General features: G+C 63.9%; 101 protein-coding genes, 1 tRNA gene and 4 pseudogenes (1 of these 106 only partly in view). 38 read left to right on the top strand and 68 right to left on the bottom strand.

All coding sequences use genetic code 11. The annotated features are described in order from the left end of the window. Positions 1-50: 50 nt before the first annotated feature. From AC2CQI_RS21785 to AC2CQI_RS21705, 17 genes and pseudogenes are all read right to left on the bottom strand, one after another. Entirely contained in the window at positions 51-3,098 is a 3,048-nt protein-coding gene (locus AC2CQI_RS21785; RefSeq protein WP_484577845.1) for an efflux RND transporter permease subunit, read from the bottom strand. Next, positions 3,095-4,162, bottom strand: coding sequence for an efflux RND transporter periplasmic adaptor subunit (locus AC2CQI_RS21780; RefSeq protein ID WP_484577844.1), 1,068 nt, complete (start codon positions 4,160-4,162; stop codon positions 3,095-3,097). The genes AC2CQI_RS21785 and AC2CQI_RS21780 overlap by 4 nt, the downstream gene beginning before the upstream one ends. After that, a complete protein-coding gene (locus tag AC2CQI_RS21775) occupies positions 4,159-5,250 on the bottom strand; it encodes an efflux RND transporter periplasmic adaptor subunit (RefSeq protein WP_075805997.1) in 1,092 nt (363 codons plus the stop codon). The genes AC2CQI_RS21780 and AC2CQI_RS21775 overlap by 4 nt, the downstream gene beginning before the upstream one ends. A 187-nt stretch (positions 5,251-5,437) precedes the next feature. Continuing rightward, complete coding sequence (locus tag AC2CQI_RS21770; protein WP_484577843.1) at positions 5,438-5,905, bottom strand: hypothetical protein; 468 nt, start codon at positions 5,903-5,905, stop codon at positions 5,438-5,440. A 475-nt stretch (positions 5,906-6,380) separates the two neighbouring features. Beyond that, positions 6,381-6,605 (bottom strand): annotated as a pseudogene (locus AC2CQI_RS21765) (RHS repeat-associated core domain-containing protein); the annotation flags it as partial. Positions 6,606-6,750: 145 nt separating this feature from the next. After that, the gene (locus AC2CQI_RS21760) at positions 6,751-7,635 is read right to left on the bottom strand and encodes a transporter substrate-binding domain-containing protein (protein ID WP_075805996.1); all 885 of its coding nucleotides are present in this window, start codon (positions 7,633-7,635) and stop codon (positions 6,751-6,753) included. After that, a complete protein-coding gene (locus AC2CQI_RS21755) occupies positions 7,632-8,405 on the bottom strand; it encodes an amino acid ABC transporter ATP-binding protein (RefSeq protein ID WP_484577842.1) in 774 nt (257 codons plus the stop codon). Before AC2CQI_RS21755 ends, AC2CQI_RS21760 begins: the two co-directional genes overlap by 4 nt. Further along, on the bottom strand, positions 8,402-9,061 hold the full coding sequence (locus AC2CQI_RS21750) for an amino acid ABC transporter permease (protein WP_075805994.1): 660 nt from the start codon (positions 9,059-9,061) through the stop codon (positions 8,402-8,404). Before AC2CQI_RS21750 ends, AC2CQI_RS21755 begins: the two co-directional genes overlap by 4 nt. Continuing rightward, positions 9,042-9,707, bottom strand: a complete 666-nt coding sequence (locus AC2CQI_RS21745) for an amino acid ABC transporter permease (protein WP_075805993.1) — start codon at positions 9,705-9,707, stop codon at positions 9,042-9,044. The genes AC2CQI_RS21750 and AC2CQI_RS21745 overlap by 20 nt, the downstream gene beginning before the upstream one ends. Positions 9,708-10,577: 870 nt before the next feature. Continuing rightward, a pseudogene (locus AC2CQI_RS21740) lies at positions 10,578-10,814 on the bottom strand (RHS repeat-associated core domain-containing protein); the annotation flags it as partial. A 116-nt stretch (positions 10,815-10,930) separates the two neighbouring features. Next, positions 10,931-11,803 carry an RHS repeat-associated core domain-containing protein gene (locus tag AC2CQI_RS21735; protein ID WP_484577841.1) on the bottom strand — a complete coding sequence of 291 codons (873 nt, stop codon included), beginning with the start codon at positions 11,801-11,803 and terminating at the stop codon, positions 10,931-10,933. A gap of 169 nt (positions 11,804-11,972) precedes the next feature. Then, on the bottom strand, positions 11,973-12,257 hold the full coding sequence (locus AC2CQI_RS21730; protein WP_256721229.1) for a hypothetical protein: 285 nt from the start codon (positions 12,255-12,257) through the stop codon (positions 11,973-11,975). A gap of 318 nt (positions 12,258-12,575) precedes the next feature. Then, a pseudogene (locus tag AC2CQI_RS21725) lies at positions 12,576-12,818 on the bottom strand (RHS repeat-associated core domain-containing protein); the annotation flags it as partial. Between the two features lie 148 nt (positions 12,819-12,966). After that, complete coding sequence (locus AC2CQI_RS21720) at positions 12,967-13,752, bottom strand: MetQ/NlpA family ABC transporter substrate-binding protein (protein WP_484577840.1); 786 nt, start codon at positions 13,750-13,752, stop codon at positions 12,967-12,969. Positions 13,753-13,917: 165 nt separating this feature from the next. Continuing rightward, the gene (locus AC2CQI_RS21715; protein ID WP_484577839.1) at positions 13,918-14,859 is read right to left on the bottom strand and encodes a sigma 54-interacting transcriptional regulator; all 942 of its coding nucleotides are present in this window, start codon (positions 14,857-14,859) and stop codon (positions 13,918-13,920) included. A 69-nt stretch (positions 14,860-14,928) separates the two neighbouring features. Then, positions 14,929-15,510: an alpha/beta hydrolase gene (locus AC2CQI_RS21710; protein WP_484577838.1), complete on the bottom strand. Its 582-nt coding sequence runs from the start codon at positions 15,508-15,510 to the stop codon at positions 14,929-14,931. Between the two features lie 135 nt (positions 15,511-15,645). Then, the gene (locus tag AC2CQI_RS21705; protein WP_484577837.1) at positions 15,646-15,948 is read right to left on the bottom strand and encodes a DUF3077 domain-containing protein; all 303 of its coding nucleotides are present in this window, start codon (positions 15,946-15,948) and stop codon (positions 15,646-15,648) included. A gap of 1,204 nt (positions 15,949-17,152) precedes the next feature. On the opposite strand from AC2CQI_RS21705, the gene AC2CQI_RS21700 reads away from it, so the two are divergent. After that, complete coding sequence (locus tag AC2CQI_RS21700) at positions 17,153-17,593, top strand: hypothetical protein (protein WP_484580652.1); 441 nt, start codon at positions 17,153-17,155, stop codon at positions 17,591-17,593. A gap of 317 nt (positions 17,594-17,910) precedes the next feature. Here the strand turns inward: AC2CQI_RS21700 and AC2CQI_RS21695 are convergent, their stop codons facing one another. Genes AC2CQI_RS21695 through AC2CQI_RS21685 form a run of 3 tightly spaced genes read right to left on the bottom strand, consistent with a single transcriptional unit; the run spans position 17,911 to position 19,882 of the window. Beyond that, positions 17,911-18,312: an ExbD/TolR family protein gene (locus AC2CQI_RS21695; protein ID WP_009041659.1), complete on the bottom strand. Its 402-nt coding sequence runs from the start codon at positions 18,310-18,312 to the stop codon at positions 17,911-17,913. A 1-nt stretch (position 18,313) separates the two neighbouring features. Continuing rightward, complete coding sequence (locus tag AC2CQI_RS21690) at positions 18,314-19,036, bottom strand: MotA/TolQ/ExbB proton channel family protein (RefSeq protein ID WP_484577836.1); 723 nt, start codon at positions 19,034-19,036, stop codon at positions 18,314-18,316. Between the two features lie 33 nt (positions 19,037-19,069). Continuing rightward, entirely contained in the window at positions 19,070-19,882 is an 813-nt protein-coding gene (locus tag AC2CQI_RS21685; protein WP_484577835.1) for an energy transducer TonB, read from the bottom strand. A 341-nt stretch (positions 19,883-20,223) separates the two neighbouring features. Between AC2CQI_RS21685 and AC2CQI_RS21680 the strand changes: the two genes are divergently transcribed. After that, entirely contained in the window at positions 20,224-21,081 is an 858-nt protein-coding gene (locus tag AC2CQI_RS21680) for a LysR family transcriptional regulator (RefSeq protein WP_484577834.1), read from the top strand. Positions 21,082-21,197: 116 nt separating this feature from the next. Here AC2CQI_RS21680 and AC2CQI_RS21675 read toward each other — a convergent pair whose 3' ends face one another. From AC2CQI_RS21675 to dibA, 6 genes are all read right to left on the bottom strand, one after another. Further along, positions 21,198-22,187 (bottom strand): sulfate/molybdate ABC transporter ATP-binding protein, encoded by a 990-nt coding sequence (locus tag AC2CQI_RS21675; protein ID WP_075805983.1) that lies wholly within the window; start codon positions 22,185-22,187, stop codon positions 21,198-21,200. A gap of 3 nt (positions 22,188-22,190) precedes the next feature. Continuing rightward, a complete protein-coding gene (gene cysW / locus AC2CQI_RS21670; protein WP_075805982.1) occupies positions 22,191-23,063 on the bottom strand; it encodes a sulfate ABC transporter permease subunit CysW in 873 nt (290 codons plus the stop codon). 13 nt (positions 23,064-23,076) lie between these two features. Beyond that, positions 23,077-23,895: a sulfate ABC transporter permease subunit CysT gene (gene cysT, locus AC2CQI_RS21665; RefSeq protein WP_075805981.1), complete on the bottom strand. Its 819-nt coding sequence runs from the start codon at positions 23,893-23,895 to the stop codon at positions 23,077-23,079. 143 nt (positions 23,896-24,038) lie between these two features. Beyond that, a complete protein-coding gene (locus AC2CQI_RS21660; RefSeq protein WP_075805980.1) occupies positions 24,039-25,046 on the bottom strand; it encodes a sulfate ABC transporter substrate-binding protein in 1,008 nt (335 codons plus the stop codon). 55 nt (positions 25,047-25,101) lie between these two features. Continuing rightward, complete coding sequence (oscA, locus tag AC2CQI_RS21655; RefSeq protein ID WP_007941032.1) at positions 25,102-25,284, bottom strand: sulfur starvation response protein OscA; 183 nt, start codon at positions 25,282-25,284, stop codon at positions 25,102-25,104. 235 nt (positions 25,285-25,519) lie between these two features. After that, positions 25,520-27,412 carry a phosphodiesterase DibA gene (gene dibA / locus AC2CQI_RS21650; protein ID WP_484577833.1) on the bottom strand — a complete coding sequence of 631 codons (1,893 nt, stop codon included), beginning with the start codon at positions 27,410-27,412 and terminating at the stop codon, positions 25,520-25,522. Positions 27,413-27,561: 149 nt separating this feature from the next. On the opposite strand from dibA, the gene desA reads away from it, so the two are divergent. Both desA and AC2CQI_RS21640 read left to right on the top strand, forming a co-directional pair. Beyond that, positions 27,562-28,746, top strand: coding sequence for a delta-9 fatty acid desaturase DesA (gene desA / locus AC2CQI_RS21645; protein WP_484577832.1), 1,185 nt, complete (start codon positions 27,562-27,564; stop codon positions 28,744-28,746). A gap of 139 nt (positions 28,747-28,885) precedes the next feature. Further along, positions 28,886-29,863, top strand: coding sequence for a GGDEF domain-containing protein (locus AC2CQI_RS21640; protein ID WP_484577831.1), 978 nt, complete (start codon positions 28,886-28,888; stop codon positions 29,861-29,863). A gap of 127 nt (positions 29,864-29,990) precedes the next feature. On the opposite strand, the gene AC2CQI_RS21635 is transcribed toward AC2CQI_RS21640, so the two are convergent. From AC2CQI_RS21635 to AC2CQI_RS21585, 11 genes are all read right to left on the bottom strand, one after another. Beyond that, a complete protein-coding gene (locus AC2CQI_RS21635) occupies positions 29,991-31,199 on the bottom strand; it encodes a response regulator (protein WP_075805976.1) in 1,209 nt (402 codons plus the stop codon). 143 nt (positions 31,200-31,342) lie between these two features. Then, on the bottom strand, positions 31,343-32,620 hold the full coding sequence (gabT, locus tag AC2CQI_RS21630) for a 4-aminobutyrate--2-oxoglutarate transaminase (protein ID WP_484577830.1): 1,278 nt from the start codon (positions 32,618-32,620) through the stop codon (positions 31,343-31,345). Between the two features lie 178 nt (positions 32,621-32,798). Then, the gene (gabD, locus tag AC2CQI_RS21625; protein ID WP_075805974.1) at positions 32,799-34,241 is read right to left on the bottom strand and encodes an NADP-dependent succinate-semialdehyde dehydrogenase; all 1,443 of its coding nucleotides are present in this window, start codon (positions 34,239-34,241) and stop codon (positions 32,799-32,801) included. A gap of 334 nt (positions 34,242-34,575) precedes the next feature. Then, complete coding sequence (locus tag AC2CQI_RS21620) at positions 34,576-34,857, bottom strand: DUF971 domain-containing protein (protein WP_484577829.1); 282 nt, start codon at positions 34,855-34,857, stop codon at positions 34,576-34,578. Then, positions 34,857-35,822: a HEAT repeat domain-containing protein gene (locus AC2CQI_RS21615; protein ID WP_484577828.1), complete on the bottom strand. Its 966-nt coding sequence runs from the start codon at positions 35,820-35,822 to the stop codon at positions 34,857-34,859. The genes AC2CQI_RS21620 and AC2CQI_RS21615 overlap by 1 nt, the downstream gene beginning before the upstream one ends. After that, complete coding sequence (locus tag AC2CQI_RS21610; RefSeq protein WP_484577827.1) at positions 35,819-36,676, bottom strand: ABC transporter ATP-binding protein; 858 nt, start codon at positions 36,674-36,676, stop codon at positions 35,819-35,821. Before AC2CQI_RS21610 ends, AC2CQI_RS21615 begins: the two co-directional genes overlap by 4 nt. After that, on the bottom strand, positions 36,676-37,458 hold the full coding sequence (locus AC2CQI_RS21605) for an ABC transporter permease (protein WP_075805970.1): 783 nt from the start codon (positions 37,456-37,458) through the stop codon (positions 36,676-36,678). The genes AC2CQI_RS21610 and AC2CQI_RS21605 overlap by 1 nt, the downstream gene beginning before the upstream one ends. 40 nt (positions 37,459-37,498) lie before the next feature. Then, entirely contained in the window at positions 37,499-38,905 is a 1,407-nt protein-coding gene (locus AC2CQI_RS21600) for an ABC transporter substrate-binding protein (protein ID WP_484577826.1), read from the bottom strand. Positions 38,906-39,032: 127 nt separating this feature from the next. After that, complete coding sequence (locus tag AC2CQI_RS21595; protein WP_009400169.1) at positions 39,033-39,278, bottom strand: 4Fe-4S dicluster domain-containing protein; 246 nt, start codon at positions 39,276-39,278, stop codon at positions 39,033-39,035. 171 nt (positions 39,279-39,449) lie between these two features. Further along, a complete protein-coding gene (locus tag AC2CQI_RS21590; protein WP_484577825.1) occupies positions 39,450-41,174 on the bottom strand; it encodes a fumarate reductase/succinate dehydrogenase flavoprotein subunit in 1,725 nt (574 codons plus the stop codon). After that, the gene (locus tag AC2CQI_RS21585) at positions 41,171-41,920 is read right to left on the bottom strand and encodes a GntR family transcriptional regulator (RefSeq protein ID WP_484577824.1); all 750 of its coding nucleotides are present in this window, start codon (positions 41,918-41,920) and stop codon (positions 41,171-41,173) included. Before AC2CQI_RS21585 ends, AC2CQI_RS21590 begins: the two co-directional genes overlap by 4 nt. Before the next feature lie 179 nt (positions 41,921-42,099). Between AC2CQI_RS21585 and AC2CQI_RS21580 the strand changes: the two genes are divergently transcribed. Further along, positions 42,100-42,176: transfer RNA gene (locus AC2CQI_RS21580), tRNA-Arg, on the top strand. A gap of 361 nt (positions 42,177-42,537) precedes the next feature. After that, on the top strand, positions 42,538-43,164 hold the full coding sequence (ycaC, locus tag AC2CQI_RS21575) for an isochorismate family cysteine hydrolase YcaC (protein ID WP_484577823.1): 627 nt from the start codon (positions 42,538-42,540) through the stop codon (positions 43,162-43,164). Between the two features lie 53 nt (positions 43,165-43,217). On the opposite strand, the gene AC2CQI_RS21570 is transcribed toward ycaC (AC2CQI_RS21575), so the two are convergent. The 3 genes from AC2CQI_RS21570 to parS all read right to left on the bottom strand — a co-directional run bounded on the left by AC2CQI_RS21570 (position 43,218) and on the right by parS (position 45,113). Next, entirely contained in the window at positions 43,218-44,033 is an 816-nt protein-coding gene (locus AC2CQI_RS21570) for a hypothetical protein (RefSeq protein WP_484577822.1), read from the bottom strand. Positions 44,034-44,154: 121 nt separating this feature from the next. Continuing rightward, a complete protein-coding gene (locus AC2CQI_RS21565; RefSeq protein WP_075805954.1) occupies positions 44,155-44,646 on the bottom strand; it encodes an RES family NAD+ phosphorylase in 492 nt (163 codons plus the stop codon). Then, on the bottom strand, positions 44,643-45,113 hold the full coding sequence (gene parS, locus AC2CQI_RS21560) for a type II RES/Xre toxin-antitoxin system antitoxin (RefSeq protein WP_484577821.1): 471 nt from the start codon (positions 45,111-45,113) through the stop codon (positions 44,643-44,645). Before parS ends, AC2CQI_RS21565 begins: the two co-directional genes overlap by 4 nt. A 209-nt stretch (positions 45,114-45,322) precedes the next feature. Here parS and ycaC (AC2CQI_RS21555) point away from each other — a divergent pair, with 209 nt between their 5' ends. The 13 genes from ycaC (AC2CQI_RS21555) to AC2CQI_RS21495 all read left to right on the top strand — a co-directional run bounded on the left by ycaC (AC2CQI_RS21555) (position 45,323) and on the right by AC2CQI_RS21495 (position 63,899). Continuing rightward, a complete protein-coding gene (gene ycaC, locus AC2CQI_RS21555) occupies positions 45,323-45,949 on the top strand; it encodes an isochorismate family cysteine hydrolase YcaC (protein ID WP_075805952.1) in 627 nt (208 codons plus the stop codon). A 258-nt stretch (positions 45,950-46,207) separates the two neighbouring features. Continuing rightward, a complete protein-coding gene (locus AC2CQI_RS21550; RefSeq protein ID WP_484577820.1) occupies positions 46,208-47,659 on the top strand; it encodes an SrfA family protein in 1,452 nt (483 codons plus the stop codon). Between the two features lie 16 nt (positions 47,660-47,675). Beyond that, positions 47,676-50,756, top strand: coding sequence for a virulence factor SrfB (locus tag AC2CQI_RS21545; RefSeq protein WP_484577819.1), 3,081 nt, complete (start codon positions 47,676-47,678; stop codon positions 50,754-50,756). Further along, a complete protein-coding gene (locus tag AC2CQI_RS21540; protein ID WP_484577818.1) occupies positions 50,753-53,449 on the top strand; it encodes a virulence factor SrfC family protein in 2,697 nt (898 codons plus the stop codon). Before AC2CQI_RS21545 ends, AC2CQI_RS21540 begins: the two co-directional genes overlap by 4 nt. Positions 53,450-53,454: 5 nt before the next feature. Next, on the top strand, positions 53,455-54,513 hold the full coding sequence (locus AC2CQI_RS21535; protein ID WP_484577817.1) for a hypothetical protein: 1,059 nt from the start codon (positions 53,455-53,457) through the stop codon (positions 54,511-54,513). Then, positions 54,510-56,465: a vWA domain-containing protein gene (locus tag AC2CQI_RS21530; protein WP_075805947.1), complete on the top strand. Its 1,956-nt coding sequence runs from the start codon at positions 54,510-54,512 to the stop codon at positions 56,463-56,465. Before AC2CQI_RS21535 ends, AC2CQI_RS21530 begins: the two co-directional genes overlap by 4 nt. 6 nt (positions 56,466-56,471) lie before the next feature. Then, positions 56,472-57,167 (top strand): ABC transporter ATP-binding protein, encoded by a 696-nt coding sequence (locus AC2CQI_RS21525; protein ID WP_484577816.1) that lies wholly within the window; start codon positions 56,472-56,474, stop codon positions 57,165-57,167. Further along, positions 57,154-58,374, top strand: coding sequence for an ABC transporter permease (locus tag AC2CQI_RS21520; RefSeq protein WP_484577815.1), 1,221 nt, complete (start codon positions 57,154-57,156; stop codon positions 58,372-58,374). The genes AC2CQI_RS21525 and AC2CQI_RS21520 overlap by 14 nt, the downstream gene beginning before the upstream one ends. Before the next feature lie 28 nt (positions 58,375-58,402). Continuing rightward, positions 58,403-59,914 carry a formylglycine-generating enzyme family protein gene (locus tag AC2CQI_RS21515; RefSeq protein WP_484580651.1) on the top strand — a complete coding sequence of 504 codons (1,512 nt, stop codon included), beginning with the start codon at positions 58,403-58,405 and terminating at the stop codon, positions 59,912-59,914. Positions 59,915-59,939: 25 nt separating this feature from the next. After that, a complete protein-coding gene (locus AC2CQI_RS21510) occupies positions 59,940-60,677 on the top strand; it encodes a hypothetical protein (RefSeq protein ID WP_484577814.1) in 738 nt (245 codons plus the stop codon). 10 nt (positions 60,678-60,687) lie between these two features. After that, the gene (locus tag AC2CQI_RS21505; RefSeq protein ID WP_484577813.1) at positions 60,688-61,191 is read left to right on the top strand and encodes a hypothetical protein; all 504 of its coding nucleotides are present in this window, start codon (positions 60,688-60,690) and stop codon (positions 61,189-61,191) included. A gap of 48 nt (positions 61,192-61,239) precedes the next feature. Beyond that, positions 61,240-62,622 (top strand): VWA domain-containing protein, encoded by a 1,383-nt coding sequence (locus AC2CQI_RS21500; protein WP_484577812.1) that lies wholly within the window; start codon positions 61,240-61,242, stop codon positions 62,620-62,622. A 2-nt stretch (positions 62,623-62,624) separates the two neighbouring features. After that, positions 62,625-63,899 carry a VWA domain-containing protein gene (locus tag AC2CQI_RS21495; protein WP_484577811.1) on the top strand — a complete coding sequence of 425 codons (1,275 nt, stop codon included), beginning with the start codon at positions 62,625-62,627 and terminating at the stop codon, positions 63,897-63,899. Positions 63,900-63,903: 4 nt separating this feature from the next. Here AC2CQI_RS21495 and AC2CQI_RS21490 read toward each other — a convergent pair whose 3' ends face one another. Further along, the gene (locus AC2CQI_RS21490; protein ID WP_075805939.1) at positions 63,904-64,788 is read right to left on the bottom strand and encodes a helix-turn-helix domain-containing protein; all 885 of its coding nucleotides are present in this window, start codon (positions 64,786-64,788) and stop codon (positions 63,904-63,906) included. Positions 64,789-65,030: 242 nt separating this feature from the next. On the opposite strand from AC2CQI_RS21490, the gene pobA reads away from it, so the two are divergent. After that, positions 65,031-66,218: a 4-hydroxybenzoate 3-monooxygenase gene (gene pobA / locus AC2CQI_RS21485; RefSeq protein ID WP_484577810.1), complete on the top strand. Its 1,188-nt coding sequence runs from the start codon at positions 65,031-65,033 to the stop codon at positions 66,216-66,218. Positions 66,219-66,221: 3 nt separating this feature from the next. Here pobA and AC2CQI_RS21480 read toward each other — a convergent pair whose 3' ends face one another. Next, entirely contained in the window at positions 66,222-67,124 is a 903-nt protein-coding gene (locus AC2CQI_RS21480) for a hypothetical protein (protein ID WP_484577809.1), read from the bottom strand. 217 nt (positions 67,125-67,341) lie between these two features. Next, positions 67,342-68,316, bottom strand: a complete 975-nt coding sequence (gene tauA / locus AC2CQI_RS21475) for a taurine ABC transporter substrate-binding protein (RefSeq protein WP_484577808.1) — start codon at positions 68,314-68,316, stop codon at positions 67,342-67,344. Between the two features lie 344 nt (positions 68,317-68,660). Here tauA and AC2CQI_RS21470 point away from each other — a divergent pair, with 344 nt between their 5' ends. From AC2CQI_RS21470 to AC2CQI_RS21435, 8 genes are all read left to right on the top strand, one after another. Continuing rightward, complete coding sequence (locus AC2CQI_RS21470) at positions 68,661-69,983, top strand: OprD family porin (protein ID WP_484577807.1); 1,323 nt, start codon at positions 68,661-68,663, stop codon at positions 69,981-69,983. Positions 69,984-70,150: 167 nt separating this feature from the next. Next, a complete protein-coding gene (locus AC2CQI_RS21465) occupies positions 70,151-70,789 on the top strand; it encodes a peroxiredoxin (RefSeq protein WP_075805934.1) in 639 nt (212 codons plus the stop codon). A gap of 336 nt (positions 70,790-71,125) precedes the next feature. Further along, on the top strand, positions 71,126-71,719 hold the full coding sequence (gene ssuE / locus AC2CQI_RS21460; RefSeq protein ID WP_075805933.1) for an NADPH-dependent FMN reductase: 594 nt from the start codon (positions 71,126-71,128) through the stop codon (positions 71,717-71,719). 100 nt (positions 71,720-71,819) lie between these two features. Next, positions 71,820-72,785 carry a sulfonate ABC transporter substrate-binding protein gene (locus AC2CQI_RS21455; RefSeq protein WP_484577806.1) on the top strand — a complete coding sequence of 322 codons (966 nt, stop codon included), beginning with the start codon at positions 71,820-71,822 and terminating at the stop codon, positions 72,783-72,785. Positions 72,786-72,843: 58 nt separating this feature from the next. Then, entirely contained in the window at positions 72,844-73,992 is a 1,149-nt protein-coding gene (ssuD, locus tag AC2CQI_RS21450) for an FMNH2-dependent alkanesulfonate monooxygenase (RefSeq protein WP_484577805.1), read from the top strand. A gap of 10 nt (positions 73,993-74,002) precedes the next feature. Then, entirely contained in the window at positions 74,003-74,800 is a 798-nt protein-coding gene (gene ssuC / locus AC2CQI_RS21445) for an aliphatic sulfonate ABC transporter permease SsuC (protein ID WP_075805930.1), read from the top strand. After that, on the top strand, positions 74,797-75,609 hold the full coding sequence (gene ssuB / locus AC2CQI_RS21440; RefSeq protein ID WP_075805929.1) for an aliphatic sulfonates ABC transporter ATP-binding protein: 813 nt from the start codon (positions 74,797-74,799) through the stop codon (positions 75,607-75,609). The genes ssuC and ssuB overlap by 4 nt, the downstream gene beginning before the upstream one ends. Positions 75,610-75,637: 28 nt before the next feature. Beyond that, a complete protein-coding gene (locus AC2CQI_RS21435; RefSeq protein WP_009400132.1) occupies positions 75,638-75,853 on the top strand; it encodes a TOBE domain-containing protein in 216 nt (71 codons plus the stop codon). A 79-nt stretch (positions 75,854-75,932) separates the two neighbouring features. Here the strand turns inward: AC2CQI_RS21435 and AC2CQI_RS21430 are convergent, their stop codons facing one another. From AC2CQI_RS21430 to AC2CQI_RS21415, 4 genes are all read right to left on the bottom strand, one after another. Beyond that, on the bottom strand, positions 75,933-76,559 hold the full coding sequence (locus tag AC2CQI_RS21430; protein WP_075805928.1) for a TetR/AcrR family transcriptional regulator: 627 nt from the start codon (positions 76,557-76,559) through the stop codon (positions 75,933-75,935). 1 nt (position 76,560) lies between these two features. Further along, complete coding sequence (gshA, locus tag AC2CQI_RS21425; RefSeq protein ID WP_484577804.1) at positions 76,561-78,144, bottom strand: glutamate--cysteine ligase; 1,584 nt, start codon at positions 78,142-78,144, stop codon at positions 76,561-76,563. Positions 78,145-78,298: 154 nt separating this feature from the next. Next, positions 78,299-78,682: a PaaI family thioesterase gene (locus tag AC2CQI_RS21420; protein WP_484577803.1), complete on the bottom strand. Its 384-nt coding sequence runs from the start codon at positions 78,680-78,682 to the stop codon at positions 78,299-78,301. Then, positions 78,682-81,000 carry a Tex family protein gene (locus AC2CQI_RS21415; protein WP_484577802.1) on the bottom strand — a complete coding sequence of 773 codons (2,319 nt, stop codon included), beginning with the start codon at positions 80,998-81,000 and terminating at the stop codon, positions 78,682-78,684. Before AC2CQI_RS21415 ends, AC2CQI_RS21420 begins: the two co-directional genes overlap by 1 nt. 242 nt (positions 81,001-81,242) lie before the next feature. Between AC2CQI_RS21415 and ompR the strand changes: the two genes are divergently transcribed. Next, entirely contained in the window at positions 81,243-81,983 is a 741-nt protein-coding gene (ompR, locus tag AC2CQI_RS21410) for an osmolarity response regulator transcription factor OmpR (RefSeq protein ID WP_075805924.1), read from the top strand. A gap of 125 nt (positions 81,984-82,108) precedes the next feature. Next, entirely contained in the window at positions 82,109-83,422 is a 1,314-nt protein-coding gene (locus AC2CQI_RS21405; protein ID WP_075805923.1) for an ATP-binding protein, read from the top strand. Here the strand turns inward: AC2CQI_RS21405 and rimK are convergent. Beyond that, positions 83,419-84,324: a 30S ribosomal protein S6--L-glutamate ligase gene (gene rimK, locus AC2CQI_RS21400; RefSeq protein ID WP_009400116.1), complete on the bottom strand. Its 906-nt coding sequence runs from the start codon at positions 84,322-84,324 to the stop codon at positions 83,419-83,421. The genes AC2CQI_RS21405 and rimK overlap by 4 nt on opposite strands. After that, positions 84,321-84,803, bottom strand: coding sequence for a retropepsin-like aspartic endopeptidase RimB (gene rimB, locus AC2CQI_RS21395; protein ID WP_075806007.1), 483 nt, complete (start codon positions 84,801-84,803; stop codon positions 84,321-84,323). Before rimB ends, rimK begins: the two co-directional genes overlap by 4 nt. Before the next feature lie 108 nt (positions 84,804-84,911). On the opposite strand from rimB, the gene AC2CQI_RS21390 reads away from it, so the two are divergent. Further along, positions 84,912-85,310 carry an RNA-binding S4 domain-containing protein gene (locus AC2CQI_RS21390; RefSeq protein ID WP_075805922.1) on the top strand — a complete coding sequence of 133 codons (399 nt, stop codon included), beginning with the start codon at positions 84,912-84,914 and terminating at the stop codon, positions 85,308-85,310. Here AC2CQI_RS21390 and AC2CQI_RS21385 read toward each other — a convergent pair. Beyond that, positions 85,301-86,104, bottom strand: a complete 804-nt coding sequence (locus AC2CQI_RS21385) for a phosphatase PAP2 family protein (RefSeq protein WP_484577801.1) — start codon at positions 86,102-86,104, stop codon at positions 85,301-85,303. The genes AC2CQI_RS21390 and AC2CQI_RS21385 overlap by 10 nt on opposite strands. 104 nt (positions 86,105-86,208) lie before the next feature. On the opposite strand from AC2CQI_RS21385, the gene hslO reads away from it, so the two are divergent. From hslO to AC2CQI_RS21370, 3 genes are all read left to right on the top strand, one after another. Then, a complete protein-coding gene (gene hslO, locus AC2CQI_RS21380) occupies positions 86,209-87,111 on the top strand; it encodes an Hsp33 family molecular chaperone HslO (protein ID WP_075805920.1) in 903 nt (300 codons plus the stop codon). 180 nt (positions 87,112-87,291) lie between these two features. Beyond that, a complete protein-coding gene (locus AC2CQI_RS21375; RefSeq protein WP_484577800.1) occupies positions 87,292-88,833 on the top strand; it encodes a phosphoenolpyruvate carboxykinase in 1,542 nt (513 codons plus the stop codon). A 278-nt stretch (positions 88,834-89,111) separates the two neighbouring features. After that, complete coding sequence (locus tag AC2CQI_RS21370) at positions 89,112-89,537, top strand: acyl-CoA thioesterase (RefSeq protein WP_075805917.1); 426 nt, start codon at positions 89,112-89,114, stop codon at positions 89,535-89,537. A gap of 101 nt (positions 89,538-89,638) precedes the next feature. Here the strand turns inward: AC2CQI_RS21370 and AC2CQI_RS21365 are convergent, their stop codons facing one another. From AC2CQI_RS21365 to AC2CQI_RS21290, 16 genes and pseudogenes are all read right to left on the bottom strand, one after another. Further along, positions 89,639-90,004: a response regulator gene (locus AC2CQI_RS21365; protein ID WP_484577799.1), complete on the bottom strand. Its 366-nt coding sequence runs from the start codon at positions 90,002-90,004 to the stop codon at positions 89,639-89,641. 426 nt (positions 90,005-90,430) lie between these two features. Next, a complete protein-coding gene (locus tag AC2CQI_RS21360) occupies positions 90,431-91,087 on the bottom strand; it encodes a response regulator (protein ID WP_484577798.1) in 657 nt (218 codons plus the stop codon). A 54-nt stretch (positions 91,088-91,141) separates the two neighbouring features. Continuing rightward, positions 91,142-92,209 carry a protein-glutamate methylesterase/protein-glutamine glutaminase gene (locus AC2CQI_RS21355; protein WP_075805915.1) on the bottom strand — a complete coding sequence of 356 codons (1,068 nt, stop codon included), beginning with the start codon at positions 92,207-92,209 and terminating at the stop codon, positions 91,142-91,144. Continuing rightward, positions 92,206-93,018: a CheR family methyltransferase gene (locus tag AC2CQI_RS21350; RefSeq protein ID WP_484577797.1), complete on the bottom strand. Its 813-nt coding sequence runs from the start codon at positions 93,016-93,018 to the stop codon at positions 92,206-92,208. Before AC2CQI_RS21350 ends, AC2CQI_RS21355 begins: the two co-directional genes overlap by 4 nt. 1 nt (position 93,019) lies before the next feature. Then, complete coding sequence (locus tag AC2CQI_RS21345) at positions 93,020-93,523, bottom strand: chemotaxis protein CheW (protein WP_075805913.1); 504 nt, start codon at positions 93,521-93,523, stop codon at positions 93,020-93,022. 11 nt (positions 93,524-93,534) lie between these two features. Further along, a complete protein-coding gene (locus AC2CQI_RS21340) occupies positions 93,535-94,668 on the bottom strand; it encodes a methyl-accepting chemotaxis protein (RefSeq protein ID WP_484580650.1) in 1,134 nt (377 codons plus the stop codon). After that, positions 94,654-95,136, bottom strand: a pseudogene (locus AC2CQI_RS21335) (MCP four helix bundle domain-containing protein); the annotation flags it as partial. The gene AC2CQI_RS21340 and the pseudogene AC2CQI_RS21335, both read right to left, overlap by 15 nt. Before the next feature lie 8 nt (positions 95,137-95,144). Further along, positions 95,145-97,184 carry a chemotaxis protein CheA gene (locus AC2CQI_RS21330; protein ID WP_484577796.1) on the bottom strand — a complete coding sequence of 680 codons (2,040 nt, stop codon included), beginning with the start codon at positions 97,182-97,184 and terminating at the stop codon, positions 95,145-95,147. Positions 97,185-97,187: 3 nt separating this feature from the next. After that, positions 97,188-97,496, bottom strand: coding sequence for an STAS domain-containing protein (locus AC2CQI_RS21325; RefSeq protein ID WP_484577795.1), 309 nt, complete (start codon positions 97,494-97,496; stop codon positions 97,188-97,190). After that, positions 97,496-97,861: a response regulator gene (locus AC2CQI_RS21320; protein ID WP_075805909.1), complete on the bottom strand. Its 366-nt coding sequence runs from the start codon at positions 97,859-97,861 to the stop codon at positions 97,496-97,498. Before AC2CQI_RS21320 ends, AC2CQI_RS21325 begins: the two co-directional genes overlap by 1 nt. Before the next feature lie 18 nt (positions 97,862-97,879). After that, positions 97,880-98,914, bottom strand: a complete 1,035-nt coding sequence (locus AC2CQI_RS21315) for a methyl-accepting chemotaxis protein (RefSeq protein ID WP_081430339.1) — start codon at positions 98,912-98,914, stop codon at positions 97,880-97,882. A gap of 390 nt (positions 98,915-99,304) precedes the next feature. Beyond that, positions 99,305-99,778, bottom strand: coding sequence for a glycine zipper domain-containing protein (locus AC2CQI_RS21310; protein WP_075805907.1), 474 nt, complete (start codon positions 99,776-99,778; stop codon positions 99,305-99,307). Between the two features lie 325 nt (positions 99,779-100,103). Continuing rightward, a complete protein-coding gene (locus tag AC2CQI_RS21305; protein WP_075805904.1) occupies positions 100,104-101,027 on the bottom strand; it encodes a sulfonate ABC transporter substrate-binding protein in 924 nt (307 codons plus the stop codon). Positions 101,028-101,030: 3 nt separating this feature from the next. Continuing rightward, positions 101,031-102,068 (bottom strand): L-glyceraldehyde 3-phosphate reductase, encoded by a 1,038-nt coding sequence (mgrA, locus tag AC2CQI_RS21300; RefSeq protein WP_075805903.1) that lies wholly within the window; start codon positions 102,066-102,068, stop codon positions 101,031-101,033. Between the two features lie 11 nt (positions 102,069-102,079). Beyond that, positions 102,080-103,411: an LLM class flavin-dependent oxidoreductase gene (locus tag AC2CQI_RS21295; protein ID WP_484577794.1), complete on the bottom strand. Its 1,332-nt coding sequence runs from the start codon at positions 103,409-103,411 to the stop codon at positions 102,080-102,082. 1 nt (position 103,412) lies between these two features. Further along, complete coding sequence (locus AC2CQI_RS21290) at positions 103,413-105,665, bottom strand: TonB-dependent receptor (protein ID WP_484577793.1); 2,253 nt, start codon at positions 105,663-105,665, stop codon at positions 103,413-103,415. Positions 105,666-105,878: 213 nt separating this feature from the next. Here AC2CQI_RS21290 and AC2CQI_RS21285 point away from each other — a divergent pair, with 213 nt between their 5' ends. Continuing rightward, on the top strand, positions 105,879-106,919 hold the full coding sequence (locus tag AC2CQI_RS21285; RefSeq protein WP_484577792.1) for a LacI family DNA-binding transcriptional regulator: 1,041 nt from the start codon (positions 105,879-105,881) through the stop codon (positions 106,917-106,919). A 63-nt stretch (positions 106,920-106,982) separates the two neighbouring features. Here AC2CQI_RS21285 and betT read toward each other — a convergent pair whose 3' ends face one another. Together betT and epsC are read right to left on the bottom strand one after the other, a co-directional pair. Then, positions 106,983-108,944: a choline transporter BetT gene (betT, locus tag AC2CQI_RS21280; RefSeq protein ID WP_484580649.1), complete on the bottom strand. Its 1,962-nt coding sequence runs from the start codon at positions 108,942-108,944 to the stop codon at positions 106,983-106,985. Positions 108,945-109,256: 312 nt separating this feature from the next. Further along, a complete protein-coding gene (epsC, locus tag AC2CQI_RS21275; RefSeq protein ID WP_484577791.1) occupies positions 109,257-110,189 on the bottom strand; it encodes a serine O-acetyltransferase EpsC in 933 nt (310 codons plus the stop codon). 263 nt (positions 110,190-110,452) lie between these two features. Here epsC and AC2CQI_RS21270 point away from each other — a divergent pair, with 263 nt between their 5' ends. The 3 genes from AC2CQI_RS21270 to tcyL all read left to right on the top strand — a co-directional run. Then, positions 110,453-111,451 carry a D-cysteine desulfhydrase gene (locus AC2CQI_RS21270; RefSeq protein WP_484577790.1) on the top strand — a complete coding sequence of 333 codons (999 nt, stop codon included), beginning with the start codon at positions 110,453-110,455 and terminating at the stop codon, positions 111,449-111,451. A 118-nt stretch (positions 111,452-111,569) separates the two neighbouring features. Then, positions 111,570-112,370: a cystine ABC transporter substrate-binding protein gene (tcyJ, locus tag AC2CQI_RS21265; RefSeq protein WP_075805893.1), complete on the top strand. Its 801-nt coding sequence runs from the start codon at positions 111,570-111,572 to the stop codon at positions 112,368-112,370. Further along, positions 112,367-112,547: the beginning of a cystine ABC transporter permease gene (gene tcyL / locus AC2CQI_RS21260; RefSeq protein ID WP_075805892.1), read on the top strand. The gene runs 494 nt beyond the window's last position; only the first 181 of its 675 coding nucleotides appear in the window; its start codon is at positions 112,367-112,369; its stop codon lies off the right edge, out of view. Before tcyJ ends, tcyL begins: the two co-directional genes overlap by 4 nt.

The raw sequence follows: 112,547 nt of genomic DNA, 5'->3' as shown, positions 1-112,547 counted from the left end.
CTGTGGGAGCTGGCTTGCCAGCGATAGGGCCCGGTAGGGCAATACAAGACTCAAGCCTTCGCTGGCTCCTTGATCCTGTACCACGCCACATACAACGCCGGCAGGAACAACAGCGTCAGCAACGTGGCCACGATGATCCCGCCAATCATGGCGTAGGCCATCGGCCCCCAGAACACTTCCCGGGCAATCGGGATCATCCCCAGGCTGGCCGCCGCCGCCGTGAGCAAAATCGGCCGGCGCCGGTGGTTGGTTGCCTCGACCACCGCATCCCACGGCGCATACCCCTGCGCTTCATATTCGTCGATCTGCGTCACCAGGATCACCGAGTTGCGAATGATGATGCCGATCAGCGCAAGAATCCCCAGGATCGCCACGAAGCCCATCGGCGTGCCCGTCGGCACCAGCGCCAGGACCACGCCAATCAAGCCCAGCGGCGCGACACTCGCGACCAGGAACAGCTTCTGCACACTGTGCAACTGGATCATCAGGAAGGTCGCCATCAGGAACAGCATCAGCGGGATCACCTTGCTGATCGGCCCCTGGGCCTTGGCACTCTCCTCCACCGTACCGCCCGTAGCCACTTCATACCCGGTCGGCAGCTTGCTGGCGAACTCGTCGATCTTCGGCTTGAGCTGGGCCACCAGGTCGGTCGGCTGGATCTCGTCACGCACCGAAGCCTTGATGGTGATGGTCGGCTTGCGATCCCGACGCCAGACCAGCGGCTGCTCAAGCTCGTAACGCACCGTGGCGAACGCCAGCAACGGAATCGACGTACCGCTGGGCGTGACGATCTGCAGGTTCTGCAAGGTCTGCGGCGACCCTCGCTCGCTGTCCTCGGCCCGCGCCACCACGTCGATCAAGTAGATGCTGTCGTTGACCTCGGTGACCGGCGCCCCCGTGACGATGGCCTGCATCACATTGGCCACGTCCTCCGACGACAACCCCAACTGCCGCGCCTTGTCCTGGGCGATGTCGATGCGCAGCACCTTGCCCGGCTCGTTCCAGTCATAAATCATGTCGCCAATATGCGGGTTGCTGTCGAGCAAGGTCGCCAGGTCGATGGCATGCTTGCGCACCAGGTCGATGTCCTTGCCGCTGACCCGGTACTGGATCGGCCGCCCCACCGGCGGGCCCATTTCCAGCGACTGGACGTTGCTGCCAATCCCGACGAAGTCATCCCGCAAGCGCTTCTGCAAGCGCGCCTTGAGCGCCTCGCGCGACTCCAGGCCCTTGCTCACCACCACCAGCTGCGCGTAGTACGGGTTCTGCAACTGCTGGTCGAGCGGCAGGTAGAAACGCACAGCCCCCTGGCCAATATAGGAACTCCAGTGCACCACGTCCGGGTCGTCCTTGAGCGTGGCTTCGAGGCGGTCCACGGCCTTGCGCGTCTCGGCGATCGAGGCGTTCTGCGGCAGGTTGAGGTCCACCAGCAATTCCGGCCGGTCCGACGAGGGGAAGAACTGGTTCTGCACGAAACGGATGCAGAAGATCGACAGGGCGAAGATCAGCACCGTGCCGATGATGGTCAGCCAGCGGTGGCGCATGCACCAGAGCAATCCGCCATGGAAGCTGTTGCCGACCCAACCGGGCTTTTCCTCGTGCTTCTTGAGCTTGGTACTGAGCAGGTGCACACCGAGCACCGGGGCGAACAGCACGGCAACGATCCACGAGACGATCAGCGCCACCGCGATCACCGCGAACAGGGTGAAGGTGTACTCCCCCGCCGAGCTGGCGTTGAGGCCGATGGGCACGAAGCCGGCCACGGTGACCAGGGTCCCGGTAAGCATGGGGAAGGCCGTGGAGGTATAGGCGAAGGTCGCCGCCTGGTCTTTGGTTTCGCCCATTTCCAGGCGGGTGACCATCACTTCGACGGTGATCATCGCGTCGTCCACCAGCAGACCGAGGGCGATGATCAGGGCGCCCAGGGAGATCCGCTGCATGGTGATGCCGCTGTACTCCATGAACACGAAGACCATCGCCAGCACCAGCGGAATCGAGCAGGCCACCACCAGGCCGGCGCGCAGGCCGAGGCTGACGAAACTCACCAGCAGGACGATCACCACCGCCTCGAACAGCGCACTGGTGAAGCCGCCGACCGCCTCCTTCACCACCACTGCCTGGTCCGACACGGTATACACGCCAACGCCCAGCGGCAGTTCGCTGATCAACTGGTCCATGCGCTCCTGCAGCAGCTTGCCGAACACCTGCATGTTGCCGCCGGCCTTCATGCCGACGGCCAGGCCGATGGCGTCGTGCCCGTTGTAGCGGAACTGCACCGACGGCGGATCGACATAGCCGCGCTTGATCTCGGCGATATCGGCCAGGCGGTAGAAGCGGTCGTCGAGACGCAGGTTGACCTCGGCCAGGTCTTTTTCCGAGGCGAACTGGCCAGTGGTGCGCACGGAAATCCGCTCCGGCCCGGCCTCGATCACTCCCGCCGGGGTCACCGCGTTCTGCGCCTGCAGGGCCTGCACCACTTGGCGCTGGTCGATGCCCAGGGCCGCCAGCTTGCGGGTGGAGAAGTTGAGGTAGAGCACTTCGTCCTGAGTGCCGATCATCTCGATCTTGCCCAGGTTGGGTACGGTACGGATCTCGGCGCGGACCTGCTCCACATAGTCGCGCAGCTCGCGCATGCTCAGACCGTCGGCGGTAAAGGCGTAGATCGAGCCGTAGACATCACCGAACTCATCGTTGAAACCCGGGCCCTGGATGCCCTGGGGGAAATCGCCGCGGATGTCCTGGACCTTCTTGCGCACCTGGTACCAGATCTGCGGGATGTCCTCGGCCTTGGTGGTGTCGCGCAGGTACACGTAGACCGTCGACTCGCCGGGCCGGGTGTAGCTTTTCACGTAGTCGAGGGAGTCCAGTTCCTCGAGCTTCTTCTCGATGCGGTCGGTGACCTGCATCAGCGTTTCGTCCTGGGTCGCGCCGGGCCAGCGGGTCTGGATGACCATGGTCTTGATGGTGAACGACGGGTCTTCCTCACGCCCCAGGTTGAGGTAGGAAAACACCCCCATCAGCAAACCGACGAACATCAGGTACCAGACGAACGATTGATGGCGCAGGGCCCACTCGGAGAGGTTGAAGCTGCCTTTCATCGCGTCCCTTCCTCATCGACCATGACCTTCTGCCCCGGCTTGAGGCTGTTCACTCCGGCGGTGACGACCCGCTCGCCGGGCTCCACGCCCGAGGCCAGCAACACCGAATCCTGTCCTTTCTGCAGCACCTGGACCTCCCGCGGATTCACCACGCTCTGCCGGGTGTCGACGATCCACACCCGGGTCTGACCCTCGACTTCCTGCAAGGCACTGCGCGGGATCTCGCTGCGCGGGCTGACCGCCGTGCTCAGCGTGACGCTGATCGAGGTGCCGAGACGGAAGGCCTCCGGGGTCTCGCGCAGGGTCAGGCGCGCACGCCGGGTGCGCGTGCTGGCATCGGCCTGGGGTTCTATTTCGCGCACCACGGCGCTGGTGCGGATGCTGTTGTCGAGCTGCGCCATCACGGTGAATTCCACGCCTTGCTTCAGGTCGTCGGCGAGGTAGGTGGGCAGGTCGATCACTGCCTCCTTGATGTCCGGCCGCGCCAGCTTGACCACCGCCTGCCCCGCCGCCACAGTCTGGCCGGCCTCGGCCTGCCAGTCGGTGACCACGGCGGCGTGGTCGGTGCGCAGTTCCGCGTAGCCAAGCTGGTCCCTGGCCTGCTGTACCGCCGCCCTGGCCTGCTCGCGGCTGGCCCCGGTGGTTTTCAGGTCGGTCTGGGCGATATCCAGCTGGGCCTGGGCACCGACGCCACGGTCATACAACTGCTGCTGGCGCCGCGCGTTGGCCTGGGCATTGATCCATTGCGCCTCGATCTTCGCCAGGTCGCCTTCGGCGGCGCGCAACTGGTTGCGCTGGTCGGTGGGGTCGAGGCTGGCCAGCACGTCCCCCGGCTTCACCGTGGCCCCGACATCGACCCAGCGCCGCGCGATGCGCCCACCAACGCGGAAACCCAGGGTGCTTTCATAGCGGGCCTGGATGGTCCCGGCGAAACGCCCGAGGTTGAGCGCATCCTGGGTCTGCACTTGCACCGACAGCACCGGCCGGATCGGCTCGGGCTTGTCCTTTTCGCCGCCACAGGCCACCAGCAACAGGCAGCCCGCCAGCATCACGGATGTCTTCATTGCCCCAACCCCGCCTTGGCCCCGTCGACGATTTCCACCTGCATCCCGGGGTGCAGCAGCTGGGTGCCGAGCACCACCACCTGCTGGCCGGCCTCCAGGCCATCGCTGACCACCACTTCGCCGGTGAGATAGCGGCTGACCGTGACTTTCTGCAGGTGCACCTTGTTGTCCTCCCCTACCAGCCACACCGCCGGCTCACGCAGTTCCTTGGTCAGCGCCGACCAGGGCAGCTCGATGCCCGGCTTGCCCTGGGCATTGCCGGTGGCGCTCACCGCCGAACCCAGGTCCATGCCTGGCGGCACCTTGTCCAGGGCGATCTTGATCTGCACCGTGCCGCTCTGCGCCGACACCGTCGGGGTGATTTCGCGGACATGCCCGGTGGCCTGCACCTTGGGGTCGTCGATCAGGCTGACGGTGATCGCCTGCTCGCTGTTGGGCGCCAGCAGCAGCGACTCATAGACGTTGAACACCGCATCACGCCCGCCATCCCGGGCCAAGCTGAAGATCGGTACCGTGGCCTGGACCACCTGGCCGACCTCGGCCTGGCGCTCGGTGATGACCCCGGCGGCATCAGCCACCAGCGCGGTGTAGCTCAGTTGTTCCTTGGCGTTGGCCAGTTGCGCCTCGGCGGCTTTCAGGGCGCTCTGGCTGCTGCGCAGCGCGGCCTGGGCCGAGTCGTACTCGCTCTGGCTGGTGTAGCCCTTGGGCAGGAGTTTCTGCTGGCGGACGAAGGCCGCCGAGCTTTGCGTCACCCGCGCACGCGCGGCCAGCACCTCGGCATTGGCCGAATCGACATTGGTTTGCAGGTCCTTGGGGTCCAGGCGCGCCAGCACCTGGTTGGCCTTGACGTGATCGCCCACATCGACGCTGCGGGAAATGATTTTGCCTCCCACCCGAAACGACAGGTCGCTATGCACCTGGGCCTGGACATCACCGGTGAGGGTGACCCGCGGGGAAAAATCGCCGGTCTCGACCTTCTGCACCGTCACGCGCGGATGCTGCGGCTCTTCGGCCGGCTTGTCGCGGCAACCCGTCAACCCCAGCGCCAGCCCCAGGAAAATCAACGAACAAGAACGCGACAACTTCATGCGGGCTCCTTTGCATGGGCCGGTTCGGAGGGGAATGTGATTAATGCGATTGTTAGCGTAGATCAGGCTTTGATTACTGCCCACGCAACAATGAGAACTCTCTTACAGAGCCTTGAGGTAAATCAGTCAACCGCGGGGGATGATTGGTTCAATCGGCTATTGGCATCGAGCCCCGGCACCCATGGAGTCAGCGCGAGGCATCGCGAATCCCCAGTACGCGGTTGACTTTGCGTACCGCAAAATTGCGCAGCCGTTGCACCTTGCCCGCCTTGGGCGGATGCAGCACCAGACCCGCCTGGTAGAACCTGGTGCCGTCCGAAGTGGTCAGGAATGGTGTCTTATCGGTCGGATACAACATCGTAACGGGCGGCTCGTCAGGCGCTTTCGGTTCTTCGACGGGTTTGTCGGATCCGGGATCAGGCACTTTGCTTTTCCGTGCTTCCTTGGTGCGCTGGGCAAGCGCCGCAAGTTCGTCAAGCGAGGAAAGACTGTCGGAGCGGCTCACTCTTTTCCCCTTCACGTAATATTCACGGTAAAGCGGAGTAAACACCCCGCCTTTCGGCATCGAGGCCAACTTATGGATGGGATACCCGCTGCGCTTTGACGCATAAAGTAAAAGCGCCGACAGAGGAGCATGCCCATCGGGTCTGTCCATCAGCTTGATCTCATAACCATCCGTCTGGATTCATTTCCGAATCGTTCTTGCGGATCACGTTGCGGACACTACCTACACGATCGACGTTCCTTTTGTTGGGCTTGCCAGGGTTTTGCCCTAAGCGAGCGCTCTTGCTCCGTGTTGATTCCCGAGGGACCAAACGGCTATCGATCCACGCCTGCGTCCGTGCGCCTTGTGCGGACTCTGCCTGTGGGTTCGGGTGAATACGCACCCCCTGACTCGATAGATGTACGGGTCCGTCTTCCACGGCATCTGCAGGATCAACACCCCGGGACGACGATGCTGGTGGATCTGGAGGCTCAGGTAGTTTTCTGCCCCGCATGGACGCAACTGGATGTTTAGCATTGCCAGTTGTCGCCAAGGCATTCGTCCCACCCGAAGACGGCACGGAAGGCAACGGCTTTGGAGGAGTGGGCTTGGAAAATGGACTGAAAATTTTTCGAAACTGAGTCATCAGCCAACCCGCTCGTCCGTCAGGATCCAGCAGATTGACCGGATCCCCCAGGCAATAGGCATAGGCATTCAACCCACCCCGGGCAAAAGGGCTCAGCGCGTCGGGGTTGTTGAAGTGCATCAGCACCGGGTTATAGGCGCGGTAGCCGCTTCCGAGCAGGTAGTGACCGGTGCGGAACTCGAGGAGTTGGCCATTGAAGCCTGACCACCCGCCTCCGGCATTGCGCTGGGTATGAGGACGAGGCTGTTCGGTCGGCGTGGGCATGGTCGGCACCCTGAAGCGAAGAGATTCGCCACAGGATAAAGACTCGAGGCCTGCCGCGAACCTGACAGAACTATCAGGTTCGACGAGCGGCACGCCCCGGCGGGTATCAGCCCTGCCACTTGCCCCCTTCGACGATCACGCTTTCCGGCTTGGTGTCGTCGCTAAGCTCCTTGCGCACGTACTGGTCATACAGCTTGTGCAGGAATTTCTCCTCGCCCAGGCGCGCCAGCTCGGCGTTGACCCAGTCGCGCAGTTCGATGTTGCCCTTCTTCACCGCCGGGGCGATCGGTGCTTCTTCGCCGAGGAATTCCGGGAGCACGCGGTAGCCCGGGTTCTGCTTGGACCAGCTGAACAGGATCAGGTTGTCCTGCGCATACGCATCACCACGGCCATTGGCCAGGGCCTGCAGCGACTCGCTGTTCTTTTCGAACTTCAGCAGTTTCCAGTCCGGGTGGTTCTTGGTCAGCCAGATATCGGCGGTGGTGCCGGTGGTGACGATGGTGGTCTTGTCGGCCAGGTCATCCAGCTTCTTCACGCTGCTGCCATCGGCCACCAGGGCCTGCACCGCAACGCGCAGGTTGGGGTTGGTGAATTCCACCGCTTCCTTGCGCTCCGGGGTGACGGTCATGTTGGCCAGGATCAGGTCGACCTTGTCGCTCTGCAGGAAGGGAATGCGGCTGGCCGGCTCGACCGCGACGAATTCCACCTTGTTCTCGTCGCCCAGCAGCGACTTGGCAAAGGCCCGGCCGATATCGGTGTCGAAGCCGACATAGCGGCCGGTTTCATCGACGAAGCCGAACGGCGGCTTGTCGGTGAAGACACCGACGATCAGCTTGTCGCGGGCCTTGATGGTGTCCAGGTAGCTGGCGGTGGCCGGGGCCGGCGCGGCGGCGGTAGCGGTTTTCGGCGCTTCGGCGGCCTTGTCGCAGCCGGCCAGCAGGGCCAGGCCAAACAGTGAAAACAGTAGCTTGGACGTCTTGGCAGTTTTCATATCAGTTCCTTTTGAGGTTTCTCGGGCAGGCTTTCGACATAGGAGAATTTCTCCAGGAACTGCTGCGCGCGTGCGGTCTGCGGGTTCGTAAAGAAGCTCTCGGGGGAACGTTGTTCAAGGATCCTGCCGGCTTCCATGAACACGATGCGGTCGGCCACCGCGCGGGCGAAGGCCATTTCGTGGGTGACGATAAGCAGGGTCATGCCGTCCCGGGCCAGGCCCTGGATCACCTGCAGCACTTCCTTGACCATTTCCGGATCGAGGGCGGCGGTCACCTCGTCGAACAGCATCACCCGCGGGTTCATGCACAACGAGCGGACGATAGCGATACGTTGCTGTTGGCCGCCGGAGAGCTGGCGCGGGTAGGCGTCCCGCTTGTCCAGCAGGCCAACCCGGGCCAACAGCGCCTCGGCCTGGGCCACGGCTTCGGCACGCGGGCGCTTCTGCACCTTGAGCGGGCCGAGCAGCAGGTTGTCGAGCACGCTCATATGGCCGAACAGGTGGTAGCTCTGGAACACCATGCCGACCTGCTGGCGGACTTCGCGCCAGTCGGTGTTCGCCTCCAGCAACTCGCGGCCGTCCAGTTTCAGGCTGCCGCCGTGGGCGTTTTCCAGGCCGTTCAGGCAGCGCAGCAAGGTGCTTTTGCCGCAGCCGCTGGGGCCGAGGATCACCACCACTTCGCCGGCCTGCACCGACAGGTCGATGTCCTTGAGCACCTGCTGCTCGCCGAAGAACTTGTTGAAACCCTTGAACTCGATCAATGCGCTCATGCGTGCGTCCAGCGCCGCTCCAGCGCGCGCGAGGCGGCCGACAGCGGGTAACAGATAAGGAAAAAGAACAGGAACAGCGCACCGTAGATCAGCACCGATTCATAGGTGCGCTCGATGATCTGCTGGCCGACCTTGATCACGTCCACCACGCCGATCAGCACCGCCAGGGAGCTGGTCTTGATGATCCGCGTGTAGACGTTGATGGTCGGCGGGGTCATGCGCTTCAGGGCCTGGGGCAGCAGGACGTAGCCATACAGCTGCCAGCCGGACAGGCCGATGGACAGGCCCGCCTCGCGCTGACCACGGGGCAGCGACAGCAGCGCGCCACGCACCACCTCGCCCACCTCGCTGGCACCCCACAGCGCCAGCACCAGCACCGCGCACCAGAAGCTCGGCAGGCTGATGCCGAGGAAGATCGGCAGGCCGAAGAACAGCAGGTACAGCCACACGAGCACCGGTATGGCGCGGAACAGTTCCAGGTAGATGCGCAGGACGATGTTCACGCCCCTCTTGCCGAGGGTCGCCAGCACACCGTAGAGCACGCCGCCGAGGGTCGCGAAGAGAATCCCCAGCCCGGAGATCGCCAGGGTTTGTGCAGCGCCCTTGCCCAGTTGCGGCAGGGACACCAGCAACAGCTCAAGACCCGAACTGGCCATGTTGCAGCCTCCGTTCCAGGCGGCTCAGCAGCAGCGACAGCGGGAGAAACAGCAGCACGCAGATCAGCGTCATCACCGCGAGCATTTCGTAGGTCTTGTAGTACAGGGCGATGTAGCTCTTGGTAGTGTAGAGAATCTCCGGCACCGCCACGGCGGAAACCACGGTGGTTTCCTTGAGCAGGAAGATGAAGTTGGCGAACAGCGCCGGCAGGCTCAGCAGGCCGGCCTGGGGCAGGATCACATGGCGCAGCAGTTGCAGTTCGGACAGGCCGATGGAGCGCCCGGATTCCAGTTGCGCAGCAGGTACTGCCTCGACACCGGCACGCAGGACCTCGGTGAGGTAGGCGCCGCCGAGGAAAGTCATGGTGATGATGGCGGCAGCGAAACCGGAAATCTTCACGCCCAGGGCGGGCAGGGCGAAATACACGAAGAACAGCTGGATCAACAGCGGGGTATTGCGCGCCAGCTCCACGTAGAGGGCGACCAGGCGGTGCAGGACGGGGATGCGGTAAAGCAGGATCGGCGCATTGATCAGCGCCACCACCAGCGAGGTGGCGATGGCGATCAGGCCCACCTGCAGGGTAACGCCCACGGCCTTGAGAAAAGCCGGGAGCGTGCTGAGGATGAACGCGAAATCGAAGGTCATGAACTGGTCTTTCCCGGACCGGCCCGGGGTAGACGGGCGCTTGCTGACTTGGGGCGAGGCGGGTAGCCTCAGTAGGAAAGACTCTAAGGGTATAAAAATAAATTTTTAAATACCGTTATCGAATATGTATAGCACTCAAATCGCGCCCTCACCGCGCCCCCTTCGAGACCGGGCACACCCGCGATACGTCTGGTGAATTCACTACCTTGATCGCGGGTAAACCTGGACGGTCCAAGCGTTTGGCAGCATGAACGGCTAGCGCAGGTAGGGGTAAATACCCTGGAGAAACTGGCGCAAGTTCGGGTCCCGGACCGAGAGAGGCTCTATCAGCCCGTATTCCCGTAATACATTGTAATCCCCCCTTTGGAACGCTGCGCCCGGCATCCGTCCATGAGGACGCTGACTACGCATTGGCATCACTTCATTCATGATCCTGCGAAAAGACGTTACGCCACCGCGCTCCTTGACTATCACGTCAACCCCCGCGTTGTCCCTCTGCTTGATCGCTAGCCTCAACTTCTTCTCATTTTCCAACGAAAGTTGGGTTACACGGCGCACCCGGGATTTGCTGACCCGAGGAGATCGCCGGGGTTGAGCCACTGGAGAACGCTCGCGGACAGGTGGGAACACAGGCGACAATGCGCCCGTAGTGGAGCCGGGTTCATGTCCCGCAGACAAGTTCAAGGGCTCCTGCTGCTCCGGTACAGACAGCAACCTGTCGGATCGCGATGCGATCTGTGTAGCCGAGGGCTGGACAGTGGCTCGTCTGGAAAGATCGAGAAGTACACCGGGACCTGAATGGCGGGCTACATGCACAGTCGTCGCGGGTAGATACGTCCTTTGACGCCACATACCCGGCAAGATCGGCACGTGACCGCTAGGGTCGGCAAGATTGACAGGGTCCCCCTCGCAGTAAGCGTAGGCGTTGAGCCCACCTGCCCCGAATGGGCTCCAACTGTCCGGCTGGATAAACATCATCAGCCACGGGCTGTAGGCACGATAACCTTTGCCCAAGAGACAGTGACCGGTCCAGGACTCGAACAGCTCGCCATTGAAACCGAGTGAAGCCTTGGGCAGATGCCTTGTGCCCGGTTCTTTCATCGTCATGATCCATCACGTGCCTGGAGAATGACCCAAGCGTATAACAGCGTGGCTGCGTCCATAACTGGCAGAAGTGCCAGGTCGCTTCGAAGTGCGGTCCCGTTCGCATGGCCTGAACACTGTCAGACCCGAGATGCGCCGTTATGCCGCGGGTCAGCAGTAACTTTCGCCAACGACCGATAGAACCTCGCATTTTTCGGGCTTCCTGCGTCTCGCGCCCTGGCCACTAGCCAATCGAGATGAAATCTTCGAAGCATAGGCAGTCCATGCTGTGTAGTCATCGTTAAAGCACGCATCTCCGCAGAAAGCGGTAATAGCCGGTACAACTCCTGCAAAACCGCGCTTCTGCTTCGATTTTCTTTAGAAAGTTCAAGGATGGCCTGCGTATCTTTGGACTCAATCATGCCGGGAAGCTTGTTCGCTATATTGTTGCGACGGCGCGCGGCGTCCACTGTGAGCAGATTACGAGCGCCCATGGTGGACGGCAAAGCTTCCGTGTGTGCCCCCGAAGACGCCAAGGCGGTACTCGATGTAGAGGCCGGAGGCGAGGGTTGGGGCGAAGGAGATGTGGAACGAGAAGGCGAAACGGGAGCCGAAGCAAGACCTACCGGCGAACTCACCGCGACCACCGGCGGTATCGTCGCTGGCTCTCCAATGAAATCCGCGAGGTATCGGGAGGTTTGCGCATTCGCGGAAAAGGGGCTGCCGGGTCGGCTGCCATAAGGGCTGAAAGCCGGCGCCTTGAATCCGCCATTCAACCGCATCGGGCCCAGGAACGGCATATGACCGGTAGGATCGACTGCATTGACCGGATCCCCCTCGCAATAAGCATAGGCATTGAGCCCACCTGCCCCGAACGGGCTCCAGCTGTCCGGCTGGATGAAGATCATCAGCACTGGGCTGAAGGCGCGGTAGCCGCTGCCTAGCAGGTAATGGCCGGTGCCGGGCTCGAACAGCTCGCCGTTGAAACCGAGCAAGGTCTTTAGCGTATGCATGACGCTCTGGCCTCTCAGCGTTAGGTTCCCCGAAATGGAGATTCGCACAAGCGTATAACAGCGTGGCTGCGTCCATAACTGGCAGATCTGTCAGGTAAGGCCTTCAGCTTGTCCGGCGAATCAGAACGCCGGCAGTACCGCGCCGCTGTACGTCTTCTCGATGAAATCACTACCTCGTTCGAGGTCTTTTTTTAGGAATCTTCACAGTAAGACCGCGTCGCAGCCTGTCATAGAATTGCGCTTTTTCCTGAAGTCCTTCACGTAGCGCTCGATATGTCAGCGACTGGAGATGCTTTTGTGGAATGGTCGGACTTTGCCCCCTTCTGCTGTAAGCGTTTCTACGCTCGTCCGGGGTCAGCGGCAATTGCTGGTGCAGCTCCCTTAAAACGGGAATTCTTTTGAAGCGCTGCTTGGCAAGGGCAATGATACCCGCTGCGTCGTTGGAGGAAATCATGCGTGAAATCTCCGTCTCTATGTGCGGGTAATTGACGTTTCTAGTATTAGATCCCAGGACGACCCCAGATGGACCTACGCTTCTCGCGGAGGTGGGCAACGCTGAACTTGATTGAGAGACCGCAGGCGCAGTGTCAGCCAGGATATGAGGAGGCGAAAACCTTTCCGGGGGCCATACAGGAACAGGCGATACCCTCCCCCCAAGTGTTGGAACGAGATCTGCCTCCGACAGAACAGGGAGAACGGGAGGTAGGTCTTGGGGGGTAGGGGACGGGAACCTATTCACGCGACCGAACTGAAGCAATTGCTTGAACGGCATATGCCCAGTCGGATCGGCAGCATTGACCGGATCCCCCTTGCAATAAGCATAGGCATTGAGCCCACCCGCCCCGAACGGGCTCCAGCTGTCCGGCTGGATAAAGATCATCAGCCACGTACTGTAGGCGCGATAACCGTTGCCGAGCAGGTAGTGGCCGGTAATGCATTCAAGCAGCTCGCCATTGAAGCCAATGTGCCCCGATTGCCTACGTGAGGGTTGTGCGGCGTCATTCGGGGTGGCCATCGCTTATTTCTCCGGCATCCGGCAGGAACACCACGGATTGTATAACCCCGCTTGCTAGCCCATAACTGACAGAACTATCAGGTATGCCGCAGAAAAAGAAAGACCGCCTCGACGGCGGTCTTTCAGTAACAGACAGTACTGTGGCGAATCAGAACGCCGGCAGTACCGCACCGCTGTACTTCTTCTCGATGAAGGTCTTCACCTCGGGCGAGGTCAGGGCCTTGGCCAGTTTCTGGATGGCGTCGCTGTCCTTGTTGTCCGGGCGGGCCACCAGGAAGTTGACGTACGGCGAGTCGCTGCCTTCGATCACCAGCGCGTCTTTCGCCGGGTTGAGGCCGGCTTCCAGAGCGTAGTTGGTGTTGATCATGTCCAGGTCGACCTGGTCGAGCACACGCGGCAGCATGGCCGATTCCAGCTCGCGGAATTTAAGTTTTTTCGGGTTCTCGGCGATGTCCTTCGGGGTCGCCAGGGCGTTCTGCGGGTCCTTCAGGGTGATCAGGCCAGCCTTCTGCAGAAGCAGCAGGGCGCGGCCGCTGTTGCTGCCTTCGTTCGGGATGGCGACGGTGGCGCCTTCCTTCAGCTCGGCCAGGCTCTTCACTTTCTTCGAGTAGCCACCGAACGGCTCGACGTGAACGCCGATCACGGTCACCAGGTTGGTGCCCTTGCCTTCGTTGAAGTTCTTCAGGTACGGCAGGGTCTGGAAGTAGTTAGCGTCCAGGCGCTTCTGGTCGACCTGCACGTTCGGCTGCACGTAGTCGGTGAAGACCTTGATTTCCAGGTCCACGCCCTCTTTGGCCAGGGTCGGCTTGATCAGCTCGAGAATCTCGGCATGGGGTACCGGGGTGGCGGCAACCACCAGTTTCTCGGCAGCCTGGGCAAAACCGCCCACCGTCAGCGCGGCGGCCAGGGCAGAGAACAACAGAGCCTTTTTCATGTGCAGTCCTTATTGGTATTCCGCGCCTCGTGGGCGGCGATCAGTGTTGGTTGGCCGGGCCCGTGTTGCCCGGCGTGAGGCGGACAATACCGAGATTTTTTATTCCGGAACAATATCTTTTGATTAGCTGCTTATGCCTTTTTGCGATGCACACCTTGCAACGCTCTAGCTAGCGACTTGCGTAAGGCGCAACAGGGTTTGCTCCAGCAGTTTGCGCAGGGCATGTCGCTCCTGTTCGTCGCCCAGTTGGGCGAGCCGGTCCAGGCGCTGAGCCAGGGCGTGCAAAGGCGTCGGCAGGTTCAGATGTTCCGGCAGGATCTCGTCGCCGCTGCCCTGGAGCAGGGCGAAGTGGATGACGTTTTCCAGCTCGCGGGTATTGCCCGGCCAGTCGTGCAGTTCCAGCACGCGCTGGGCGTCTTCGCTGAGCAGCGGCACCGGGCGGTTAAGCTTGGGGCTGTAGATGCCGACGAAGTACTCGGCCAGCGGCAGGATATCGCCGACCCGCTCGCGCAGCGCCGGCAGTTCGAGGCGGCCTTCGTGAAGGTAGTCGTAGAGACGCGGATGGAAGTGCCCTGCCGCAACCGCTTCGGCCAGGTCGATGCTCGAGGCTGCGACCAGGCGCACATCCACCGGATGCGGCTGCTGCGCGCCGACGCGGTAGACCTCGTGGTTTTCCAGGGCGGCCAGCAGCTTGATCTGGATCGGCAGCGGCAGGTCGGCGATTTCATCGAGATACAGCGTGCCGCCATTGGCCGAGCCGAACCAGCCGGCACGGCTGCTGGCACTGCCGCTATGGGCGCCGACGGCGTAGCCGAAGAGCTCGGCGTCGGCGTAGGTCGGGCTGATCGCGCCGCAGTTGACCGAGACGAAAAGACCACCGCGATCGCTGGCGCGGTGGATCTGCCGGGCCAGCAGTTCCTTGCCGGTACCGCTTTCGCCGCGGATCAGCACGGGCAGGGCCAGCGGGGCGAGGATTTCCAGTTCCTCGCGCAACTGGCGCGAGCGTGGGTCGACGAACACCAGCGCCTTGGCGCGGATGCTCAGCGGGCTCTTGTCGAGTTCGGGGAAGGTCAGCAGCGGCTGGCCGAAGGTGTCTTCGAGTTTCATGGCAAAGCTCCCGCCCGGGCTCCTGGCCCGGGCGTTGATAAAAGGCAGTAAGGGAAAGCGGTGCGGGAATCAGGCGCGGCGCAGGACGCCCTGTTCCATTCGGCTCTGCAGGCGGTACAGGTAGGCGAAGCCCTGTTCCCAGCGGTGATGGCCGGACTTGACGTTGATATGCCCGGCGCCGCCGAGCACCCCGGCCTCGGCGCCCCAGGCGCGGGCCAGTTGCATGGCGCGCGGGGCGCTCACGGCCGGGTCGTTGTCGGAGGTGACCACCTGGCTCGGGAACGGCAACGGGGCCATGGGGATCGGTGCAAAGTTGCGCAATGCCGGGGAGCAGGCAGGCCGCTCTACGTCGGCTGGCGCCACCAAAAGCGCGCCGCGTACCAGCCGGCGCAGGTTCGGGCTGGCCTGGGCGGCCCAGTGGGCGACGGTGATGCAGCCCAGGCTATGGGCGATCAGGATCACCGGGGAATCGTCGGCGGCAATCGCCTCTTCCAGCGCCGCGACCCAATCCCCGCGCTTCGGCGTCAGCCAGTCGGCCTGCTCGACACGGGCGCTGTTAGGCAGCGTGGCGTGCCAATGGCTCTGCCAGTGATCGTCTGGCGAACCCTGCCAGCCCGGCACAATCAGGTAACGGATCGACTCGTTGCGCATGGGGAATTGCCTCCTGCTGCGGTTTGCGTGCATGGCGGCAAGTATTGGTGCTGGGGTTATATTCGTAAAGGAATAAGAAGCTATTTATTAATAACCAAATAGAAAACGGGACCGGGGTGCGGTCCCGTTGTGGTTTCAGCGTTCGGGCTGTTGCCAGGTGGCGGTTTCATGGCCTTCGAGGAGCGCGTCGACCAGGCCCTTGGCGGCTTCCACGGCGTGCATGGTCAACCAGGGGAAGGCGCTGGTGTTGGCGTCCGGGGCGAGGGAGTGCTGGGCGGATTCGTAGGCGCAGCGCAGGAACATCGAGGCGTGGACCAGGGCGCTGTGGGGGTCGATGCCGGGGTTTACGGAGAAGAGTGGCGGGTGGGAGGAGGAGCAGTCGCCGAAGGGGCGGGTGCAGGTTGGGGATAGTGGGGGATCGGGTACGAGTTTTTTCATCAGATTTTTCCTTACCTGTTTTTAGCCAGCATCCTTTTGTTTCCACACAAATGGGTGGCGGCTGTACGCGGGGTGGAAAACCGAGCGGTAAGGAGATACCCGGCAGGCCCGAAAGCCTCCCGCGCACAGCTGCCATAAAGCAGGCCTTACCAACTTGCTCGAGGTTTCCACACCCCGGTCACTGACCATTCAGCGACCGACGAAGCCTAGAAGGAGTGCTTTCCATGAGCAAGGAAGCAAAGACCGACAGATCGCGTAGGTTACGTCCTAGGATTTCCATGTTCCACAAACATTATGTTTGCAGGTGTCTGGAATGCGGTCTCTGTGGGAGCTGGCTTGCCAGCGATGGCGTCAGATCAAACAACATCAGTGACCCTGCTGGCCTCATCGCTGGCAAGCCAGCTCCCACAGGGTTCGTGTCGGCTTCAAGGAAGGTGGCGGCTGGATGCAGGGTGGAAAACCGGGGGCGGTAAGGACTTAATCCCGGCAGGGCCGAAGGCCTCCTGCATACAGCCGCCATAAATACAAAGGTGGCCACTGCCCAGGCGGTGGACAACCGAAGCACTGGAACCCCGGCAGGCCATCACGCCTCGCCTGCGCAGCGGCCATGAAGACGGGAAACGGTATCCCTGGCGGGAGCCACAGGCCAGCGGCTTTGTGTTTAGAAATCTGTGGTGGATGCGAGGCCGCAGTAGTAAAGCTTTGGTTTACAACTGCCATTCCAGCCCAACTCCCGTACGGCTTCCATTGTTTTGGCAACTCGGACTATCAACCTTCTTTTGAAATTGCCCCGCCCCCTGTAGGAGCTGGCTTGCCTGCGATGGACCGCGCAGCGGTGCCAAACCATCCAGCACGAGTATCAGCCAGGTGGCATCTCAGATTCACAGCGCCTGCTTGACTGCATTCATCCAGATACTCGGTGCGGCAGTTTTTAGGACCACTGCGCGGCGGTTCGGCAGCCCGACAAGCCACGCCCCGATCGAGGTGCGATGTTAACAAGATGCGTCAGAACAACCTTGCGCAGACCGTCTGAAAAGCCCGCAGCAGAAGGCTTCTCACTGATAAAAGCCCATCAGCCTCGAAGCGTTTTGAAAAGAAACACCACATTGTCGCGCCAGTTCACCAACCGTACGCTGCCTCGCTTTCCCCGCGAGCAAGCCTCATGAAATGGAAGGACCTGATCATCGGCGGCAAGACACTATCGATGGCGCATTTGCAGCCATTCGATCTGCAGTTCGACGTTGCCGGAGATCCGCTCACCGTGAAATTCGAGTTCGGCTTCCATTGCTTCACAGACGACAAGGGCCACGGCGAGCTGGTGTGCTTCCAACACGAACGCCGCTATTTCTGCGCACACCGCTACGACTGCAGCAAGCAACTTCGGGACTACATGGAGCGAAGATTCTATGAAGGGCTGGCGGTGCCCTACTTCATGAACGGCAACCAACGTTACTACTGCCTCGACCTGCACGATTACGCGATGTTCTTCTCGATCAGAAAGCCGGAGAACACCCGCAATGTGCTCAAGCTACGGGTCATTTCAGCTTATGAAGTTGCCACGTGGGGCCGACACTCGCTGCCGAAAGGCAAGCCCCATAACGTTCGCTATATTCTGGAAATGCGCAACGCCGGCAAATCCGTCTGAAAACAAAAAGCCCCAAGGCTTTCGCGCTTGGGGCTTTTGCTGAATCTCTATATCGGCCTGTCCTTTCGCTTTCGCTTATCCCGCTCACTGGCTAGGAGAGGCTTTCGCCTCCGAAATCGATACCCCCTTTCGGGTTCCGGTCCGTATCGACGAAGGTGAATCTAACGCCAGCCGACACTCACGTCAACCGAGTACCCAACGCCACTTGTCACAAAGCTTATCCACAACCTGTCGGGAATCCCGACACGTTTAAAACAAAAAAAAGACCAGCCCCTGCCACAGGACCGGCCTCCAAGTTTGCCTGAGTTGCATGTTGCTCAGCGGGCGGTGATCACCGACAGCTTGGTAATCCCCGCACGTTCGATCGAGGCCATGGCACGCGCCACTTCCCCATAGTTCACTCCATCGTCCGCCTGCAGTTGCACCCGTACCTCGGGGTCCTTGGCCTTCGCCGCCTGCAGGTTGGTTTCCAGCAGATCCGGCTGGATTTCATCCTTGTTGATAAACAGCTTCCCTGCCCCGTCGATGCTGACCACCAACGGATCCTTTTGCTCCACCGGGGCCACGGCCTCGGTCTTGGGTAGGTTGATCGGGATGGCGTTGGTCAGCAGCGGCGCAGTGACGATGAACACCACCAGCAGCACCAGCATCACATCCACCAGCGGCGTTACGTTGATCTCGCTGAGAACTTCGTCGCTGTCCTGGGTCGAAAAAGCCATGTCACACCGCCTCTTTCACAGGCTGGCCAGACGAGGCGTTGGCCTTGTGCAGCGCAGGGTGGGCGATGACGCGGAAGGCACTCTTCTGCGCGAGGCTGTAGAAGTCGTGGGCGAAGTCGTCGAGGTCAGCGGCGGTGAGCTTCAGGCGACGCAGGAAGTAGTTGTAAACCAGCACCGCCGGGACCGCGACGGCGATACCCACGCCGGTGGCGACCAGCGCCGCACCAATCGGCCCGGCCACGGTTTCCAGGCTCGCCGAGCCCGCCGCGCTGATGCCCTTGAGCGCTTCCATGATCCCCCAGACCGTACCGAACAGGCCGATGAAGGGCGAGGTGCTGCCGATACTGGCGACCACGGCCAGGCCGGTTTCCAGCGAACGACGCTCACGCACGATCTGCTGGCGCAGGGCACGTTCCAGGCGGTCCTGGTGGTTGATCGCGTGGCTCAGGTCGGTGGCCTGGCCCGGCTCGCCAACGGCGATGGCGGCATAGCCGGCCTGGGCGACACGGGCGGCGGAACCCGGCTGGGTGTGGGCCAGGTCGGCCGCCGAGTCGAGGCTGGAGGCAGCCCAGAATTGCTTGTGGAAACGCTTGTCCTGGTTCTTCAGGCGGACGAACTGCACGGTCTTGACCAGGGCCAGGCCCCAGGTGACCACGGAGAAGCCGACCAGCAGCCAGATCACCGCGCTTTCGATGGATTCAAGGGGGGAGGCCAATAAGCTCATGATGTGTTCTCTCTGTCGTTGCGCGAATTTGGGTTAGCGAATCTTGAAATCGATGGGCACGCTCACCCAGCCTTCCTGGGGTACATCGCCCTGCTTGGCCGGCACGAAACTCCAGCGCTTCACCGCAGCCAGCGCGGCGTCATCGAGTTGCTGGCGACCACTGCTCTGCTGGATCTGGATCTCGCCGGGCTTGCCCGTGGCGAGCACCTTGACCCGCAACAGCACCGTGCCTTCCCAGCCGCGACGCTGGGCCAGCGACGGGTATTCCGGCGCCGGGTTCTTCAGGTACGCGGCGTTGGCCGAGGCCGGGGTCACCGGGGCGGGCGCTGGCGGAGCCGGCGGCGCAGGCGGTGCCGGAGTCGGAGGCGTCGGCGCTGGCGGCTGCTCGACCGGCTTCGGTTCAGGCTTGGGCGTCGGCTTGGGAACGGGCTTCGGCTTGGGCTTGGGTACCGGCTTGGGCGGCGGCGGCTTCACGGCCAGTTCGTCCTCGACCGGCGGTGGCGGCTCGACGACCGGCGGCGGCGGTTCGACCACGGGCGGCGGCGGCTCCACCACCGGCGGTGCCGGCTGCGAGAACTCGATGGTCATTGGTGGAATCTCTGGCGGGACCACCGGCAATACCGGGGTCGGCGCCTGGCTGACCCAGTACGCGGCAGCGCCATGCAGGACCAGGGCGAACACCCCCAGCAGGACTTTCTCGCGACGGTTCAGAGCACTGCGCGGCGTACGCTGCAAGCGCTGTTGCCCAAGCGGCGAACGGTGCGGCCGGCCGAGGTCGACCAGTTCGCCCGGCGTCGGGCGCCACAGCACATCAACGGCACTGGCGGCGGTCTGGACATTACCCATTGATCAACTCCTGGGGGTTCGGTGCATGCTTCGAAGGCGGTTGGACGTTGTGCCCTCGCTTGACCGAATGATCCGGGCGAGACGCTTATCTCTGAAAGTAATCTTTAAAGTTATGGATAGAATTTTGAGCTATATGTGATTTACCCACAGGGCTGTGTCCCACGAGAATCAAGGCCTCCAGCGAAACGGGCGAAACGCCATGCCTTTGCTGCATTGAAAATATTCCCCAAAGGCATGGGAAATCGGTGCTTTTGCTGACTGACGTTATATGCATTTCGGTTATTTATTTATGTTTTTACATATGTTTACCGAATAAGCGATTGCCTTTATAAGGTGACGCCATGCACATCGACCTTCGCCAACTCCGCCACCTCATCGCCCTTGCCGAACACCGCAGCTTCGTTGCGGCCGCCGGTGCGGTGAAGCTGTCCCAGTCCGCTTTCAGCCGCAGCATCCAGGCGCTGGAGCAGAGTGTGGGCTGCCAGTTGGTGGACCGGGCGAGCAAGGACCTGGCACCGACCCGGCAAGGCCTGGTGGTGCTGGAGCATGCGCGGCGGCTGGTCAGCGGCGCGTATCAGCTGAGCAACGAGATTCGCCAGTTCAATGACCTGGAAGCCGGGGAGCTGCGCTTTGGCTGCGTGCCGGCGCTGGCTGCCGGGCTGGTGCCGCGGGCGATTGCCGGGTTTGTCGGGCGCTATCCGCGGGCGCGGGTGCTGTTCGAGGCCGATTGCAGCTTGCTGGACGAGGCAGTCGAATTCTTTATCGCCGATTGCCGGGACTTCGAAGGCGATTCGGCGTATCGCGTGCAGAAGCTGAGGGCGCGGAGCTGGCAGTTGACCTGCCGGGTCGGGCATCCGTTGGCGTTGCAGGAGAGCGTTGGCGTCGAAGAGCTGTCAGCCTGGCCGCTGGCGATTCCCGGCGGTGAACCGAGCCTGGCCGAGCTGCCGGCGACCATCGAGTGTGCCGATAGCCAGGGCCTGCGTGGCGTGCTGCTGGGGTCGAATGCCCTGGGGGTGAGCCATGGGGGGCAGGGGCTGGTGCGGCTGAAGGTCGAGGGTTGGATGGTGGACGAGGCGCGGTATGGGATTGTCAGCCGGGCTCGGCAGCGTTTGTCACCTTTGGCAGAGGCCATGGTGGAGTGGGTGCTGGAGGTGGATCGGGTGGGGGATGAGATGGATCTGGGGTTGGTGGCAGTCTGATGGATTTTGGGACCGCTTTGCGGTCCTTCGCGGGCAAGCCACGCTCCTACAGGCGACGCGTTCCAAGGTAGGAGCGTGGCTTGCCCGCGAAGGGCTGCAAAGCAGCCCCAACGGCCTCAGATGTTCTCGACCTTCTGCCAGACCTTCGGCTTGAAGAACAAGGTCTCACCCCGGGCCAGCCCGGTCAGGCTGTCATGGTCCTTGACCACCTCGGCCTCGATCAGCTCGCTCTGCCCTTCCACCTTCAGGGTCACCCGGGTAGTCGCGCCCAGCGGCCGGATATCCCGCACTTCCGCGACGTGATGCCCTTCCACTTCATGCCGCGACAGCGACACTTCATGGGGCCGGAACAGCACATGATGGTTCTCGCTCAGGTGCAGGCGGTTGGAGTCACCCAGGAAGTGATAGACGAAGTCACTGGCCGGGTTCTCGTACACCTCGCCCGGCGAACCGATCTGCTCGATCACGCCCTTGTTCATCACCACGATGCGGTCCGCCACTTCCATGGCTTCTTCCTGGTCGTGAGTCACGAACACGGAGGTCAGGTTGATGTCCTCGTGCAGCCGCGCCAGCCAGCGACGCAGCTCTTTGCGGACCTTGGCATCCAGCGCACCGAACGGCTCGTCCAGCAGCAGCACCTTGGGCTCCACCGCCAGGGCGCGAGCCAGGGCGATACGCTGGCGCTGGCCACCGGACAGTTGCTCCGGATAACGATCCGAGAGCCAGTCCAGTTGCACCATGTTCAGCAGTTCATGGACCTTCTCGGCAATTTTGCTTTCGCTCGGGCGCTCGCCCTTGGGCTTCATGCGCAGGCCGAAGGCGACGTTGTCGAACACACTCATATGGCGGAACAGCGCATAGTGCTGGAACACGAAACCGACGTTGCGATCGCGCACGTCGTGGCCGGACACGTCCTCGCCGTGGAAGACGATATTGCCGTCATCCGGGGTTTCCAGGCCGGCGATGATGCGCAGCAGGGTGGTCTTGCCGCAGCCGGACGGGCCGAGCAGGGCCACCAGCTCGCCGCTGTTGATATCCAGGTTGATGTTGTCCAGGGCCTGGAAGCTGTTGAAGCGCTTGCTGACGTTACGAACTTCGATCGACATGAATTATTCCTCCGCCGCACTGTGGCGCAGACGGTTAATGCGGTTCTCGCTCCACTGCTTGAGCAGCAGGATGAAGAGCGCCAGGATCAGCAGCAGGCTGGCTACGCTGAACGCCGCGACATGGTTGTATTCGTTGTAGAGGATCTCGACATGCAGCGGCAGGGTGTTGGTCACGCCGCGGATGTGGCCGGACACCACCGACACCGCGCCGAACTCGCCCATCGCCCGCGCGGTACACAGCACCACGCCGTAGATCAGGCCCCATTTGATGTTCGGCAGGGTCACGTGCCAGAACATCTGCCAGCCGTTGGCCCCGAGCAGGCGCGCGGCCTCCTCTTCCTGGGTGCCCTGCTCCTGCATCAGCGGGATCAGTTCACGGGCGACGAAGGGCACGGTGACGAAGATGGTCGCCAGCACGATGCCCGGCAGGGCGAAGACGATCTGGATATCGTGGTCCTGCAGCCAAGGGCCGAAGAAGCCCTGGGCGCCGAACATCAGCACGTAGACCAGACCGGCGATCACCGGCGAGACCGAGAACGGCAGGTCGATCAGGGTCACCAGGATGCTCTTGCCGCGGAAGTCGTACTTGCTCACGCACCAGGCCGCGCTGACGCCGAACACCAGGTTCAGCGGCACCGAGATGGCCACGGCGATCAGGGTCAGTTTCAGGGCGGACAGGGCATCGGCTTCGAAGATCGCTTCGAAGAAGGTGCCCACGCCCATTTTCAGGCCCTGCGAGACCACGATCACCAGCGGCAACAGCAGGAACAGGGCGAAGATCAGCCAGCCAAGGCCGATCAGGATGCGCCGGGCAGTGGCACTGCCACGGCGGGCGGCGTTGGCCGAAGCGGCCGCGCCAATTGCGGATGCAGACATGCTCAGGCCTCCTTCAAGGGGTTTCGATGCGCCGCTGCAGCAGGTTGATCAGCAGCAGCAGGATGAAGGAAACCACCAGCATCAGCACGCCGATGGCCGTGGCGCCGGTGTAGTCGTACTGGTCGAGCTTGACCATGATCAGCAGCGGCAGGATCTCGGTCTTCATCGGCATGTTGCCGGCGATGAAAATCACCGAACCGTACTCGCCCACGCCACGGGCAAAGGCCAGGGCGAAACCGGTGAGCCAGGCCGGCAGCAGCGCCGGCATCAGCACATGGCGGAACACCTGCAGCGGCTTGGCGCCGAGGCAGGCGGCCGCTTCTTCGACTTCACGGGGGATATCCGCGAGCACCGGCTGCACCGTGCGCACCACGAACGGCAAGGTGACGAAGGTCAGGGCCAGGGTGATGCCCAGCGGGGTGTAGGCGATCTTGAAACCGAGGTCGGTGGCGAACTGGCCGACCCAGCCCGAAGGGGCGTACAGGGCGGTCAGGGCGATACCGGCAACGGCGGTGGGCAGGGCGAACGGCAGGTCGATCATCGCATCGATGATCTTGCGCCCCGGGAAGGTGTAGCGCACCAGCACCCAGGCCAGCAGAGTGCCGATCAGGCCGTTGATGATGGCGGCGAGGAACGCGGTGCCGAAACTCAGCTTCAGCGCGGCGAGGACTCGCGGTGCGCTGACGATGTTCCAGAACTGCTCCCAGGTGAGTTGGGAGGCGTGGACGAACATGGCTCCCAGCGGTATGAGCACAATCAGGCTGAGGTACACCAAGGTGTAGCCCAGCGTCAGCCCGAAGCCGGGTATGACGGGGGATATACGACGAGACATAAAGGTCCTTGGTCTAGCTGGTTTTCACACTGCGCATTCGGGGGCTGCTTTGCAGCCCATCGCAGGCAAGCCAGCTCCTACAGGATGCGGTGAACCCTGTAGGAGCTGGCTTGCCTGCGATGGACCGCGAAGCGGTCCCAGGATCACTGTGCAGAATAGATCTGGTCGAACACGCCGCCATCGTTGAAGAACTTGGGTTGGGCAGTCTTCCAGCCACCGAAGTCTTTGTCGATAGTCACCAGGTCGAGTTTCGGGAACTGGTTGACGTACTGGGCAGCGACCTTCTCGTCACGCGGACGGTAGAAGTTGTCGGCGGCGATCTTCTGGCCTACCGGGCTGTACAGGTACTTGAGGTATTCCTCGGCGATCTTCTCGTTGCCCTTCTTCTCGGCGTTCTTGTCGACCACGGCCACTGGCGGCTCGGCGAGGATCGACAGCGATGGTACGACGATTTCGAACTTATCGTTGCCGCCGTCTTCCTTGAGGGCCAGGAAGGCTTCGTTTTCCCAGGCCAGCAGGACGTCGCCCTGGCCGTTGTTGACGAAGGTGATGGTCGAGCCGCGGGCACCGGTGTCCAGGACTGGAACGTGCTTGAACAGCTCCTTCACGTACTCCTGGGCCTTGGCTTCGCTGCCGCCGGCTTTCAGGCCGTAGGCCCAGGCGGCGAGGAAGTTCCAGCGGGCACCGCCGGAGGTTTTCGGGTTCGGGGTGATGACCGAGACGTCCTTCTTGATCAGGTCGCCCCAGTCCTTGATGCCTTTCGGGTTGCCCTTGCGGACCAGGAACACGATGGTCGAGGTGTACGGGGTGCTGGCGTCCGGCAGGCGGGTCTGCCAGTTCTCCGGCAGGGTCTTGCCGAGCTTGGCAACTTCGTCGATGTCGCCGGCCAGGGCCAGGGTCACCACGTCGGCGCGCAGGCCGTCGATCACCGCACGGGCCTGTTTGCCCGAGCCGCCGTGGGATTGCTGGATCTTCACCTTGTCGCTGGGGTTGGCCTGTTGCCAATGCTTGATGAACTCGGCGTTGTACTGCTGATACAGCTCGCGGGTAGGGTCATAGGACACGTTCAGCAGCTCGTAGTCCTTGGCGATGGCGGAACCGGCAAAAACAGCACTGGCGAGTGCGGCCAGGGCATAACGGCGGATAGACATGGTGAAGCTCCCGATTGGCTTTTTTCTAATTAGGTAGACCTGGGACGCGCGAGCTTCAGCTCGGCTTGTTGCCCGGGTTCTGCAGGCGGAATTTTTCCTTGCGTTCGATCTGCACGACTTGCGCGTTGTGCACGGTGATTTCCACGGCGCCGAAGCGCAGGTCGCGCAGGGCGCTCTGGATTTCACGCAGGATGGTGGCTTCGTCCTGACCGTCAACGCTACGCAGAGATGCGCTCATGCTCGTGCTCCTGAAAATGAGGGGGCCCTGGAGCAGCATGTGTAGGAAGGTGACTGCGCCTGGTGTGGGAGCAATCTTAGGGGGGGCTGAATATTCTTAAAAATACTATTTAAGAATTTTTATATAACTGAAAAACAGCTTCAAGCTTCAAGCTTTAAGTCATAAGAAAAAGCAGTCGGCGTTGCACCGGACTGCCTTTGCCCTTTCTTGCAGCTTGAAGCTTAGAGCTTGAAGCTCAAAACCTAAGATCCCGAGCCGGCACCGGCCGCCCATACCAGTACCCCTGCCCCATGTCGCACTGATGCTCCAGCAGGAAACGCGCCTGCTCCGACTGCTCGATGCCCTCGGCATGGATCGCCATGCCCATGCTCCGCGCCAGGGCGATGATCACCCGGACGATCGCCACGTCATCGTCATCCCCGGGCAAGCCGGCGACGAAGCCCTGGTCGATCTTCAGCTTCTGCACCGGCAAGCGCTTGAGCCGCAGCAGCGACGAGTAACCGGTGCCGAAGTCATCGATGGCCAGGCGCAAGCCCAGGTCGCGCAGGCGATGGAGTTGCTCCAGCGCCACTTCGTGATCGTCCATCACCGCGCTTTCGGTCACCTCGACCTCCAGCCGCGACGGCTCCAGCCCGGTGTCGGCCAGCACCTGGGCGACCTGCTTGTACATCTCGCGGTGGGCAAACAGCCGGCTGGAGACGTTGCAGGCGACGAAGTCGAGGACCTTGCCCTCCCCCAGCCAGCGCACCATCTGCTGGCAGGCCTGGCGCATCACCCACATGTCGATATCGGCGATCAGCCCGGTGCGCTCGGCAATCGGGATGAATTCCCCCGGCGAGATCATCCCGCGCTGCGGATGCTCCCAGCGCACCAGGGCCTCGGCGCCGATCATCTTGCCGCTGAACAGGTCGTGCACCGGCTGGTAGTAGACCCGCAACTCGTCCTGCTCCAGGGCCCGGCGCAGTTCGCTGGCCGTCTCCACCCGCTGCTGGGCATGGGCGGTGAGTTCTTCGGTGTACAGCGCGTAGCCGGAGCGGCCATTGCTCTTGGCCTTGAACAGCGCTGCATCGGCGTTGCGCAGCAGTTGCTCGGCGCTCTGCGCATCGCCCGGGAACAGGCTGATGCCGATGCTGACCGTACTGAACAGGCGATGATTTTCCAGCTCGTAGGGCTCTTTCAGCACATTGACGATCAACTGGGCCAGGTCCGCCGCTTGCGCGACCTGGCCACAGTTCTCGCTGAGAATGGCGAATTCGTCGCCGCCCAGCCGGGCCAGGGTCACGCCCGGGTCGATCACCAGCTTGAGGCGGTCGGCCACGGCCTTGAGCAACTGGTCGCCAATGTTGTGGCCCAGGCTGTCGTTGATGTTCTGGAAGTGGTCGAGGTCGAGCAAGAGCAAGGCGCAGCCGCGCTTGTTGACCTGCGCCGCAGCCAGCGCCTGGGCGGCGCGGTCGTTGAACAATAGGCGGTTGGGCAGGTTGGTCAGCGGGTCATGGTGGACCAGGTGGGCCAGTTCACGCTCGGTGTGTTTGATGGCACTGATATCGCTGAAAACTGCAACATAGTGTGTCAAACGCCCGCTATCGTCGCGAATTGCGCATATGGTTTGCCATTGCGGGTACACTTCGCCGCTCTTGCGTCGGTTCCACACTTCACCGCTCCACTCGCCTTTCTCGTGCAGGGTGGCGTACATGGTCTGGTAGAAGGCCTGGTCGTGGCGTCCGGACTTGAACTTGTTGGGTCGCTGGCCGATAACCTCGTCACGGCTGTAGCCGGTGATGTTCATGAAGGCGCGGTTGACGTGGACGATGATCCCGTCGCCATTGCTGACCAGTACGCCTTCCAGGGTGCTGTCGAACACGGCGGCGGCCATGCGCAGGCGCTCGCGGTCTTCACGCCGCAGGCGCGCGCCGACCCCGATGAAGTTGAGCAGTCGTACCCGTGAGAAAAAGATGATCAGGGCGCTGCAGCCCGCCCAGACATAGGCGTTGATCAGCTGCCAGCCGGCCCTTTCCACCGGATCATCGAAAACACTGCTTAATATTTGATCAGATACGACCAGCCACAACAGCGACAGCCCCAGGTACAGCGCGGCCATGCGCAAGGCTTCTCGTGCGGAAACAGACATAGCGTCTCGGATGCCCACATCAAAAGATGGGGCATTATAGGGATAGTTTTCCCGGTTGGCCTCTTATCTAAAAGGCCGACTGGTTTTATTTGACATGGTGGTAATAATGACCATCGCTGTTCAACCGCTCTAAGAGGGCACTTCCACCTATGTGGTACTACGGTTTACTCGACCTGTCGGCCTGGCAACTGCTGGCGGTCACCCTGCTGATGACCCACGTGACCATCGTCGCAGTCACGGTCTATCTGCACCGCTATTCGGCGCACCGCTCTTTGGAGCTAAACGCCGGGCTCAAGCACTTCTTCCGCTTCTGGCTGTGGCTGACCACGGCGCAGAACACCCGCGAATGGACCGCCATCCACCGCAAGCACCACGCCAAATGCGAAACCGTGGACGACCCGCACAGCCCGGTGATCAAGGGCCTGTCCACCGTGCTGCGCAAGGGCGCCGAGCTGTACCGCGCCGAGGCGCAGAACCCGGAAACCCTGCGCATCTACGGCAAGAACTGCCCCGAGGACTGGATCGAGCGTAACCTCTACAGCCGCTACAAGCTCGGCGGCATCGCCCTGATGGCGGTGATCGACCTGCTGCTGTTCGGCACCATCGGCGTCACCATCTGGGCGGTGCAGATGATGTGGATTCCGTTCTGGGCCGCCGGCGTGGTCAACGGCCTGGGGCATGCGGTGGGCTATCGCAACTTCGAATGCAAGGATGCCGCCACCAATCTCGTGCCCTGGGGCATCGTGATCGGCGGTGAAGAGCTGCACAACAACCACCACACCTACCCCAACTCGGCCAAGCTCTCGGTCAAGCGCTGGGAGTTCGACATGGGCTGGGCCTGGATCAAGCTGTTCACCTGGCTGCGCCTGGCCAAGGTGCAGCGCGTCGCGCCGATCGCCCACCGGGTCGAAGGCAAGGGCCAGCTGGACATGGACACCGCCATGGCGATCCTCAACAACCGCTTCCAGATCATGGCCCAGTACCGCAAGCTGGTGATCGCGCCGCTGGTGAAGCAGGAGCTGGCCCGGGTCGACGACTCGGTGCGCCACCAGTTCCGCCGCGCCAAGCGCCTGCTTTCGCGGGAGACCAGCCTGCTGGAGGACCGCCATCACCAGCGCATCCAGACCATGCTCGAGCACAGCCACGCGCTGAAGGTGATCTACGAGAAGCGTCTGGCCCTGCAGCAGATCTGGGCCCGCACCAGCGCCAACGGCCACGACATGCTCGCGGCCATCAAGGACTGGGTGCACGAGGCCGAGGCCAGCGGCATCCACTCCCTGCGCGAGTTCGCCGCACAGCTGAAAACCTACTCGCTGCGCCCTGCCCTGGCCTGACGGCCACTGATCGGTGCGCCCCGTTCTGGGGCGCCCGTTTCGGAACTTCCCCCCGAAATCAAGTTCTTACCAGATATGTCGCCCGCCTGGCGGGCCGGGCCGTGGCCACTCCCTGCGCCTTACTAGAAGTACTGCGAACATGGTCAAGAACACCCCGCCGTTCACCGCACCTCCCGAAGCCGCCCAGACGCTGCTGGCCTTGATGCACGCGCAGGGCGAAGTCGCGCGCCTGAGCGAGCGCGAGCAACTGTTCAGCTCGCTGCTGGACAGCGTCAACGCCGTACTTTGGGCCTTCGATTGGGAGAGCCGTCAGGTCCTCTATGTCAGCCCGGCCTACGAGCGCATCTTCGGTCGCTCCGCCAGCCTGTTGCTGGCCGACTACAACCAGTGGCGCGACGCCATCTACCCCGACGACCTCGACTACGCCGAGCGCACCCTGGCCGAAGTGCTGGTCAAGGGCGCGGTGGAGGATCGCGAGTACCGCATCATCGCCGCCGACGGCCAGGTGCGCTGGCTCAGCGACAAGTGCTTTATCAACCAGCAGGGCGAAGGCCAGCGGGTGATCGTGGTCGGCATGGCCGAGGACATCACCGAGAAGAAGCAGCTCGAAGGCGAGCTGCAGCGCCTGGCAACCACCGACGTGCTGACCCAGAGCAGCAACCGCCGGCACTTCTTCGAATGCGCCGGCGAGGCCTTCGACCGGGCGCGGGTGGAGGGCACGCCGTTGTCGTTCCTGTTGCTGGATATCGATGATTTCAAGCAGGTCAATGACACCTACGGGCATCCCGAGGGGGACCAGGTGTTGCAGCGGATCGCCGACAGCGGCAAGGCGGCGCTACGGCGCGGGGACCTGTTCGGACGGATTGGTGGCGAGGAGTTTGCTGCGGTGTTTCCGGGGTGTCCGCCGGAGATGGCGATGCAGGTGGCGCAGCGCTTGCAGCGGGAGATTCAGCGGCTGAGCTTCAGTCATGAAGGGCAGACCTACGGGATTACCGTGAGCCAGGGGCTGACCGGGCTCAATGGGGAGGATGGGGTGCTGGATGACCTGTTCGCGCGGGCGGATGCGGCGATGTATCAGGCGAAGCGGCAAGGGAAGAACCAGATCGTTCTGGGCTGATCCTGATTTGATGTTGCTCTTCCGGGCCCTATCGCTGGCAAGCCAGCTCCCACAAGGTCCGCGGCGCATGCAATCCCTGTGGGAGCTGGCTTGCCAGCGATAGGGCCCGGAAGATCAATAAAGAATCCTATTCCTTGCGCAACCGCGCCAGCTCCGCCCTTCCCACCTTGAGCAGCCGCGCCGTCTTCCCGGCCGCCAGCTCGTCCAGCCCGTCCTCCGCCGTCAACCGCGCCATCTGCCCCGCCAGGTTCATCACCAGGTCTTCCCGGGAATACACCCCGCCACCCAGCTGATACACCGCCGCAATCAGCTCACGCAGCTCCAGCGGCAGGCGCCAGCGTGTGCGCAGGGCCGAACCATAGGCCGCGCCCGCCTTGCCCAGCGCCACCTCGATCTCGTTCTCGTCCAGCTCGCCACCGCCCAGCCGCCATTCCTGCAGGCAGCGCAGCAACGCCAGGTCGCCCAGGCAATGCAGCAACCCGGCGCAATAACAACGCTCGTAATCCAGCTCCAGCATCTGCGCCAGGTTGCGCCCGTACTCCGCCGCGCGCAGCGACAGGTTCCAGTACTGCTCGGCATAGCGCGCCAGCACCGGGTCGCTGAGCTTGGCACTGCGCTTGAGCGCCAGCCCGAGGATCAGGTTCATGCTCTGGGTGGTCCCGAGCTTGTTCAGCGCCTGCAACAGCGTCTGCACGCCGCCTTCACGGTGCAGCGCGGCACTGTTGGCCGCTGCGATCAGCACCGCAGTGATCTGCGGATCGGCACGCACCTCCTCCTCCAGCACCCGCAAATCCAGGCCCTGGGGGTTCAGCGCACGCTTGATCGCCTGCTGCACATCGGCGAACAACGGCCCGCCATCGGCCGTGGCCCGGTGTTCCTCGATAAACCGCGACAAGGTCAGCCCGGCCCGCAGCGGCGGCACTTCGCAGGCGATGGACTCGCCCACCTTGAGCAATTGCTCTTCCAGGCGCTGGCGCAGGGCTTCCAGGTTCAGCGGCTTGGTCAGGTAGGCCGTCGGCGCCAGCGGCAGGGCCTCGCGCACGCTGGTCACGTCGCTGCGGCTGCTGATGATGATGAACGGCAAGGCCGGCGTACGCGGCCGCGAGCGCACCTTGCGCAACAGGTCGAGGCCATCCAGGCCCGGCAGTTCGCGGGCGGCGATGATCAGGTCGGGCTTGCCGGACAGGCCTTCCAGCGCTTCGTTGCCATTGGCGCAGACCTTCACTTCAGCGTCGCAGCGCACACTGAGCAACATCTGGGTCAACATGTCCCGCACCCACGGGTCTCCCTCGGCGATCATCACCTTGGGCGCGGCAGCGAGGTCTACAGCAGTCATCGGTCTCTCCTTGCGGCTATTACGCAGTCCAGCCTACCTTCCGGCACCTCTCCTGTAACCCTTAGAAACCTTAGCGCCCAAAGTTCATCACGGAGACGAAAAAAAACCCGCCGAAGCGGGTTTTTTCTCTAGCGCATCACAAATCAGGCGAGTTCAGCGAAGCACTCTTCGATGATTGCCAGGCCTTTGTCCAGCAGCGCGTCTTCGGCGGTCAGCGGAACCAGGATCCGCAGGACGTTGCCGTAGGTGCCGCAGGACAGCAGGATCAGGCCCTTGTCACGCGCCTTGGCGACTACCGAGTTCACGGCAGCGGCGTTCGGGGTGTGGGTGCCTTTCTCGAAGACTTCGATGGCGATCATCGAGCCCAGGGCGCGCACGTCACCGATGATCGGGTGCTTGGCCTGGATAGCCTTCAGACCGGTGACCAGATGCTCGCCAACCGCCTGGCTGCGCTCCAGCAGTTTCTCTTCCTCGAACACTTCGATCACGGCCAGGGCCGCGGCGCAGGCGATCGGCGAACCGGCGTAGGTGCCGCCCAGGCCGCCTGGGGCGATGGCGTCCATGTACTCGGCCTTGCCGCACACACCGGCCAGCGGGAAGCCGCCAGCGATGGATTTGGCGAAGGTGGTCAGGTCAGGCGCGACGCCCATCTGTTCCATGGCGAAGAAGGTGCCGGTACGGCCAGCGCCAGTCTGCACTTCGTCGGCGATCAGGAGGATGCCGTGCTGGTCGCACAGGGCGCGCAGACGCTTCATCAGCTCTTTCGGCGCCGGCAGGAAGCCGCCTTCGCCCTGAACGGGCTCGATGATGATCGCGGCGATGTCACGTGGCTCGGCGTCGTTCTTGAAGATGCGCTCGATGGAGGCGATCGACTCGTCGACGCTCACACCGTGCAGCTCGTTCGGGAACAGGGCGCGGAAGATGCCGCCTGGCATCAGGCCCATGCCTGCGGAGTAAGGCACGACTTTACCGGTCAGGCCCAGGGTCATCATGGTACGGCCGTGGTAGCCGCCGGTGAAGGCGATCACGCCAGCACGGCCGGTAGCGGCACGGGCGATCTTGACGGCGTTTTCAACGGCTTCGGAGCCGGTGGTGACCAGCAGGGTCTTCTTGGCGAAGTCGCCTGGAACGCGAGCGTTGATCTTCTCGCACAGCTCGACGTAAGGCTCGTAGGCCAGGACCTGGAAGCAGGTGTGGCTGACCTTGGTCAGTTGTTCCTGGACAGCCGCGACCACTTTCGGGTGCAGGTGACCGGTGTTCAGTACTGCGATGCCGCCGGCGAAGTCGATCAGTTCGCGGCCTTCAACGTCGATCACGGTGGAGTTCTTCGCGGTATCGACGAAGATCGGGTGGATCTGGCCGACGCCACGTGGAACGGCGTTGACGCGACGCTGCATCAGGGATTCGTTGGTCTTGCTCATAATGTCCTCAGTTCGCCGATCAGGCGGCGAGTTCAGAGTGGCGACCGGTATTCACGGCAGGCAGTATTCGTTGATCGACTGCTGGCGTGGCCCGGGCCGCCGGGTGTTCCTGTGTAAAAAAGGCCAGCGAGACGTCGCTCTCGCGCCCCGCTGGCAGAGGTAAAGCCTTAACCGCGACTCAGATGCTGAGGCACAGGTATTTGATTTCCAGGTAGTCCTCGATGCCGTACTTGGAGCCTTCACGGCCCAGGCCCGACGCCTTGATACCACCGAACGGCGCGACTTCGTTGGAGATCAGGCCGGTGTTGATGCCGACCATGCCGTATTCCAGCGCTTCGGCAACACGGAACACACGGCTCATGTCGCGGGCGTAGAAGTACGAGGCCAGGCCGAATTCGGTGTCGTTGGACATGGCGATGACTTCGGCCTCGTCCTTGAAGCGGAACAGCGGCGCCAGCGGGCCGAAGGTCTCTTCTTTAGCGACAGCGGCAGTCTTCGGTACGTCGACCAGAATGGTCGGCTCGAAGAAGTTGCCTTCGATCAGCTTGCCACCGGACAGGACCTTGGCACCTTTCGAGACGGCGTCTTCGATGTGCTCCTGGACCTTGGCCACGGCCTTGCCGTCGATCAGCGGGCCGGTGGTGGTGCCTTCTTCCAGACCGTTGCCGATCTTCAGCTTGGCGACCGCGGCTTTCAGCTTCTCGGCGAAGGCGTCGTAGACACCGTCCTGCACGTAGATGCGGTTGGCGCAGACGCAGGTCTGGCCGTTGTTGCGGTACTTGGAAATGATCGCCCCTTCCACTGCCTTGTCCAGGTCAGCGTCGTCGAACACGATGAATGGCGCGTTACCGCCCAGTTCCAGGGAAACCTTCTTGATGTCCTTGGCGCATTCTTCCATCAGCTGGCGACCGATTTCGGTCGAGCCGGTGAAGGACAGCTTGCGCACCAGGGAGTTGCCGGTCAGTTCGGAACCGACTTCGCCGGCGCTGCCGGTGATCACGCTCAGCACGCCAGCCGGGATGCCGGCACGGGTAGCCAGCTCGACCAGGGCCAGGGCGGAGTATGGAGTCTGCGAGGCAGGCTTGAGCACCATGGTGCAGCCAGCGGCCAGGGCCGGGCCGGCTTTACGGGTAATCATCGCGGCCGGGAAGTTCCACGGGGTGATGGCGGCGGTAACACCGATCGGCTGCTTGATGACGATCAGGCGCTTGTCAGGCTGGTGGCCAGGGATGACGTCGCCGTAGACGCGCTTGGCTTCTTCGGCGAACCACTCGATGAAGGAAGCGGCGTAGGCGATTTCGCCCTTGGCTTCGGCCAGTGGCTTGCCTTGCTCGGTGGTCATCAGGCGAGCCAGGTCGTCCTGGTTCTCGATCATCAGCTCGAACCAGCGGCGCAGCTTGCCAGCGCGCTCCTTGGCGGTCAGTGCGCGCCAGGCCGGCAGGGCCTTGTCGGCGGCTTCGATGGCGCGGCGGGTTTCGGCAGCGCCCATTTTCGGCACGGTACCGATGACTTCACCGGTGGCCGGGTTGGTCACCTTGATGGTCTGGCCGCTGTCCGCATCCAGCCACTCACCGTTGATGAAGGCTTGCTGACGGAACAACTGAGCGTCTTTGAGCTGCATGTCGACTTCCCTTGAACACCGTGCACGGACGGCGCGAATTATTGGTAGTTGAGTAAGCACCCTGCGGGGCGCTTGCCTGTAGGAATTGAGGCACCGGATCCGGGCCAATGTTCCACTCGCAGGCGTCGAGCGTTTGAAATCTCGAACGAGATCCTAGGAGCAACCCGTTAAAAGGACAAGGGGGCGTTCGAAAAAAAGAACGATTGACGGAATGGGTGGTAGGGGCAGGCGACCGGCGGTGACTTCACTGGCCCTATCGCTGGCAAGCCAGCTCCCACAGGGTCCACGGCGCATGCAAATCCCTGTGGGAGCTGGCTTGCCAGCGATGAGGCCATCAGCAACACCCAAGTTCCTTCAGGTACGCCCAGGGATAAATCCCCCGCTCATGCCCATCACTGAACACCAACTGCACACCATAGCCCTGCCCTTCCACCCGCTCCACCCGCACCGCCTCGCTGACCAGATCGATCCGCCCGCCCAGCCTGCCTGCTCGACATTGCGAACACGGGCACGCCCCGCGCAGCCGCGCATGGCTGATCACCTGCTCGCCATCGCCCCATTGCAGGACCAGCTCGCCCGCCTCGCGCCGGTTGCGCACCGCGTTCGGGGCGATCATCAGACCGCGCCCTGCAACTGGACCAGGGCGATGCGCACTGCCTTGCGCACTTCCGGATCGCTGTCCGCTTCGGCCTCACGCAACGTCGGCAACGCCGCCGCGTCGCCCAGCTCGCCAAGCGCCAGCGCCGCTTCCTTGCGCAGGTTGGCGATGCCATGCCCCAGCAGCTCGGCCAGCCCGCCCAACGCCGGCCGGTGACGCAGACGCCCCAACGCGCGGGCCGCACGCAGGCGAACCTGCCAATAGCCGTCCTGCAAGGCGTCGATCAACGCCGGCCCGGTCTCTTCCTGACCAACCTTGCCCAAGGTGGTCGCCGCCTCTTCCCTGACCTGCCAGGCGTCATCCTTCAATGCCGCCGTCAGCGCCGCCAGCACAGCAGTGTCCCGACCCAGGCCCAGCGCACCAATGGCCGCCCGACGCACTTCGGTATCCGGTTCTTCCGCCGCCAGCCGCGCCAGTGCCGGCAACGCAGGCTGATGCTTCAACCACCCCAGAATCCCCACCGCCTCACGCCGCACCGCCGCCTGCGGATCCTCCAGCGCCAGCAAGGCCGGCCCCGCCGCATCCTCAAGGCGCAACTCACGCAACGCCCGCAAGGCACTGGCCCGCACGAAAGCATCGGCATGCTTGGCCCACGGCAGGATCAACTGCCCCGCCTCCAGGCTCTTCAATTCACTCAGGCTCTGCGCCGCCGCCAGCCGCACCGGCTCGGCACTGTCCGCCAGCGCGGCACACAGCGCCTGCACCACCTCGGGCTCTTCCCACGCTTCCAGCAAACGCGCCGCCTCGGCCCGCACCTCGGCCGCCGGATCCACCAGCAACGCGTCGGTCAGCCAGGGCAGGCCGTCGGGCTCTTCCAGGTCCGCCAGGTCGATCAGGGCAATGCGCCGCACGGCGGCGTCGGCATCATTGATACGCGGCAGCAGTTCAAGAATCTCGGGGTTGTCGCTGGTTCTTTCGCTCATAGGGCAATCCGTAACGGTGGATGGTCAGTGTCCGGCAGGCCCAGCGGGGTCAGGCGCGGCAGTTCGCGACCCTCCTCGTGGCGCAGCAGGGCCAGGCAGTGACGCTTGAGATGGGTGAATTCCGGGCTGGTCAGCAGGCTGGCCTGCCGCGGGCGGGGGAAGGTCAGGCGCAGGTCTTCGATAAAGCGCCCGGGGCGCGGGCTCATCACCAGGATGCGGTCGGCGAGGAACAACGCCTCGTCGATGTCATGAGTGACGAAGACCACGGTGGTACGAATGCGCGTCCAGATATCCAGCAGCAGCTCCTGCATGCGCGAACGGGTCTGGGCGTCGAGGGCGCCGAACGGCTCGTCCATCAGCAGCAGGCGCGGGCGGTTGATCAGTACCCGGGCGATTTCGGCGCGCTGCTGCATGCCGCCGGACAACTGGCTCGGCCAGCGCTCGGAAAAGTCGGCGAGGCCCACGAGCTGCAGCATTTCCAAGGCACGGCGCTGCCGTTCGGCCTTGCCCTGGCCCTGCATCTTCAGGCCGAAGGCGACGTTGTCCAGCACGCTGCGCCACGGCAGCAGGGTGTGATGCTGGAAGACCATGCCGCGCTGCGGCGAAGGCCCGTCCACAGGCAGGCCATCCACCTCCAGCAGCCCACCACTGGGCACCAGGTGCCCGGCCAGGGCACCGAGCAAGGTGGACTTGCCACAGCCAGACGGCCCGAGAATGCACACGAACTCCCCCGGCTCGATGGCAAAGTCCAGCGCCTGCACCGCCTCGAAGGCCTGGCTGCCCTGCCCCAGGCGGATAGACACGCCACGGGCATCGATCCGCCCCGGCTCCGGGGCCTGTTGATAACTGCTCATCACGACGCCCTCCGCACGCGATACCAGGGCGTGGCCAGCGCGCCGAGGCGCTTGACCAGTGCGCTGCTGCCCATGCCCAGCACGCCGATCAGGAGCATGCCGACGATGATGTCCGGGTAGTTCTGCAAGGTGTAGGACTCCCAGGTGTAGTAACCGATGCCGAACTGCCCGGAGATCATCTCGGCAGTCACCAGACAGAACCACGAAGTGCCCATGCCGATGGCAAGTCCGGTGAAGATGCTCGGCAGCGCGCCGGGCAGGACCACTTCACGCAGGATCGCCAGGCGCCCGGCGCCGAGGCTGCGGGCCGAGGCCAGCAGACGCGGGTCCACGGCCTCGACGCCATGCACGGTGTTCAGCAGCACCGGGAACAGCGCCCCGGTGAAGGTGATGAAGACCATCGACAGCTCGGACGACGGGAACATCAGGATCGCCAGCGGAATCCACGCCACCGCCGGGATCGGCCGCAGCACTTCCAGCGGCGGCAGCAGGGTGTCCTCGGCCCATTTCGAGCGGCCGATCAGCAAACCGAGGCCGACACCCAGCACCGCCGCCAGCAGATAGCCGGCGAACACCCGCGACAGGCTGCTGGTGAGGTGCGCAACCAGGGTGCTGGACGTGAACAGTTGCCAGGCTGCATCGAGCACGGCCTTGGGCGTGGGGACATAAGTGAAGGTGAACAGACCGAAGTTCAGCTTGGCGCTGGCCGCGACATGCCAGAACAGCAGGCAGGCCAGCAGCGACAGCAGCCGAACCGGCCAACGCTTGAAGGTGCTCGTCATGCAAGGTCTCCGGGGTCGGGCCCCTTGCGGGGCCGACCGGTCAGCGCTGGGCCACCAGCTTGCGGCTGGCATCGACGAAGTCCACGGCCTCGCCACCATGGGCCTTGGCGTACTGCTCGGCCTGGTCCTTGAGCAGGAAGGCGGACAGTTCGCCCTGGCCGTTGCGCACGAACCAGGCCTGGTTGGCCAGCAGCTTGATCCCGCTGTCCGCCGCCTGGGCGTAGATGGCGCGGATGTCCTTGCCCTCCTGCTCCAGTTGGGCCAGGGCGGTCAGCGCCGCTTCCGGCGAAGCGTAATGACGGACCTTGTCCTCGCCACGCACCCAGATCTGCGCCAGGCGGCTGAAGTCGGTGATCGGCTTGCCGGTCACCGCGTCGTTGGCCTTGAGCGGCAGCGGCGCATAGTTCTTCAGGGCGACGTCGTAGTCCTGGCCGGCCTGCTTGAAAGCGGCGCGGATGTACTGGTCGTCGATGAACTTGTCAGTGTCGAGGCCGCGGTCGGTCTTCTTCAGCAGCTTGAGGGTGTCGATGGAGGTGGCGACGGCCTGGCGGTACTCGGGCTTCCAGGTCAGGTCGCGGGTCTGCAGGCCGAGCGGGCCGTGGAACAGGTAGTTCACCTCGGCCTCGATACCGGTGACCTTCTCGATCAGCTCGCTGTACTTCTCCGGCTCGGCGGCGATCAGGCGGTCGGCTTCGAGGCTGGCGCGCAGGTAGGCGGTGACCACTTCCGGGTATTTCTTCGCGTAGTCGGCATCGACCAGGGCGCCATGGAAGGTCGGCGCATTCGCCTGCGCACCGTCGTAGATCTTGCGGGCGAAGCCGCGGTTGGGGAACAGCTCGGCGAACGGCACGAAGTCGGCGTGGGCCTCGATGCGGTTGCTGCGCAGTGCGGAGCCGGCGATCTCCGGGGCCTGGGCGATGATCCGCACGTCTTTCTGCGGGTCCCAGCCCTGGGCGGCGATGGCGCGTAGGAGCATGCCGTGGGCGGTGGAGGCGAAGGGCACGGAGATGGTCTTGCCCTTCAGCTCGGCCAGCGACTGCACGCTGGAGGCGGCTGGCACCACGATGCCGTTGCCGCTGCCGTGCACGCTGCCGGACAGCACGCTGATGAACAGGCTGCGCTTGCCGGCATCGAGGTGCGCGACGCCGTTGAACGAGCCGGGGAAGTCGGCCATGGCGCCGAAGTCCAGCTTGCCGGCGACCATCTCGTTGGTCAGCGGGGCGCCGCTGGTGAAGTTCTTCCATTCGATCTGGTACTGGGCATCCTTGTACTTGCCGTCGTGGGGCAGGTACTTGTCGAGCAGGCCCAGCTCGCGGATCAGCAGGCCACCGGTGGCGCAGTTGATGGTGGTGTCCTGGGTGCCGATGGCGACGCGGATGGTTTCGGCCTGGGCATTCAGCCCGGCGATCGCCAGCGCAAGGCCGGCCACGGTTGTTGCAAGGCGCATGGTGTTTCCCCTCGAATCATTTAAGTATTGGAATCGTCTCCGCCACCAGGCTGGGTGGTGGGAAACGAGGGGGTCGGGTCTGGGCGTCCGGTGGTTCTCCGGATGGCGTATTGCTTGAGTTTTTGAATCAGCGCAGCAGGTACGGAATCTCGACCTTTACCGCGCCGGTGGGGCAGTCTTTTTCGCAGGGCATGCAGTACCAGCACTCGTCGAAGGCCATGTAGGCCTTCTGGGTTGCCGGATTGATCGCCAGCAGGTCCATGGGGCAGACCTCGACGCACACGGTGCAGCCTTTCTCGGCGATGCACTTGTCCTCGTCGATGGTCACCGGGGCGCTGCTGCGGAAGAAGATGTCCTGGGCTTGATAGGCCATTTCACGGTGTCCTTGGAGCCTGTGGCTCTCTTTATCTGTGGCTGACAATTAAGCTTGTGGTGTGGCTGATGGCCTCATCGCTGGCAAGCCAGCTCCCACAGGTATTGCATGCACCACGGTCCCTGTGGGAGCTGGCTTGCCAGCGATGAGGCCCGCAAGACCACTGCAAAATCAGGCGGCATCGACTCGCACGCGCAAGCGCTCATAAGCCGTCTGCTCCTCCGCATCCAGTGCAATCAGGTACGGCTCGACCGCTTTCTTGAAACTGGTCATCCCGCCGTCCTCGCCTTTCTTCAGATGGCAATGGCAGAACCACTCGCCATCGTTGCGCTCGGGGAAGTCCACCCGGTGGTGATACAGCCCCCAGCGGCTCTCCTCGCGGAACAACGAGGCCCGGGCCGCCATCTCGGCGCAGTCGCGGATCACCGCCACTTCCATCGCCCGCATCAGCTCGTGCGGGTTATGCGCCTTCATCTGCGCCAGGTCGCGCTCGATCTCGGCGAAGCGCGCCAGGCCGATCTCCATCTTTTTGGTCACCTTGGGCGGCTGCAGGTAGTCGTTGACCATGCGCCGCAGCTTGTACTCGACCTGCGCCGGCGGCAGGCCGTGCTCGCGGTGCAGCGGCGCAAAGACCCGTTCGCGCTCGCGCTCCACCTGCTCGACGTCCACTTCGGCGAAGTCCCGCTCAGCCACGTAATGCGCCGCATTGACCCCGGCAAACCAGCCATAGGTAAAGGCCCCGAGCATGTAGTTGTGCGGCACCGCCGCCATGTCACCGGCCGCGTACAGCCCCTTGACGCTGGTCTCGGCCTTTTCGTTGACCCACACCCCGGACGCCGAATGCCCGGAGCAGAAGCCGATCTCGGAGATATGCATCTCGACCATGTGCTGGCGGTAATCCGTACCGCGATTGGCATGGAACTGCCCGCGGCTCGGCCGCTCGTTGCTGTGCAGGATTTCCTCGATGTTCTGGATGGTTTCCTCGGCCAGGTGATCCAGCTTGAGGAACACCGGCCCGTTGCCGCCCTCCAGCTCCTGGTGGAACTCCCACATCATCTGGCCGCTCCAGTAGTCGCACTCGATGAAGCGCTCACCCTTGCTGTTGGCGGTGTAGCCACCCAGCGGACCGGTGACATAGGCGCAGGCCGGGCCGTTGTAGTCCTTGATCAGCGGGTTGATCTGGAAGCACTCGAGGTTCGCCAGCTCGGCCCCGGCGTGATAGGCCATGGCGTAGCCGTCGCCGGCATTGGTCGGGTTCTCGTAGGTGCCCATCAGGTAGCCCGAGGACGGCAGGCCAAGACGCCCGGCAGCGCCGCAGGCCAGCACCACGGCCTTGGCCCGGATCACCCGGAACTCGCCGCTGCGGCAATCGAAGCCGAGCACCCCGGCGGCGGCGCCTTCGTCATCCAGCAGGATGCGCGTGCAGACCATGCGGTTGCTGATCTCGACCCGGGCGCGCTTGAGCTGGCGGTAGAGCACCTTCTTGATGTCGTGACCTTCCGGCATCGGCAGCACGTAGGCGCCCATGTGGTGGACCTTCTTCACCGCGTAGTCGCCGGTCTCGTCCTTCTCGAACTTCACGCCCCAGCGGTCCAGTTGCTCGATGGTCTCGAAGCTGTGGGTGGCGTAGGCGTGGACGGCCGTCTGGTTGACGATGCCGTCGTTGGCCACGGTGATTTCCTTGGTGTACTGCTCGGGCGTGGCGTGCCCGGGGATGATCGCGTTGTTCAGGCCGTCCATGCCCATGCTGATGGCGCCGCTGCGCTTGACGTTGGCCTTGTCCAGCAGCAGCACGCGCAGGGCCTTGTTCTGCTCCTTGGCCTTGATCGCGGCCATGGGCCCGGCGGTGCCGCCGCCGATGATGACGATGTCGTAGTCCTGGGTCGCGATGCTCATGCCTTGGGCCCCTTCTGGCGGTCGATGCGCAGGCGATACTGGAAGGCGTCGCCACGGTAATAGAGGTGTTCGAAGTCCAGCGGGGTGCCGTCGGCGGCGTGGGTCAGGCGCTCGATGCGCATGATCGGCGAGCCCTCTTCCACTTCCAGGGCCTGGGTCAGGTCGCTGTCGGCCAGCACCGCATCGATCGCCAGGTCGGCATGGCCGAGGGCGATGCCGCAGTCGTTCTCCAGCACCAGGAAGATGTCGCGGGTGACCAGGTCGGCCTTCTCCAGCTTCTCGCCGACGGCGCGGGGCAGCCAGGTCAGTTCCAGCGACACCGGCTCGCGGTTGATCAGGCGCACGCGGCGGATCTCGGTGACCGGCGCGCCCTCCTCGATCTGCAAGCGTGCCGCCACCAGGGCGTTGGCCGGCACATGGCGCAGGCTGCGCAGGCGGTTGATCACCTCGTAGCCCATCTGCGTCATCGACTCGGCCAGGCCCTGCAGGGTGCTGACGTTCTGGAAGGCCTTGGGCTTGGCGACGAAGGTGCCCTTGCCATGGATCTTGAAGATCAGCCCCTCCTTCTGCAAATCCCCCAGTGCCTGGCGCACGGTGATGCGGCTGACCTCAAAGGCCTTGCCCAGCTCGCTCTCCGACGGCATGCGGCTGTGCGGCGGATAGGTGCCATCAAGAATGCGCTCGCGCAGCACTTCCTTGAGCTGGGAATAGAGCGGTACCGGGGACAGGGGGAGCAGTTCGGCCATGGTTCTCTTCGCTTGTTCGGTGACTTGTTATAACAAGTTGTGACGAGAGGTTAGGCGATCTAAGCAGGGGTGGTGAAATACCGTTATCGAATATGGATAGTCCGGGGTGCAGGGGAAAAAGGCCGAAGATCAAGGCGATGGACGTCATACCCCAAGATGGGTATCATGGCGCCCGCGTTGCACTCGTAGCTCAGCTGGATAGAGTACTGCCCTCCGAAGGCAGGGGTCGTGGGTTCGAATCCCGCCGAGTGCGCCATATACGAGAAGGCCCAGGTGAAAACCTGGGCCTTTTTTGTTTTCTGGATTGGCCAGGGTCGAGGTAGGAGCTGGCGCCGCATCCTTGGAGTCATTTCCGCTACATTTCCTGGGTAGTTTCTTGGGTAGTAATCACCCAATAACTCACCCCTCCCAACCACATATCCGACCCAAACCACTCCGACTTCACCACCCGGTGCGTCCCCGCCGACGGACTCCAGCGTCCTCGCCTAGCATTTGTCCACTTGAACGAGACAGTCATACCGTTCCCACCCGATTTATCCCGTTTCGAGAACCCCCTAATCTGGACACACCTAGCGGCAACCACCCAAACAAACTTCTCGAACAAAAGGATTTCCACCATGACCAACGCCACCTACAACCGCCTGAACAAAGACGACGCCGTAGTCCTCCTGGTTGACCACCAGACCGGTCTGATCTCACTGGTGCAGGACTTCTCGCCGAACGAGTTCAAGAACAACGTGCTGGCGCTGGCCGACCTGGCGAAGTTCTTCGAACTGCCGACCATCCTGACCACCAGCTTCGAACAGGGCCCGAACGGTCCGCTGGTTCCAGAGCTGAAAGAGATGTTCCCGGACGCGCCGTACATCGCTCGTCCAGGCCAGATCAACGCCTGGGACAACGAAGACTTCGTCAAGGCGATCAAGGCGACTGGCCGCAAGCAGCTGATCATTGCCGGTGTGGTGACGGACGTGTGCGTAGCATTCCCGACCCTGTCGGCGCTGGCTGAAGGTTTCGACGTGTTCGTGGTGACCGATGCGTCCGGGACCTTCAATACCACTGTGCAACAGGCCGCATGGAACCGCATGACCCAGGCCGGTGCGCAGATGATGAACTGGTTCTCGGTAGCCTGTGAGCTGCACCGCGACTGGCGCAACGATATCGAAGGTCTGGGCAACCTGCTGTCGCAGCGGATTCCCAACTATCGCAACCTGATGAACAGCTACTCGGCGTTGACCGCCAAGTAAGACAAAAGGCCTGCTCTGAAAAGAGCAGGCCTTTTTATTGTTGCTGTCGTCGTTCAGAGCACCTTAAAGGCCAGTTCCTGCTTCAGATCGAAGAAATTCGGGTTCCGGATGCGCTTGGTGCCCTTGTCACTGCCCAGTTCGATACCACGGGCGGTGAAGTAGGTCCCTTCAAGTTTGACCTTCTTGCCCAGCAGCGCTTTCCAGATCTGCATTTCCTCCGGGGTGACCTTGGTCAGGTCAACCAGCCCCATGCCGTGTTCTTCACCCGGCAGGGACGCGCTTTCGAAATACAGCCACTCATCCCAGATTTCCGAACCCTGCTTCACATAGCCGATCAGCCGTTCTTCACGATGCTCGTAGTCTTGGGGCAGGCCTTCGATACCCGCGATCCGGTAGCCCGGATCTGCCTGAAAAATGTAGTCGGCATTGCTGATCGGTACTTCCCTGGCGATATCCCTGGCGTAGTCGAAGGTCTTTTGCGAGATCGCCCCGGTTTCCATGAACGCCCCGCCAACTGCCTCGGACTTGAGGGAAATTGCGTAGGTCTCGAGGTTCAACTTCGACATGAACAGGATCACACCAGGCGTGCGCACAGCGTGCAGGTAGTCATTCAAGGTTGCGTCAAGACTGTAGCCGGCGCTGGAGAATGCCTTGTTCATGTATTTCGAATAGACAACCGATTGGTCCTTGGTGGGAAAGGCCATCTGGTGGGTCCTGCTCATCTCCCGCTTGAAGTCGCTTTCGTAGCGATCCTTGAACACGTTGGCGATCTCCTGCGCAGCGGCAGGGCTCAACGGCGCCGCCGGTTGTGCGGCGTACGCCAGGGTGCCGCAGAGCAGCAGGAAGGAAGCGGTCATTGCCTTGAGCAAAATAATCTCCTTATTGATTCGCGTGGTCGCATCGCTCGCCCGACAGCATCTGCAACCTGTCTACCGACGATGCAGGGGCGCGCGATTAGATCACAGCGTTCCTCGCGCGGAAAATACGGCACTACACCTTCACCAACCGCGTATCCAAGCCAAACCGCTCCTGCCTCACCACCCGATACTTCCCCGCCGCCAGCTCGCAACTCACCAGCAGATTCCACGAATGCCGGCTCACCGCCGACGGAATCAGCACGAACGCATGTTCCGCCAGCAAGGCATCGACGAATTTCTGTTGATTGGGAGAGGCCGCCGCACTGCTGAGCCAGACCGGATTGGGCACGTCCTCGGGCTGCACGACCTTGATCAGGCCGGGGTCCAGCACCTCGAAGCAAGTGAGCACATGGCGCACCGTATCCAGGGCATCGAAGCCAAGGTGCACCGCCACTTCGAGAATGGCGGTCGAAGGGTCCGCCGCGGCGTAGACCACCTTGCGCCCCGGCGGATTCCAGCGCCCACCAAGCTTGTGCGCGCCGATGCCGCTGTCCCAGGAATCCTTGTACACCTCGCGATCGAGGCGCCAGGCGTACCAGGCGCCGGACCAAGGCAACGGATTCACTGATAGACCCCGTGCTCGATGCGCTCCAGGTAATCCTCGACCGCCTGGAAGCCGACCGGGTTGTCGATGACATCCAGCGGTACGTCGCCGTCGAGGTACTTGCACGGCCGCCCCAGCCATTCCTCGGCCAGGCTCAACGAGCCGAAGACTTCGATCGCACGCTCCAGAATCCTGGCGAACTGGAAGGCCACGGCGCTTTGCTGGGCATTGAGATGGGCGGATTGCTTGCTGCCCTGGCGCTGCAGCGTCCTGACCGATTTGCCGACAATGCGGCTCATGATCTTGCGCGTCGAATACAGCTCGGACAGCGCCAGCATCGCCTGCACGTCCTTGAGGTCGAAACCCTGGGCGGTGAGGCGGTAAACCATGACCGGACTGAGCAGGCCGGCCTCTTCGCGCAGTAGGTACTCCGTGGGCCGGCGGCTGGCACGGAGGGATTTGCGGGCATAGGTGTCGGCGGCAACCATGGCTTACTCCTTGATATGCGACAAGTGACGCAAGCATAGCGCCATTTGTCGCGACGCACATCGACGGCTCATCGCCTCGCTTTTTGTCCACCAGAGCGAGACAGTCATACCGTTTTCAGCCGATTTATCCCGTTTCGAGAAACCCCTAATCTGGCCACACCTAGCGGCAACCACCCAAAACAAACTTCTCGAACAAAAGGATTTCCACCATGACCAACGCCACCTACAACCGCCTGAACAAAGACGACGCCGTAGTTCTCCTGGTCGACCACCAGACCGGTCTGATCTCCCTGGTCCAGGACTTCTCGCCGAACGAGTTCAAGAACAACGTGCTGGCGCTGGCCGACCTGGCGAAGTTCTTCGAACTGCCGACCATCCTGACCACCAGCTTCGAACAAGGCCCGAACGGTCCGCTGGTTCCAGAGCTGAAAGAGATGTTCCCTGACGCGCCGTACATCGCGCGTCCGGGCCAGATCAATGCCTGGGACAACGAAGACTTCGTCAAGGCGATCAAGGCGACTGGTCGCAAGCAGTTGATCATTGCCGGTGTGGTGACTGATGTCTGCGTAGCCTTCCCGACCCTGTCGGCGCTGGCTGAAGGTTTCGAGGTGTTCGTGGTGACCGATGCGTCCGGGACCTTCAACACCACCGTGCAGCAGGCCGCATGGAACCGCATGACCCAGGCCGGTGCGCAGATGATGAACTGGTTCTCGGTAGCCTGTGAGCTGCACCGCGACTGGCGCAACGATATCGAAGGGCTGGGCAACCTGCTGTCGCAGCGGATTCCCAACTATCGCAACCTGATGAACAGCTACTCGGCGTTCACTGCCAAATAAGAGAAAGGGCCTGCTTTGAAGAGCAGGCCTTTTTTGTGGCTGATGACCTCGTCGCCAGCATTGCCAGCTCCCACAGTGTGGACTGCACCCTCTGTCTGCCTCCCCTCCGAAACCACGGCTTTTTGACGCCAATTCGAACGAATTGCTGTGTCATGATTTGACGCACAAATCATTTTGCCATTAGTGTTGCGCGGTTTTTCGGTATTGAAATCAGGATACCGGATGGAATCGGATTAGAGACTAGGTAGGTCTTCAAGGATGCGTGGAGTATTGCTGCGTAGCGGGCGAAGTGAAGACTTCACCGCATTGGGTGAGACCGGCCAGCCCGTCTATCGTGCGGCTTTGCAGATTCGCGAGGCGATTCGGCGCAAGTATCCGGAGCATCCGGACCTGGTCGAGCACCTGGCTATTCCCCAGAGTGATGAACGAGGCAGTACCCTCGATTGGTACAGCGAGCGCCCCGGCGACGTGATCCCGTGGACCAGCGCCACCGAGGAAGAGCGCGCGCCCGCCCGTGCCCAGCTCGAAGTGCTGAAAACCCGCATCAATGACCTGAGCAACAACCTGCTCGGCCTGGATGCTCACGGCCAGCCGCTGGCCGGGTCGCGCAACAACGCCCAGGGCGACACCACGGTGTTCGGCAAGCTGCTGACCTGCGTGATCCCCTTCCCCGACGAAAACTTCGTCTATCTGGTCGACGGTCGCCCGGTCCTGACCTTCTGGGGCTTTATCCATGCCGGTGCCGAGCGTGCCCGCGAGCCCCTGCTGTGCCTGTACCCCAAGGTAGCCAAGGTCGCGGAGCCGGTCGTGGCACCGCCCGTCGCCCCGCCAACGCCTGTGCCTCCGGTCGCCCCGCTGGCACCGCCGCCGCCCCCCGTCGTGCCCGTCACCCCCTGGTGGCGGCGCTGGTGGTGGCTGCTGCCGCTCCTGCTGTTGCTGCTCCTGCTGCTGTTGTTCGGCTTGCGCCGCTGCACACCGGAAGTCGTGGTGCCGCCGACCAACGACTGGCCGACCACGAATAACGAGGACATCGACCTGAACAAGCGCGGCGGTTCGGTCACTGTGCCGGGCGGCACCGGCAATGGCCTGGGCAACCTTGGATCCGGCAACGGCTCCGCAGGCACGGGCGCCGGTGGCTCGCCACAGGACGGCTCGCTTGCGCCTGGCAGCGACACCGCGACCCCGCCCGAGCAGAAACCGGCGGACGGCAGCACTGCCCCCGAGCCACCAGCCCCTGCGCCGGAGTCCGAACCCCAGCCAGAGCCACAGCCGGTACCCACCCAGGCTCCGCCTGCACCACCGGAACTGCCAGACGGCAAGCAACCCCCGGCCAACGCGCAGAACATGCTGAGCATCCCGCCAGGCGCGGCCAACGGTAACGCCGACTTCCTCAATGGCGACTGGGCCGGTGCCGGCATCCAGGAAGTGGGCACCGGCAAGCCGCTGCGCCTGAAGTACGACTTCAAGGACGGCAAGGGCCAGGCCACGGTGCGCCGCTCCGATGGCGTGAACTGCCAGGCGCCGGTATCCGCGGCCATGAACCAGGGCCAACTGTCGATCAACAGCACGGGCCAGGCGGCCTGTGCCGATGGCAGCAGCTATGAACTCCCGCAGGTGAACTGCAAGCCGGGTGCGACCAGCGCTGCGGACTGCTCCGGCAACTACGGTGCCGAAGCCTTCCCGATGCTGATGAAGCAAGCCGGTCAATAACACGGAAGCGCAGACGATGTTGCCCGAAATCACCCAGTTCGAAGAAACGGTCACGCTGGTCAGCGATACCGGCATTCAATTCATGGATTTCGCCCTGCGTCTCGGACCGGATGGCGAACAGGCCGGCAAGTTCGTGCAGCTGAACAACGGCATGGTGCCGACGCGCCTGCTGTGGTCCCGCGAGTACAAGGACTTCTACGAGCCGGAGCCGGACAAGGTGGTCCAGGTGGAATTCGACACCACCGACGACAACCATTTCCGCGTGCCGATGGAAGACAGCCTCAAGCTGTTCGACGGCATCTGGCTGCCACTGCCGTTCCTGCGTTTCATGCCGCCCAATCGCTTCGACGAGGGCCCGAACAACTGGTCGCGGATGCGCCTGGTCAAGCTGCCGCAGCCCGATGTGGACGGCAACACCCACCGCCTGACCCTGGCCTTCGACAGCCGTATCATGCCGACCGTCGCCGGCTCCGCCTACCTGGCGCCGAACGAGGACGACGTGCGCTCCGGCGTGGCCTTCAAGCTGGCCACCAGCGCCCGTGAATACGGCTGGTTCCTGACCCATGTATGGATCCGCGAGTGGATCGCCGAGCTGTACGTCGAGGCTCGTGCCGAGTGGACCCGCGAGCGGCGCGACCGCGACCTGCAAGGCAACCGCCACATCGCCCACTACCTCAACGTGCTGAGCCTGCTGCGCCGCCCGGTCCCGGCCGAGCAGAGCACCGAGAGGCCCCAGGTCGAGATCCCCGAGCTCAAGGTCATCGCCAACGAAACCCAGGGCGTGGTCAAGCCGATCCCGGTGGACCTGGTGCTGGACGTCGGCAACTCGCGGACCTGCGGCATTCTCATCGAGGACCACGGCCAGTCCGGCTCGGGCCTGAAGAACAACTACGTGCTGGAACTGCGCGACCTGAGCGAGCCGGAAAAGGTCTACGACACCGCCTTCGAAAGCCGCGTGGAATTTACCCAGGCCTATTTCGGCAAGGACCACTGCTCGGTCAAGAGCGGCCGCCACAACGCCTTCCAGTGGCCGACCATCGCCCGCGTCGGCGCCGAGGCCGGACGCCTGGCCGGCCGCCGCCGCGGCACCGAGGGCTCGACCGGGCTGTCCAGCCCGAAACGCTACCTGTGGGACGAGAAACCCTACGGCCACGGCTGGCGCTTCAACACCGCCTACGTCAAGACCGACAAGGAGCCGCTGGCCACCGCCGCGCCGTTCTCGCACCTGATCAACGATCTCGGCCAGGCCCTGTACCTGCCGCCGAAGAACGACATGCCGGTGTTCACCCCGCGTTACTCGCGCAGCAACCTGATGACTTTCATGCTCGCCGAGGTGGTCACCCAGGCCCTGACCCAGATCAACAGCCCGGCCCAGCGCTCGCGCCAGGGCCACGCCCGGGTACCGCGCCAGCTCAACAGCATCACCCTGACCGTGCCGCCAGGCATGCCCCAGGCCGAGCGCAGCATCCTCAGCAACCGCCTGTACGAAGCCGTCGGCCTGGTATGGAAGAGCCTCGGCTGGCACGCCGGCGAGAGCAATCCGTTCAAGGACAAGACCGTGGTGCCGCGCACGCCGCTGCCGGGCATCCGCGTGGACTGGGACGAAGCCAGCTGCGGCCAGCTGGTGTACCTGTACAACGAGATCAACGAGAACTTCGACGGACACCCGGAAGAGTTCTTCGCAGCTCTCGCCCGCCCGGATCGCCAGGAGCGCGACCAGATCACCCTGGCCACCATCGATATCGGCGGCGGCACCACCGACCTGGTGATCACCGACTACCGCTTCGACCGCGGCAGCAACGGCGGCACCGGCGGCCATGGGCACATCATCCCCAGCCAGCGTTTCCGCGATGGCTTCAAGGTGGCCGGTGACGACATCGTCCTGGACGTGATCCAGGAGTTCGTCCTGCCGTCGTTCCGCAACGCCCTGGGCGACGCCGGGGTGAGCGAACCGGACGCCCTGATGTCGCGCCTGTGCGGCAACGGCGATGCCTCCGCGCCGGAGCGGATCCTGCGCCAGCAACTCAACCTGCAGGTCTTCGTACCGCTGGGCCTGGCCCTGCTCAAGGCTTACGAGCAGTACGACCCGGCACAGGCCTACGCGCCGGTCACCCAGACCTGGCGCGAGATCCTCGGCGACGCCGCAGTCAACGACGGCGTGCTGGACTTCGTCCACGCCGCGGTACGTCGCGAAGTCGGCCAGGACGGCACCCTCGATCTGTTGCAGACCGTCATCACCTTTGACCTGGCAAAAGTTCACAACGCCTTCATCGGCGGCCAGATCAACATTACCCGGGCCCTGACCGAGCTGTGCGAAGTGGTCGCCCACTATCCGTGCGACATGCTCCTGCTCACCGGCCGGCCATCGCGCCTGCCGGGCATCCAGGCCTTCATCCGCAAGTGCATCCCGCTGCCGCCCGGACGCATCCTGCCGCTGCAGAACTACCGCACCGGCGGCTGGTATCCGTTCCACCGCAACGGCCTGATCGACGATCCGAAGAGCACCGCCTCGGTGGGCGCGATGATCTGCCTGCTGTGCTCGAAGCACAGCGTGCCGAACTTCTATTTCCGCACCGTCGAGCTCAAGCCCTACTCGATCATCAAGCACTTCGGCCCGATCGACAAAGCAGGCACCATCGCGCACCGCAATGTGGTCTACCACGACCTCAAGTCGTCCAAGGGCCGCATCGAACTGCCCATCGTCGGCGAAGGCGAACAACGCGGCACGCCGTGGCTGGAAATGCGCGGCGACATGCACCTGGGCTACCGCCAGCTGTCCGCCGAACGCTGGTCGGCCTCGCCGCTGTACACCCTGCGCTTCACCCCGCGCGGCAGCGCCAGCTTCTCCACCGCCCAGGGCAAGAACGGCGAAACCCCGGTGCTGCGCATTCGCCTGGAAGTCGAGGAACCGTCGGACCTGCTGCTGGAGCAGGGCCTGATCAGCGACAAGCTGGTGATCTGCGACTTGCAATCGAACATCCAGGATGCCGATTTCGATTACGACCGGGATCTGGAGCTCTCACTCAACACCATGCCAACCGGAAGCCTGAGTGACAGCGACTATTGGCTCGACAGCGGGAACGTCAAAGGAAAATGAGCGACCTTACGCCAAAGCAGCAGCAGTTGATGAATGCCTGGGGCGCCGTTTACAAGGGCGCCGGCGAGGCACTGGAGTGGATCGAGCAGGTACGCGGCAATGCCGCCAGCGTCGAGGCCGAGGCCGATGACCTGAGCCTGCGCCTGCGCAGGGCTCGCAACCAGGCCAGGAGCCTCCGCCACGCGGCGTCGACGCCCATGGGCGTCGGTTTCTTCGGCTTGTCCCAGGCCGGCAAGTCGTACCTGATCTCGGCGCTCGCCGCCAACAGCGCCGGGGTTCTGGAGAGCGACTTCGGTGGCCGCACCCTGAACTTCCTCGAGCACATCAACCCCACGGGCAGTGGCGCCGAGGCGACCGGTGTGGTCACCCGCTTCAGCCGTCGTTCGCAGCCGGCGCCGGATGCCAACTACCCGATCGAGCTGAAGATGCTCCGGGAAATCGAGCTGGCCAAGATTCTCGGCAACACCTGGTGGGAAGACTTCAACCACGACTTGACCAAATACGAGATCACCCCGCAGCGCATCGACGCGCTGCTGCGCGAATTCGAAGGTCAGGAGGCCGAACTGCCGCAGCCCGGGGTCGACGGCGATGACATTGTCAGCCTGTGGGAATACCTCTCGGGCAGCTTCACCAGGCCCCTCGCCGTGCTCGACGAACTCTACTGGCCGCGGGTCATCAAGCTCGCGCCGCGCTTGAGCACGCGACAACGCGCCAGGCTCCTGTCGCCGCTGTGGGGCGAGCAGGCGTTGTTGACCGAGCTCTACGAAGTGCTGGGCGGTGCCCTGCAGAAGCTTGGGCATCCCGAGAAGGTGTACGCCCCGTTGACCGCGTTTTTCCAGGACACGGAAGAGGCGCGATACAACATCATGGCGGTGACGATCCTCAATCGGCTCGGAACCCGTCGCGATGTGCCGATCAATGTCCTGCCGTCGACAGAGGGCAAGGTGCAGTCCGCTGTCGGCATCACGGTTGCCCAACTGGCCGCCTTGACCGTGGAAATGACCTTCCGCCTGGTCAACCCGCCCAATGACGAGGTGGTGAACCAGGTCGACTTGCTGGACTTCCCGGGCTACCGCGCGCGGTACACCTTCAGCGACATCCGCAACGCGTCAAACGGGCAAAACCCGGATGAAATCAGCCCGGTCTGGAACCTGCTGGTGCGCGGCAAGGTGGCCTACCTGTTCGAGCGCTACAGTGACGCCCAGGAAATGAACGCGCTGGTGATCTGCACCAGCGCCAAGGGACAGGCCGAGGTGGTCAGTGTCGCCCCGGTATTGAGCAAATGGATCGGGAAAACCCAGGGCCATACGCCAAAGGAGCGTGCGGCGCGGGTGCCAGGATTGATCTGGGCGATCACCATGATGGACATCTGGATCGACGAATCGCTGAAAAAGGCGAGCCGTCCGCTACGCATCGAGTCGTGCGAAAACCTGATGAAAATGACCATCGTCGAGCGTTTTGGCACTGAGGACTGGATGCTGGACTGGTCCGGCCAGCCGTTCAACAACACCTATCTGGTGCGCAAGCCACGCCATAGCCGGGCATTCATCGACTTCGACGACAAGGGCGACGAAGTCAGCGTGTCCGGGCATTACGGCGAGAGTCTTGAACTGCTCACCGCCGAGTTCAAGGTGTACAAGGACATCGTGCGCCATGTGAAAGAGCCCGAAGCCTCCTTCGCGGCAGTGATGGGCATGAATGACGGCGGTATCAGCCGCTTCGCCTCCAGCTTTACGCCGTTCGCCGATATCGGTTTCAAGCTTTCGCGCATCGAGGAGCAACTGCACGAGTGCCGCACCAGCCTGCTCGACAACGGCCTCTACGCCTGGCGCGAAGAGGACTTCGAGGCGCTGCTGGCGCGCAAGATGCAGAAGATCAAGCTCCTCCTCAGGCCGCTGGGTGCCGACCCCGACGTCATCAGCGAGGTGATTCTCGCCCTGCAATTGCCCACCGAGCAGTTGCGCGAGCTGTACCTGAGCGGTGTGTACAACGTCGATGACGACGAAGACGAGGCCGGCGAGACCGAGCCGGCGTTCACCGCGCCGGCCAACAAGGCACCGGCGATCGACTTCGACTTCGGCGACGACGACGCGCCGGCCCCCGCTTCAGCACCCGCGGCCAAGCCGCTGGCCAAGCGCCTGAACGCCGAGCAGCGCTTTGCCCGTGCGGCGCTGAAGGCGTGGATCAAGCACATGCGCGAGATCGGCAACCAGCCCCAGCGCCTGGTCAGCCTGCGCATGACCCGCGAGCTGATGGACGGCCTGGTCGAAGAACTGGTCAGCGCCGCACGGCGCCCGGGCCTGCTCGAACAACTGGACGCGGCGGTGACCCGGCGCATCATCGGCGGTGCTCGCCGTGACCAGTTGGTGCAGCGCCAGGTGCTGGAGGTGCAACTGGTGATGCGCGATTTCCTGTCGTGGTTCGGCTTGCTGGGTAAACCGCTCGAACAGCGGCCAACGCGCATGCTGGGTACCAAGGGCCCGGTGTTCGACTTCTACGGCAAGGTGGCCGTGGGCGATCTGCCGGACTTGCCTGAGACGCCTTCGCATCAGGAGCAGCGCTTCCACATGGACTGGCTGTCCAGCCTGGCCTGGCTGATCAAGGAGAACGCCAAGAGCGGCTCCGATCCGGAAATCACTACCGAGCAGCGGCGCCAGCTGGCCGTCCTGCTCAACACTTTTGAAGCGAGTTGAGTGCAATGGGTATCAGAGTTGATGTGCTGCCGCTGGACGTGAACACGCCAGGCCATGGCGTGCTGCGGATCACCGGCTGGGAAGGTTCCGGCGAGGGCCTGCAATGCTCCCTGCAAAGCAGCCAGACCCAGAAGTTCCTGCAGGAAGGCGGGCTCTGGAGCGACGTTGCCCATTGGTTCCCTCTTGACGGCATGACCGCTGCCGAGGGCGGCGCGATCGAGACCCGCATCGGGCCGAACCTGATCAACCCGCTGCTGCAGGCCAGCGGCACGGCGAACTTCCGTATCGAAGTGAACCAGCCGGCCACCGGCCTGACCGAAGTGCACATGGTGCGCCTGAACCCGACCCTGGTCGCTTCGGCGGACCTCAACTCGCCGATGCCGAAAGCGCCTGAGCCGGCACCAGCACCGGCACCGGTTCCCGCACCAGCGCCAGTACCAGAGCCGGAGCCAGTACCGGAGCCGGTACCGGTACCAGAGCCAGAGCCAACACCAGAGCCGGAAATCGTGCCCGAGCGCCTGGTTCCACCACCGCCACCGCCTCCACCTGCCAAATCCAATCGCTGGGTGATCCCGGTGGTGATCCTGGTGCTGCTGGCCCTGATCGCTGCAGGTGCCGCCTGGTGGTGGTTCAACAAGAAGGATCAACCTGCGCCGGAAGCGAAGCCTCCCGTGGCAGAGACTCCTGCACCAGAACCGGCACCCGCGCCTGCCGGCGCCACGCCGTGCACTCTGGAAAGCATGCAGAACCAGCCTGAACTGGCCTTCGTCCAGGCCTGTATCCAGAACAAGCCGGACAGCGCCACGGTGCTGGAAGTGATCAAGCAGGCCAAGGCCAGCAACCATTGCGGCGTGGCCCAGCGCCTGTACGCCAACCGCGCGCAGGGCGGCGATATCGAGATCGCCAGCGCCTATGCCCGCGAGTACGACCCCAAGTACCTGCAGCCAAGCGAGTGCTTCAAGGCTCCGGACAACGCCACCGCGGCCTACTGGTACGAAACCATCCTCGGCTTCGATGAAAACAACGCCGAAGCCAAGGCACGCTTCGAGGAACTCAAGCCATGAGCCTGCGCGGTCTCGGTGTCGCCCTCCTGGCCATGAGCCTGAGCCCGGCCCTGCTGGCGGCGGACAAACCGCTGCTGCAGGACGGCAAGAAGACCCTGTTCCAGCGCGTCCTGACCACGCCGAGCTGCAAACTCAGCAGCGCGGCTGGCGGCGCACCCGGGGCCGCGCAACCGGCCTTCAGCCGCTTCTACGTCTACGAACGCTCCGCCGTGGACGGCAATGACTGGCTGCGCGTCGGGCCCGATACCCAGGGCAAGACCATCGGCTGGCTGCCGGGCGCCTGCACCGTCGAGTGGAAGATGCAACTGACCCTGGCCTTCACCAACCCGGCCAACCGTGACCGCCTGCTGTTCTTCAAGGAGCGCAAGCAGCTCGAAGGCGTCCTCGACGCGCCGGATCCGGTCAGCCAGGTGGCACCGATCCGCGCCCAGCTGAAAAACGGCAAGGAAGCACCGGGCGTACTGGCCCAGGAGCCGGAATACTTCGTCGACCTGCAGAAGAACTTCTACCTGCTGCCGGTCCTGAGCGGCGAAGAGGTGATGACCGAGGAAGGCTTCCGCACGCGCATTCTGAATGTCGCCTCGGTGAGCAAGGCCGACGCCGCCAGCGCCGCCAAGGCCAATCCGGCGGACCCGGCCGGCGCCAAGACCCAGATGAAGGCGTTCAGCGCCGCGGTGGTGTTCGTCATCGACTCGACCATCTCCATGGACCCGTACATCGACCGCACCCGCGAAGCGATCAAGCGGGTCTACGCGCAGGTGGAGAAGGAGAACCTCGGCCAGCAGGTGAAGTTCGGCCTGGTCGCCTTCCGTTCCAGCACCAAGGCGGTGCCGGGGCTGGAGTACGTCAGCAAGATGTACGCCGACCCGAACACTGTGAAGGACGGTGCCGACTTCCTGGCGAAAGTGGCTGACCTCAAGCAGGCCAAGGTCTCCAGCAGCGTCTTCGACGAGGATGCCTACGCCGGCGTGATGCATGCCATCGACAAGGTCGACTGGAGCCAGTTCGGCGCCCGCTACGTGGTGTTGATCACCGACGCCGGGGCCATCGACGGCGGCGACAAGCTGTCCAGCACCGGCCTGGGTGCCGAGCAGGTGAAGATCGAGGCCAGCAACCCGGGCGTCGCCCTCTACACCCTGCACCTGAAGACCCCGAGCGGGGCGAAGAACCACAGCGCCGCCGAAGCCCAGTACCGCGTGCTGTCGAACTTCCCCGGCACCAACACCTCGCTGTACTACCCGGTCAATGCCGGTGACGTGAATGCCTTCGGGCAGAAGGTCGACAGCCTCGCCAGCGCGATCACCCAGCAGGTGCGTTCCGCCTACATGGGCGAGGACGCCATCGGCAGCGCGACCAATGCCAAGGCCGACCCGGCCGAGCAGAAGATGCTCGACGACGCCGCGCTGATCGGCCACGCCATGCAGCTGGCCTACCTCGGCAAGACCACCGGCACCCAGGCGCCGCCGGTGTTCCAGGCGTGGATCAGCGACCGTGACCTGATCAAGCAGAACGTGCCGACCACCGATGTCCGCGTGCTGCTGACCAAGGCCCAGCTCAGCGACCTCAGCGACGTGCTCAAGCAGGTCCTGGACGCGGCCAACGAAGGCATGATCTCGCCCACCGAGATGTTCACCCGCCTGCGTTCCGTGGCGGCGACCATGGGCGCCGACCCGAACCAGCTGAAACAGGGTTCGACCACCAAGGTCGCCGACCTCGGCGTGCTCGGCGAGTACCTCGAGGACCTGCCGTACCACAGCGAAGTGCTCAACCTGGACGAAGAAACCTGGAAAGGCTGGGACGGCCTGGCCCAGGAGAAATTCATCCGCAACCTGGGCACCAAGCTGCGCCACTACCAGCGTTACAACGCCGATGTCGACCGCTGGGTGGCCCTGGCCCCGGGCGCCGACAGCCGCGACAACGTCTACCCCGTGCCACTGGAAATGATGCCCTGACCGCTCATGCTCGATATCAAGGGATTGAGAGTGGTCCGCGGACAGGGACCCCAGGCGCATGCGGTGCGCCTGGATGCACTGCAACTGCAACCGGGCCAGATTCTGGCGATTACCGGCGAGAGCGGCTGCGGCAAGAGTACCCTGCTCGAAGCCATCGGCCTGCTGCTCAAGCCTGAGCGCCTGGAGCACTACCGCCTCGGCGCCGGTCGCGAAGACGTGGCGCAATTGCTTGCCGATGACCAGCAAACCGCCCTCGCCGCTCTGCGCGCGCGGGAGCTGGGCTTCGTCCTGCAGAGCGGCGGGCTGCTGCCGTTCCTCAAGGTCCGCGACAACATCCTGCTGCCCCGCCGCCTGCTCGGCCTGGCGCCGCACAGCGTGGCGGTGGACAAAGCGGTGGCCGCCCTCGGCCTCGAACCGCTGCTGGACAAGCTGCCCCAGGCGCTGTCCATCGGCGAGCGCCAGCGGGTCGCCTGCGTGCGCGCCATCGCCCACGAGCCACCGGTGCTGCTGGCCGACGAACCGACCGCCGCGCTGGACCCGAACAACGCCCGGCGCCTGTTCGAGCTGCTGCTGAACCTGGTCGCGGAGCTGGGCATGAGCGCCCTGCTGGTTTCCCACGACTGGGCCCTGGTGCAAGACTTCGGCCTACCGCGCCTGGGCGCGGTCAACGCTGACGGGGAGACACGCTTTGAGCCCGTTTAAGCGCCTCGCCCTGCTCGCCCGGCTGTCTCTCGCCGACCTCTGGCACGACCGCAACGTCTCGCTGTGCATGGCCGCGTCGCTGGTGGCGGTGATCGCGCCGCTGCTGTTGCTGTTCGGCCTCAAGCACGGGGTGGTCAGCCAGTTGCAGCAAGAGCTGCTCAGCGACCCACGCAACCTCGAAGTAAAGATGCTCAGCAGCGGCCACTACGGCGAGGACTGGCTGCAAGGCCTGCGGGCGCTGCCGGAAACCGGCTTCGCCATCGGCCAGACCCGCTCGCTGAACACCCAGGCCGACCTGCTCGGCGCCCGTGGCCGCTTCGCCGACAGCGTCGAGGTGATTCCAACCCAGGCCGGCGACCCGCTGCTCGCCACCGAACTGAGCGCGCTGCAAGGCGACCAGGTGATTCTCAGCGAGCGCGCCGCACAGCGCCTGGAGGCCAAGGCCGGCGACAGCATCCGCCTGCGGGTGACCCGGCGCCTCAACGAAGTCAACGAACGCGGTGAGCGCACGTTGCAGGTGCGTGCGGTCCTCGACAACGTGCGCTTCGCCCGCCCGGCGGCGTTCGTCAGCTCCGCCCTGCTGCTGCAGCTGGAGCACTACCGCGACGGTTATCTGGTGCCCGAACTGGGCGCCGGCAGCGGCCAGCCGCTGGACGGGGTCAAGGTCGGCTACGCCCGCGCCCGGGTCTACGCCCGGGACATCGACAGCGTCGCCCCCCTCGAACAATGGCTCAACGGCCAGCGCATCGAGACCGCCAGCCGCCTGGCCGAGATCGACAACGTCAAGGCCATCAACCATGTGCTCGGGCTGATCTTCGGGGTGATTGCCGGGGCCGCGCTGATCGGCTGCATCGCCTCGCTGGTGGGCGCCTTCCTCGCCAATATCGACCGCAAGCGCCGCGACCTCGCGGTGCTGCGCCTGCTCGGCTTCACCAGCCCGGCGGTGGCCGGGTACGTGGTGCTGCAGGCGCTGGTGCTGAGCCTGACCGGCTACCTCGGCGGCCTCGCCTGTTACTACTTTGGCAGCCTGCTGTTTGACCAATTGCTCGGCAGCAGCGCCGCGACCGGCACCTTCATCTGCCATATCACTGTCTGGCACGGCCTGGTGGCCCTGCTTCTGGCGTTCCTGGTCGCCGGCCTGGTCGCCCTGATCGGCGCCCTGCGGGCGATCCGGATACAACCTGCGGAGAGTCTGCGTGAACTCTAGAACCTGTGCCCGCCTGGCCCTGGCGCCATTGACCTTGGGCTGCCTGCTGACGGCGCATGCAGCCACCTGGGACGAGAAATTCTACAACCCGATGGCCGACGCCGACGACGTGGTCCTGCCCATGCCCTGCGATGGCGCCATGGTGTTCCGCAAGGTGCTGATCCCGGTGGCCGGCCCGCTGGACGACTACCCGATCAACATCGGCCAGGACAGCGCCGAGTACGGCTACGTCGAGCAGACCCGGCCGACCTTCATCGCCGGCAGCTTCACCAGCGCCAAGGGCGAGAAGTCGCGCTACTTCCTGATGGCCAAGTACGAGATGACCCAGCTGCAGTACCGCGCGCTGATGGACGAGACCTGCCCGACGCCATCGAACAAGCAGCGCCTGCCGATCGTCTCGGTGAGCTGGCTGGACGCCCTGCAGGCCTCCGACAAGTACAACCGCTGGCTGCGCACCAATGCCGCCGCCAAGCTGCCGAAGGAAGACGGCGCCCTGGGCTTCCTGCGCCTGCCCACCGAGGTGGAGTGGGAGTTCGCTGCCCGTGGCGGCCTGCAGGTCAGCAGCGCCGAATTCCGCGACAGCCGTTACCCGATGCCCGAGGGCCTGAACGCCTACGAATGGTTCGCCGGCTCGCAATCGTCCAACGGCCAGTTGCAGCTGAGCGGCCTGCTCAAGCCCAACCCGCTGGGCCTGCACGACATGCTCGGCAATGCCAGCGAGATGATGTTCGAGCCCTTCCGCCTGAACAAGCTCGACCGCCAGCACGGCCAGGCCGGCGGCTTCGTAGTGCGCGGCGGCAACTACCTGACCGCCGAGGGCGAGCTGCGCACCGCCGCGCGCCATGAAGAGCCGTACTACGACGCCGAAGGCGCGGTGAGCAAGAAGACCAACGGCCTGCGCCTGGCCCTGGTGTCGCCGACCCTGACCTCGCGCGAGCGGGTCAAGACCATCGAGAAGAGCTGGAGCACCCTCGGCGCCGACCAGCCGGTGGCCGAAAGCAAGGACAAGGGCACGGTCAAGGCCCTCGAGGACCTCGCCTCCAGCGTCGACGATGCCGCCCTCAAGGGCCAGCTCAAGACCGTCGAGAACCAGCTGCGCGCCAGCAACCAGCAACAGCAGGAAGCCCGCGACCAGGCGATCCGCGCCAGCCTCAACCTGGGCGCCTTCCTCTGCACCAAGATGCTCGACGACGGCCAATACCTGGACTTCCTGCAGAAGAACTACAGCGCCAACTGCAAGACCGGCGAGGAAGACCCGACCTGCGGCATGCGCAAGACCAAGCTCGACGAGCAGAACGACCGCCTGCACAAGCTCAGCCGCTACTACGCCAGCTCCCTGGTGGACTCCGGCTCGCTGTACGGCCAGCCGCTGATCGCCGCCCAGATGCCGGTGCTCGAAGGCGTGCTGACCGCCAACAAGAACCTCAAGGAACTGACGCCTTACCTGCGCACCCACTGGGCCAACCAGCAGGCGTTCCTCAAGACCCAGAAAATCGACACCGACGCCTGGCTGAAAAGCTGCAAGGCCGTGACCCACTGACTCCAGCCCCCAAGGAAGAGCAACCATGAGCTTCACCCGACCCGCCCGTTTCAGTTCGTGGATCAGCCTGATGCTGGTCGCCGCCCTGGCCGTTACCGGTTGCGCCAGCACCGGTAGCTCGTTGCTCGACGACAAGGGCGGCACCGCCGACCCGCGCCTGACCACCGGCAATGATGCCAAGTTCTTCAGCACCTCCGGCTACCAGGCCTGCGCCCTGGCCGCCGGTGCCGGCGTGCTGGCCTGCGTGCTGTCCAACTCGGGCAACAAGGCGACCTGCGCCATCGTCGCCGGCGTAGCCGCCTGTGGCGTGGCCATGGGTGCCAACTACTACCTCGACCAGCGTCGCGCCCAGTACTCGAACACCACCGAGCGCCTGAACGCGATGACCGGCGAAGTGCAGAAGAAAAACGCCCAGCTCGCCGAGCGCAGCAACACCCTGCAGCGGGTGATCGCCGACGACAAGCAGCAGATCGCCGATATCCAGAAGAACATCAAGGCCAAGACCGTGGACAAGGCCAAGGCCCAGCAGGACCTGGCCAATATCGACAAGAACCTCGAGTTGATGAACCGCGACCTGAAGACCATGCACACCAACGTCAGCGAATACCAGAAAGTGACCCTGGCCGAGCGTAACTCCGGCGCCAAGCCAGCCGAGCTGAAGCAGGTCGAGGCGGAAATCGCCAAGATGAATACCAAGGTCGCTTCGCTGCAGCAGGAAGTCGACGGCCTGTACAGCCAGCGCTCGGCTATCACCCTGGGCTAAGGAGCGGACCATGACGTTTCGTCTGCTTCTCGGCGTCGTGGTCCTGGCCAGCCTGAGCGGCTGCGCCACCACGGCCTCGCAATGCAACGCCTCGAACAGCGACACCAGCCTGATCGGCAAGCTCAACTGCGACTACGGCGGCGGCTATGCCGAAGGCGTGCGCAACAGCGAGCAGGACCTGCTGGCCGCGCAAGAGCAGAACCGCCAGTTCAACCAGGTCTATGACGAACTGACCGCCATGCAGGCCAGCACCCGCCAGGACCTGGCCACCCAGCAACGCCAGCAGGCCGCGCTGCAGAAATCCCTGAGCGGGCTGCTGACCACGCTCAAGGCCCGTCACGCTAACAAGCAGGACGTTCAGCAGCAGATCGCCGGGCTGGAGAAACAGCTCCAGGCCGCCAAGGCGGCGCCTGCGAAGAACGCCAGCAGCGCCCAGCTGGCCGCCCGCCAGGAAGAGCTCAAGTCCCTGCAGAAACAGGTCAGCCGCCTGCAACTGAGCCTGGGCTACGAGTAATCCCCTTCGGCAGCTTCGGCTGCCGACCTCTTTTTTCAGGACACCACTATGCAGCGGGTTATCCGCGACACCAGTCCCTCGCAGGACGACCCAGGATTGCTGGAACAGGGCACGGCGCTGATCACCCGCTACTTCCCGCCCAGCGTGGCCCATCTGTTCGCCATTCCGCGGACCGGCCAGGACGGCACCCGCGAGTGGTGGAGCGAGCTGCAAGGGCAGCCGCAGCGCTACCTCGATCTGAACCAGGACCAGCAGGCCGCCCTGCTCGGTGTCTATGAACAACGCCAGGGCGCCTTGCGCCAACTGGTCGGAGAACTGCGTGGCCGTGGCCTGGAACAGGAAGCCGCGCAAGTGCAGCGGCTGATCGGCCCGCCGAAGCTGGAGAACCTCTACAGCGTCAACGGCCAGCCGCTGGTCACCCGCTGGAGCGAGCCACCGCCCCCGCCGCCACCCGTACCACCGGTAGCCGAGGTGCCGCCGCCCGCGCCCGTGGTCCCGCCGCGCCGGGTGTTCTGGTTGCCATGGTTCCTGCTGCCGTTGCTGGCCCTGCTGCTGTTGGCATTGCTGCTGTGGCTGGCCTGGCCGTGGCTGATGCGCTGGCTGCACCCGGAGGCGCCCGTCCCGCCGGTGGTCGAACCACCCGCAGTCAGCGCCCCGGCTCCTGAACCGGTGCCAGAACCGGTGCTCGAGCCCAAGCCCGAGCCGGTACCCGAGCCTGTCCCTGCCCCCGTGAAGCCGGACCCCGCACCTGCGGCGAAACCCGCCTGCACCCGGCCCGCGCAGGAGCTGCCACCGGAGTTCACCGTGGTGCTCGACACCTCCGGTTCCATGAACCTCAGCGTGGAAGCTTCCGACCGGGATGAACAGTGGTTCTTCAAGGTCCTCAACAAAATGGCCGTTCCGGACCCGCAACGTATCGCGCAGATCACCGCCGAGCCGGTGCGCATCGACGTCGCCAAGCAGGGCCTGACCCGCCTGATCGACAACCTGGATTCGAGCATCGACATGCGCGTGGTCACCTTCGACGGTTGCCGGGCACCGATCGACCATGGCCTGTTCGTGCCGAGCCAGCGCCCGGCGCTGATCCGCGGGATCCACAACCTCAAGGCGGACGATGGCACGGCCCTGGCCGCCAGCCTCGAAGTCGCCGCCGGCAAGATGAACGGCCGTGATCGCGACGGCGTGATCGTGATGTTCGTCGATGGCCCGGACGGCTGCGACCGCAACGTCTGCGAGGTGGCGCAGAACATCGCCCGGCACCAGCCGCGCCTGAAGGTGAACCTGGTGAACATCAGCCGCAACAGCGAAGCCAATTGCGTCGCCGAAGCGACCGGTGGCCGTGTCTACACCGGCGACAACGCGGCGCAGGTCGCCAAAGCCCTCGAACAAGCCAGCCGCGAAGTCACCCGCGGCGGCAACTGCCAGGAATAACGATGCAACGGGTTATCCGCGACACCCTCGCCAGCCAGGACGCCGCCGCTGCCCTCGTGCAGCGCGTGGCGACCATCCGCAAGCACTTTCCACCGAGCATCGCGCACCTCTATGCGATCCCCCGGCAAGGCCGCGATGGCGTACTGGAATGGTGGTCGGAGCTGGAAGGCCAGCCGCAGCCCTATGCGGCCCTGGGCAAGGACCAGCAGGCAGCCTTGCTGCAACGCTTCGGCGAGCGCCAGGCCGCCGTCGGCCAGCTTGCCAGCGCGCTGCAGCAGCGCGGCCAGGCGGAGGTGGCGCAGGCCCTGCAAAGCCTGATCGGCGCGCCGGACCTGGCCAACCTGTACAGCGTCAACGGCGAGCCGCTGATCGTCCGCTGGGGGCAGCCCGAGCCGGTGATTCCGGCACCTGCACCGCCGCCTCCGCCGGTCCAGGCACCGCCTCCGCCACCGCCACCGCCGAAGCCAAAACCCGCGCCCGTGGTGGTCATGGTCGAACGTCGGCGCTGGCGCCTGTGGCCCTGGCTGCTGCTCGCCCTGCTGCTGGGCCTGCTCTATTGGCTGTGGCTGAGCTGGCCGATGCTCTGGGCGCGCTGGCAGTCCGACCAGACCGCAATGTGCACGCCAGGCCAGACCTTCCAGCCCTCGCAATTCACCGTGGTGCTGGACACCTCCGGCTCGATGGACGAGCGCCTGCGGGTCAAGCGCCCGGAGGACCCGTGGTACTACAGCGTGATGGCCAGGATCCCCATCGTCGAATCCTTCATCCCGGCCGCGCCGGGCCAGCGCACCACGCGGATGGACGTGGCGAAGAGTTCGCTGATCTCGGTGATCAACGACCTCGACGACAAGGTCGCGATGCGCCTGGTGACCTTCAACGGCTGCCGCACACCCGTGGACCTTGGTGTATTCGGGCACAACCAGCGCGGCGAACTGATCGAGCGCATCGGCAAGCTCAAGGCCGGTGGCGGTACCGCGCTGGGGATGAGCCTGGAAGCCGCCGCGCAGGAAATGGACGGGCAGAACCGCGACGGCGTGATCGTGATGTTCGTCGATGGTCGCGACGGCTGCGGCACCGACATCTGCCATGTGTCGGAGAACATCGCCCAGAGCAAGCCGCGCTTGCGGGTCAACATCGTCAATATCAGCGCCAGCACCGGATCCAACTGTGCCGCGGAGAACACCGGTGGGCGGGTCTACACCGCCGATGATGCGGCGGCTGTAGCGGCGGCCTTGCAGGAGGCGACCCAGGAAGTGTCCCAGGACAAGGGCTGCTGACGGCTCATTCCGGCGCCTGGTCGCCGCCGCGGCGAAAGCCGTTCGGCGACTGGCCGGTCAGGCGCCGGAAGAACCGCGAGAAATAGGCCGGATCGGCAAAGCCCAGGGCGTCCGAGACCTGGGCCACGGTCATGTTGGTGTAGACGAGGTTGCGCCGCGCCTCCAGCAGCAGGCGCTGGTGGATGATCTGCAGCGCGGTCTGCCCGGCCAGTTGGCGGCACAGGTTGTTCAGGTGCACGGCAGACATGCCCAGGCGGTGGGCAAAGGTCTCCACGGTCAGGTGCTCGCGATAGTGCTGCTCCACCAGCTTGATGAAGCCGCCAAGGAACTGCCGGTTGCGCTCGTCCCGTCCGCTGGCGACCTTGCCTTGTTGCCGCATGCGACTTATCCACACCATCAGCACGTTGACCAGCGAGCCCAGCACCAGGTCGCGGGAGGCGGCGCTGCCGTCATATTCCTTGAGCAGGGCTTCGAACAGGGTGTTGATGAAGGCGCGGTCCTCGCCCAGCGCATAGCAGCCGGCGGAGGCCAGTACTGCCAACGGTGCGCCCAGGCGGGCTTCGAGTTGCGCCACTAGCGGCGCGCCGAGGGTCAGCACATAGCCTTCGATATCCTCGGAAAACTGGAAGCCATGCACGCACAGCGGCGGGGTGACCTGGATCGACGGTTCGACGATCTTACTGCGCCGCCCTTCCACCTCCACCGTCGCCTGGCCGTGCTGCACGTAGAGCAACTGGAACAGGTCGGCGTGGCGGTGCGGCTTGATCTCCCAGTGGTAGAGGCTGCTGCGCTTGGGGATGGACTCGCAATGCAGCAGGTCCGGGGTCGGCCAGGCCTGGCTTTCGCCGTAGAGCTTGAAGACGGGGACGGGTGGGGGATTGGTTTTCATCAGGACTCTTTTCGTTGGTGCTGATGGCCTCATCGCTGGCAAGCCAGCTCCCACAGGGACCGCGTGCACCGCTATACCTGTGGGAGCTGGCTTGCCAGCGATGAGGCCCGAGAGGCTGGTCGATAATCGGACAGATTTTGCAAAAGTGCAATTTACCCGCGACAAATCACCTTCTTTTCCCCTTTTAATCGGCAAAAAATACAGGCGATCTCACCCCTAAAAACAAACACGAGACAACCGCCATGAACACTCAGGTCGCCATCATCGGCGCCGGTCCGTCCGGCCTTCTGCTCGGCCAGCTGCTGCACAAGGCTGGCATCGACAACATCATCATCGAACGCCAGACCCCCGACTACGTCCTCGGCCGCATCCGCGCCGGCGTCCTCGAACAGGGCACCGTCGACATGCTCCGCGAAGCCGGCGTCAGCGCCCGCATGGACGCCGAGGGCCTGGTCCACGAAGGCGTCGAGTTGGTGTTCGACGGCAAGCGCGTGCCAATCCACCTGAGCGAACTCACCGGCGGCAAGAGCGTGATGGTCTACGGCCAGACCGAAGTCACCCGCGACCTGATGGACGCCCGGGCCGCCAACGGCGCGCCGATCATCTATTCGGCCAGCGATGTGCAACTGCACGAAGTGAAGGGCGAACGCCCCTACGTCACCTTCGAGAAAGACGGCGAGCGCCAGCGCATCGATTGCGACTACATCGCCGGCTGCGACGGCTACCACGGCGTCTCGCGCAAGACCATTCCCGCAGGCGTGCTCACCGAATACGAGCGGGTCTACCCGTTCGGCTGGCTCGGCCTGCTGTCCGATACCCCGCCGGTCAACGAAGAGCTGATCTACGCCCAGCACGAACGCGGCTTCTCCCTGTGCAGCCAGCGCTCCCTGACCCGCAGCCGCTACTACCTGCAAGTGCCGCTGACCGACAAGGTCGAGGACTGGAGCGACGAGCGCTTCTGGGACGAACTGAAAGCGCGCCTGCCCGAAGACGTCGCCGCACGCCTGGTCACCGGCCCGTCATTGGAAAAAAGCATCGCCCCGCTGCGCAGCTACGTGGTCGAGCCGATGCAGTACGGCAAGCTGTTCCTGGTCGGCGATGCCGCCCACATCGTTCCGCCGACCGGGGCCAAGGGCCTGAACCTGGCGGCCTCGGACGTCTGCTACCTGTACCGCATCCTGGTCAAGGTCTACCGCGAAGGGCGCAGCGACCTGCTGGAGAAATACTCCGAGCTGGCCCTGCGCCGGGTGTGGAAGGGCGAGCGTTTCAGTTGGTTCATGACCAACCTGCTGCACGATTTCGACGGCGAGAAGGACGCCTGGGACCGCAAGATGCAGGAGGCCGATCGCGAGTACTTCCTCAACTCCACCGTGGGGTTGGCGAATATCGCGGAGAACTACGTCGGCCTGCCGTACGAAGAGGTGCTCTGAGGCCTACTCGCCGCCTTCGATCAGGTGCCCGCTGTGCTTGCCGTGCAGCGCCATGTAATGGGCCAGCTGGCTGATCCGCTGGTCCAGCGCCTGCAACAGGCGCTGGCGGGTTTCGGTGACTTCCTTCTGGTTGAAGAAGCCGGGCTCCTCCAGGTAGATACCGAATAGCCGGTTGAGCTGCTGCGGGCCGTTGATCACGTAGTTGCGCTCGGCGTTGTGGTTATACAGCGCGACCATCTTGCCGGTGCGGCTGTCCGCCGGGTGCATGAACACCATGCTGACTCTCTGTCCTGCTCGCAGGCTGAGCGACGAGTCGTGCAGCTTGAAGCACGACTCCTTGCCGTCCTCGTCGTCGCGGATCCAGAACTCGTGCTCCTGCACGCTGGTGGAACTGACCTGCATCGATGACGAACCGCCGCTGATCGAGCCATAACCATTGTGCAGATAGCCGCTGCCACCGCTGTGGTGGTGGCTGGCGTGCAGTTCGTTGTGGTTGCGCTTCTGGGTATCGAGGACCTCGCCGGTGACCATGAAGAAGCCGAACTGCCGCTCGAAATGGTGGAAGGGTTCCTCGATGAAATTGATATCGCCGGGTTCGAGGGTGATGTCGTACATGGTGCGGATCATCTCGGCGCGGGCCGCCTTGTCGCGCTGGGCCTGCTCGCGGAGGGCGGCGCGGCGCACCTTGGCATCGTCGATGGCCTTGAGTGCCTGGGCCTTGAGTACCGGGGTCTTTTCCTGGGCGTAGGCGGTGGCCTTTTCGCTGGCTTCCTTGAGCATCGGCGCGGCCTTCTGCCCGGCTTCCACCGCCAGCTCCCGCGCCTTGTCCAGCGCCTGGGCGGCCTTGGCCGCCAGCTCCGGATTGGCGTCGATGGCCTTTTTCTTCAAGTCGTCCCAGAGACTCATGCGCGCAGCTCCTTCTTCATGAAAGGCCCGGCCTGGATGCGGGCCGGAAAGTGCTGGCAATTTAACCTGTGGGACGTGCGTCTTGAAGCGCAAGAAGCGAAATCACCTCCATCTGCTGAAGGTTTCGCGGCCCCTGTGGGAGCTGGCTTGCCAGCGATTGCAGTAGTGATACCACCATCGCAATCGCTGGCAAGCCAGCTCCCACAGGGACCGCGTTTTACTGGACGAATTTCGCGCTGACAAAAGGCGCGTAGTCCGGCAACACCGTTTCCACCTTGCCTTGCTCCTTGAGGAACTTCGCGGTCTCGGCAATTGCCGCCGGGGTCTGGCCTTGCAGCAGGCCGGCCTGGGCCTGGGCGTCGGGGAAGGCCGAGCCGGCGAGCAATTCAGGCACATCGGCAGGGTTGGAACCGGTGAGTTTGGCGATCTTTTGCACCGGCACCGAATCCGCCGTCCATTGCGCCTTGTTCGCCGTGTAGTCGGCGAAGGATTGCAGGGTCACCCTGGCGAACTTCGCGACCACGTCGGGGTGCTTCTCGGCGAAGTCCTTGCGCGCCACCCAGACCTCGAAGGTCGGCGCGCCCCAGCCGCCCACTTCGGCGGCGTCGGTGAGGGTCTTGCCGGTCTTGCGGATCTCGCCCAATGCCGGCGACCAGACGAATGCGCCATCGATATCCCCACGCTTCCACGCCGCGGCGATTTCTGCAGGCTGCAGGTTCACCACCTTCACCTGACGCGTATCCAGCCCCCAATGCTTGAGGGCACCGAGCAGGCTGTAGTGGGAGGTGGAGACGAAGGGCGTGGCGATGGTCTTGCCGATCAGGTCCTGCGGGCTGTTGATGCCGCTGCCATTGCGCACCACCAGCGCCTCGGCGGCGTTGATCTGCGCCGAGACGATAAAGGCCACGATCGGCAGCTTGCGCGACGCGGCAGCCGCCAGCGGGCTGGAACCGAGGTTGCCGATCTGCACGTCGCCGGAGGCGATGGCGGTGACCACTTCCGGGCCGCTGTTGAAGCGGCGCCAGTCGATCTTTTCACCGATCGCCTGCTCATAGGCACCATCGGCCTGGGGCACCTTGCTCGGGTCGATCCCGGTCTGGTAGCCCACGGTGAGACCGGCGGCGTGGCTGACCAGGGTCAAGCCGGTGAGGGCCAGGGCAGTGAATACTTTCAGCGGGTGTGACGCTTTCATGACGGCCAATTCCGGGGCTGGGGAAAGGCCATAAATCTAAATGATCTAAAAAAAGGTCAAAAAATACTTTTTTGGCATTAGCTTATGTGCTGAAACGTTTGTGAAAATTTTGTTGGATATGTCAAAAAAATCTGAAAAAGACACAAATAATTCTTTTTAGATTTATCAAATTGTAATTATGCTTCGACCCCACTGCGGCGCATTAGACCAAAGTCTTGAAACGACTGGTTACGATTGACTGAATGGTCATCCATTGGTGCTAATCGCCCATCGACAGCGAGCCGGGCAACAAGACCCAGCCGTTACGAACCACAAGAATTAGAAACGAGAGGAGCAATGCATTTATGAAGAAGTCGACCCTGACTCTTGCCGTGGCCCTTGGGGTACTGGCCCAGCAAGCAGGCGCTGCCGGTTTTATCGAAGACAGTAAAGCTACGCTGAAGCTGCGTAACTTCTACATCGACAGCAACAACCGCGATACCAACGGCGGCAACACTCAGCGTGAGTGGGGCCAGGGCTTCCAACTCGACTACACCTCGGGCTTCACCCAAGGCACCGTCGGCTTCGGTGTCGATGCCATTGGTCTGTACGGGGTCCGTCTGGACTCGGGCAAAGGTCACCACGGCAACCCGACCAGTGCCAACTACGGCGGTATTGTCTTCCCGACCGATAGCGACGGTCGTGCAGTCAACGACTTCGCCAGCCTGGGCGCCACCGCCAAGGTCAAGATCTCCCAGACCGAACTGCGCTACGGCACTCTGCTGCCGAAGAACCCGGTCATCTCGTACAACGATGGCCGTCTGGTGCCACAAACCTTCCAAGGCGGCCAGATCGTCTCGAACGAGATCAAGGACCTGACCCTGACTGCCGGCCAGATCGAGCACGTCAAGGGCCGTAACTCTTCGAACAACGAAGAGCTGTCCATCGCGGGTGCCAACAACGCACGCACCGGCAAGTTCAGCAACCAGTTCCGCTATGGCGGCGCCGACTACAAGGTCACCAAGGATCTGCTGCTGCAGTACTACTACGGCGGCCTGGAGAACTTCTACAACCAGCACTTCCTGGGTGCTGTACACAACTGGGCAATCGGCCCGGGCGTGCTGAAGTCCGACTTCCGTTACTTCCACAGCACCGATGACGGCAAGAACGGTGACACTGCGGCCTACTACACCAACGGCTACTACGGCGGCACCACCACCAAGGGCAAAGTCGATAACGACCTGTACAGTGCACTGTTCCTGTACACCGTTGCCGGTCACACCTTCGGCGGCGGCTACCAGAAGAGCCGTGGCGACAGCGACTTCCCTTGGCTGAACCAGGGTGACGGCTCGTCCAACTACACCATCACCGACTCGCAGATCCAGAAGTTCGGCCGTGCCGGTGAAAGCACCTGGCAGGCTCGCTACTCCTACGACTTCGCCAAGGTCGGCGTCGCTGGCCTGACCGCCGGTGTGGTCTACCTGAAAGGTGACAACATCGATGCTGCCATCGGCGACCGTTCCGAGTGGGAACGTGACATCACCATCGCCTACGTGGTGCCGGAAGGTCCGCTGAAGAACTTCGGCGTCATGTGGAAAAACGCCGCATGGCGTAGCGACCTGACCAGCGCCAACCACGCCCAGGACGAAAACCGCGTCATCCTCAGCTACTCCATCCCGCTGCTGTAACCCGCCGCGAGATACCCAGCGCCCGCCCGGCTCCGTGCCGCGCGGGCGTTGTTTTGTCCGTTATCTGTTATTCTTTTTACATCTAAATAAATCAATATTTATTCTTTTTAATTTCACGGGTCCACAGGCACAGTTGAACCATCAACGCACAGCCAAGGACCCGCACCATGAGCCTCAGACTCGGCGATATCGCCCCCGACTTCGAACAGGATTCCAGCGCCGGCAAGATCCGCTTCCACGAGTGGCTCGGTGACAGTTGGGGCGTGCTGTTCTCGCACCCGGCCGACTTCACCCCGGTGTGCACCACCGAGCTGGGCTTCACCGCCAAGCTGAAAGGGCAATTCGCCGAGCGCGGCGTGAAGGCCATCGCCCTCTCCGTGGACCCGGTGGACTCCCATCACCGCTGGATCGAGGACATCAACGAAACCCAGGACACCACGGTGAACTTCCCGATCCTGGCCGATGCCGATCGCAAGGTCTCCGACCTGTACGACCTGATCCACCCGAATGCCAACGACACCCTCACTGTGCGCTCTCTGTTCGTGATCGACCCGAACAAGAAGATCCGCCTGACCATCACCTACCCGGCCAGCACCGGGCGCAACTTCCACGAGATCCTGCGGGTGATCGACTCGTTGCAGCTCACCGACAGCCACAAGGTGGCGACCCCGGCCAACTGGCAGGACGGTGACGAGGTGGTGATCGTACCGTCGCTGAAGGACGAGGAAGAGATCAAGCGCCGCTTTCCGAAGGGCTACCGGGCGGTCAAGCCGTATCTGCGCCTGACCCCGCAGCCGAATCGTTGAATCTGTTTTAGCCATCGCAGGGATTTTCGGGCCGTTTCGACGGCCCTTTTTTTTGCCTGCAATTCCACCCTCTCGAAACCTGTGGAGAACCCTGTGGGAGCTGGCTTGCCAGCGATAGGGCCCGACCGGACAGCATCATTGCCCATGCCGGCCTCATCGCTGGCAAGCCAGCTCCCACAGGGGTTCTCCACAGGCCCAAAGACATATCTCCAATTCATATAAACAAATGAAAAAATATGATTTATGGATATATGCAACCACCTGTTAATGTCACCCCATTCCAGCGAGCCACCTAACTCGCGGGCCCTTTCGAACAGTTCCAAGGATGCGCATTCAATGTTGGTCGTTTCTATTGGTGGAAGTCCCAGCCTGCGTTCACGCTCCGGCGTGCTGCTCGAACGCGCACGCGACTGGCTGCAAGGCCAGGGCGTCGAGGTGGTGACTTTCCAGGTGCGGGACTTCCCGGCCGAAGATCTGCTGCATGCCCGTTTCGACAGCCCTCAGGTCCAGCATTTCCAGCAACTGGTGGAACAGGCCGATGGCTTGATCGTCGCCACCCCGGTGTACAAGGCGTCCTTCGCCGGCGCCCTGAAGACCCTGCTCGATCTGCTGCCCGAGCGCGCCCTGAATCACAAGGTGGTGCTGCCCATCGCTACCGGCGGCAGCATCGCCCATATGCTGGCGGTGGACTACGCCCTGAAACCGGTGCTCTCGGCCCTGAAGGCGCAGGAGACCCTGCAAGGGATCTTCGCCGACGACAGCCAGATCACCTACGGCCAGGGCCATGTCCCGGCGCACCTGGCGCCCGCCCTGGAGCAGCGCCTGAACGAATCGCTCGAACTGTTCCACAGCGCCCTGGCCCGCCGCCCGAAACCCCTGGCGCCCGGCCTGCTCAACGAACGCCTGATCAGTGCCCGCTGGAGCATCTGATCCCCTAGCCACCGTTTCATCGCGTTACCCCCACCTTACTGGCCCGACAACGAGGCAAGCAGGTGCAGCCCGAACCCCAACACTGCAAAAGGAGAGCGCTATGCGCACTGTCGTTTTGCGTCGTGGTCTGGCCGCTCTGTTCGCTGCGGCTGTTACCTTCGGCGCCATCACCCAAGCCCAGGCCGAGACCCTGCGTATCGGCTACCAGAAGTACGGCACCCTGGTTCTGCTCAAGGCCAAGGGCAGCCTGGAAAAACGCCTCGCCGCCCAGGGCGTGCAAGTGCAATGGACTGAATTCCCCGGCGGCCCGCAGCTGCTGGAAGGCCTCAACGTCGGCTCCATCGATTTCGGCGTGACCGGCGAAACCCCACCCGTGTTCGCCCAGGCCGCCGGCGCCGACCTGCTCTACGTCGCCTACGAGCCACCAGCCCCGCACAGCGAAGCGATCCTCGTGCCGAAGGGCTCGTCGATCCAGTCGGTCAAGGAACTGAAAGGCAAGAAGGTCGCCCTGAACAAGGGCTCCAACGTGCACTATCTGCTGGTTCGCGCCCTCGAGGACGCCGGCCTGAAGTACAGCGATATCCAGCCGGTGTTCCTGCCGCCCGCCGATGCCCGCGCCGCCTTCGAGCGTGGCAGCGTCGATGCCTGGGTGATCTGGGACCCGTACCAGGCCGCCGCCGAGCAACAGCTCCAGGCCCGCACCCTGCGCGATGGCCAGGGCATCGTCGACAACCACCAGTTCTACCTGGCGACCAAGCCCTACACGCAAAAACACCCGGAAGTGATCAGCACGCTGATCGAAGAAGTCCGCGCTGTCGGTGAATGGTCCGAGGCCAACCCGCAGGAAGTGACCGACCAGGTCGCGCCGCTGCTCGGCCTGCCCGCCGACATCACCCTGACCTCGGTCAAGCGCCAGGGCTACGGTGCCGGCTTCCTGACCCCGGACGTGGTCGCCGCGCAACAGAAGATCGCCGACACCTTCACCGCCCTGAAGCTGATTCCCAAGCCGCTGAGCATCAAGGACGTGATCTGGACGCCGCCGGCCAAGGTCGCTACCGCGCCTTGACGATTTGCCTGCGCCGGGGCGCCGCCCCGGTCTGAGCCACCCTTAGGAGACAACTCCAATGAGCCTCAACATTTTCTGGTTTCTTCCGACCCATGGCGACGGCCATTACCTTGGCACCGCCGAAGGCGCTCGCGCCGTCGATCACGGTTACCTGCAGCAGGTGGCACAGGCGGCCGACCGTCTTGGCTTCGGCGGCGTGCTGATCCCGACCGGGCGTTCCTGCGAGGACTCCTGGCTGGTGGCCGCGTCGCTGATCCCGGTAACCCAGCGCCTGAAGTTCCTGGTCGCCCTGCGCCCGGGGATCATCTCGCCGACCGTGGCAGCGCGCCAGGCCGCGACCCTAGACCGGCTTTCCGGCGGGCGGGCGCTATTTAACCTGGTGACCGGTGGCGACCCTGACGAACTGTCCGGCGACGGCCTGTTCCTCAGCCATGAAGAGCGTTACCAGGCCTCGGTGGAATTCACCCGCATCTGGCGTCGGGTACTGGAAGGCGAGACCGTCGACTACGACGGCAAGCACATCACGGTGAAGGGCGCCAAGCTGCTTTATCCGCCGATCCAGCAACCGCGTCCGCCGCTGTATTTCGGTGGTTCGTCCGATGCCGCCCAGGACCTCGCCGCCGAGCAGGTCGAGCTGTACCTGACCTGGGGCGAACCGCCGAGCGCGGTGGCCGAGAAGATCGCGGAAGTCCGCGAGAAAGCCGCCAAACTGGGCCGCACCGTACGCTTCGGCATCCGCCTGCACGTGATCGTCCGCGAAACCAACGACGAAGCCTGGGAAGCCGCCGAGCGCCTGATCTCCCATCTGGACGACGACACCATCGCCCGTGCCCAGGCCTCCCTGGCGCGCTTCGATTCGGTCGGCCAGCAACGCATGGCTGCCCTGCACGGCGGCAACCGCGACAACCTGGAAGTCAGCCCGAACCTGTGGGCCGGCGTCGGCCTGGTGCGTGGCGGCGCCGGTACCGCGCTGGTCGGCGATGGCCCGACCGTGGCGGCGCGGGTCAAGGAATACGCCGAGCTGGGCATCGACACCTTCATTTTCTCCGGCTACCCGCACCTGGAAGAGTCGTACCGGGTCGCCGAGCTGCTGTTCCCGCACCTGGATGTCGAGCGTCCGGCCCTGCCGCAGGAGCGTGGCTATGTCAGCCCGTTCGGCGAAATGGTGGCCAACGACATCCTGCCCAAAGCCGCGGCGCAGCGCTGAGGATCACGCCATGAGTCGTTCTTCTTCCAACTCCTGGGTCCAGCGCCTCGCGCCCTGGGCACTGCCGGTGGCCTTGCTGGCGATCTGGCAACTGGCGGTCAGCGCCGGTTGGCTGTCGACGCGCATCCTGCCGGCGCCGAGCGCGGTGATCGAGGCCGGCGTCGAGCTGGTGCGCAGCGGCGAAATCTGGACCCACCTGGCGATCAGTGGCTGGCGTGCCGGCCTGGGCTTCCTGATCGGTGGCAGCATCGGCCTGGCCCTGGGCTTTATCACCGGTCTTTCGCGCTGGGGTGAGCGCCTGCTGGACAGCTCGGTGCAGATGATCCGCAACGTGCCGCACCTGGCGCTGATCCCGCTGGTGATCCTGTGGTTCGGCATCGACGAGTCGGCGAAGATTTTCCTGGTCGCCCTCGGCACCCTGTTCCCGATCTACCTGAACACCTACCACGGCATCCGCAACGTCGATCCGGCCCTGGTGGAAATGGCGCGCAGCTACGGCCTCAGCGGCTTCGGCCTGTTCCGCCAGGTGATCCTGCCAGGTGCGCTGCCGTCGATCCTGGTCGGTGTGCGCTTTGCCCTTGGCTTCATGTGGCTGACCCTGATCGTCGCCGAAACCATCTCGGCCAACTCCGGCATCGGCTACCTGGCGATGAACGCCCGGGAGTTCCTGCAGACCGACGTGGTGGTGCTGGCGATCGTGCTCTATGCGGTGCTCGGCAAGCTCGCCGACCTCGCTGCCCGTGGCCTGGAGCGTGTCTGGCTGCGCTGGCACCCGGCCTATCAAGTGAGCAAGGGAGACCGCGCATGACCGTTCTCAAGGAACAGCCGCCGCGCCTGCTGCGTGGTATCCCGCTGGCGGTACAGAAGGTGGAAAAGACCTTCGGCCAACGCAAGGTCCTGCGCAATATCGACCTGCATATCCCGGCCGGTCAGTTCGTCGCCATCGTCGGCCGCAGTGGTTGCGGCAAGAGCACCCTGCTGCGCCTGCTGGCCGGTCTCGACCAGCCCACTGGCGGTGAATTGCTGGCCGGCAGCGCGCCGCTGGCCGACGCCCGTGAAGACACCCGCCTGATGTTCCAGGAAGCGCGCCTGCTGCCGTGGAAGCGGGTGATCGACAACGTCGGCCTGGGCCTCGAAGGCAACTGGCAGGAGCGCGCGAAACAGGCGCTGGAAGCGGTGGGCCTGGCCGACCGCGCCAATGAATGGCCGGCGGCGTTGTCCGGTGGGCAAAAGCAGCGCGTGGCCCTGGCCCGCGCCCTGATCCACCAGCCTCGCCTGCTGCTGCTTGACGAGCCCCTGGGAGCGCTGGATGCCCTGACCCGGATCGAAATGCAGCAACTGATCGAAGACCTCTGGCGCAAGCACGGCTTCACCGTGCTGCTGGTGACCCACGACGTCAGCGAAGCGGTAGCGGTCGCCGACCGGGTGATCCTGATCGAGGACGGCGAAATCGGCCTCGACCTGCACGTGGACCTGCCGCGACCGCGGGTGCGGGGTTCGCACCGCCTGGCGGCGCTGGAAACCCAAGTACTCAACCGTGTTCTCTCGGTCCCTGGCACCCCGCCCGGGCCCGAACCCGTAGCACCTTTGCCTACGCAACTGCGCTGGGCTCATTGACCTCAGAACCTACGAAGGAAGCAAGCAGATGACTATCAAAGCGATCAACGTGCGTAACCAGTTCAAAGGCACCGTGAAAGAAATCCTGGAAGGCCCGGTACTGTCGGAAATCGACGTGCAGACCGCCTCGGGCATCGTCACCTCGGTGATCACCACCCGTTCGGTCAAGGAGCTGGAACTGACCATTGGCAGCGAGGTGATAGCCTTCGTGAAATCGACCGAGGTTTCCATCGCGAAACTGTGAAACCCCAATCGCTGGCAAGCCAGCTCCCACAGGTCCGGTGTACGCCGACCCTGTGGGAGCTGGCTTGCCAGCGATGCTTTTAGATTTTGGGCAGGAACGGCGGCAGATACAGCCCCACATACGCCTCGAACACCCGCATCCCCTCCTCCGCCATCCGCGGGGTGATCTCCCCGTGCAGCTGCACCGAACGGGCATACACCCGGTCGCTGAGCTCCATCGCCAGGGCAAACACATCCACATCACGGGGCAGCTCCGGTAAACGGAAATGCTGCTCGAACAGCTTGTGCATCAGGTCCCCCAGCTCGATATCGTGCTGGCGGTCGGCCTGGGTCACTTCGCTCAAGCCATGCTGGGCCAGAATCAACTGCCGGGCGGCAGCGTCCTGTTGATAGATCTCCAGCATCCGCGTTTCCACCAGCCGCGACAGGTCCCGCCAGCTACCCAGGCGCTGGGTATCGATAGGCTCCTGAAGGCAGGCACGGAAGGCGCTGTGCACATCCGCGGTCAGCGCTTCGAGCAAGGCCGGAACGCTGGCGAAGAAGTGATAGACCGAAGACGGCGGGATCTGCGCGCGCTCGGCGACGCTGTAGATCGACAGGCTGGCCACGCCCTCGCTGGCCAGCAGGGTGCGGGCCGCGTCGAGGATCGAGTCGATCCGCGCCTGGCTGCGGGCGCGGGGTTTGCGAGGGGTGGTGCCGCGGCTCATATCAGTTGCTGATCGCCAGGATGCTGGCCTGGTAAGCGCCAACGAACAGGTCGAAATCACCGACCTCCTGCTGCTCCAGACGGGCCTGCTCTTCCAGCGAGGCACGGGCCAGGGTTTCGAAACGCGCCTGCTCTTCAGCCGGCAGCGGCTCCTTGCGCAGGTAGTCGGCATGCAGCTGGCTCTGGCGCAGGGCGAAGGCGGCGAAACTTTCCTGGTGCGCAGTCATGCTGGCGAGAACCTGGGCCGACGGGGTCAGCGCCGGGTCGTCGACCTTGGCCGCCTGGGTGGCGAGGGCACGGGCGTGCTCGTCGCTGCCCTGGCTGCGGTCGAGCAGCTCGGCCAGCGGGGCGATGCGCGCCAGCAGTTCGGACGCCCAGGTCTTCAGCTCGACCGGCTGGCCGTTGCGCTGCAGCTCCAGGCCCGGGCGCCGGCCTTCCTTGACCACCTTGAGGAAGTTGTCGGTGCACTGGCCGCACTCGCCGTTTTGCAGCAGCGGGCTGTCTTCCAGGGCGCAGAACAGCAGGAAGGCATCGAGGAAACGCGCCTGCGGCAGGTCGATACCGGTCGGCAGGAACGGGTTGATGTCCAGGCAGCGTACTTCGATGTACTGGATGCCCCGGGCCACCAGGGCCTGGATCGGCCGCTCGCCGGTATAGGTGACGCGCTTCGGGCGGATGTTCGAGTAGTACTCGTTCTCGATCTGCAGGATGTTGGTGTTGAGCTGGACCCACTCGCCATCCTTGTGCGTGCCGACCTCGACATACGGCGCGTAGGGCGTAGCCACGGCGCGACGCAGGCTGTCGGTGTAGCTGGTGAGGTCGTTGTAGCACGGGGTCAGGCCGGCCTGGGCGTTGCTCTGGTAGCCCAGGTCGCTCATGCGCAGGCTGGTGGCCCAGGGCAGGAACAGGGTGTCGGCGTCGAACGACTCGAGCTGGTGCGGACGACCCCGCAGGAACCCGGCGTCCAGTGCCGGCGAGGCCCCGAACAGGTACATCAGCAGCCAGCTGTAGCGGCGGAAGTTACGGATCAGGGCGATATAGGCCGACGACTGGTAGTCCCGGTCGTCAGCGCTGCCGCCTTCGGCGTCACGCAGCAGCGTCCAGAGCGATTCCGGCAGCGAGAAATTGTAGTGGATACCGGCGATGCACTGCATGGTGCGGCCGTAGCGCAGGGCCAGGCCCTTGCGGTAGACGTACTTGAGCTGGCCGATGTTCGAGGTGCCGTACCAGGCGATCGGGATGTCCTCTTCCGCCGGCAGCGGGCAGGGCATCGACGGGCTCCACAGGTACTCGCTGCCCAGCTGGCTGACGGCGAAGCGGTGGATGTTCTCCAGGCTTTCGAGGGTCTGCGCCGGGTCGGCCAGCGCCGGGGTGATGAATTCCAGCAGCGACTCGGAATAGTCGGTGGTGATGGATTCGTGGGTCAGCGCCGAGCCCAGGGCCTCGGGGTGCGGTGTCTGGGCCAGGCGACCGTCCGCGGTCACGCGCAGGCATTCACGCTCGATGCCGTGCAGGCACTGCTTGAGCAGGGAGAGGTTGTCGCCTTGGCCAAGCAGGCTCAGGCGGCGGTTGAGAAGTTCGCTCAAGATGGATTCCTTCACACATCAGTCGCCCCGATATGGGGGTGGAAATGACGGTCTACAAGGGTGGACAGGAGGAACTGGCGTTGTCGCCTGGTTTTCGCAGGGAATCGGCAGCGCCCAGCGCACTGCCGAAAGTACCGCAGATGGCCTTTTGCGGCTAGAGCGCCGCGAACGTGCCCTGGGCTTTCGCCACGAGTTTGTCGTCCTGGAATACGTCAGCGTCCAGGACAAGCGTGCGCCGTCCCGCGTGGAGAACGCGGGCGATACACAGGACTTCACCTTCGCTGACCGCACGAACGTAGTTGATCTTGCACTCCAGGGTGACACTGCGCCGGTCGAAGCCGTGGCTGCTGGAGCAGGCCAGGCCCATGGCGATGTCCACCAGGCTGAAGATCGCTCCGCCATGCAGGAAGCCGCCGCGATTGCGCAGGTGCGGCTCCAGGGCCAGGGCCACCTCGGCAACGCCTTCCTCAAGGCGTTGCAGACGGCAGCCCAGCAACTGGCTGAAGGCGCTCTGGACGATGTCTTCAGGCGCGTCCATCACTTCTTCTTCAACTGCTTGGCGTTGGCGAACAGCGAAGCCATGGCGTTGTTGGCCGGCGGCGGGGTTTCCTTGATCCGCGCCGGCGCGCCTTGCTGGCGACCTCCCGAACCCTGGCGACCGCCACGGGCGCCCTCGACCTTCTCGCCCGGGGTATCGCTCATGCGCATGGACAGGCCGACGCGCTTGCGCGGGATGTCCACTTCCATGACCTTGACCTTGACCACGTCACCGGCCTTGACCGCTTCACGCGGGTCCTTGATGAACTTCTCGGACAGCGCCGAGATGTGCACCAGGCCGTCCTGGTGTACGCCGATATCGACGAAGGCACCGAAGTTGGTGACGTTGGTCACCACGCCTTCGAGGATCATCCCCGGCTCCAGGTCCTTGAGGTCTTCGACGCCTTCCTGGAACTCGGCGGTCTTGAACTCCGGACGCGGGTCGCGGCCCGGCTTGTCCAGTTCCTGGAGGATGTCGGTGACGGTCGGCAGGCCGAAGGTCTCGTCGGTGAACTTCTTCGGGTCGAGACGCTTGAGGAAGCCGCTGTCGCCGATCAGCGAGCGGATATCGCGGTCGGTGTCGGCGGCGATGCGCTGCACCAGCGGGTAGGCTTCCGGGTGGACCGCCGAGGCGTCCAGCGGGTTGTCGCCGTTCATCACGCGGAGGAAGCCGGCGGCCTGTTCGAAGGTCTTCTCGCCGAGGCGGCTGACTTTCTTCAGCGCGGCGCGGGTCTTGAAGGCGCCGTTGGCGTCACGGTGGCTGACGATGTTCTGCGCCAGGGTCGCGTTGAGGCCGGAGATGCGCGCCAGCAGGGCCACGGAGGCAGTGTTGACGTCGACGCCGACGGCGTTCACGCAGTCCTCGACCACGGCGTCCAGGCCACGGGCCAGCTTGAGCTGGGAAACGTCATGCTGGTACTGGCCGACGCCGATGGATTTCGGATCGATCTTCACCAGCTCGGCCAGCGGGTCCTGCAGGCGGCGGGCGATGGACACGGCGCCACGGATCGACACGTCGAGGTCAGGGAATTCGCGGGCGGCCAGTTCGGACGCGGAGTACACCGAAGCGCCAGCCTCGGAGACCATGACCTTGGTGACTTTCAGCGCTGGATATTTTTTGACCAGCTCGGCGATCAGCTTGTCGGATTCACGGCTGGCGGTGCCGTTGCCGATGGCCACCAGTTCCACCGAGTGCTTCGCGCACAGGGCGGCGAGGACGGCGAGGGTGCGGTCCCAGTCGTTCTTCGGCGCGTGCGGGTAGACGGTGGTGTAGTCCAGCAGCTTGCCGGTGGCATCGACCACCGCGACCTTGCAGCCGGTACGCAGGCCCGGGTCGAAGCCCAGGGTCGCACGCGGGCCGGCCGGGGCGGCCAGCAGCAGGTCGTGCAGGTTGTGGGCGAAGACGTTGATCGCCTCGCCTTCGGCGTTGTCGCGCAGCTCGCCGAACAGGTCGGTTTCCAGGTGGCTGTAGAGCTTGACCTTCCAGGTCCAGCGCACCACCTCGGCCAGCCATTTGTCGGCCGGACGGCCCTGGTTGGCCAGGCCGAAACGCTCGGCGATCATCAGTTCGCACGGGTGCAGGGTGCCCGGCAGCTCTTCGCCGACCTTCAGCGAGGCGGACAGCACGCCTTCGTTGCGACCACGGAAGATCGCCAGGGCGCGGTGCGACGGCACGCCTTTCAGTTGTTCATCGTGCTCGAAGTAGTCGCGGAACTTGGCGCCTTCCTCTTCCTTGCCGGCCACCAGGCGGGCGGACAGGGTGGCTTCCTGGGTCAGGAAGCTGCGCAGCTTGTCCAGCAGGGCGGCGTCTTCGGCGAAGCGCTCCATGAGGATGTACTTGGCGCCTTCCAGCGCGGCCTTGACGTCGGCGACGCCTTTTTCCGCATCGACGAAGCGTGCGGCTTCGGCTTCAGGGTTCAGTTGCGGGTCGCCCAGCAGACCGTCGGCCAGCTCGCCGAGGCCGGCTTCCAGGGCGATCTGGCCCTTGGTGCGGCGCTTCTGCTTGTACGGGAGGTAAAGGTCTTCGAGGCGGGTCTTGGTGTCGGCGAGCTTGATTTCCCGGGCCAGTTCCGGAGTCAGCTTGCCCTGCTCCTCGATGCTGGCGAGGATGCTGGCGCGGCGATCGTCGAGTTCGCGCAGGTAGCGCAGGCGCTCTTCGAGGTTCCGCAACTGGGTGTCATCCAGGCTGCCGGTCACTTCTTTGCGGTAACGGGCGATAAAAGGCACCGTGGAGCCTTCATCAAGTAGAGCCACGGCCGCCTCGACCTGTTGCGGGCGGACGCCGAGTTCTTCGGCGATGCGGCTGTTGATGCTGTCCATAAAACCACCTGACAAATTGTGAATGCTTGGGCCGCGGGGGCCGGCGCCAGAGGCGTCGGGGCAAGGCGGCGCTCGGTGAAAAGCGGCGCATTATACCCAGCGCACAAGGCTTGCGGTGATAGCGGCTGGCCAGCCTGACGGACCATTCCACTGGCACACGAGGAAAAATCTGCTAACAATGAGCTCGGCACCCGCAAATGGCGGCTAAGCCATAATGCGCGCCGAGATTAAAGGAGCTACCCATGAGCAGCACTGCACAAACCGCCGACGGCGAAAAAATCCTCATCGTCGACGACGACCCGGGCCTGAGCAGCCTTCTCGAGCGTTTCTTCACCAGCAAAGGCTACCGCGCACGGGCAGTACCCAACGTGGAACAGATGGACCGCCTGCTGTCTCGCGAAGTCTTCAACCTGGTCGTCCTCGACCTGATGCTGCCGGGCGAGGACGGTCTTTCCGCCTGCCGCCGCCTGCGCGCGTCGAACAACCAGATCCCGATCATCATGCTCACCGCCAAGGGCGACGAGCTGAGCCGGATCAAGGGCCTGGAGCTGGGCGCCGACGATTACCTGGCCAAGCCGTTCAACCCGGACGAACTGGTCGCACGGGTCAAGGCCGTACTGCGTCGCCAGGCACCACCGGTACCGGGCGCACCGGGCAGCGAGGACGAAACCGTCACCTTCGGCGACTACGAGCTGTCCCTGGCCACCCGCGAGCTCAAGCGTGGTGACGAAGTGCACATGCTCACCACCGGCGAGTTCGCCGTGCTCAAGGCGCTGGTCATGCATGCCCGCGAGCCGCTGACCCGCGACAAGCTGATGAACCTGGCCCGTGGCCGCGAGTGGGATGCACTGGAGCGCTCCATCGACGTGCAGATTTCCCGCCTGCGCCGGATGATCGAGCCCGACCCGTCGAAACCGCGCTATATCCAGACTGTCTGGGGCGTGGGCTACGTGTTCGTGCCGGATGGCAATGCCGGCAAGTGATCCAGTTGTTTCGCAATGAGTCATCACCAGCAGGGCCGCCGCAGGGTTGCCCTGCTTTTGCTTGCAACAACACCCGCCACGCCCGCGAGCCGCGCTCGTACCTGCCTAGTGTGTAGCCGTCGTCCATGAAAACGCCGCTGTGGTTCCCGCAAAGCTTCTTCGCCCGCACCTTGTGGCTGGTGCTGATCGTCGTCCTGTTTTCCAAGGCGCTGACCCTGGTCTACCTGCTGATGAACGAGGACGTGCTGGTCGATCGCCAGTACAGCCACGGCGTGGCCCTGACCCTGCGGGCCTACTGGGCCACGGACGAGGAGAACCGCGACAAGGTGGCCGAGGCTGCCGGGCTGATCCGCGTCACCGGCAACGGCGTGCCCGAGGGCGAGCAGCACTGGCCCTACAGCGAGATCTACCAGCGGCAGATGCAAGCGGAGCTGGGCGAGGACACCGAGGTCCGCCTGCGCGTGCATTCGCCGCCGGCGCTCTGGGTCCGGGCACCGAGCCTGGGCGATGACTGGATGAAGGTCCCGCTCTACCCTCACCCGCTGCGCGGCCAGAAGATCTGGAACGTGCTCGGCTGGTTCCTCGCCATCGGCCTGCTATCCACCGCGTCCGCCTGGATCTTCGTGCGCCAGCTCAGCCAGCCGCTCAAACGCCTGGTGTTCGCCGCCCGGCAACTGGGCCAGGGCCGCAGCGTGCGCCTGCCGATCAGCGATACCCCGAGCGAGATGACCGAGGTCTACCGCGCCTTCAACCAGATGGCCGAGGACGTCGAACAAGCCGGGCGCGAGCGCGAGCTGATGCTGGCCGGGGTCTCCCATGACTTGCGCACGCCGCTGACGCGCTTGCGCCTGTCCTTGTCGATGCTGCCCAGCGAGAGCGACCTGACCGACGACATGGTCCGCGATATCGAGGACATGGACGCGATCCTCGACCAGTTCCTCGCCTTTATCCGCGACGGCCGCGACGAGCCGGTCGAGGAAGTCGACCTGAGCGACCTGGTGCGCGAGGTGGTCGCGCCGTTCAACCAGCCGAAGGAACAGGTGCGCCTGTGCCTGGAGCCGATCCCGCCCTTCCCGCTGCGGCGTGTTTCGATCAAGCGCCTGCTCAACAACCTGATCGGCAATGCCCTGAACCACGCCGGCAAGGGTGTGGAAGTGGCGGCCTACGTGTCGGGTGACGCAAATGCGCCGTACGTGGTGCTGAGCGTGCTGGACCGTGGCGCGGGCATCGACCCGGCCGAGCTGGAGGCGATCTTCAACCCGTTCATTCGCGGCGACAAGGCCAGGGGCGGCAAGGGCACCGGCCTGGGCCTGGCGATCGTGCGGCGGATCGCGGCCCAGCATGGCGGCAACGTGGAGTTGCGCAACCGTTCCGGTGGCGGTATCGAAGCGCGGGTGCGGCTGCCACTGGGGCTGCTGCTCCCGCGCGACGCGGTTTAACCCTTCCCTTTTGTGCGGGTCTGATTGGGCCCGCCGTTTTTTTCCAGATGCTCGATGATCATCCCGGCCACGTCCTTGCCGGTGGTGACCTCGATGCCTTCCAGACCCGGTGACGAGTTCACCTCCATCACCAGCGGGCCGTGGTTGGAGCGCAGGATATCCACGCCCGCGACGCTCAGCCCCATGACCTTGGCCGCGCGGATCGCGGTCATGCGTTCTTCCGGGGTGACCTTGATCAGGCTGGCGGTGCCGCCCCGGTGCAGGTTGGAACGGAACTCCCCCGGCTTGGCCTGGCGCTTCATCGAGGCGATGACCTTGTCGCCGACCACGAAGCAGCGGATATCGGCGCCGCCGGCTTCCTTGATGTACTCCTGGACCATGATGTTCTGCTTCAGGCCCATGAACGCCTCGATCACCGATTCGGCGGCCTTGGTCGTTTCGCACAGCACCACGCCGATGCCCTGGGTGCCTTCCAGCACCTTGATCACCAGCGGGGCGCCGTTGACCATCTGGATCAGGTCGGGAATGTCGTCCGGCGAGTGGGCGAAGCCGGTCACCGGCAGGCCGATGCCACGGCGCGACAGCAGTTGCAGCGAGCGCAGCTTGTCCCGCGAACGGGCGATGGCCACGGACTCGTTGAGCGGATACACGCCCATCATCTCGAACTGGCGCAGCACGGCGCAGCCATAGAACGTCACCGAGGCGCCGATGCGTGGAATCACCGCATCGAAGCCTTCCAGCGGCTTGCCGCGGTAGTGGATCTGCGGCTTGTGGCTGGCGATGTTCATGTAGGCACGCAAGGTATCGATCACAACCACTTCATGGCCCCGTTGCGTACCGGCTTCGACCAGACGACGGGTGGAATACAGACGCGGGTTACGCGACAGCACAGCGATCTTCATGCAGCACCTGTGGAGGGGGTAATGGTCGCCGGGAACACCGGCTTGTCCTGTACATATTTCAGCCCCGGGTTGACCACCAGCTGGCCATGCACCAGGGCTTTGGAACCTAAAAGGAGTCGGTAGCGCATGGCCTTGCGACAGGCCAGGGTGAACTCTACTTCCCAGACCCTGTCGCCCAGCGCAAGTGCCGTTCGGATGACGTAACGCACCTGGGCGTGGCCGTTGGAGCTCTTGATGGTCTTCATCGCCACCAGCGGCGCTTCGCAGCGACGATGGCGCAACTGCACCACCGAGCCCAGGTGAGCGTTGAAACGCACCCAGCGCTCGCCGTCGCGCATGAACGGCTCGACCTCGGTGGCGTGCAGGCTGGAGGTGCTGGCACCGGTGTCGATCTTGGCGCGCAGGCCGGCCAGGCCGAGGTCGGGCAAGGCCACCCACTCGCGCAAACCGATAACGCTCAGATGATCAAATGTCTTCACGATGGGCAACCCGGGAAAATTCGGTGAACTGTAAGCAGGCAGCGGACTTTTTGCATCCGTCAGTTACGGTAGTACAGTTCCATGACCGCTAATGATCGGAGCTGTGTCATGGCTTATCAGGAAGACGACGACAAGGTTCGTCTGGACAAATGGCTCTGGGCCGCGCGTTTCTACAAGACCCGCGCCCTGGCCAAAGCCGCCATCGAGAGCGGCAAGGTGCATTGCCGTGGCGAACGTTGCAAGCCCGGCAAGGAACCGCGCATCGGCGACGAGTTCGTCCTGCGTACCGGTTTCGACGAGAAGACCGTGGTGGTCAAGGCGCTGTCCATCGTGCGCAAGGGCGCGCCGGAGGCACAGACGCTGTATGAGGAAACCGAAGAGAGTATCCGCCGCCGTGAACAGGCGGCGGAGTTGCGCAAGGCGGGCGCCCTGGGCGTGACTACCGATGGTCGGCCGACCAAGAAGCAGCGTCGGCAGATCCATCAGTTCCAGGGCAGTTACGACTGAGGGCTGACCACGCTCAACTGGCGGATCAGCGGCAGGCGGGCCGCCAGGGAGAACAGCGGCGCCGTCCAGCGCAGCAGCGCGGCGCTGGCCCTGGCGGCCAGCGGCGTGTAGCAGCTCCAACCCAGGGCCAGCACGGCCATCAGCAGGCCGCCGATATAGTCGTCCTGACCCCAGTGCGCCCCCGCCACCAGGCGCGGCAGCATGAACAGCACGGCCAGGCCCCAGACCACCAGGTTCTGCCACAGGCCGCGGGTGAACAGGGTCATGAACAGCGCCCAGACCAGCAGCACCGAGGCGTGGTCGCCGGGGAAACTCTTGCTTGAACGGTCCTTCAGTTCCCAGCTCTTCTCCAGGTGCGGGTAGATATCGCTGAGGCGAATGGCATCGCTGAACACCATGGACGGGCTGTGATGTTGCCAGCCGGCAGCGTCCACCCACTTGGAAAACAGCGCGCGAACCACCACTAAGAGGAGCAGGGTGACGAAAAAGCCGAAGAAGGCTTCGCGCACCTGGTGCGCCTTGAACACCCAATTGCCACGGATCAGCAAGGCCAGCAGGATCAGACCGACCACGATATCGAAGGGACGCAGGCTGCCGAGGGTCCAGATATAGCGCCAGGCGGTGCTATCGGCCAGCGGTGCGTTGAGGCTGTGGAACAGCCACTCGTCGAAAGTCAGGCAGAGGATCTGGCCAAAAGGCCATAACCAGAAACACAGTAGAGCGATGGGTAGCATCGTGCAGGCTGCCAATGGGCCCCATGACCACCTCGCTTGGAACAGTGGTCGATTGTCCATAAGATACCTCTCCAGATCACAACGCGAGCGCCTTCAGGGCGCTCTGCCACAGGGTTCGAAACCCCTGTAATCATTTTGTCACAATTTCAAACAGCAGATTTCCCATGAGCGACTTGCCAGACACCGACTTCACCCAACGTTTCATCTTCGACGAGCGCGACGTGCGCGGTGAACTCGTCAGCCTTGAAAGCAGCTATGCCCGCGTGCTTGAAAAGCACCCCTACCCGCAGCCGGTCGCGCAACTGCTGGGCGAGCTGATGGCCGCCGCCGCGCTGCTGGTCGGCACCCTCAAGTTCGATGGCCTGCTGATTCTCCAGGCGCGTTCCGAGGGCCCGGTGCCGCTGCTGATGGTCGAGTGCTCCAGCGAGCGCGAGATCCGCGGCATCGCCCGCTATGACGGCGAAGCGATCAGCGCCGATGCCGGCCTGCGCGAACTGATGCCCAACGGCATGCTGGCGCTGACCATCGACCCGCGTAAGGGCCAGCGCTACCAGGGCATCGTCGAACTGGACGGTGCCGACCTGGCCGAGTCCTTCACCAACTACTTCGTGATGTCCGAACAGCTGGGCACGCGCTTCTGGTTCAGCGCCGACGGCGCCCGCGCCCGCGGCATGCTCCTGCAGCAACTGCCGGTGGACCGCCAGCCGGATGCCGACGAGCGCGCCGACAGCTGGGGCCATGTGCAGGCCATCGCCAACACCCTGACCCGCGACGAACAGCTCGAACTGGACAGCGAAACCCTGCTGCACCGCCTCTACCACGAAGACGCCGTGCGCCTGTTCGACATCCAGCCGCTGCAGTTCCGTTGCAGCTGCTCGCGCGAGCGTTCCGGCAACGCCCTGGTCAGCCTCGGCCTGGACGACGCACGCCAACTGGTGACCGAACACGGCGGCCAGGTGGAGATCGATTGCCAGTTCTGCAACGAGCGCTATCGCTTCGATGCGACCGATGTGGAGCAACTGTTCGCTGGTGGTGGCGTGGACGCGCCGTCAGATACTCGTCACTGAAACGTTTCTGCTCAGGAGATTCTCCTGTCGAATGCGCTTAAGACGCAGTTCTGACAGGAGGGCCCTACTTTTTTTGGGCGTTTCTGGCATAATCCGGCCACTTTTTTCGCTGTAGTTGTTCGTAGAGATCTACTACAAAACGTTTGGAGCACTCGGCCACCGGGCCGGATGGGGAATCTCATGTCGCAAGCCAACAACACCGTGTACACCGATCTGAGCGTCGACGAGCTGGTTAAAGAAGCACTGTCCCGCGGTGAAGGCGAGCTGGCCGACACTGGCGCGCTGGTCGTGAAAACCGGTCACCGTACCGGTCGTTCGCCAGTTGACCGTTTCATCGTCGAAGAGCCGAGCACCCAGGACGCCATCGCCTGGGGCCCGATCAACCGCAAATTCCCCGCCGACAAGTTCGACGCCCTGTGGGCCCGTGTCGAGGCGTTCAACAACGCCCAGGAACACTTCGTTTCCCACGTCCACGTAGGTGCTGCCGAAGACCACTACCTGGCCGTCAAGATGACCACCCAGACTGCCTGGCAGAACCTGTTCGGCCGTTGCCTGTTCATCAACCCGGCCCAGTACAACCCGGCTGGTCGTGAAGAATGGCAAGTGCTGAACGTTGCCAACTTCGAGTGCGTGCCTGAGCGTGACGGCACCAACTCCGACGGTTGCGTGATCCTCAACTTCGCCCAGAAGAAGGTCCTGATCGCGGGCATGCGCTATGCCGGCGAAATGAAGAAAGCCATGTTCTCGGTGCAGAACTTCCTGCTGCCGGCTGCCGACGTGCTGCCGATGCACTGCGCTGCCAACATCGGCGAAGAAGGCGACGTGACCCTGTTCTTCGGTCTGTCGGGCACCGGCAAGACCACCCTGTCGGCTGATGAAAGCCGTTACCTGATCGGTGACGACGAGCACGGCTGGGGCGAAGGCGTTGTCTTCAACATCGAAGGCGGCTGCTACGCCAAGTGCATCGACCTGTCGGAGAAGAACGAGCCGGTCATCTGGAAAGCCATCAAGCACGGCGCAGTGCTGGAAAACGTTGTCCTGGACGACGCCAAGCACGCCGACTACGCCGATGGCAGCCTGACCCAGAACAGCCGCGCCGCGTACCCGCTGGAGCACGTCGAGAAGCGTTCCGAGAAGAACCTGGGCGGCGAGCCTAACGCGGTCATCTTCCTGACCTGCGACCTGACCGGCGTACTGCCACCTGTGTCGATCCTGAACAACGAGCAGGCGGCCTACCACTTCCTGTCCGGCTACACCGCGCTGGTCGGTTCCACCGAAATGGGTTCGGGCGGCGGCATCAAGTCGACCTTCTCCACCTGCTTCGGCGCACCGTTCTTCCCGCGTCCGGCTGGCGAATACGCTGAACTGCTGATCAAGCGCATCAAGGGCTTCGGCTCCAAGGTCTACCTGGTCAACACTGGCTGGACCGGTGGTGGCTACGGCGTCGGCAAGCGCTTCAGCATCCCGACCACCCGTGCGGTGATCGCAGCGATCCAGAGCGGCGCGCTGATCGGTGCCGAGACCGAGCACCTGGGCATCATCAACCTGGACGTGCCGAAGGCCGTTCCGGGCGTCGATACCGAACTGCTGAACCCGCGCACCACCTGGGCTGACCAGGCTGCCTACGACGAAGCAGCGAAAGGCCTGGCCTCGCTGTTCATCGAAAACTTCAAGAAGTTCGAAGTTTCCGACGCGATCAAGGCTGCCGGCCCTCAGCTGTAAGCTGACAGGCGCTGTGCAAAAAGCCCCGGTTCGGAAGAGCCGGGGCTTTTTTGTGGCTACGGGAATGCAAAGATCCTGTGGGAGCGAGCTTGCTCGCGAACGACGGCGAAGCCGTCGCGAAACCTGAGTCCGCTGTCTTCCTGGCACACTGAGGTGGATGGTCTTGGGACCGCTACGCGGTCCTTCGCGAGCAAGCTCGCTCCCACAGGGTCGGCGTCGCGCTGGCGATCCATCACGAAATCCTTCAGCATCCGACCCTCCCCCTCCGGAAAACGCCCATGTCCGAAGACCTGCAGATCACCCACTTCCCCCACGCCGGCTTTATCTCCACCCGCTGGCAGGACGCCGATCTCAACGGCCAGATCACCAGCGCGGCGGTCTATGGCTTTTTCGATACGGTGATCCAGGCCTGGCTCGCCAGCCATGGCCAGATCGATCCGCAGGAAGGCGAGGTGGTGGCGTTCGTGGTGAGTTCGTCCTGCGATTTCTACGCCTCGGCAGCCTTCACCGATATGCTGCAGGTGGGCCTGCGGGTCGAGCGCTTCGCCGGGAGTACCGTGGAGTACGAGGTGGCGCTGTTCGATATGAGCGGCCAGCAACTGCATGCGCTGGGCCGGGTGGTGCAGGTGTTCATCGAACGCAGTACCGGCCAGCCGGCGACCTTCCCGCATCACCTCGAAGCGGCGCTGTCTGCACTGAGCTGACAGCGCTCAGTCGTTGAGCCGGATGATCCCTTCACGCACCGCGAACAGCACCGTGAAGGCGGCGATTGCCTGGCTGTCGCTGAAGAGCAGGACCGTACTCATCATCCCGCCAAAGTCCGAGCCTTTTGCACAAGGTCGCCATTTGCAAACGGCTTGATCAGGTAATCCCGGCAACCCAGCGCAAGAAAGCGTACGACCTGACTGGACTCTGATTCGGTCACGATCACCAGGAAAGGCGTTGCGGAAAAATCAGGCAGTGCCCGGGCCTGCTGCAACAGGTCCAGGCTGCTGATACCGGGGATATAGCCATCGAGAATGACCAGATCGAACTTGCCTGCCTTCAGCTCCGCCAAGCCCTCGTCGCCATTTGTAGCCAGGACGGTGGCCCAGCCCGCGGACTGCATTTCCCGCTCCAGAATCAGGCGCATGGCACGCGAGTCATCGATGATCAGGGCCGTTTTGCTCATGATTTGCTCCTTTCGAACAGGGTCGACATCCTCCTGCTCAATTGAAAGCCTGCGTCCGCCAATGAACAACTGGCATTTTTATCAGGTGCCGACCAGTGGAAGTGGGCTCATCGGGCCGCCGAACCGCCTCGATTACGTCGGTGAATCCACTACCGCTATCGCTGGCAAGCCAGCTCCCACAGGTCCTGCGTCGCTCGCAGAATCCCGGCTCGGCTCGGTCAACTGTGGGAGCTGGCTTGCCAGCGATTACGATGTTGGATTCACTACCGCTATCGCGGGTAAACCCGCTCCCACAGGGTAGGTGTCGGACTCGCGATCCATGACGAAGTCCTTCAGCATCCCGCCTTCCCTCTCCGGAAAACGCCCACGTCCGAAGACCTGCAGATCACCAACATAACGGCGCTGTCTGCACTGAGCTGACAGCGCTCAGTCGTTGAGCCGGATGATCCCTTCACGCACCGCGAACAGCACCAGCCCCGGCACATCATGAATCTGCAGGCGGTGCATGATCTGCGAGCGATGGGCCTCGACCGTCTTCACACTCAGCCCCAGGCCATCGGCGATCGAGCGGGTCGATTCGCCACGGGCGATCAGGCGCAGGATCTCCATCTGCCGCGCCGTCAGTTGCACCGCAGCACTGGCCTGCGGCTTGCGCCGGTTCTGCTTGACCGCCTGGCCGATCACCAACGGCAGCACCGCCGACGACAGGTACTGCCCGCCCCCGCGCAACGACTGCAAGGCCAGCTCCAGCTCCTGCACCGTCGCACTTTTCAGCAGGAAACCATGGGCCCCCTGCTGCAGGCAGTGCATGACGAACTCCAGCTCCGAGCGCGACGACAGCATCAGCACCGTGCAGGCCGGCACCCGCAGGTACAGCTCGCGCAGCAGCTCTTCACCGGCCATGGTGCCGAGGGCGATGTCGAGCACGATGATGTCGGGTTTGAGGGTTTCGGCCAGCTCCACGGTGGTCACCGTGTCGCCCGCCTCGCCTACGACGGCATAGTCTTGTTTTTGTTCGAGCAACGCTCGCAGACCTGCGCGGAACAGGGGCGAGTCGTCGGCTATCAGTAAACGGCAAAGCATAGGTTCGAGCCTGTGTCGCGCGCAGGGCGGCAATGGAGGGTGATACGGGAATGCTTAGCCATTGCGCGCACTGATACCGAACTGGTTGATCAGCACCGGCATGCGCGCAAGCGGCTCGATGGTCTGGGCCGCGCCGAGGCGAATGGCTTCCTTGGGCATGCCGAACACCACGCAACTGGCCTCGTCCTGGGCTACGGTGCTGGCACCCTGTTCGCGCATGGCCAGCAGGCCACGGGCTCCGTCGTCGCCCATGCCGGTCATGATGATGCCCAGGGCATTACTGCCGGCATGGCGGGCGGCGGAACGAAACAGGACATCGACCGAGGGCTTGTGCCGGTTGACGGCGGGGCCGTCGAGCACTTCGACCAGGTAGTGCGCACCGCTGCGCTTGAGCTGCATGTGATAGCCACCGGGCGCCAGCAAGGCGAGCCCGGTGTGCACGCGATCCAGGTGCCTGGCCTCGCGCACTTCGATCTGGCACAGGCCGTTGAGACGGCGTGCGAAGTCGGCGGTGAACTTCTCCGGCATGTGTTGAACGATCACCAGGCCGGGACAATCCCGCGGCAATTGCCGCAGGACGAACTCCAGTGCCTGGGTACCGCCGGTCGAGCAGCCAAGTGTAACGATTCGATCGGTGGTTTTGCGCAGCGCCGGGGCGGCCGCGAGGTCTTTTTTTTCCGTCGCGGGCAAGGCGTGGCGGGCCACTGGCCGGGTTTTCGCCGCTTCCTCGATGCAGCGCACCAGGTTGCCGGCGATATTCTCCAGGCTCTGCTTGAGACCCAGCTTGGCCTTGGTGAAAACACCGACTGCGCCAGCGGCCAGGGCCTCGACATTGAGGTCGTTGCCGGCCTCGGTCAGGGTCGAGCAGATGATGGTCGGCGTGGGTCGCTCGGCCATGATCTGGCGCAGGAAGGTCAGGCCGTCCATGCGCGGCATTTCCACGTCGAGCACCAGCACGTCGGGCCAGTCGCGGCGCATCTTGTCGATGGCGTAGAGCGGGTCGGCGGCCATGCCGACCACCTGGATGCCGGGGTGATTGCCGAGGTACTGCCCGAGCACCTGGCGCACCAGGGCCGAGTCGTCGACGATGAATACACGGATGGGCGTGGAACGCTCGATCATAAGCGCTCGAACACCGAAGGCCGCACCGGACGCAGCGGCAGGTTGAAGCCGTGGATGCTTTCGGCATGGCCGATGAACAGCAGGCCGCCAGGGCGCAGGCGCTCGACCAGATTGCGCACGATGCGCTGCTTCTGCTCGGTGTCGAAGTAGATCAGCAGGTTGCGCAGGAAGATCACGTCGAACTGGCCGAGGCTCTCCGGCATCGGCTGGATCACGTTGATCTCGCGCAGTTGCACCTTGTTGCGCAACCAGGCCTGCACGCGCATGCGCCCCTGCATGTCCTCGATCCCGCACAGGCAATGGCGATGCAGCCAGCCCTCGGGGAAATAGCGCGCCTGGGCCATGTCGTAGATGCCCTGCTCGGCGATCTCCAGCATGCTTTGGCTAAGGTCGCTGGCGAGGATCGACCACTCGTTGCCGCGCGCATGCTCGGCCGCGGTCATCGCCAGGCTGTAGGGCTCTTCTCCGGACGAACAGGCCGCGCTCCACAGGCGCAGCGGCCCGCCGCGCTTGCTCAGCCACTGGCCGAGGTACTCGAAGTGGGCGTATTCGCGGAAGAAGTAGGTTTCGTTGGTGGTCAGCAGGTCCACCACCAGGCGCCGCTCGCGGGCGTACTGGGGGTAGGCCAGGCACGCCAGGTATTCGTCGTAGTTGTCGATCTGCAGGTGGCGCAGGCGCTTGAGCAAGCGCCCGGCCACCAGCGAGCGCTTGTTGTTCGACAAATGGATGCCGGAGGCATTGCGCATCATCTGCTGCAACTGGCGAAAGTTCTGTTCACCGAGCACCGGCAACTTGGGCATCGCGGACATTTCAGTGGGCCTTTGCCGCCTGGCTGAGGTGACGGATATCGTCCAGCGACAGCACTTGCAGCATGTTGAGAATGATCAGGAACTCCTGGGCCTGCTGGGCCATGCCAGCGATGAAGTCCGAGCGGATCGCGGTGCCGAAGGCCGGCGCCGGCATGACCTGGCGCGGCTCGATCTCCAGCACTTCGTCGACCTCGTCGACCACCAGGCCAATGCGCTGCAGGCCATCGGCCAGGGCCAGCTCGATGATCACGATGCAGGTGCGCTTGCCCGGCTCGGTCAGGCTCATGCCGAAGCGCGCGGCCAGGTCGAGGACCGGCACCACGTTGCCGCGCAGGTTGATTACGCCGTGGATATAGGCCGGCATCATCGGTACCCGGGTGAGCTCGGTGTACTCGATGATCTCGCGTACCAGGGCGATGGGCAGCGCATACCCGGCCTCGCGCACGCGAAAGCTCAGGTGCTGGATGGCGTCGACTTGCGCCTCGATTCGTTGCGGCTGGCTCATGGGCACCTCGCTCAAGTGAAGCTGACGAACTGGCCTTCATCGATCAGCGCCTTGGGCCCCGGACGGACCGGCGCCGGCAGGCTGTCGCCACGCGGGCTGCGCACGGCGGTGCTGCCCTGTTCGAATCGGAAATAGCCGATCAGTTCCTGAAGCTGGCTGGCCTGGGCGTTCATTTCCTCGGCGGTGGCCGCCAGTTCCTCGGAGGCGGAGGCGTTCTGCTGGGTGATCTGGTTCATCTGGCCCATGGCGATATTGATCTGCCCGGCAGCGCTGCTTTGCTCCTGCGAAGCCGCGGTGATTTCCTGGACCAGGTCGGAGGTGCGCTGGATATTCGGGACGATTTCACCGAGCAACTGCCCGGCCTGCTCGGCCAGGCGCACGCTGCTCGACGCCACCTGGCCGATCTCCTGGGCCGCCACCTGGCTGCGTTCGGCAAGCTTGCGCACTTCCGCCGCAACCACCGCGAAGCCCTTGCCGTGATCGCCGGCACGGGCCGCTTCGATCGCCGCGTTGAGGGCCAGCAGGTTGGTCTGGTAGGCGATGTCGTCGATGATGCCGATCTTGTCGGCGATCTGTTTCATCGCCAGCACCGTGTCGCCCACTGCGCCACCACCCTGCACCGCGTCGTTGGCGGCCTTGCCGGCGATGCCGTCGGTGATCTTGGCGCTTTCGGTGTTCTGCGCGATGGAGGCGGACATTTCTTCCACCGAGGCACTGGTCTGCTCGACGCTGGCGGCCTGTTCGTTGGCCGCCTGGCTCAGCGATTGTGAAGTCGAGCTGACCTGTTCGGAGGCCGAGGACAGCGCATCGGCCGAGCTGCGCACGTCACCGAGGATGCTGCGCAGGCGTTCGGTCATGTTCTGCATGGCGCCGAGCAGGCGACCGGTTTCGTCCTTGCGATCGACGACCAGGTCCTGGCTCAGGTCGCCGGAAGCCATGCGGTCCGCCGCCTGCACTGCGCCGGCCAGCGGACGGGTGATGCTGCGGGTGACCAGCACGCCGACCAGCATGCCCATCAGCGTTGCGACCACCACCAGGACGATCATCTGCAAGCGCGAGCTTTCCGCGATCGCGGTGATGTCGGCATTGGCCTCGCTGGCGCGGGCCTGCTTGCCGTCCGTGGCGATACCCAGCAGGCGGTCCACTTCGTTGGCGGCGGCGGTGTTGCGCGGCATCAGCTCCATGGCGGCAGTCATGCTCTGCAGGTCGCCGGACTGGCGGTGGGTGTCGAGCATCAGGTTGGCGGCTGCGATGTACTCCTTCAGCGGGCCCTCGATGGCGTCGATCTGGGCCTTGCCATCCGCCGTCAGGAAGAACTGGCGGGCGTTGCCGACCAGCTCACGGGTCTTGTCCATGGCGGTGCGGGCAACGGCGGCCGATTCATCACGGTCGAGGACGGTGCTGGCCATCAGGCTGCGACGTACCGCGCGGTTGGCCAGCAGCAGCTGGATATTGGCTTCCTGCAAGGTGGACAGGCCCACCACGTCCATGTCGTACATGCGGTCGGAGAGATCGTTGACCTGGCTGAGGTTGCGGATACCGATGAAGCCGATGATCGCGGTCAGCGCCACCACCAGCAGAAAGCCCAGGGTCAGGCGCACGCCTATCTTCATGTTGCTGATCATTTGCATGGTGACTCTCCGAGCGGGCTAGGCAGATTCAAGGGGGTGGCCAAACGGGGTTCGCTTTCCGCACGTTGCTGCAACTGGCGGAACAGGCTGGGAATATCGAGGATCAGGGCGACCTGGCCGGAGCCGAGGATGGTCGAGCCGCTGATGCCGGACAGGTGCTGGAACATCTGCCCGAGGGGTTTGATCACGGTCTGCAGTTCGCCCAGCAGGTGCTCGACGATCAGCCCGGCCTGCTGCCGGCCCTGGCTGACGACGACTATGTTGCGCCGGGCCTTGGGATCGCCGCGCAGGCCGAAATGCCGACCCAGGTCGACGCTGGGCAGCGGCTTGCCGCGCAGGCTGAGGTGGCCGCTGGCATCGAGGGCGTCGGCGCGCTCTTCCATGCACTCGGTGACCATGTCCAGCGGGATCACGAAGTGATCGCCGCCGACGCTGACCAGGAAGCCGTCGATGATTGCCAGGGTCAGCGGCAGGCGGATGCGGAACGTGCAGCCCTGACCCGGCACGGACTCGATCTCGATGATCCCGCGCAGTTCGTCGATGGCGCTGCGCACCACGTCCATGCCAACACCGCGGCCGGACAGATTGGAGACCGCCTCGGCGGTGGAAAAGCCCGGTTCGAAGATCAGCAGGTGGATATCCTGCTCGCTGATCTGCGCATCGGGGTCGAGCATGCCACGGGCGATGGCTTTTTCGCGGATGCGCTCGGTATTGAGGCCACGACCGTCGTCGCTCACTTCAAGAACTATCATCCCCGAGTCGTGGCAGGCGTTCAGGCGCAGGTTGCCCTGCTCCGGCTTGCCGGCGGCGCGGCGTTCTTCCGGCGGTTCGATACCGTGGTCGATGGCGTTGCGCACCAGGTGCACTAGCGGGTCGGCGATGCGATCGGTGAGGGTCTTGTCCAGTTCGGTCTCGCTGCCGGACAGGCTCAGCTGGATCTGCTTGTTCAACCCCTGGCTGACATCACGGACCACGCGGTGGAAGCGGTTGAAGGTCTCGCCGATCTCCACCATGCGCAGCTTGAGGGCGCGTTCGCGGATCTGCTCGACGTGCTGCTGCACCGCCTGGACGCTCTCGATACAGGCCGTGGAGCCGCTGCGCAGCGATTGCATATGGGCACCGGCGGTGCTGATCACCAGCTCGCCGACCAGGTTGATCAGCTCGTCGAGCTTGTGTGCGGCGACCTTGACCATGGCGCTGCCGTTGCTGCCGTTGCGCGGCTCGTTAGCGGCGCTTGGAGCGCTGACCGCAGGCGCTGGCGCCAACGTTTGCGTTTCGACGCTGGCGATCGCTGGCTCGGCTTCAGCGGCCTCCTCCTGCATCTGCAGACGCAGGGTGCAGAAGCCTTCGGCCAGGGCGAACACATCCAGTAGTTCCTCACGGCTGGCGGCGCTGCGCAGGGTCAGTTCGTAACCCAGGTAGCAGGCTTCGGCGTCCAGACCGTGCAGGTCCGGCACCGCCCAGGCGAGGGTCTGCAAGGACTCGATACGGCCCAGCCGGTCCAGATAGCGCAGGAAGCTGCTGGGCTCGAAGCCGTTGCGCAGCAGTTCGTTGTCGAAGCGGATCGACAGGAACCATTCGTTGATCTCGCCAGCGTCGTCGGTACGTTCCGTGACCACTTCGCCGCTCTCGGCCACCGCACCGCCAAGGGCCAGCAGCAGCTCGCTCTGGCGCGGCGTATGGGGTGCCAGGGTGCCGTGTTGCGGGTCGATGCTCTCGACCATGCCGTTGAGCTCGTCCATGCACTGCAACATCAGCGACACCAGCGGCGGGGTCAGCTGGCGCTGGCCGTCGCGCACGCCCATCAGCTGGTTTTCCAACTGGTGGGCCAGGGACACCAGCGGCTCCAGGGAGAAGATCCCCGCCGAGCCCTTGAGCGTGTGTACCGCGCGGAACAGCGCGTTGATCACCTCGGCATCGTCGCTGCCCTGTTCCAGGCGCAGCAGGTTGTCCTCGGCTTCCTTGAGCAGGTCGCGGGCTTCCTCGAGGAAGCCTTCCAGCAGTTGCATCCACTGATCGCTATCGAACATGGCTCATTCCTCGCCGAGCGGATACAGGGATTCGAGGCGCAGCAACTCGACCAGGGCGCGGGCCTGCGGCGACAGGTCGAGCACCTGCGCGCCCTGCGCCAGGGTCTTTTGCAACGACAGCAGCAGTTGCAGGCCGGCGCTGTCGATTTCCTCCAGGCCGCCGAGGTCCAGGGCCCATGGGCCCGGGTCCTCGGCCAGCAAGGCCAGCAGGGTCTGCCGGGTGTCGCTCGCTTCGTAGATGGTCAGGTCGCCGTGCACGCTCAGCCGTGCAGGCGCCAGGTCGCTGGCCGGATGCAGCGTGACGGTGGCCATCAGCCGATCAGCTTTTCGACCGCCGCCAGCAGCTGCTGCGGCTGGAACGGCTTGACGATCCAGGCCTTGGCCCCGGCGGCCTGGCCTTCGGCTTTCTTCGATTGTTCGCTTTCGGTGGTGAGCATCATGATCGGGGTGAAGCGGTACGCGGACAGTTGCTTGACCTGCTTGACCAACCCGATGCCATCGAGGTTGGGCATGTTCACGTCGCTGATGATCAGGTTGATCTTCTGTCCAGTGAGCTTGGTCAGGGCGTCCTTGCCGTCACAGGCCTCGATGACCTGGTGACCGGCACCGGTGAGACTGAGTTTGACCAGTTGGCGCATGGAAGCGGAGTCGTCGACGATCAGGATGGTCTTGGCCATGGCAGGGCACTCGGGGAGTTAGAAAAAGGTGACGTCGCTGGCGCTGGCGGCCTGGCTGTGGCCGGCGCGCTCCTCGCTGGTGGTGAAGCGCTCGCGCAGGCGTGCAAGCCAGGCCTGGGCATCGTGCAGGCGCTGGTCGCGGCGCTCGATGGCTTCGAGCAGTTGCTGCAGGTCGGTCTGAAGGTGGTCGAGCATCTGGTCGGCGCGGTCCTGGAACTGCAGGGCGACCATGACGGCATGGATATCGCCCTGGGTCGAGCGGGCGTTGTCCTGAAGGTTGCGCGAGGCGGCGTCGAGTGCGTCGAGGTTGCTGCCCAGGCCATTGATCACCTCGCCCAGCACCTGTTCCAGGCGGGCGAGGTTCTGCTGTTCTTCGGCGTTCAGTTCGTTGGCGGATTCGATGCTGGACTGGATCGCCTGGTTGATCTCGCCAACCTTGCTGTCCATCGACTGGCCGGTCTCGGCGGAGAGCCGGGATAGCTTGCGTACCTCATCGGCGACCACGGCGAAGCCGCGGCCGAAATCACCGGCACGGGCGGCCTCGATGGCGGCGTTGAGGGCCAGCAGGTTGGTCTGGCTGGCGATTTCCTGGACGTGGCGGGCCATCTGCTGCAACTCGCCGGTGTAGCCGCCGAGATGGCCGATGGTGGCGAGGAATTCCTGCTGACGGCGGCTGCCGGCGGCGAAGGCTTCGGTCACGCCCAGCAGGCGCTGGTTGGCCTGGCGCAGGTTCTCGCCGAGGCCACCGCTGGTGAGGACGTCTTCACTCTGGTCGAGGCTGGCCTGGAGGCGCTGGCTGATATCGCTGAAGCGCCCGAGCAGGCCACCGATATTGTCGGCGAGCAGGCGGCGGCTTTGTTGCAGGCTGTCGCTCCAGGACGGCACGACGGCGGGCAGGAGTTTTTCCAGGGCGTGGGTTTCAGGCTCGACCGGCAGGTTGTGCGCGGTTTCGTGCGGCGCGGGCTCGGCAGCCTTGCGCGGGGCCAGGAACAGCACCGCAGCGACGATCAGCAGCAACCCGCCGATGTTCAGCCACTGCAGTCCGGAAAGCATCCCTGCGACGCACAGAACGACCCCAATCCCTATTCCTATGTGCATTCGCATCCCTTACGCCCACCGTCCTTCTGTGAAGGCTTCGCATGGTAGCGATAGTGATTTGACGTCAAAATCGGGACGCCCCTTAAGCCGACCGGGCAGTCACAAAAGCGCCGCGTCAAATCAATACGGGAGTGCGCTGACCAGTCCGACAGGAATGTCGACTGAAACGCTTTAGGCGCCGTGCACCGGGGGATTCCGGGGTGGATTAGGAGGAGGCGGGAAGCGTAGGAGGATGGCTTAAGCCAAAGGTGTGATGGCGTTTAGCTTGATAAGCGATTGGTTACAGGGAGTGTGGGGGCTTTCCCGCATTCCGTCCTCCGGGAGAACGGAATGCGGGGCGACGGGTCAGTGGCGCCAGTGACGCTTGTGCTTGCGATGGCCGTAGTGATGGCCACGGTCGTGGACATAGCGGCGGTCGTAGCCACGGCCGCGATCGCGGTAGCGGCGATCGTCGTCGTCGGCCTTGTTGCCCATGTAGTTGCCCAGCGCGCCGCCGGCGCCACCACCGGCGGCGGCGCCGATCAGGCTGCCGGTGTTGCCGCCCATGCTGCGGCCCACCACGTTGCCGCCGGCTGCGCCCAGGGCGCCACCGATGGCGGCTTCGCCGCGGCTGCGTTTGTCGGCGCCGACGGCACTACCGGCCGCGCCGCCGAGACCGGCGCCGATCGCCGAGCCGGTGCTGCCACCGATCGACTGGCCGACCACCGAGCCCAATACCCCACCCAATGCGCCGCCAATACCGGCTTCGGTGGTGCCGCCTGCGCTGGCAACGCCACTGAGCAGGCTGAGGGACAACAGAAGAATCGAGGAGTACTTCATACGAAAGCCTCAAAGGGATGACGCCGCGATCCTGCGTTGCGCGCATGAGGCTGACAATGGAAATCCGACGAGTAGCACGACTGTCACACATATTTCTAAGTTGTTGATTTTGCTGTGAAACTTATCGTGTTTTTGATGGTCTTAAGTTACTTGCGGGATGAGGCTCTGACGGTTGTCAGGGCCTTTTTTGTGGGCCGGGGATTTGGGTTGTTGCTGAGGGCCTCATCGCTGGCAAGCCAGCTCCCACAGGTTCGGCGGTGCACGCGATCCCTGTGGGAGGTGGCTTGCCAGCGATGGCGTCCGAATAGACGACATCAGATCCGAATCAGGGCAACGCCTTCTTCACATCCAACCGCTTCGGCAACAGCCGGTTCTCATGGAACAGATCCGCCGTCGCCTGCTGCGCCGCGATCACCTCCTCAGTGATCGGCAACACCGGTGACGGCGGCCGGTTATCCACATAACTGGCGACCACCGCTTGCGGCAGCCCCATGGAGGCGCTGAGCACTTTCAGACTCTCCTCCCGGTCACTGCGAGTCAGGGCTTCCGCTGCCGTCAGCTCATCCAGCAGGTTGTGGATAAACTCACCATTCTCCGCTGCATAGGCCCGCCGCGCGGTGTAGATCGGCCCGGACAGCCCCAGCCCCTCCCCGTCCGCCAGCTTGCGGCTATGCCCTTCACTGAGGGCCAGCGAGACATAGGGATCCCACACCGCCCAGGCATCCACGCTGCCGTGCTCGAACGCCGCCCGGGCATCTGCCGGGCTGAGGTACACCGGCTGGATATCCTTGAACGCCAGGCCCGCCTTGTTCAGCGCCCGCAACACCAGGTTGTGCGAACTGGAGCCCTTTTGCAGCGCCACCTTGCGCCCCTTCAGATCCTCCACCTGCTTCAGCGCGCTGTCCTCGCGCACCAGAATCACCTCCGCCGACGGCTTGGCCGGCTCGGCGCCGATGTACACCAGGTCCGCCCCCGCCGCCTGGGCGAACAGCGGCGGGATATCACCCGTGGAGCCGACATCCAGGCTGCCGATGTTCAGTGCCTCCAGCATCTGCGGCCCGGCAGGAAACTCGATCCACTGCACCTTCGTCTGCCCGAAGCGCTTTTCCAGCAGCCCATGCTCCTTGGCCAGCACCAGGGCGATGGAGCCCTTCTGATAGCCGATCCGCAGTTGCTGCGGGTCAGCCACCGCCACCGTCGCCAGCCCCAGCAGGGCCAGGCCGGCGCCCAGCATTGCAATCACCTTCATGCGTCACTCCGCCAACGAGGGCTTTTCCCAGAGGTTGATACCGCCCTCGACCGCATGCCGGTCGATCAGCGCCAGCTCTTCGGCACTGAACACCAGGTTGTTCAGCGCACCGACGTTCTCGACGATCTGCTCCGGCCGGCTGGCACCGATCAGCGCCGAGGTCACCCGCGTGTCACGCAGCGTCCACGCCAGCGCTAACTGGGCCAGGCTTTGTCCGCGAGCCTTGGCGATCTCGTTGAGTGCCCGGACATGCGCCAGGTTCGCCTCGGACAAGTGCGACGGCAGCAGCGAACCACCCCCCGGCTTGTTGACCCGCGCATCCTTGGGCACGCCATTCAGGTACTTGTCGGTCAGCAGGCCTTGAGCCAACGGCGTGAAGGCGATGACCCCGGCACCCAGCTCGTCGGTGACCTCGAGCAGATCCTTCTCCACCCAGCGATTGAGCAGGTTGTAGGCCGGCTGGTGGATCAACAGCGGCACCTTCCATTCCTGCAGCAGCCGGGCGATCTCCCGGGTCTTGCTGCCGGAGTAGGACGAGATGCCGATGTACAGCGCCTTGCCCTGCTGCACCGCCGTGGCCAGGGCGCTGGCGGTTTCTTCCAGCGGGGTGTCCGGGTCGAAGCGGTGTGAATAAAAGATATCCACATAGTCCAACCCCAGCCGCGCCAGGCTCTGGTCGAGGCTGGCGAGGATGTACTTGCGCGAGCCGCCGCCCTGCCCGTAAGGGCCCGGCCACATGTCCCAGCCGGCCTTGCTGGAGACGATCAGTTCGTCCCGGTAGCCCTTGAAGTCCTCGCGCAGCAGGCGCCCGAAGTTGCTCTCGGCGCTGCCATAGGGCGGGCCGTAGTTGTTGGCCAGGTCGAAGTGGTTGATGCCCAGGTCGAAGGCGGTGCGCAGCAAGGCACGCTGATCGCCCAGCGGCGTGCTGTCGCCAAAGTTGTGCCACAGGCCCAGGGACAGGGCCGGCAATACCAGGCCGCTGCGTCCGACGCGGCGGTAGGGCATGGCGGTGTAGCGGTTTTCCGCGGCAACGTAGGTCATTGGCGTGCTCCTCAAGAGAAATAGGGATTGTTCGGCCGGCTCAGGCCGAGGTGTTCGCGCAAGGTGGTGCCTTGATAGCGGGTGCGGAACAGACCGCGTCGCTGCAGTTCGGGCACCACATGGTTGGCCACGTCTTCCAGCCCGCCCGGCAGGTGCGGGACCAGCACATTGAAGCCGTCAGCAGCTTCGTTCTCGAACCATTCCTGCAACTGATCGGCGATCTGCGCCGGCGTGCCGATCAGGCTGTGATGCCCGCGACCGCCGGCAATACGCCGGCCAAGCTGGGCCAGATTGAGGTTTTCCCGTTCAGCCAGTTCGCTGAGCAGGCGCTGGCGGCTGCGCTGGCCGCTGTCGGTGAGCGGCAGTTCCGGCAACGGACCGTCCTGTGGATAACCCGACAGGTCGAAGTTGCCAAGCATCCGCCCGAGCAGGGCGATCCCCACCTCCGGCTCCACCAATTCCTGAAACACCGCGAACTTATCCTCGGCTTCGGCCTGGCTGGCGCCGGTGACGACGAGCACCCCCGGCATGATCTTCAGCGCGTCGCGATCACGCCCGTAGGCCGCCAGCCGTCCCTTGAGATCGGCATAGAAGGCCTGGGCCGCCGCCAGCGAGGTTTGTGCCGTGAACACCACATCGGCAGTGCGCGCCGCCAGGTCCAGCCCGGCCGGCGACGAACCGGCCTGAACCACCACCGGGCGGCCTTGAGGGGTGCGGGCTACATTCAAAGGACCGCGCACTTTGAAGTGTTCGCCTTCATGATTGATCAATCGTACTGAGTCAGGCTTGTAGTACGTACCGGATTTCTTGTCTCGAATGAAGGCATCATCGGCCCAACTGTCCCACAAGCCGACCACCACCTCATGAAACTCGCGGGCACGAACATAGCGTTCTGCGTGGCCTACGTGCTCGGCGAGGCCGAAATTAAGCGCTTCAGCGGCGGCATCGGACGTTACCAGGTTCCATCCCGCCCGCCCTCCTGACAGGTGATCGAGCGAAGCAAATTTGCGTGCTACATGGTATGGCTCGTTGTACGTTGTAGTAGCTGTACCAACCAATCCGATGCGTTCCGTGACCCCGCTCAACGCCGCTAGCAAAGTCAAGGGCTCGAAGTGGTCGGAACGGGCCATCCGGCTGGCAATTTCACCTTCGGCAGCAGCAACGCTGTCGGCCACGAACAACGCGTCGAAACACGCGCCTTCCGCGACCCGGGCAAGGTGTCGGTAGTGCTGGATATCCAGTCCGGCATTGGCCGGAACATCCGGGTGGCGCCAGGCGGCAACGTGATGTCCGGTTGCCATCAAAAAGGCGCCGAGGCTCATTTGCCGTGGGGTTTTGCTCATGTCAGAAGTCCTTGCGTAACTGGATGCCGAAGTAACGTTCATCGTCCCGCGGCACCGCGCGGTAGATGTAGTTGCCCCCGGTGGCCAGGAGAGGTGAGTAGGATTTGTCCGCAAGGTTTTTGGCCAGCAGCGCCACGCGCCAGCCTTCGTTGTAGTCCGCCAGGGCGGCGCTGGCATTCCAGATGCCATAGGCGCCCTGAACGGTGTCGGCGTTCTGGGAAATGTCGTACTGCACTTTGCTCTGCCAGCTGAAGTCCGTGCCCAGCTCGATGTCCAGGCCGTTATCCAGCGGAATGCTGTAGTCGGCGCGGACATAGCTCTTCCAGTCCGGGCTGTACGGCAGCGGCTTGCCATTCACGTTGCACGAGGCCGCCGCGCCCGCCGGGCAGGCGAATTCGTCGATACGCGCCTTGGTGTAGGCCACGGCGCCGGAGAACTTCAGTTGCGAGGTGGCCTGCAGGGCGAAGTCCAGCTCGACGCCTTCGCTTTTCACGCTGCCGGCGTTGATCAGGCGGGTCACCACCTGGCCGGCAACGCTGTCGAAGAAGTTCGCCTGGTAGTTGTCGTACTCGGTATGGAACACCGCCAGGTTGCTGGTCAGGCGGTTGTTCCACAGGCTGGCCTTGAGCCCGGCTTCCCAACTGTTGGAGGTCTCCGGCTTGAGCGCCTCGGTGTCCCGCGGCTGCATGTTGAAGAACACGTTGTAGGCCGGCCCCTTGTAGCCGCGGGAGTAGGTCAGGTAGCTGGTGATGTCGTCGGTCAGGTCGTACTGCACACCGAGACGCCCGGACCAGCCGTCCTCGTCCACCGAACCGGAGCTGCTGGTGCCCGGCTGGATGCCATTGACCGCCGTTGCCGAGGTGGAGACGCGGCGGTGGTCGTATTCGAGGTCGTCGTGGGTCCAGCGCAGGCCGGCGATACCGCGGAAACGCTCGGTGAAGTTGAGGGTGCTTTCACCGAACACCGCGTAGCTGTCGTTGGTGGTGCTGTAGTCGGCGATACCCTGCTGGGTCGCAGTGGTGGTGCGCAGGGTGCGGCGGTAGGTCTCTTCGTCCTTGCCGTGCATGTAGAACAGGCCGCCGACGTATTCCAGGAACTGGCCCTTGGGCGAAGCCAGGCGCAGTTCCTGGGAGTACTGGTTGTACTCCAGCTCGCCCTTGTCCTCGATGCCGGGGAAGGCGGCGCTGATGGTCGCCAGGCGGTCGCCGTCCTGCCACTGGGTGTTGTCCCAGCCGCGCCAGGCGGTGATCGAGGTCAGGGTGTAGTCGCCGAGGCTCCAGTCGATCTGGGCCGACAGGCCCTTGTTGGTGTCGTCCACATGGCTGCGGTAGTCGCTGACGATATCGCGGTTGTCGCTGTCGGCACGGACCGGCGCCAGGGTGTTGGAGAAGGCCGGCAACAGGGACTTGCTGACCACGCCGTTGGGGGCGTCGTCGCGGGACTTCAGGTAGTCGGCGGCGAGGGTCAGACTGAGGTCGTCAGTGGGCGTGAACACCAGCTTGCCGCGCACGCCCTTGCGGTTGTAGCCGTTGACTTCCTGGCCGTTGGCCTTGTTATCCACATTGCCGTCGTAGCTGCCGAACAGGGTGGTGATGGAGCCCTTCAGGGTGTTAGGAACCAGGCTACCGCCGATGCCGAAACGGGTCCGGCTTTCATTGCCGCTGAAGTAGGACTGCTCGACGAAACCGTGAGTTTCTTCCGTCGGTGTGCGGGTGGTGATGTTCAGCACCCCGGCCGAGGCGTTCTTGCCGAACAGCGTGCCCTGCGGGCCGCGCAGGACTTCGAGGCGTTCGATATCCAGCAGGTCCAGGGTCGACTGGCCCGGGCGACCGAAGACCACGCCATCGATCACCGTCGCCACGGTCGGCTCGACGCCCGGGGAGGTGGAGATGGTGCCGACACCGCGAATGAACAGCGAAGTGTCCTTGTTCGATGCGCCGGTACGGAAATTCAGGCTCGGCACCTGCTGGACGATGCTCGCAACGCTATTGCGGTTCTCCCGCTCCAGTTGCTCGCCGTCCACCACCGAGACCGCGACCGGTACCTGTTGCAGCGAGGCTTCGCGGCGGGTGGCGGTGACGGTCACGGCCTTGAGGGTCGGGCTATCGCCCTGGGCAGCCGGAGCGGTATCGGCCGCCATCACTGGCGCCATCGGCAAGGTGCTCAGCGCAAGTGCGCCGAGGGTCAGGCGTTGACGGCGGATGGCCTGGGCCAAGGGAGAAGTCGTGGGGAAAAACGCGGCGCGGCTGTGCATGGTTTGCTACTCGAAGAATGCCCTGTCCACCGCGATCGCTGACCGCGGCGCCTGATGAAACGTCAGCGCGGGGTCCTTGGGCATTCGCTCGTGCGAGTAGCAGACAAACCGCTTTGTTAGCGCTAACATCGCCAGTATCATCGGGCGTCGAATAGATCGTCCAATACTGAAAAATTACTTTTATATGCGTTTTGGTTTTTAAGGACATGCCCCGTGAGCGACGAAAAAAGCCCGCCCCGCAAGCGCCGTGGCGCCGGTCGCGTCACCCTGCAGACGGTGGCGCGGACTGCCGGGGTGTCGGCGATCACCGTGTCGCGCTACTTCAACCAGCCGGAGCAGGTCTCGCCGGAGCGGCGCGAGCGCATCGCCGAAGTGGTCGCCGAACTGGGCTATGTGCCGAACCTGGTGGCGGGCGGGCTGGCGTCGGCGCGGGGGCGGATCGTCGGCATGGTCATTCCCAATATCTCCGGGCCGATCTTTGCCGACACCATCCAGGGGTTCAGTGACACCCTCAGTCGGCATGGCTACCAGTTGCTGCTGGCCTCCAGCTACTTCTCTGCCGAGCAGGAAGAGAATGCCGTGCGTGCCTTCCTCGGCTGGTCACCGGCGGCGCTGGTGCTGACCAGTCACTTCCACAGCCCGGCCACGGAAAAGATGCTCGCCGAGGCGGATATCCCGCTGGTGGAAACCTGGGACTACCGACCCGAGCGGGCGCCGGTGCAGATCGGGTTTTCCCATCATGAGGTGGGGGTGGCGGCGACGCGGTATCTGCACGGCAAGGGTTACCGGCGGATCGCCTTCGTGCAGAACAGTGCGGCGGGGGACTTCAGTGCGCTGGAGCGGCGGGATGGGTATGTCGAGGCGCTGACGGCGCTGGGGGGCGAACCGCAGGTGTTTGCCCCGGAGACGGACCTGGCGCCGTTCGAGGCGGGGAAGCAGGCGATGCTGGCGTTGATGGAATCGGCGCGGCGGCCGGAGGCGATCATCTTTGCCAATGACAATCTGGCGGCGGGGGCGTTGTTGGCGGGGCAGCGGGCGGGGTTCAGGATTCCTGAGGATTGTGCGGTGATGGGGTTTGGGGATTATCCGTTCGCGGCGATGCTGATGCCGGGACTGACCACGGTGAAGCCGCCGGCGTTGCAGATGGGGGTGATGGCCGCTGAGCGGGTGTTGCAGCAGTTGGGGGTGATCGAGGGGGAGGCGGTGCAGTTGAATTTGTTGGGGTGTGAGGTGATTGGACGGGAGAGTGCGTAAGTTTCCGGGGAAGCACATCATCCTGTGGGAGCGGGTTTACCCGCTCCCACAGCGACCGCCCCGCTACCGCACCAAATGCAGATACTGCAAATGCCGCTCGTACTGGTCGAGGATGTCGTTGATGATCTGCTCCTTGCTATAACCCATCAGATCATAATCCTGGCTACCCTCGGCCAGATGCACCTCGGCGCGGTAGTAGCGGCGATTCTTCAGCTCCTGCGTCCCCAGCCCGGCCAGGGCGAACGATGGGGTGAAGTACCCGCGCATCTGCACCTGATAGAGGAACGGCTGCTCCTCGCCATGCCCGATCTTCAGACTGACATTGTCATGACTCGGGTCCTCCTGGGTGATGACGCTCAGCCCCTTCTCCGCATACACCTCGGTGACCTCGGCAATCGCCGGACGCACCACGTCGTCCATGAAGCGATACACCTCGTCCCGCGACGGGAAGTGCACCGCCTGGCTCAGACGCTGGCGCCAGCCGCCCTTGCCACGCCGCGAGCTGGCGAACGGCGCCAGCGAGTGCATCTGCGCGATCTGCCGCTGCGATTCGAGGTAGAACGCCTTGTGCAGCCCCCACATCATCGCCAGCAAGATCACCGAGAACGGCAGCGAGGTGAGCACCACCGCCGACTTCAGCGAGTCGATGCTGCCGGCGAACAACAGCCCGCTGGTGACCAGCGCCGTCATCACGCCCCAGAACACCCGCAGCCAGTTCGGCCCGTCCTCATCGGTGCTGCCGCCCTTGGCCGACAGCGTCGAGAGCACCACGGTGCCGGAGTCGGCCGAGGTGACGAAGAACACGAAGCTGATGAACACGGTGACGGCGATCACCACCTTGCTCCAAGGGTAGGTTTCCAGCAGCAGGTACAAGGTCATCGACGGGTTCTCGATGGCCGAGTCGGCCAGCGCGGTCATGCCGTGGTCGAGCACCTGGCTGAGGGCGCTGTTGCCGAAGATCGACATCCACGCCAGGGTGAAGCCGAGCGGGATCAGCAGCACGCCGAAGACGAATTCACGGATGGTCCGGCCCCGGGAAATGCGCGCGATGAACAGCCCCACGAACGGCGCCCACGCAATCCACCAGGCCCAGTAGAACACCGTCCAGTTGCCCAGCCAGTCGTTGGACTGGTTGTAGGCGTAGACGTCGAAGCTCTTGCGCGGCAACACCGCGAGGTAGTCGCCGAGGTTCTGGATCAGGGTGTTGAACAGGTGCTGGGTCGGGCCGGCGAACAGCACGAAGAGCAGCAGCGCACAGGCGAGGAACAGGTTGATATCGGACATCACCCGCACGCCCTTCTCCACCCCGGCCACCGCCACCATGACCGCTGCGCCCATCATCAGGGCGATCAGCGCGACCTGCACCCATTGGGTGTGGGCGACGCCGAACAGGTAATCCAGCCCGGAGTTGAGGTGGAGCACACCGAAACCCATGTCGGCACCCAGGCCGAACACCGTGGCAATAATGCCGAAGCCGTCCACCGCATAGCCGATCGGCCCGTTGATGCGCTTGCCGATCAGCGGGTACAGCGCCGAGCGCAGGGCCAGCGGCAGGTTGTGCCGGTAGGCGAAATAGGCCAGGGCCATGCCGACGAAGGCGAACACGCCCCAGCCATGCAGGCCCCAGTGCAGGAACAGCACCTGCATCGCCTGACGCCCCGCCTCCACCGTGCCGGCCTCGCCCTGGGGCGGCTGCATCAGGTGGGTCAGGGGTTCGGAGACGCAGAAGAAGAACAGGGTGATGCTGATCCCGGCGGCGAACAGCATGCCGGCCCAGGACAGGTAGCTGAATTCGGGCTCGTCATGGTCGGCACCGAGCTTGATCTTGCCGTAGCCGGACAACGCGGTGACCACCACGAACACCAGGTACAGGGTCATGGCCAGCATGTAGTACCAGCCGACGGTGTGCGCCGCCCAGTTCTGTGCGGCCATCAACCACTCGCCCGCCGCCTGGGGGTTGGCGATGACGATCAGGGCGAAGAGCAGGATGAAACTGGCGGCGAAGTAGAACACCGGGGGGTTCATGCGAATCCTGGACGGGGCATTCATGAGTGATGCACCCCGCAAGACGGGACAGCGATGGGGTTGAACGGGTTCAGCAAAGGCAGATCCTCCTGTTGAACACCGGCAGCGGACCAGCGTTTTAATTTGAACAAGCGTTCAAGTTAAACATGGATTGGGGATCGAGGCGACCTATAGCTGACTACTGGACTGGGAAATTTGTGCTGTTCTTGAGGGCCTCATCGCTGGCAAGCCAGCTCCCACAGGGATCGCATGCACCGCGGACCCTGTGGGAGCTGGCTTGCCAGCGATTGGGCCCTCAAGGCCACCCAAAAACTACTTCTGGGCCCCTTCATCCGACTGCAGGTTGGCCTGGGTGATATTGCTCTCGGACGGCACGCTCCGGGTCAGCCAGACATTACCGCCAATGGTCGAGCCCTGCCCGATGGTGATCCGCCCAAGAATGGTCGCCCCCGCATAGATCACCACATCGTCCTCGACGATCGGGTGCCGCGGATGGCCCTTCTGCAGCTTGCCGCATTCGTACTCGGGGAAGCGCTTGGCGCCGAGAGTGACGTGCTGGTAGATGCGCACCCGCTCGCCGATGATCGCGGTTTCGCCGATCACCACGCCGGTACCGTGGTCGATGAAGAAGCTCGGGCCAATCTGCGCGCCCGGGTGGATGTCGATACCGGTAATGGAATGCGCCAGCTCCGAACTGATCCGCGCCAGCAGCGGCAGCCCGGCGCGGTACAGGTGGTGGGCCAGGCGGTGGTGGATGATCGCCAGCACCCCGGGGTAGCACAGCAGCACTTCATCGACACTGCGCGCCGCCGGGTCGCCATGGAAAGCGGCCAGCACGTCGGTATCGAGGAGCACGCGCATGGCCGGCAGGGCTGCGGCGAATTCCTGGATCAGGCGCAGGGCATGGGCGTCGACACCGGCGTCGTCCTGCTTGCCATGGCGCGCGGCGTAGCGCAGTTCCAGGCGGGCCTGGGCCAGCAGCGCGGTCAGCGCCGAGTCGAGGGTGTGGCCGACGTAGAAGTCTTCGCTTTCCTCACGCAAGTCCACCGGGCCGAGGCGCATGGGGAACAGCGCGCCACAGAGTTGTTCGAGAATCTGCCTGACCGCCTCGCGCGACGGCAGCTCGCGTCCGCCCTGTTCGCCGCTGCTGCGGCCATTGCGGGTGCGCCACTCATCGCGGGCCGAACGCAACTGGCCGACGATGGAATTCAATTGCCAATACCCGGATTGCGCGTTGTCGCTCACGGTTGTTACTCCTGCTCGGCGGCATGGGACTGGTAGGGGAATGCCGCTCTCCTGTCCAGCACTCTACGTCATGGGCGGGGGGTGGAAAAAATACCCTGTTATGACGGTTGGCTATATGGCCGGCATAAGCAGGAATACCGGGGTGGGCCCAATCGCTGGCAAGCCAGCTCCCACAGGGTCCGCGGCGCGCAGCGATCGGGATCACGGTTGTCCGTGAGCCAATCACTGCCTATGCTCGAATTTTCCTACAACCGACTCAGCCCATGATCGAACGACAGTTGTCCCGCTTCAATCGCCTGGAACTGCTCAGCGCACCGACCCCGCTGGAAAAGCTCCAGCGCCTGTCGGCCTGGGCCGAACGCGATATCTGGCTCAAACGCGACGACCTGACGCCCTTGGCCATGGGCGGCAACAAGCTGCGCAAGCTCGAGTACCTCGGCGCCGATGCCCTGGCCAAGGGCGCGGACACCCTGGTCACCGCCGGCGCGATCCAGTCCAACCATGTGCGCCAGACCGCCGCCCTCGCCGCCCGCCTCGGCCTCGGTTGCGTGGCCCTGCTGGAAAACCCCACCGGCACCGACTCCACCGAGTACCTGGAAAACGGCAACCGCCGCCTCCTGGAACTGTTCGACACCAAGGTCGAGCTGGTCGATAACCTCGACAACGCCGACGAACAACTCCAGTCCCTCGCCGTGCGCCTGCATGCCAGCGGACGCAAGCCCTACCTGGTGCCCATCGGCGGCTCCAACGCCCTCGGCGCCCTGGGCTATGTGCGCGCCGGCCTGGAGCTGGCCGAGCAGATCGAACACAGCCGACAGCGCTTTGCCGGCGTGGTCCTCGCCTCCGGCAGCGCCGGCACCCACGCCGGCCTGGCCCTGGCATTGGCCGAACGCCTACCCGACCTGCCGGTGATCGGTATCACCGTGTCGCGCAGCGAAGAAGCGCAGAAGCCCAAGGTCCAGGCCCTGGCCGAACGCACCGCCGAGCTGCTCGGCGTACAGTTGCCAAACGCCTTCAAGGTGAATCTGTGGGACGAGTACTACGCGCCCCGCTACGGCGAAGCCAATGCGGGCGGCCTCGCCGCGATCCGCCTGCTGGCCAGCCAGGAAGGCGTCCTGCTCGATCCGGTGTACACCGGCAAGGCCATGGCCGGGCTGCTGGACGGGATCGCCCGGCAACGCTTCGACGAAGGTCCGCTGATTTTTCTACACACGGGCGGGGCGCCGGCATTATTCGCCTACCCTGATGTCTATCAACGCTGAGACCGGCGCAGCCGCATAGACCTGAAAGCTATAGGAGAATTCTTTTTTATTATTTTCAGGCCTATAAACCGCGCCCTTATAGTCACCACCACTTTCACAACAAGACTGGGGACAGGGCATGACGATTTCCGTTTTCACCAAACGCATTCTCGGTGTCGGCGCGGGCATTCTGCTGGGCGCCAGCCTGCTCGGCCAGGCCGTGGCCGGCGAGCAGTTGCAGACCATCAAGGACAAGGGCGTGATCAACGTCGGCCTTGAAGGCACCTACCCGCCGTTCAGCTTCGTCGACGAGAACGGCAAGCTCACCGGCTTCGAGGTCGAGTTGTCGGAAGCCTTGGCCAAGGAGCTGGGGGTCAAGGCCAAGGTCCAGCCGACCAAGTGGGACGGCATCCTAGCCGCCCTGGAATCCAAGCGCCTGGACGTGGTGGTCAACCAGGTCACCATCTCCGACGAGCGCAAGAAGAAATACGACTTCTCCGAGCCCTACACCGTGTCCGGGATCCAGGCGCTGATCCTGAAGAAGAAGGCCGCCGACCTGAAGATCAACGCCGCTGCCGATCTGGCCGGCAAGAAGGTCGGCGTGGGCCTGGGCACCAACTACGAGCAGTGGGTGAAACAGGCCGTGCCACAGGCCGACGTGCGTACCTACGAGGATGACCCGAGCAAGTTCGCCGACCTGCGCAACGGCCGCATCGACGCGATCCTGATCGACCGCCTGGCTGCCCTGGAATACGCGCAGAAGGCCAAGGACACTGAACTGGCCGGCGCCGCCTTCTCGCGCCTGGAGTCCGGCGTGGCCCTGCGCAAGGGCGAGCCGGAACTGCTCGACGCCATCAACAAGGCCATCGACAAGCTACGCGCCGACGGCACGCTGGCCAAGCTGTCGGAGAAATACTTCGGTGCTGACGTCACTCAATGATCGCTGAAAGCCTGCAACTGGTTGCCGACTCCACACCCTTCCTGCTGAAGGGCGCTGGCTATACGGTGCTGCTCAGCGTCGGCGGGATGTTCTTCGGCCTGGTCCTGGGCTTTGCCCTGGCCCTGATGCGCCTGTCGAAGATCCTCCCGCTGGACTGGCTGGCGCGGATCTATGTGT

It is taken from the genome of Pseudomonas sp. P2S-1 (assembly GCF_057197725.1).
Note: the sequence above shows the minus strand (reverse complement) of the source record. Positions and strands in the feature narration are given on the sequence as shown.

What these genes read in the sequence shown, in the direction of transcription:
- AC2CQI_RS21535 (WP_484577817.1), top strand. Translation starts at nt 53,455, where the DNA reads ATGGGTATCAGAGTTGATGTGCTGCCGCTGGACGTGAACACGCCAGGC.
- AC2CQI_RS21345 (WP_075805913.1), bottom strand. Translation starts at nt 93,523, where the DNA reads ATGAGCCAGCCGCAACGAATCGAGGCGCAAGTCGACGCCATCCAGCAC.
- AC2CQI_RS21755 (WP_484577842.1), bottom strand. Translation starts at nt 8,405, where the DNA reads ATGAGCGCATTGATCGAGTTCAAGGGTTTCAACAAGTTCTTCGGCGAG.
- AC2CQI_RS21350 (WP_484577797.1), bottom strand. Translation starts at nt 93,018, where the DNA reads ATGTCCGCGATGCCCAAGTTGCCGGTGCTCGGTGAACAGAACTTTCGC.
- AC2CQI_RS21635 (WP_075805976.1), bottom strand. Translation starts at nt 31,199, where the DNA reads ATGACTGCTGTAGACCTCGCTGCCGCGCCCAAGGTGATGATCGCCGAG.
- AC2CQI_RS21355 (WP_075805915.1), bottom strand. Translation starts at nt 92,209, where the DNA reads ATGATCGAGCGTTCCACGCCCATCCGTGTATTCATCGTCGACGACTCG.
- AC2CQI_RS21330 (WP_484577796.1), bottom strand. Translation starts at nt 97,184, where the DNA reads ATGTTCGATAGCGATCAGTGGATGCAACTGCTGGAAGGCTTCCTCGAG.
- AC2CQI_RS21760 (WP_075805996.1), bottom strand. Translation starts at nt 7,635, where the DNA reads ATGAAAACTGCCAAGACGTCCAAGCTACTGTTTTCACTGTTTGGCCTG.
- ycaC (WP_484577823.1), top strand. Translation starts at nt 42,538, where the DNA reads ATGACCAACGCCACCTACAACCGCCTGAACAAAGACGACGCCGTAGTC.
- rimK (WP_009400116.1), bottom strand. Translation starts at nt 84,324, where the DNA reads ATGAAGATCGCTGTGCTGTCGCGTAACCCGCGTCTGTATTCCACCCGT.
- AC2CQI_RS21290 (WP_484577793.1), bottom strand. Translation starts at nt 105,665, where the DNA reads ATGCACAGCCGCGCCGCGTTTTTCCCCACGACTTCTCCCTTGGCCCAG.
- AC2CQI_RS21470 (WP_484577807.1), top strand. Translation starts at nt 68,661, where the DNA reads ATGAAGAAGTCGACCCTGACTCTTGCCGTGGCCCTTGGGGTACTGGCC.
- ssuE (WP_075805933.1), top strand. Translation starts at nt 71,126, where the DNA reads ATGTTGGTCGTTTCTATTGGTGGAAGTCCCAGCCTGCGTTCACGCTCC.
- AC2CQI_RS21420 (WP_484577803.1), bottom strand. Translation starts at nt 78,682, where the DNA reads ATGGACGCGCCTGAAGACATCGTCCAGAGCGCCTTCAGCCAGTTGCTG.
- dibA (WP_484577833.1), bottom strand. Translation starts at nt 27,412, where the DNA reads ATGTCTGTTTCCGCACGAGAAGCCTTGCGCATGGCCGCGCTGTACCTG.
- AC2CQI_RS21730 (WP_256721229.1), bottom strand. Translation starts at nt 12,257, where the DNA reads ATGATTTCCTCCAACGACGCAGCGGGTATCATTGCCCTTGCCAAGCAG.
- AC2CQI_RS21310 (WP_075805907.1), bottom strand. Translation starts at nt 99,778, where the DNA reads ATGAAGTACTCCTCGATTCTTCTGTTGTCCCTCAGCCTGCTCAGTGGC.
- AC2CQI_RS21720 (WP_484577840.1), bottom strand. Translation starts at nt 13,752, where the DNA reads ATGAAAAAGGCTCTGTTGTTCTCTGCCCTGGCCGCCGCGCTGACGGTG.
- AC2CQI_RS21365 (WP_484577799.1), bottom strand. Translation starts at nt 90,004, where the DNA reads ATGAGCAAAACGGCCCTGATCATCGATGACTCGCGTGCCATGCGCCTG.
- AC2CQI_RS21660 (WP_075805980.1), bottom strand. Translation starts at nt 25,046, where the DNA reads ATGTCTATCCGCCGTTATGCCCTGGCCGCACTCGCCAGTGCTGTTTTT.
- AC2CQI_RS21435 (WP_009400132.1), top strand. Translation starts at nt 75,638, where the DNA reads ATGACTATCAAAGCGATCAACGTGCGTAACCAGTTCAAAGGCACCGTG.
- AC2CQI_RS21590 (WP_484577825.1), bottom strand. Translation starts at nt 41,174, where the DNA reads ATGAGCATCGCGACCCAGGACTACGACATCGTCATCATCGGCGGCGGC.
- ompR (WP_075805924.1), top strand. Translation starts at nt 81,243, where the DNA reads ATGAGCAGCACTGCACAAACCGCCGACGGCGAAAAAATCCTCATCGTC.
- pobA (WP_484577810.1), top strand. Translation starts at nt 65,031, where the DNA reads ATGAACACTCAGGTCGCCATCATCGGCGCCGGTCCGTCCGGCCTTCTG.
- AC2CQI_RS21775 (WP_075805997.1), bottom strand. Translation starts at nt 5,250, where the DNA reads ATGAAGTTGTCGCGTTCTTGTTCGTTGATTTTCCTGGGGCTGGCGCTG.
- AC2CQI_RS21320 (WP_075805909.1), bottom strand. Translation starts at nt 97,861, where the DNA reads ATGGCCAAGACCATCCTGATCGTCGACGACTCCGCTTCCATGCGCCAA.
- AC2CQI_RS21770 (WP_484577843.1), bottom strand. Translation starts at nt 5,905, where the DNA reads ATGGACAGACCCGATGGGCATGCTCCTCTGTCGGCGCTTTTACTTTAT.
- AC2CQI_RS21505 (WP_484577813.1), top strand. Translation starts at nt 60,688, where the DNA reads ATGACGTTTCGTCTGCTTCTCGGCGTCGTGGTCCTGGCCAGCCTGAGC.
- AC2CQI_RS21370 (WP_075805917.1), top strand. Translation starts at nt 89,112, where the DNA reads ATGTCCGAAGACCTGCAGATCACCCACTTCCCCCACGCCGGCTTTATC.
- AC2CQI_RS21530 (WP_075805947.1), top strand. Translation starts at nt 54,510, where the DNA reads ATGAGCCTGCGCGGTCTCGGTGTCGCCCTCCTGGCCATGAGCCTGAGC.
- gabD (WP_075805974.1), bottom strand. Translation starts at nt 34,241, where the DNA reads ATGCAGCTCAAAGACGCTCAGTTGTTCCGTCAGCAAGCCTTCATCAAC.
- AC2CQI_RS21615 (WP_484577828.1), bottom strand. Translation starts at nt 35,822, where the DNA reads ATGAGCGAAAGAACCAGCGACAACCCCGAGATTCTTGAACTGCTGCCG.
- parS (WP_484577821.1), bottom strand. Translation starts at nt 45,113, where the DNA reads ATGGTTGCCGCCGACACCTATGCCCGCAAATCCCTCCGTGCCAGCCGC.
- hslO (WP_075805920.1), top strand. Translation starts at nt 86,209, where the DNA reads ATGAGCGACTTGCCAGACACCGACTTCACCCAACGTTTCATCTTCGAC.
- AC2CQI_RS21700 (WP_484580652.1), top strand. Translation starts at nt 17,153, where the DNA reads ATGGCGCATTTGCAGCCATTCGATCTGCAGTTCGACGTTGCCGGAGAT.
- oscA (WP_007941032.1), bottom strand. Translation starts at nt 25,284, where the DNA reads ATGAGCGCATCTCTGCGTAGCGTTGACGGTCAGGACGAAGCCACCATC.
- AC2CQI_RS21685 (WP_484577835.1), bottom strand. Translation starts at nt 19,882, where the DNA reads ATGGGTAATGTCCAGACCGCCGCCAGTGCCGTTGATGTGCTGTGGCGC.
- AC2CQI_RS21545 (WP_484577819.1), top strand. Translation starts at nt 47,676, where the DNA reads ATGTTGCCCGAAATCACCCAGTTCGAAGAAACGGTCACGCTGGTCAGC.
- AC2CQI_RS21540 (WP_484577818.1), top strand. Translation starts at nt 50,753, where the DNA reads ATGAGCGACCTTACGCCAAAGCAGCAGCAGTTGATGAATGCCTGGGGC.
- AC2CQI_RS21375 (WP_484577800.1), top strand. Translation starts at nt 87,292, where the DNA reads ATGTCGCAAGCCAACAACACCGTGTACACCGATCTGAGCGTCGACGAG.
- AC2CQI_RS21750 (WP_075805994.1), bottom strand. Translation starts at nt 9,061, where the DNA reads ATGGCCAGTTCGGGTCTTGAGCTGTTGCTGGTGTCCCTGCCGCAACTG.
- AC2CQI_RS21465 (WP_075805934.1), top strand. Translation starts at nt 70,151, where the DNA reads ATGAGCCTCAGACTCGGCGATATCGCCCCCGACTTCGAACAGGATTCC.
- cysT (WP_075805981.1), bottom strand. Translation starts at nt 23,895, where the DNA reads ATGTCTCGTCGTATATCCCCCGTCATACCCGGCTTCGGGCTGACGCTG.
- AC2CQI_RS21510 (WP_484577814.1), top strand. Translation starts at nt 59,940, where the DNA reads ATGAGCTTCACCCGACCCGCCCGTTTCAGTTCGTGGATCAGCCTGATG.
- mgrA (WP_075805903.1), bottom strand. Translation starts at nt 102,068, where the DNA reads ATGACCTACGTTGCCGCGGAAAACCGCTACACCGCCATGCCCTACCGC.
- AC2CQI_RS21415 (WP_484577802.1), bottom strand. Translation starts at nt 81,000, where the DNA reads ATGGACAGCATCAACAGCCGCATCGCCGAAGAACTCGGCGTCCGCCCG.
- cysW (WP_075805982.1), bottom strand. Translation starts at nt 23,063, where the DNA reads ATGTCTGCATCCGCAATTGGCGCGGCCGCTTCGGCCAACGCCGCCCGC.
- AC2CQI_RS21715 (WP_484577839.1), bottom strand. Translation starts at nt 14,859, where the DNA reads ATGAAACTCGAAGACACCTTCGGCCAGCCGCTGCTGACCTTCCCCGAA.
- ssuB (WP_075805929.1), top strand. Translation starts at nt 74,797, where the DNA reads ATGACCGTTCTCAAGGAACAGCCGCCGCGCCTGCTGCGTGGTATCCCG.
- AC2CQI_RS21675 (WP_075805983.1), bottom strand. Translation starts at nt 22,187, where the DNA reads ATGTCGATCGAAGTTCGTAACGTCAGCAAGCGCTTCAACAGCTTCCAG.
- AC2CQI_RS21595 (WP_009400169.1), bottom strand. Translation starts at nt 39,278, where the DNA reads ATGGCCTATCAAGCCCAGGACATCTTCTTCCGCAGCAGCGCCCCGGTG.
- AC2CQI_RS21785 (WP_484577845.1), bottom strand. Translation starts at nt 3,098, where the DNA reads ATGAAAGGCAGCTTCAACCTCTCCGAGTGGGCCCTGCGCCATCAATCG.
- AC2CQI_RS21585 (WP_484577824.1), bottom strand. Translation starts at nt 41,920, where the DNA reads ATGGCCGAACTGCTCCCCCTGTCCCCGGTACCGCTCTATTCCCAGCTC.
- AC2CQI_RS21455 (WP_484577806.1), top strand. Translation starts at nt 71,820, where the DNA reads ATGCGCACTGTCGTTTTGCGTCGTGGTCTGGCCGCTCTGTTCGCTGCG.
- AC2CQI_RS21360 (WP_484577798.1), bottom strand. Translation starts at nt 91,087, where the DNA reads ATGCTTTGCCGTTTACTGATAGCCGACGACTCGCCCCTGTTCCGCGCA.
- gabT (WP_484577830.1), bottom strand. Translation starts at nt 32,620, where the DNA reads ATGAGCAAGACCAACGAATCCCTGATGCAGCGTCGCGTCAACGCCGTT.
- AC2CQI_RS21680 (WP_484577834.1), top strand. Translation starts at nt 20,224, where the DNA reads ATGCACATCGACCTTCGCCAACTCCGCCACCTCATCGCCCTTGCCGAA.
- betT (WP_484580649.1), bottom strand. Translation starts at nt 108,944, where the DNA reads ATGAACCCCCCGGTGTTCTACTTCGCCGCCAGTTTCATCCTGCTCTTC.
- AC2CQI_RS21405 (WP_075805923.1), top strand. Translation starts at nt 82,109, where the DNA reads ATGAAAACGCCGCTGTGGTTCCCGCAAAGCTTCTTCGCCCGCACCTTG.
- tcyJ (WP_075805893.1), top strand. Translation starts at nt 111,570, where the DNA reads ATGACGATTTCCGTTTTCACCAAACGCATTCTCGGTGTCGGCGCGGGC.
- ssuC (WP_075805930.1), top strand. Translation starts at nt 74,003, where the DNA reads ATGAGTCGTTCTTCTTCCAACTCCTGGGTCCAGCGCCTCGCGCCCTGG.
- AC2CQI_RS21745 (WP_075805993.1), bottom strand. Translation starts at nt 9,707, where the DNA reads ATGACCTTCGATTTCGCGTTCATCCTCAGCACGCTCCCGGCTTTTCTC.
- AC2CQI_RS21735 (WP_484577841.1), bottom strand. Translation starts at nt 11,803, where the DNA reads ATGCATACGCTAAAGACCTTGCTCGGTTTCAACGGCGAGCTGTTCGAG.
- AC2CQI_RS21270 (WP_484577790.1), top strand. Translation starts at nt 110,453, where the DNA reads ATGATCGAACGACAGTTGTCCCGCTTCAATCGCCTGGAACTGCTCAGC.
- AC2CQI_RS21695 (WP_009041659.1), bottom strand. Translation starts at nt 18,312, where the DNA reads ATGGCTTTTTCGACCCAGGACAGCGACGAAGTTCTCAGCGAGATCAAC.
- AC2CQI_RS21390 (WP_075805922.1), top strand. Translation starts at nt 84,912, where the DNA reads ATGGCTTATCAGGAAGACGACGACAAGGTTCGTCTGGACAAATGGCTC.
- AC2CQI_RS21385 (WP_484577801.1), bottom strand. Translation starts at nt 86,104, where the DNA reads ATGGACAATCGACCACTGTTCCAAGCGAGGTGGTCATGGGGCCCATTG.
- tauA (WP_484577808.1), bottom strand. Translation starts at nt 68,316, where the DNA reads ATGAAAGCGTCACACCCGCTGAAAGTATTCACTGCCCTGGCCCTCACC.
- AC2CQI_RS21495 (WP_484577811.1), top strand. Translation starts at nt 62,625, where the DNA reads ATGCAACGGGTTATCCGCGACACCCTCGCCAGCCAGGACGCCGCCGCT.
- AC2CQI_RS21305 (WP_075805904.1), bottom strand. Translation starts at nt 101,027, where the DNA reads ATGAAGGTGATTGCAATGCTGGGCGCCGGCCTGGCCCTGCTGGGGCTG.
- AC2CQI_RS21490 (WP_075805939.1), bottom strand. Translation starts at nt 64,788, where the DNA reads ATGAAAACCAATCCCCCACCCGTCCCCGTCTTCAAGCTCTACGGCGAA.
- AC2CQI_RS21710 (WP_484577838.1), bottom strand. Translation starts at nt 15,510, where the DNA reads ATGCGCAACGAGTCGATCCGTTACCTGATTGTGCCGGGCTGGCAGGGT.
- AC2CQI_RS21705 (WP_484577837.1), bottom strand. Translation starts at nt 15,948, where the DNA reads ATGAAAAAACTCGTACCCGATCCCCCACTATCCCCAACCTGCACCCGC.
- AC2CQI_RS21315 (WP_081430339.1), bottom strand. Translation starts at nt 98,914, where the DNA reads ATGCTTTCCGGACTGCAGTGGCTGAACATCGGCGGGTTGCTGCTGATC.
- ycaC (WP_075805952.1), top strand. Translation starts at nt 45,323, where the DNA reads ATGACCAACGCCACCTACAACCGCCTGAACAAAGACGACGCCGTAGTT.
- AC2CQI_RS21480 (WP_484577809.1), bottom strand. Translation starts at nt 67,124, where the DNA reads ATGAGTCTCTGGGACGACTTGAAGAAAAAGGCCATCGACGCCAATCCG.
- AC2CQI_RS21690 (WP_484577836.1), bottom strand. Translation starts at nt 19,036, where the DNA reads ATGAGCTTATTGGCCTCCCCCCTTGAATCCATCGAAAGCGCGGTGATC.
- AC2CQI_RS21780 (WP_484577844.1), bottom strand. Translation starts at nt 4,162, where the DNA reads ATGAAGACATCCGTGATGCTGGCGGGCTGCCTGTTGCTGGTGGCCTGT.
- AC2CQI_RS21605 (WP_075805970.1), bottom strand. Translation starts at nt 37,458, where the DNA reads ATGACGAGCACCTTCAAGCGTTGGCCGGTTCGGCTGCTGTCGCTGCTG.
- AC2CQI_RS21325 (WP_484577795.1), bottom strand. Translation starts at nt 97,496, where the DNA reads ATGGCCACCGTCACGCTGCATCCGGCCAGCGACCTGGCGCCTGCACGG.
- AC2CQI_RS21430 (WP_075805928.1), bottom strand. Translation starts at nt 76,559, where the DNA reads ATGAGCCGCGGCACCACCCCTCGCAAACCCCGCGCCCGCAGCCAGGCG.
- AC2CQI_RS21550 (WP_484577820.1), top strand. Translation starts at nt 46,208, where the DNA reads ATGCGTGGAGTATTGCTGCGTAGCGGGCGAAGTGAAGACTTCACCGCA.
- ssuD (WP_484577805.1), top strand. Translation starts at nt 72,844, where the DNA reads ATGAGCCTCAACATTTTCTGGTTTCTTCCGACCCATGGCGACGGCCAT.
- AC2CQI_RS21620 (WP_484577829.1), bottom strand. Translation starts at nt 34,857, where the DNA reads ATGATCGCCCCGAACGCGGTGCGCAACCGGCGCGAGGCGGGCGAGCTG.
- AC2CQI_RS21500 (WP_484577812.1), top strand. Translation starts at nt 61,240, where the DNA reads ATGCAGCGGGTTATCCGCGACACCAGTCCCTCGCAGGACGACCCAGGA.
- AC2CQI_RS21295 (WP_484577794.1), bottom strand. Translation starts at nt 103,411, where the DNA reads ATGAGCAAAACCCCACGGCAAATGAGCCTCGGCGCCTTTTTGATGGCA.
- AC2CQI_RS21610 (WP_484577827.1), bottom strand. Translation starts at nt 36,676, where the DNA reads ATGAGCAGTTATCAACAGGCCCCGGAGCCGGGGCGGATCGATGCCCGT.
- AC2CQI_RS21640 (WP_484577831.1), top strand. Translation starts at nt 28,886, where the DNA reads ATGGTCAAGAACACCCCGCCGTTCACCGCACCTCCCGAAGCCGCCCAG.
- AC2CQI_RS21525 (WP_484577816.1), top strand. Translation starts at nt 56,472, where the DNA reads ATGCTCGATATCAAGGGATTGAGAGTGGTCCGCGGACAGGGACCCCAG.
- desA (WP_484577832.1), top strand. Translation starts at nt 27,562, where the DNA reads ATGTGGTACTACGGTTTACTCGACCTGTCGGCCTGGCAACTGCTGGCG.
- AC2CQI_RS21600 (WP_484577826.1), bottom strand. Translation starts at nt 38,905, where the DNA reads ATGCGCCTTGCAACAACCGTGGCCGGCCTTGCGCTGGCGATCGCCGGG.